Annotated in this window: 106 protein-coding genes, 2 tRNA genes, 4 pseudogenes and 1 riboswitch (2 of these 113 cut by a window edge); of the genes and pseudogenes, 46 read left to right on the plus strand and 66 right to left on the minus strand. The window is 70.3% G+C overall.

Features of this window, described 5'->3' with window-relative positions:
- Positions 1–515, plus strand: partial view of an RNA polymerase sigma factor SigF gene (locus tag OG306_RS14510; RefSeq protein ID WP_266746594.1) — the 3' portion only. It extends 499 nt beyond the left edge of the window; 515 of the gene's 1,014 nt are visible here — the last part of the coding sequence; its start codon lies off the left edge, out of view; it ends in the stop codon at positions 513–515.
- Positions 516–841: 326 nt separating this feature from the next.
- Positions 842–1,447, plus strand: a complete 606-nt coding sequence (locus OG306_RS14515; RefSeq protein ID WP_266746595.1) for a hypothetical protein — start codon at positions 842–844, stop codon at positions 1,445–1,447.
- An 88-nt stretch (positions 1,448–1,535) separates the two neighbouring features.
- Here OG306_RS14515 and hutI read toward each other — a convergent pair whose 3' ends face one another.
- The 4 genes from hutI to hutU form a co-directional block, all read right to left on the minus strand.
- Positions 1,536–2,708 carry an imidazolonepropionase gene (hutI, locus tag OG306_RS14520; RefSeq protein ID WP_266746596.1) on the minus strand — a complete coding sequence of 391 codons (1,173 nt, stop codon included), beginning with the start codon at positions 2,706–2,708 and terminating at the stop codon, positions 1,536–1,538.
- Between the two features lie 143 nt (positions 2,709–2,851).
- The gene (locus tag OG306_RS14525) at positions 2,852–4,237 is read right to left on the minus strand and encodes a formimidoylglutamate deiminase (protein WP_266746597.1); all 1,386 of its coding nucleotides are present in this window, start codon (positions 4,235–4,237) and stop codon (positions 2,852–2,854) included.
- Entirely contained in the window at positions 4,228–5,442 is a 1,215-nt protein-coding gene (locus OG306_RS14530) for an allantoate amidohydrolase (RefSeq protein WP_266752203.1), read from the minus strand. Before OG306_RS14530 ends, OG306_RS14525 begins: the two co-directional genes overlap by 10 nt.
- A gap of 74 nt (positions 5,443–5,516) precedes the next feature.
- On the minus strand, positions 5,517–7,175 hold the full coding sequence (gene hutU, locus OG306_RS14535) for a urocanate hydratase (protein ID WP_266746598.1): 1,659 nt from the start codon (positions 7,173–7,175) through the stop codon (positions 5,517–5,519).
- Between the two features lie 294 nt (positions 7,176–7,469).
- Between hutU and OG306_RS14540 the strand changes: the two genes are divergently transcribed.
- The 4 genes from OG306_RS14540 to OG306_RS14555 all read left to right on the plus strand — a co-directional run bounded on the left by OG306_RS14540 (position 7,470) and on the right by OG306_RS14555 (position 9,612).
- Positions 7,470–7,892, plus strand: coding sequence for a hypothetical protein (locus tag OG306_RS14540; protein WP_266746599.1), 423 nt, complete (start codon positions 7,470–7,472; stop codon positions 7,890–7,892).
- Positions 7,889–8,665 carry a winged helix-turn-helix domain-containing protein gene (locus OG306_RS14545; RefSeq protein WP_266746600.1) on the plus strand — a complete coding sequence of 259 codons (777 nt, stop codon included), beginning with the start codon at positions 7,889–7,891 and terminating at the stop codon, positions 8,663–8,665. Before OG306_RS14540 ends, OG306_RS14545 begins: the two co-directional genes overlap by 4 nt.
- Before the next feature lie 38 nt (positions 8,666–8,703).
- Entirely contained in the window at positions 8,704–9,168 is a 465-nt protein-coding gene (locus OG306_RS14550; RefSeq protein WP_266746601.1) for a roadblock/LC7 domain-containing protein, read from the plus strand.
- 69 nt (positions 9,169–9,237) lie between these two features.
- On the plus strand, positions 9,238–9,612 hold the full coding sequence (locus OG306_RS14555) for a hypothetical protein (protein WP_266746602.1): 375 nt from the start codon (positions 9,238–9,240) through the stop codon (positions 9,610–9,612).
- Between the two features lie 10 nt (positions 9,613–9,622).
- On the opposite strand, the gene OG306_RS14560 is transcribed toward OG306_RS14555, so the two are convergent.
- The 4 genes from OG306_RS14560 to OG306_RS14575 all read right to left on the minus strand — a co-directional run bounded on the left by OG306_RS14560 (position 9,623) and on the right by OG306_RS14575 (position 12,558).
- Positions 9,623–10,159, minus strand: a complete 537-nt coding sequence (locus OG306_RS14560) for a hypothetical protein (protein WP_266752204.1) — start codon at positions 10,157–10,159, stop codon at positions 9,623–9,625.
- Positions 10,160–10,329: 170 nt separating this feature from the next.
- A complete protein-coding gene (locus tag OG306_RS14565) occupies positions 10,330–11,181 on the minus strand; it encodes a MurR/RpiR family transcriptional regulator (protein WP_266746603.1) in 852 nt (283 codons plus the stop codon).
- A gap of 182 nt (positions 11,182–11,363) precedes the next feature.
- Positions 11,364–12,047 (minus strand): hypothetical protein, encoded by a 684-nt coding sequence (locus OG306_RS14570; RefSeq protein WP_266746604.1) that lies wholly within the window; start codon positions 12,045–12,047, stop codon positions 11,364–11,366.
- On the minus strand, positions 12,040–12,558 hold the full coding sequence (locus tag OG306_RS14575) for a SigE family RNA polymerase sigma factor (RefSeq protein ID WP_266746605.1): 519 nt from the start codon (positions 12,556–12,558) through the stop codon (positions 12,040–12,042). The genes OG306_RS14570 and OG306_RS14575 overlap by 8 nt, the downstream gene beginning before the upstream one ends.
- Positions 12,559–12,785: 227 nt before the next feature.
- On the opposite strand from OG306_RS14575, the gene OG306_RS14580 reads away from it, so the two are divergent.
- Positions 12,786–13,205 carry a hypothetical protein gene (locus OG306_RS14580; RefSeq protein WP_266746606.1) on the plus strand — a complete coding sequence of 140 codons (420 nt, stop codon included), beginning with the start codon at positions 12,786–12,788 and terminating at the stop codon, positions 13,203–13,205.
- 32 nt (positions 13,206–13,237) lie between these two features.
- On the opposite strand, the gene OG306_RS14585 is transcribed toward OG306_RS14580, so the two are convergent.
- Positions 13,238–13,384 carry a hypothetical protein gene (locus tag OG306_RS14585; RefSeq protein ID WP_371665360.1) on the minus strand — a complete coding sequence of 49 codons (147 nt, stop codon included), beginning with the start codon at positions 13,382–13,384 and terminating at the stop codon, positions 13,238–13,240.
- Between the two features lie 309 nt (positions 13,385–13,693).
- The gene (locus OG306_RS14590; protein WP_266746608.1) at positions 13,694–15,100 is read right to left on the minus strand and encodes a cystathionine beta-synthase; all 1,407 of its coding nucleotides are present in this window, start codon (positions 15,098–15,100) and stop codon (positions 13,694–13,696) included.
- 163 nt (positions 15,101–15,263) lie between these two features.
- On the opposite strand from OG306_RS14590, the gene OG306_RS14595 reads away from it, so the two are divergent.
- The 3 genes from OG306_RS14595 to OG306_RS14605 all read left to right on the plus strand — a co-directional run bounded on the left by OG306_RS14595 (position 15,264) and on the right by OG306_RS14605 (position 18,883).
- Positions 15,264–16,424, plus strand: coding sequence for an SGNH/GDSL hydrolase family protein (locus tag OG306_RS14595; protein ID WP_371666240.1), 1,161 nt, complete (start codon positions 15,264–15,266; stop codon positions 16,422–16,424).
- Positions 16,425–16,554: 130 nt separating this feature from the next.
- Positions 16,555–17,775, plus strand: coding sequence for an acetyl-CoA C-acetyltransferase (locus OG306_RS14600; protein ID WP_371665361.1), 1,221 nt, complete (start codon positions 16,555–16,557; stop codon positions 17,773–17,775).
- 277 nt (positions 17,776–18,052) lie between these two features.
- A complete protein-coding gene (locus tag OG306_RS14605) occupies positions 18,053–18,883 on the plus strand; it encodes a hypothetical protein (protein ID WP_327259669.1) in 831 nt (276 codons plus the stop codon).
- A gap of 91 nt (positions 18,884–18,974) precedes the next feature.
- Here the strand turns inward: OG306_RS14605 and OG306_RS14610 are convergent, their stop codons facing one another.
- The 3 genes from OG306_RS14610 to OG306_RS14620 all read right to left on the minus strand — a co-directional run bounded on the left by OG306_RS14610 (position 18,975) and on the right by OG306_RS14620 (position 20,638).
- Complete coding sequence (locus OG306_RS14610) at positions 18,975–19,292, minus strand: hypothetical protein (protein ID WP_266746610.1); 318 nt, start codon at positions 19,290–19,292, stop codon at positions 18,975–18,977.
- A 196-nt stretch (positions 19,293–19,488) separates the two neighbouring features.
- Positions 19,489–20,376 (minus strand): Bax inhibitor-1/YccA family protein, encoded by an 888-nt coding sequence (locus OG306_RS14615; protein WP_266746611.1) that lies wholly within the window; start codon positions 20,374–20,376, stop codon positions 19,489–19,491.
- Between the two features lie 176 nt (positions 20,377–20,552).
- Positions 20,553–20,638, minus strand: a tRNA-Leu gene (locus tag OG306_RS14620).
- Between the two features lie 493 nt (positions 20,639–21,131).
- Here OG306_RS14620 and OG306_RS14625 point away from each other — a divergent pair.
- Together OG306_RS14625 and OG306_RS14630 are read left to right on the plus strand one after the other, a co-directional pair.
- Complete coding sequence (locus OG306_RS14625) at positions 21,132–21,902, plus strand: ABC transporter ATP-binding protein (protein ID WP_266746612.1); 771 nt, start codon at positions 21,132–21,134, stop codon at positions 21,900–21,902.
- 58 nt (positions 21,903–21,960) lie between these two features.
- On the plus strand, positions 21,961–24,486 hold the full coding sequence (locus tag OG306_RS14630) for an ABC transporter permease (RefSeq protein WP_266746613.1): 2,526 nt from the start codon (positions 21,961–21,963) through the stop codon (positions 24,484–24,486).
- 113 nt (positions 24,487–24,599) lie between these two features.
- Here OG306_RS14630 and OG306_RS14635 read toward each other — a convergent pair whose 3' ends face one another.
- The 16 genes from OG306_RS14635 to OG306_RS14710 form a co-directional block, all read right to left on the minus strand.
- The gene (locus OG306_RS14635) at positions 24,600–25,904 is read right to left on the minus strand and encodes an SAM-dependent methyltransferase (protein ID WP_266746614.1); all 1,305 of its coding nucleotides are present in this window, start codon (positions 25,902–25,904) and stop codon (positions 24,600–24,602) included.
- A 297-nt stretch (positions 25,905–26,201) separates the two neighbouring features.
- Positions 26,202–27,587: an NAD(P)/FAD-dependent oxidoreductase gene (locus OG306_RS14640; protein ID WP_266906437.1), complete on the minus strand. Its 1,386-nt coding sequence runs from the start codon at positions 27,585–27,587 to the stop codon at positions 26,202–26,204.
- 471 nt (positions 27,588–28,058) lie between these two features.
- The gene (locus OG306_RS14645; RefSeq protein ID WP_371665362.1) at positions 28,059–29,000 is read right to left on the minus strand and encodes an exopolyphosphatase; all 942 of its coding nucleotides are present in this window, start codon (positions 28,998–29,000) and stop codon (positions 28,059–28,061) included.
- A 147-nt stretch (positions 29,001–29,147) separates the two neighbouring features.
- Positions 29,148–29,681, minus strand: a complete 534-nt coding sequence (locus OG306_RS14650; protein WP_124722936.1) for a DUF501 domain-containing protein — start codon at positions 29,679–29,681, stop codon at positions 29,148–29,150.
- Between the two features lie 70 nt (positions 29,682–29,751).
- Positions 29,752–30,222, minus strand: coding sequence for an FtsB family cell division protein (locus OG306_RS14655; RefSeq protein WP_266746617.1), 471 nt, complete (start codon positions 30,220–30,222; stop codon positions 29,752–29,754).
- A gap of 212 nt (positions 30,223–30,434) precedes the next feature.
- Entirely contained in the window at positions 30,435–31,721 is a 1,287-nt protein-coding gene (gene eno, locus OG306_RS14660) for a phosphopyruvate hydratase (protein ID WP_266746618.1), read from the minus strand.
- 340 nt (positions 31,722–32,061) lie between these two features.
- Positions 32,062–32,808 (minus strand): transglycosylase family protein, encoded by a 747-nt coding sequence (locus OG306_RS14665; protein ID WP_266746619.1) that lies wholly within the window; start codon positions 32,806–32,808, stop codon positions 32,062–32,064.
- Between the two features lie 3 nt (positions 32,809–32,811).
- Positions 32,812–32,983, minus strand: a riboswitch (cyclic di-AMP (ydaO/yuaA leader).
- A gap of 300 nt (positions 32,984–33,283) precedes the next feature.
- The gene (locus OG306_RS14670; protein ID WP_371665363.1) at positions 33,284–34,264 is read right to left on the minus strand and encodes a transglycosylase family protein; all 981 of its coding nucleotides are present in this window, start codon (positions 34,262–34,264) and stop codon (positions 33,284–33,286) included.
- Between the two features lie 105 nt (positions 34,265–34,369).
- Positions 34,370–35,791 (minus strand): cytochrome P450 family protein, encoded by a 1,422-nt coding sequence (locus OG306_RS14675; protein ID WP_266746621.1) that lies wholly within the window; start codon positions 35,789–35,791, stop codon positions 34,370–34,372.
- A 9-nt stretch (positions 35,792–35,800) separates the two neighbouring features.
- The gene (locus OG306_RS14680; protein ID WP_266746622.1) at positions 35,801–36,775 is read right to left on the minus strand and encodes a nucleoside triphosphate pyrophosphohydrolase; all 975 of its coding nucleotides are present in this window, start codon (positions 36,773–36,775) and stop codon (positions 35,801–35,803) included.
- A 45-nt stretch (positions 36,776–36,820) separates the two neighbouring features.
- Entirely contained in the window at positions 36,821–37,477 is a 657-nt protein-coding gene (locus OG306_RS14685; protein WP_266746623.1) for a SurA N-terminal domain-containing protein, read from the minus strand.
- Positions 37,478–37,685: 208 nt separating this feature from the next.
- Positions 37,686–38,519: a glycoside hydrolase domain-containing protein gene (locus OG306_RS14690; RefSeq protein ID WP_266746624.1), complete on the minus strand. Its 834-nt coding sequence runs from the start codon at positions 38,517–38,519 to the stop codon at positions 37,686–37,688.
- Between the two features lie 227 nt (positions 38,520–38,746).
- Positions 38,747–39,268 carry a hypothetical protein gene (locus OG306_RS14695; protein ID WP_266746625.1) on the minus strand — a complete coding sequence of 174 codons (522 nt, stop codon included), beginning with the start codon at positions 39,266–39,268 and terminating at the stop codon, positions 38,747–38,749.
- A 251-nt stretch (positions 39,269–39,519) separates the two neighbouring features.
- Positions 39,520–41,058 (minus strand): serine/threonine-protein kinase, encoded by a 1,539-nt coding sequence (locus OG306_RS14700; protein ID WP_371665364.1) that lies wholly within the window; start codon positions 41,056–41,058, stop codon positions 39,520–39,522.
- Positions 41,055–41,684 carry a hypothetical protein gene (locus tag OG306_RS14705; protein WP_371665365.1) on the minus strand — a complete coding sequence of 210 codons (630 nt, stop codon included), beginning with the start codon at positions 41,682–41,684 and terminating at the stop codon, positions 41,055–41,057. Before OG306_RS14705 ends, OG306_RS14700 begins: the two co-directional genes overlap by 4 nt.
- A gap of 98 nt (positions 41,685–41,782) precedes the next feature.
- Complete coding sequence (locus OG306_RS14710; protein WP_266746628.1) at positions 41,783–43,885, minus strand: N-6 DNA methylase; 2,103 nt, start codon at positions 43,883–43,885, stop codon at positions 41,783–41,785.
- A gap of 307 nt (positions 43,886–44,192) precedes the next feature.
- On the opposite strand from OG306_RS14710, the gene OG306_RS14715 reads away from it, so the two are divergent.
- Together OG306_RS14715 and OG306_RS14720 are read left to right on the plus strand one after the other, a co-directional pair.
- A complete protein-coding gene (locus OG306_RS14715; RefSeq protein ID WP_266906424.1) occupies positions 44,193–45,050 on the plus strand; it encodes a DUF4190 domain-containing protein in 858 nt (285 codons plus the stop codon).
- Between the two features lie 28 nt (positions 45,051–45,078).
- Positions 45,079–45,831: a hypothetical protein gene (locus OG306_RS14720; RefSeq protein ID WP_266906422.1), complete on the plus strand. Its 753-nt coding sequence runs from the start codon at positions 45,079–45,081 to the stop codon at positions 45,829–45,831.
- A 136-nt stretch (positions 45,832–45,967) separates the two neighbouring features.
- On the opposite strand, the gene OG306_RS14725 is transcribed toward OG306_RS14720, so the two are convergent.
- The 5 genes and pseudogenes from OG306_RS14725 to OG306_RS14745 all read right to left on the minus strand — a co-directional run bounded on the left by OG306_RS14725 (position 45,968) and on the right by OG306_RS14745 (position 54,344).
- Positions 45,968–46,738, minus strand: coding sequence for an HNH endonuclease family protein (locus OG306_RS14725; protein ID WP_266746631.1), 771 nt, complete (start codon positions 46,736–46,738; stop codon positions 45,968–45,970).
- A gap of 129 nt (positions 46,739–46,867) precedes the next feature.
- Positions 46,868–47,056: pseudogene (locus tag OG306_RS14730) on the minus strand (helix-turn-helix domain-containing protein); the annotation flags it as partial.
- Between the two features lie 36 nt (positions 47,057–47,092).
- On the minus strand, positions 47,093–50,623 hold the full coding sequence (gene mfd, locus OG306_RS14735; protein ID WP_327259151.1) for a transcription-repair coupling factor: 3,531 nt from the start codon (positions 50,621–50,623) through the stop codon (positions 47,093–47,095).
- 350 nt (positions 50,624–50,973) lie between these two features.
- Positions 50,974–53,559: an ABC transporter permease gene (locus OG306_RS14740; RefSeq protein WP_266906420.1), complete on the minus strand. Its 2,586-nt coding sequence runs from the start codon at positions 53,557–53,559 to the stop codon at positions 50,974–50,976.
- A complete protein-coding gene (locus OG306_RS14745; protein ID WP_266906418.1) occupies positions 53,556–54,344 on the minus strand; it encodes an ABC transporter ATP-binding protein in 789 nt (262 codons plus the stop codon). Before OG306_RS14745 ends, OG306_RS14740 begins: the two co-directional genes overlap by 4 nt.
- A 558-nt stretch (positions 54,345–54,902) precedes the next feature.
- Here OG306_RS14745 and OG306_RS14750 point away from each other — a divergent pair.
- Positions 54,903–56,387: an MFS transporter gene (locus tag OG306_RS14750; protein ID WP_371666241.1), complete on the plus strand. Its 1,485-nt coding sequence runs from the start codon at positions 54,903–54,905 to the stop codon at positions 56,385–56,387.
- A gap of 267 nt (positions 56,388–56,654) precedes the next feature.
- On the opposite strand, the pseudogene OG306_RS14755 reads toward OG306_RS14750, so the two are convergent.
- A pseudogene (locus OG306_RS14755) lies at positions 56,655–56,792 on the minus strand (IS4 family transposase); the annotation flags it as partial.
- 26 nt (positions 56,793–56,818) lie between these two features.
- Entirely contained in the window at positions 56,819–57,217 is a 399-nt protein-coding gene (locus OG306_RS14760) for a hypothetical protein (protein WP_266746635.1), read from the minus strand.
- 27 nt (positions 57,218–57,244) lie between these two features.
- Here OG306_RS14760 and OG306_RS14765 point away from each other — a divergent pair.
- A pseudogene (locus tag OG306_RS14765) lies at positions 57,245–57,412 on the plus strand (NF041680 family putative transposase); the annotation flags it as partial.
- Positions 57,413–57,445: 33 nt separating this feature from the next.
- Positions 57,446–57,712: a hypothetical protein gene (locus tag OG306_RS14770; RefSeq protein ID WP_266746636.1), complete on the plus strand. Its 267-nt coding sequence runs from the start codon at positions 57,446–57,448 to the stop codon at positions 57,710–57,712.
- Positions 57,713–57,739: 27 nt separating this feature from the next.
- On the opposite strand, the gene OG306_RS14775 is transcribed toward OG306_RS14770, so the two are convergent.
- Positions 57,740–58,285 carry a GNAT family N-acetyltransferase gene (locus tag OG306_RS14775; protein WP_266746637.1) on the minus strand — a complete coding sequence of 182 codons (546 nt, stop codon included), beginning with the start codon at positions 58,283–58,285 and terminating at the stop codon, positions 57,740–57,742.
- Between the two features lie 269 nt (positions 58,286–58,554).
- On the opposite strand from OG306_RS14775, the gene OG306_RS14780 reads away from it, so the two are divergent.
- Positions 58,555–59,025, plus strand: coding sequence for a DUF485 domain-containing protein (locus OG306_RS14780; protein WP_266746638.1), 471 nt, complete (start codon positions 58,555–58,557; stop codon positions 59,023–59,025).
- Complete coding sequence (locus OG306_RS14785) at positions 59,022–60,641, plus strand: cation acetate symporter (protein WP_266746639.1); 1,620 nt, start codon at positions 59,022–59,024, stop codon at positions 60,639–60,641. The genes OG306_RS14780 and OG306_RS14785 overlap by 4 nt, the downstream gene beginning before the upstream one ends.
- Positions 60,642–60,695: 54 nt before the next feature.
- Here OG306_RS14785 and OG306_RS14790 read toward each other — a convergent pair whose 3' ends face one another.
- On the minus strand, positions 60,696–61,238 hold the full coding sequence (locus OG306_RS14790) for an ATP-binding protein (RefSeq protein WP_323183865.1): 543 nt from the start codon (positions 61,236–61,238) through the stop codon (positions 60,696–60,698).
- A gap of 142 nt (positions 61,239–61,380) precedes the next feature.
- Between OG306_RS14790 and OG306_RS14795 the strand changes: the two genes are divergently transcribed.
- Both OG306_RS14795 and OG306_RS14800 read left to right on the plus strand, forming a co-directional pair.
- Positions 61,381–62,295, plus strand: a complete 915-nt coding sequence (locus OG306_RS14795) for a helix-turn-helix domain-containing protein (RefSeq protein ID WP_371666242.1) — start codon at positions 61,381–61,383, stop codon at positions 62,293–62,295.
- Positions 62,258–62,398: a DUF397 domain-containing protein gene (locus tag OG306_RS14800; RefSeq protein ID WP_371665366.1), complete on the plus strand. Its 141-nt coding sequence runs from the start codon at positions 62,258–62,260 to the stop codon at positions 62,396–62,398. Before OG306_RS14795 ends, OG306_RS14800 begins: the two co-directional genes overlap by 38 nt.
- 147 nt (positions 62,399–62,545) lie before the next feature.
- Here the strand turns inward: OG306_RS14800 and OG306_RS14805 are convergent, their stop codons facing one another.
- The 3 genes from OG306_RS14805 to OG306_RS14815 form a co-directional block, all read right to left on the minus strand.
- Positions 62,546–63,439 (minus strand): cellulose-binding protein, encoded by an 894-nt coding sequence (locus OG306_RS14805; RefSeq protein WP_371665367.1) that lies wholly within the window; start codon positions 63,437–63,439, stop codon positions 62,546–62,548.
- A 184-nt stretch (positions 63,440–63,623) separates the two neighbouring features.
- The gene (locus OG306_RS14810; RefSeq protein WP_371665368.1) at positions 63,624–66,068 is read right to left on the minus strand and encodes an SUKH-4 family immunity protein; all 2,445 of its coding nucleotides are present in this window, start codon (positions 66,066–66,068) and stop codon (positions 63,624–63,626) included.
- Between the two features lie 5 nt (positions 66,069–66,073).
- On the minus strand, positions 66,074–67,051 hold the full coding sequence (locus tag OG306_RS14815) for an SMI1/KNR4 family protein (protein WP_266746643.1): 978 nt from the start codon (positions 67,049–67,051) through the stop codon (positions 66,074–66,076).
- Between the two features lie 301 nt (positions 67,052–67,352).
- On the opposite strand from OG306_RS14815, the gene OG306_RS14820 reads away from it, so the two are divergent.
- Together OG306_RS14820 and OG306_RS14825 are read left to right on the plus strand one after the other, a co-directional pair.
- On the plus strand, positions 67,353–67,877 hold the full coding sequence (locus OG306_RS14820; protein ID WP_266906406.1) for a YwqJ-related putative deaminase: 525 nt from the start codon (positions 67,353–67,355) through the stop codon (positions 67,875–67,877).
- Positions 67,878–67,887: 10 nt separating this feature from the next.
- On the plus strand, positions 67,888–68,421 hold the full coding sequence (locus OG306_RS14825) for an SUKH-3 domain-containing protein (RefSeq protein ID WP_266906404.1): 534 nt from the start codon (positions 67,888–67,890) through the stop codon (positions 68,419–68,421).
- Positions 68,422–68,618: 197 nt separating this feature from the next.
- Here OG306_RS14825 and OG306_RS14830 read toward each other — a convergent pair whose 3' ends face one another.
- Complete coding sequence (locus tag OG306_RS14830) at positions 68,619–69,932, minus strand: sensor histidine kinase (RefSeq protein WP_266746646.1); 1,314 nt, start codon at positions 69,930–69,932, stop codon at positions 68,619–68,621.
- Positions 69,933–70,093: 161 nt separating this feature from the next.
- On the opposite strand from OG306_RS14830, the gene OG306_RS14835 reads away from it, so the two are divergent.
- From OG306_RS14835 to OG306_RS14860, 6 genes are all read left to right on the plus strand, one after another.
- Positions 70,094–70,164: transfer RNA gene (locus tag OG306_RS14835), tRNA-Gln, on the plus strand.
- Positions 70,165–70,273: 109 nt separating this feature from the next.
- On the plus strand, positions 70,274–71,722 hold the full coding sequence (gene glmU / locus OG306_RS14840; RefSeq protein ID WP_327349739.1) for a bifunctional UDP-N-acetylglucosamine diphosphorylase/glucosamine-1-phosphate N-acetyltransferase GlmU: 1,449 nt from the start codon (positions 70,274–70,276) through the stop codon (positions 71,720–71,722).
- Between the two features lie 120 nt (positions 71,723–71,842).
- Positions 71,843–72,817 (plus strand): ribose-phosphate diphosphokinase, encoded by a 975-nt coding sequence (locus OG306_RS14845; protein ID WP_266746648.1) that lies wholly within the window; start codon positions 71,843–71,845, stop codon positions 72,815–72,817.
- Between the two features lie 182 nt (positions 72,818–72,999).
- Positions 73,000–73,584, plus strand: a complete 585-nt coding sequence (locus OG306_RS14850; protein ID WP_266746649.1) for a 50S ribosomal protein L25/general stress protein Ctc — start codon at positions 73,000–73,002, stop codon at positions 73,582–73,584.
- 168 nt (positions 73,585–73,752) lie between these two features.
- Positions 73,753–74,346 (plus strand): aminoacyl-tRNA hydrolase, encoded by a 594-nt coding sequence (gene pth, locus OG306_RS14855; protein ID WP_266746650.1) that lies wholly within the window; start codon positions 73,753–73,755, stop codon positions 74,344–74,346.
- A 135-nt stretch (positions 74,347–74,481) separates the two neighbouring features.
- On the plus strand, positions 74,482–74,952 hold the full coding sequence (locus OG306_RS14860) for a hypothetical protein (RefSeq protein ID WP_266746651.1): 471 nt from the start codon (positions 74,482–74,484) through the stop codon (positions 74,950–74,952).
- 27 nt (positions 74,953–74,979) lie between these two features.
- Here the strand turns inward: OG306_RS14860 and ppc are convergent, their stop codons facing one another.
- A complete protein-coding gene (gene ppc, locus OG306_RS14865; protein WP_266746652.1) occupies positions 74,980–77,709 on the minus strand; it encodes a phosphoenolpyruvate carboxylase in 2,730 nt (909 codons plus the stop codon).
- A 339-nt stretch (positions 77,710–78,048) separates the two neighbouring features.
- Between ppc and OG306_RS14870 the strand changes: the two genes are divergently transcribed.
- Both OG306_RS14870 and OG306_RS14875 read left to right on the plus strand, forming a co-directional pair.
- Complete coding sequence (locus OG306_RS14870) at positions 78,049–79,050, plus strand: acyl-CoA desaturase (RefSeq protein WP_266746653.1); 1,002 nt, start codon at positions 78,049–78,051, stop codon at positions 79,048–79,050.
- Positions 79,047–79,733 (plus strand): TetR/AcrR family transcriptional regulator, encoded by a 687-nt coding sequence (locus tag OG306_RS14875; RefSeq protein WP_266746654.1) that lies wholly within the window; start codon positions 79,047–79,049, stop codon positions 79,731–79,733. Before OG306_RS14870 ends, OG306_RS14875 begins: the two co-directional genes overlap by 4 nt.
- Before the next feature lie 198 nt (positions 79,734–79,931).
- Here the strand turns inward: OG306_RS14875 and OG306_RS14880 are convergent, their stop codons facing one another.
- Positions 79,932–80,408 (minus strand): hypothetical protein, encoded by a 477-nt coding sequence (locus OG306_RS14880; protein ID WP_266746655.1) that lies wholly within the window; start codon positions 80,406–80,408, stop codon positions 79,932–79,934.
- A gap of 480 nt (positions 80,409–80,888) precedes the next feature.
- Here OG306_RS14880 and OG306_RS14885 point away from each other — a divergent pair, with 480 nt between their 5' ends.
- Positions 80,889–81,092 (plus strand): hypothetical protein, encoded by a 204-nt coding sequence (locus OG306_RS14885; RefSeq protein WP_266746656.1) that lies wholly within the window; start codon positions 80,889–80,891, stop codon positions 81,090–81,092.
- A 99-nt stretch (positions 81,093–81,191) separates the two neighbouring features.
- Here the strand turns inward: OG306_RS14885 and OG306_RS14890 are convergent, their stop codons facing one another.
- The 4 genes from OG306_RS14890 to OG306_RS14905 form a co-directional block, all read right to left on the minus strand.
- Complete coding sequence (locus OG306_RS14890) at positions 81,192–81,947, minus strand: DUF4344 domain-containing metallopeptidase (RefSeq protein ID WP_266906394.1); 756 nt, start codon at positions 81,945–81,947, stop codon at positions 81,192–81,194.
- Positions 81,948–82,106: 159 nt separating this feature from the next.
- Positions 82,107–82,319: a DUF397 domain-containing protein gene (locus OG306_RS14895; RefSeq protein WP_323183866.1), complete on the minus strand. Its 213-nt coding sequence runs from the start codon at positions 82,317–82,319 to the stop codon at positions 82,107–82,109.
- Positions 82,316–82,528 carry a DUF397 domain-containing protein gene (locus OG306_RS14900; protein WP_266746658.1) on the minus strand — a complete coding sequence of 71 codons (213 nt, stop codon included), beginning with the start codon at positions 82,526–82,528 and terminating at the stop codon, positions 82,316–82,318. Before OG306_RS14900 ends, OG306_RS14895 begins: the two co-directional genes overlap by 4 nt.
- Complete coding sequence (locus OG306_RS14905) at positions 82,525–83,403, minus strand: helix-turn-helix domain-containing protein (RefSeq protein WP_266746659.1); 879 nt, start codon at positions 83,401–83,403, stop codon at positions 82,525–82,527. Before OG306_RS14905 ends, OG306_RS14900 begins: the two co-directional genes overlap by 4 nt.
- 258 nt (positions 83,404–83,661) lie before the next feature.
- On the opposite strand from OG306_RS14905, the gene OG306_RS14910 reads away from it, so the two are divergent.
- From OG306_RS14910 to OG306_RS14935, 6 genes are all read left to right on the plus strand, one after another.
- Positions 83,662–83,916, plus strand: a complete 255-nt coding sequence (locus tag OG306_RS14910; protein ID WP_266746660.1) for a hypothetical protein — start codon at positions 83,662–83,664, stop codon at positions 83,914–83,916.
- A complete protein-coding gene (locus tag OG306_RS14915; protein WP_266746661.1) occupies positions 83,913–84,200 on the plus strand; it encodes a hypothetical protein in 288 nt (95 codons plus the stop codon). The genes OG306_RS14910 and OG306_RS14915 overlap by 4 nt, the downstream gene beginning before the upstream one ends.
- Positions 84,197–84,484, plus strand: a complete 288-nt coding sequence (locus OG306_RS14920; RefSeq protein WP_266746662.1) for a hypothetical protein — start codon at positions 84,197–84,199, stop codon at positions 84,482–84,484. The genes OG306_RS14915 and OG306_RS14920 overlap by 4 nt, the downstream gene beginning before the upstream one ends.
- Positions 84,485–84,497: 13 nt before the next feature.
- A complete protein-coding gene (locus tag OG306_RS14925) occupies positions 84,498–84,881 on the plus strand; it encodes an ATP-binding protein (RefSeq protein WP_266746663.1) in 384 nt (127 codons plus the stop codon).
- A 140-nt stretch (positions 84,882–85,021) separates the two neighbouring features.
- Positions 85,022–85,624, plus strand: a complete 603-nt coding sequence (locus tag OG306_RS14930) for a Uma2 family endonuclease (protein WP_266752211.1) — start codon at positions 85,022–85,024, stop codon at positions 85,622–85,624.
- A 149-nt stretch (positions 85,625–85,773) separates the two neighbouring features.
- A complete protein-coding gene (locus OG306_RS14935) occupies positions 85,774–86,082 on the plus strand; it encodes a hypothetical protein (RefSeq protein WP_266906392.1) in 309 nt (102 codons plus the stop codon).
- Between the two features lie 12 nt (positions 86,083–86,094).
- Here the strand turns inward: OG306_RS14935 and OG306_RS14940 are convergent, their stop codons facing one another.
- Entirely contained in the window at positions 86,095–86,460 is a 366-nt protein-coding gene (locus tag OG306_RS14940; RefSeq protein WP_266746665.1) for a VOC family protein, read from the minus strand.
- The gene (locus tag OG306_RS14945; protein WP_371665370.1) at positions 86,460–87,257 is read right to left on the minus strand and encodes a trans-aconitate 2-methyltransferase; all 798 of its coding nucleotides are present in this window, start codon (positions 87,255–87,257) and stop codon (positions 86,460–86,462) included. The genes OG306_RS14940 and OG306_RS14945 overlap by 1 nt, the downstream gene beginning before the upstream one ends.
- Before the next feature lie 87 nt (positions 87,258–87,344).
- Here OG306_RS14945 and OG306_RS14950 point away from each other — a divergent pair, with 87 nt between their 5' ends.
- Positions 87,345–87,839, plus strand: a complete 495-nt coding sequence (locus OG306_RS14950; RefSeq protein ID WP_266746667.1) for a MarR family winged helix-turn-helix transcriptional regulator — start codon at positions 87,345–87,347, stop codon at positions 87,837–87,839.
- Positions 87,840–87,868: 29 nt separating this feature from the next.
- Here the strand turns inward: OG306_RS14950 and OG306_RS14955 are convergent, their stop codons facing one another.
- The 9 genes from OG306_RS14955 to OG306_RS14995 all read right to left on the minus strand — a co-directional run bounded on the left by OG306_RS14955 (position 87,869) and on the right by OG306_RS14995 (position 101,389).
- Positions 87,869–88,663, minus strand: a complete 795-nt coding sequence (locus tag OG306_RS14955) for a response regulator transcription factor (protein ID WP_266746668.1) — start codon at positions 88,661–88,663, stop codon at positions 87,869–87,871.
- A gap of 309 nt (positions 88,664–88,972) precedes the next feature.
- Positions 88,973–90,139 (minus strand): galactokinase, encoded by a 1,167-nt coding sequence (gene galK, locus OG306_RS14960; RefSeq protein ID WP_371665371.1) that lies wholly within the window; start codon positions 90,137–90,139, stop codon positions 88,973–88,975.
- A complete protein-coding gene (gene galE / locus OG306_RS14965) occupies positions 90,136–91,116 on the minus strand; it encodes a UDP-glucose 4-epimerase GalE (RefSeq protein WP_266746670.1) in 981 nt (326 codons plus the stop codon). Before galE ends, galK begins: the two co-directional genes overlap by 4 nt.
- Positions 91,113–92,156, minus strand: coding sequence for a galactose-1-phosphate uridylyltransferase (gene galT, locus OG306_RS14970; RefSeq protein ID WP_266746671.1), 1,044 nt, complete (start codon positions 92,154–92,156; stop codon positions 91,113–91,115). The genes galE and galT overlap by 4 nt, the downstream gene beginning before the upstream one ends.
- Positions 92,157–92,431: 275 nt before the next feature.
- Positions 92,432–93,127 (minus strand): helix-turn-helix transcriptional regulator, encoded by a 696-nt coding sequence (locus tag OG306_RS14975; RefSeq protein ID WP_266746672.1) that lies wholly within the window; start codon positions 93,125–93,127, stop codon positions 92,432–92,434.
- 279 nt (positions 93,128–93,406) lie between these two features.
- On the minus strand, positions 93,407–95,320 hold the full coding sequence (locus OG306_RS14980; RefSeq protein ID WP_266746673.1) for a PQQ-binding-like beta-propeller repeat protein: 1,914 nt from the start codon (positions 95,318–95,320) through the stop codon (positions 93,407–93,409).
- Positions 95,321–95,426: 106 nt separating this feature from the next.
- A complete protein-coding gene (locus tag OG306_RS14985; RefSeq protein ID WP_266746674.1) occupies positions 95,427–97,367 on the minus strand; it encodes a PQQ-binding-like beta-propeller repeat protein in 1,941 nt (646 codons plus the stop codon).
- 247 nt (positions 97,368–97,614) lie between these two features.
- Positions 97,615–99,459 carry a PQQ-binding-like beta-propeller repeat protein gene (locus OG306_RS14990; protein ID WP_371665372.1) on the minus strand — a complete coding sequence of 615 codons (1,845 nt, stop codon included), beginning with the start codon at positions 99,457–99,459 and terminating at the stop codon, positions 97,615–97,617.
- A gap of 115 nt (positions 99,460–99,574) precedes the next feature.
- A complete protein-coding gene (locus tag OG306_RS14995) occupies positions 99,575–101,389 on the minus strand; it encodes an ABC-F family ATP-binding cassette domain-containing protein (RefSeq protein WP_266746676.1) in 1,815 nt (604 codons plus the stop codon).
- A gap of 146 nt (positions 101,390–101,535) precedes the next feature.
- Between OG306_RS14995 and OG306_RS15000 the strand changes: the two genes are divergently transcribed.
- Both OG306_RS15000 and OG306_RS15005 read left to right on the plus strand, forming a co-directional pair.
- Positions 101,536–101,787, plus strand: a complete 252-nt coding sequence (locus OG306_RS15000; protein WP_266746677.1) for a type II toxin-antitoxin system Phd/YefM family antitoxin — start codon at positions 101,536–101,538, stop codon at positions 101,785–101,787.
- Positions 101,784–102,044, plus strand: a complete 261-nt coding sequence (locus OG306_RS15005; RefSeq protein ID WP_266746678.1) for a Txe/YoeB family addiction module toxin — start codon at positions 101,784–101,786, stop codon at positions 102,042–102,044. Before OG306_RS15000 ends, OG306_RS15005 begins: the two co-directional genes overlap by 4 nt.
- 12 nt (positions 102,045–102,056) lie before the next feature.
- On the opposite strand, the gene OG306_RS15010 is transcribed toward OG306_RS15005, so the two are convergent.
- The 6 genes from OG306_RS15010 to rsmI all read right to left on the minus strand — a co-directional run bounded on the left by OG306_RS15010 (position 102,057) and on the right by rsmI (position 107,025).
- Positions 102,057–102,950 (minus strand): 4-(cytidine 5'-diphospho)-2-C-methyl-D-erythritol kinase, encoded by an 894-nt coding sequence (locus OG306_RS15010; RefSeq protein ID WP_266746679.1) that lies wholly within the window; start codon positions 102,948–102,950, stop codon positions 102,057–102,059.
- A complete protein-coding gene (rsmA, locus tag OG306_RS15015; RefSeq protein ID WP_266746680.1) occupies positions 102,947–103,906 on the minus strand; it encodes a 16S rRNA (adenine(1518)-N(6)/adenine(1519)-N(6))-dimethyltransferase RsmA in 960 nt (319 codons plus the stop codon). The genes OG306_RS15010 and rsmA overlap by 4 nt, the downstream gene beginning before the upstream one ends.
- A 79-nt stretch (positions 103,907–103,985) precedes the next feature.
- Positions 103,986–104,501, minus strand: coding sequence for a ubiquitin-like domain-containing protein (locus tag OG306_RS15020; protein WP_371665373.1), 516 nt, complete (start codon positions 104,499–104,501; stop codon positions 103,986–103,988).
- 121 nt (positions 104,502–104,622) lie between these two features.
- Positions 104,623–105,489 carry a TatD family hydrolase gene (locus OG306_RS15025; protein WP_371665374.1) on the minus strand — a complete coding sequence of 289 codons (867 nt, stop codon included), beginning with the start codon at positions 105,487–105,489 and terminating at the stop codon, positions 104,623–104,625.
- Between the two features lie 96 nt (positions 105,490–105,585).
- Complete coding sequence (locus OG306_RS15030; RefSeq protein ID WP_266746682.1) at positions 105,586–105,969, minus strand: hypothetical protein; 384 nt, start codon at positions 105,967–105,969, stop codon at positions 105,586–105,588.
- Between the two features lie 177 nt (positions 105,970–106,146).
- Positions 106,147–107,025 (minus strand): 16S rRNA (cytidine(1402)-2'-O)-methyltransferase, encoded by an 879-nt coding sequence (gene rsmI / locus OG306_RS15035; RefSeq protein WP_266746683.1) that lies wholly within the window; start codon positions 107,023–107,025, stop codon positions 106,147–106,149.
- Positions 107,026–107,240: 215 nt separating this feature from the next.
- On the opposite strand from rsmI, the gene OG306_RS15040 reads away from it, so the two are divergent.
- Positions 107,241–109,007 (plus strand): dolichyl-phosphate-mannose--protein mannosyltransferase, encoded by a 1,767-nt coding sequence (locus OG306_RS15040; protein ID WP_327349736.1) that lies wholly within the window; start codon positions 107,241–107,243, stop codon positions 109,005–109,007.
- Positions 109,008–109,361: 354 nt separating this feature from the next.
- Here the strand turns inward: OG306_RS15040 and OG306_RS15045 are convergent, their stop codons facing one another.
- On the minus strand, positions 109,362–110,498 hold the full coding sequence (locus tag OG306_RS15045; protein WP_266746685.1) for an IS701 family transposase: 1,137 nt from the start codon (positions 110,496–110,498) through the stop codon (positions 109,362–109,364).
- A gap of 258 nt (positions 110,499–110,756) precedes the next feature.
- On the opposite strand from OG306_RS15045, the gene OG306_RS15050 reads away from it, so the two are divergent.
- The 4 genes and pseudogenes from OG306_RS15050 to OG306_RS15065 all read left to right on the plus strand — a co-directional run.
- Positions 110,757–111,545: a hypothetical protein gene (locus OG306_RS15050; protein ID WP_266746686.1), complete on the plus strand. Its 789-nt coding sequence runs from the start codon at positions 110,757–110,759 to the stop codon at positions 111,543–111,545.
- Between the two features lie 90 nt (positions 111,546–111,635).
- A pseudogene (locus OG306_RS15055) lies at positions 111,636–112,630 on the plus strand (IS5 family transposase).
- Between the two features lie 140 nt (positions 112,631–112,770).
- A complete protein-coding gene (locus tag OG306_RS15060) occupies positions 112,771–113,520 on the plus strand; it encodes a hypothetical protein (protein WP_266746687.1) in 750 nt (249 codons plus the stop codon).
- Positions 113,521–113,653: 133 nt separating this feature from the next.
- Positions 113,654–114,000 (plus strand): IS3 family transposase gene (locus OG306_RS15065; RefSeq protein ID WP_266746690.1). Its coding sequence is split into 2 segments (ribosomal slippage): positions 113,654–113,977 and positions 113,980–114,000, totalling 1,236 coding nucleotides (it continues 891 nt past the right edge of the window); the frame shifts between segments, so codons are not numbered across the junction.

Raw genomic sequence — 114,000 nt, forward strand, 5'->3', positions numbered from 1 at the left:
TCGCCATGCCGACCATCGTCGGCGAGATCAAGCGCTTCTTCCGCGACACCAGTTGGTCCGTGCGCGTCCCGCGCCGACTGCAGGAGTTGCGGCTCGACCTGGCCAAGGCGGGCGACGAGCTCGCCCAGCAGCTGGATCGTTCACCCACTGTGGGCGAGCTCGCCGACCGCCTCGGCATCACCAACGACGAGGTCGTCGAGGGCATGGCCGCGAGCAACGCGTACACCGCGAGTTCGCTGGACGCCAAGCCCGAGGAGAACGACCACGAGGGCGCGCTGGCGGACCGGATCGGCTACGAGGACCACGGACTCGAAGGCATCGAGTACGTCGAGTCCCTGAAGCCGCTGATCGCCTCACTGCCGGGCCGGGACCGCACGATCCTCTCGCTCCGGTTCGTCGCCAACATGACGCAGTCGGAGATCGGTGAGGAACTGGGCATCTCGCAGATGCACGTGTCCCGGCTGCTCTCCCGCACGCTGGTCAGACTCCGCAGGGGACTGACCCTGGAGGAGTGAACGGGCGTACCGTACGCCGGACTTGCGGAAGGGCCCCGCCCCCACGGCTGATGCCGGGGCGGGCCCTTCCGCATGCCCGGCAAAGCCGGGCACGCACCCCCACTCCGACACCGCCACCGCCACCGCCACCGCCACCGCCACCGGCACGGTCGTGACCACCCTCAACGCACCCGCGGCGGGGGCGAACGGCGAAGGAAGCCGGCGCCTTCTTCGACGCCCGCTGGGTCAAGGACGCCAACGGCAAGGACGCGCCCACCGCCTACGAGGTCGTCGGCAACAAGATCGTCCAGGAAGTCGAGTTCTCCTCGGCCAGCGCCTTCCCCATCGTGATCGACCCCGGGTTCTGGTCGACCACGTGGAAGATCACCAAGTGCGCGGCAGCCATCGCCGGCGTCATCGCCACCGTGACGCCGGTAGGCTCCTCGGCACGTGTGCTGACCGCCATCCGGCTGGTGAAGCGGATCGGCGTCAAGAAGACGGCGAACCTCATCCGCACCTGCACCAAGCGCCGGAAGATGACCTCGGCACACCGCAAGGCCATCGCAGCGCTCCTCGGCATCTCCGCCGTCCAGAATGCCTGCAAGTTCCAGGAGTCGTGCACAATGTTCGCGCTGATAGCGCTGCTGGCGCAGCTCGCGCTCATCTTCGTCCACCGGTCGAGGAACAAACTCCGCTCCAGGCCCAGCCCGCGCGCGCTCTACACCTGCCTGTGCCTGGTGGGCATCGCGGTCGGCCGGCTGGCCATCGGCCGCCCGGAGATCACCTGGAGCGACGGCCCTCTCGTCCTCCTCAGCGGTCTGCTGATCACGGTCGAAGCGGCAGACGCGGCAGTCAAGCTCGGCGCGCCCCGCTGGGCGGACAAGGCGCTCTGCCTTCTGTGCGGAGCCGCGGCGGCGACGTGGATGGCGCCGGGGTGGATCCCCTGGACCTAGAACCGCGTCGGGCCGTGTTCGCCCTGTTGTGACATGACGCGCCGCCCGGCACCGTGCCGGGCGGCGCGTTCGCGTCGTGCTGTGCGGGTCAGACGACGCGTTCGCCGCGCTGCCAGACCGCGTGGACCAGCGGCACGCCCGGCCGGTAGGCCAGGTGGACGTGGCTGGGCGCGTCCAGGAGCACCAGATCGGCGCGGGCGCCGGGGGTGATGCGGCCGATGTCCGTACGGCGCAGGGCCGCGGCGCCGCCCGCGGTGGCGGACCAGAGGGCCTCGTCCGGGGTCATGCCCATGTCGCGTACGGCGAGCGCGATGCAGAAGGGCATGGAGGACGTGAACGACGAGCCCGGGTTGCAGTCGGTGGAGAGCGCGACGGTGGCGCCCGCGTCGAGGATGCGGCGGGCATCGGGCCAGGTGGCGCGGGTGGAGAATTCGGCGCCGGGGAGCAGGGTGGCGACGGTGGTGCCCTGGGCCAGGGCGTCGATGTCGGCGTCGGTGAGATGGGTGCAGTGGTCGGCGGAGGCGGCGCCGAGTTCCACGGCGAGCTGGACGCCGGGGCCGTGGCCGAGCTGGTTGGCGTGGACGCGGGGGTGCAGGCCCTTCGCGATGCCCGCGGTCAGGATCGCGCGGGCCTGGTCGCCGTCGAAGGCGCCCCTCTCGCAGAAGACGTCGATCCAACGGGCGTACGGGGCACAGGCGTCGAGCATCGGCCCGGTGACCAGGTCGACGTAGCCGGCCGGGTCGTCGGCGTAGTCCGGGGAGACGATGTGGGCGCCGAGGTAGGTGACCTCTTCGGTGTGCTGGGCGGCGATGCGCAGGGCGCGGGCCTCGTCCTCGACGGTGAGGCCGTAGCCGGACTTGGTCTCGAAGGTGGTGGTGCCCTGGCGCAGGCCCTCGGCGAGGTATCGGGCGACGTTGGCGGAGAGTTCGTCGTCGGTGGCGGCGCGGGTGGCGGCGACCGTGGTCCTGATGCCGCCAGCACTGTAGGCGCGGCCGGACATCCGGGCGTTGAACTCCTCGGTGCGGTCGCCCGCGAACAGGAGGTGGGAGTGGGAGTCGACGAAGCCGGGGATCGCCGCCCGGCCGCCCGCGTCGACGGCGTTGTCAGTGGCGGGTGCTTTGCTTGACTCACCGGTCCAGACGACCCGGTCGCCCTCGATGACGACGGCCGCGTCCCGGATCAGGCCCAGGGGGGAATCCGCGCACAGGGAGGGGTCGTTGGTGACCAGGGCGGCAATGTTGGTGATGGCGGTCGTCGTCATCGGGAGACTGCTCTCCTTGTGTATCGGCTTGCGGGGCGGCGGTCTGCCGGTGGGCCGTCTTCGGAGCGGCGGTCCGTCGGCGGGACTGCGGGGCGACGCGTGCAGGGGTCCGGGGACCGGCCGCCTCCGGGGCGGCGGGGTGGTCAGTGGTGGAGTGCGGCGATGGCCGAGGCGAGCGCTGCGGGGACGTCCCCGACGAGGGTGTGCTGCCCGTCGCGGACGATGTGCCGGCCTGCTACGACCGTGTGCCGCACATCGGCTGCGGAGGCGGCGAATACGGCTGTTTCGGCAGCGAGCCGGGGCACCGGTCCCGCTGTTCTGACGGAGTCCAGGGCGACGGTCGCCAGATCGGCGGGCGCGCCGGGTTCGAGGATGCCCGCCTCGGGCCGGCCGAGCGCGGCGTGTCCGTCGACCGTCGCGGCGCGCAGCAGGGCGGCCGCTGTCCAGTGACCGCGCGCCCGGGTGCGCAGGCGCTCGTTGAGCTCCATCGCCCGGGCCTCCTCGAAGAGGTCGATCACGGCGTGGCTGTCACTGCCGAGGGAGAGCGGCGAGCCGGCGCGCTGGAGGGCTGGGGCGGGGCCGATTCCGTCGGCGAGGTCGCGTTCCGTGGTGGGGCACATGCAGGTGCCGGTCGCCGAGGAGCCGAGGAGCGTGATGTCCTCGCCGGTGAGGTGGGTGTTGTGGATGCCGGTGGTGCGCGGGCCGAGGACCCCGTGGTCGGCGAGGAGCCGGGTGGGGGTGCGGCCGTGGGCGGCGAGGCAGGCGTCGTTCTCCGCGGTCTGTTCGGAGAGGTGGACATGGAGCGGTGCCTGCCGTTCCTCGGCCCACGCGGCCACGGTGGCGAGCTGCGTGGCGGGGACGGCGCGCACGGAGTGGATGGCCGCGCCGATCAGGGCGTGGTCGCTGCCCTTGAGGAGGGAGGCGCGTTCGGCCCAGGCGTCCGCGGTGGTGTCGGAGAAGCGCAACTGGTGCTGGTCGGGCTGCTGGTACTGGGTGGGGCGCCGGCCGAATCCGGCGGAGAGGTAGGCGGTGTCCAGCAGCGTGATCCGGATGCCGGCCTCACCCGCGGCCGCGATCAGCGCCTCGCCCATCGCGTTGGGGTTGCTGTACGGGGTGCCGCCCGGCGCGTGGTGCAGATAGTGGAATTCGCCGACCGCGGTGATCCCGGCCAGGGCCATCTCGGCATATACGGCACGGGCGAGGTCGTAGTACGAGTCGGGCGTGAGCCGGGAGGCGACCTGGTACATGGTCTCGCGCCAGGTCCAGAAGGTGCCGGAGCCGACCTGGACGGTGGAGCGCAGGGCCCGGTGGAAGGCGTGCGAGTGGGCGTTGGCGAGCCCGGGAAGGGTGAGCCCGCGCAGCACGGTGGCGCCCGGCGGCGGCGTGGCGACGCCCGTGCGGACGCCCGCGATGACCCCGCCGGACACGTCCAGGGCGACGCCCGGCTCGACATGGGTGCCGAGCCAGGCGTGGGACAACCAGTACGTCACGGTGACGGGCCGGCCCGTCGACTCCGTTGTCAGCTGCACGCGAGACCTTCCAGTACGTCGGCGAGTGCGGTCACCCCGGCCACGCAGTCGTCCTCGGCGGCGTGCTCGGCCGGCGAGTGCGAGATCCCGGTGGGGTTCCGTACGAACAGCATGGCGGTCGGGACCGAAGCGGACAAAATACCCGCGTCATGCCCGGCGCCGGTGCCGAGGACGGGGACGGGGACGGCGCGGTCGGTGTCGCCCCGGCCCATAAGGATCTTGCCGAGCTCGTCGCGCAGGGCGTGCTCGAACTCCACGACGGGAGTGAAGGACTCCCGTACGACATCGAGGTCGATCCCGGCCCGCTCGGCGTGTTCCCGGGCGGCCCGCTCGATGCCGCCGACCACGGCGTCGAGGCGGTCCTGGTCGGCGGCGCGGGAGTCGAGCCAGCCACGGACGAGGGAGGGGATGGCGTTGACCCCGTTCGGCTCGACGGCGATCTTGCCGAAGGTGGCGAGGGCGCCGGCGAGCTCCGCCTCGCGGCGGGCGGCCAGCACGGTCTCGGCGTACGTGAGCATCGGGTCGCGCCGGTCGGCCAGCCGGGTGGTGCCGGCGTGGTTGGCCTCGCCCCGGAAGTCGAACCTCCAGCGCCCGTGCGGCCAGATCGCGGAGGCGATGCCGACCGGGTCGCCGGTGAGGTCGAGGGCGCGTCCCTGCTCGACGTGGAGTTCCACGAACGCGCCGATACGGGCGAGGCGTTCGGGATCGGCGCCGATGGTGCCGGGGTCGTATCCGGCCGCCTCCATGGCCTGCGGCAGGGTGATGCCGTCGGCGTCGGTGAGCCGGTGCGCCGCCTCGGCGGTCAGCTGCCCGGCGGCGAGCCGGGAGCCCACACAGGCGAGCCCGAAGCGGGCCCCCTCCTCGTCGCCGAAGTTGCTGATGGCCAGCGGCCGGGTGAACCGCACTTCCCTGCGCCGGAGTTCATCGAAGGCGGCGAAGGAGGAGACCACACCGAGCGGCCCGTCGAAGGCTCCGCCGTCCGGTACGGAGTCGAGGTGCGATCCGGTGACGACGGCGTCCCCGGCGAGGGGGTCGCCGAGCCAGGCCCACTGATTGCCGTTCCGGTCGACCTCGTAGGTGAGACCGCGCGCCTCGGCCTGCGCCCGGAACCAGGCACGGCAGTCGGCGTCGGCCCCGGTCCAGGCGTAGCGGCGGTAGCCGCCACTGTCCTGGTGCCGGCCGATGGGCGCGAGCTCTCGCCACATGGTCTGGAACGACGGCGCGCTGCCCCCGCCCCCGGTCGCGGCCTCGGCGGCCCGGGAGCCGTTCCGTTCCCCGGTCACTGCCCCTCCGCCATCGGCACGCGGACGCCCTTGTCCGCGGCGACCGACTTCGCGATGTCGTACCCGGCGTCGACGTGCCGGATGACGCCCATGCCCGGGTCGTTGGTGAGCACCCGGCGGATCTTCTCGCCCGCCAGCTTCGTACCGTCGGCGACGGTCACCTGTCCGGCGTGGATGGAGCGCCCCATGCCGACGCCGCCGCCGTGGTGGATGGAGACCCAGGAGGCGCCGGACGCCACATTGACCATGGCGTTCAGCAGCGGCCAGTCGGCGATCGCGTCGGAGCCGTCGAGCATGGCCTCGGTCTCCCGGTACGGGGAGGCCACGGAGCCGCAGTCCAGGTGGTCGCGCCCGATGGCCAGCGGGGCGGCCAGCTCGCCGGAGGCCACCATGTCGTTGAACCGCTCGCCGGCCCGGTCGCGCTCGCCGTAACCGAGCCAGCAGATCCGGGCGGGCAGTCCCTGGAAGTGGACGCGTTCGCCGGCCATCTTGATCCAGCGGTGCAGCGACTCGTTCTCCGGGAAGAGTTCGAGCATCGCCTTGTCGGTCTTGTGGATGTCGGACGCCTCGCCGGAGAGCGCCGCCCAGCGGAACGGCCCCTTGCCCTCGCAGAAGAGCGGCCGGATGTACGCGGGCACGAACCCGGGGAAGTCGAACGCCCGGTCGTAGCCGACGAGTTGCGCCTCGCCGCGGATGGAGTTGCCGTAGTCGAAGACCTCGGCCCCGGCGTCCATGAAGCCGACCATCGCCTCGACGTGCTTGGCCATCGACTCGCGTGCGCGCTGCGTGAAGTCGGCGGGCTTCTCGGCGGCGTACGACGCCATGTCGTCGAAGTCGATACCGAGCGGAAGATACGAGAGCGGGTCGTGCGCGCTGGTCTGGTCGGTGACGATGTCGATCGGCGCACCCTCGGCGAGCATCCGCGGCAGCAGCTCCGCCGCGTTGCCCAGCAGGCCGATGGAGAGCGGCTTGCGGGCGTCCCGGGCCTCGGTGGCGAGCTGGAGCGCGTGCTCCAGGGAGTCGGCGCGCACATCCAGGTAGCGGTGCTCGATCCGGCGCTCGATGGCGCGCGGGTCGCAGTCGATACAGATCGCGACGCCGTCGTTCATCGTCACGGCGAGCGGCTGGGCGCCGCCCATGCCGCCCAGCCCGGCGGTCAGGGTGATCGTGCCGGCCAGCGTCCCGTTGAACTTCTTGGCCGCGACGGCGGCGAACGTCTCGTAGGTGCCCTGCAGGATGCCCTGCGTGCCGATGTAGATCCACGATCCGGCGGTCATCTGGCCGTACATGGTGAGCCCGAGCGCCTCCAGGCGGCGGAACTCCTCCCAGTTCGCCCAGTCGCCCACCAGGTTGGAGTTGGCGATCAGGACGCGCGGCGCCCACTCGTGCGTCTGCATGACGCCGACCGGACGGCCGGACTGGACGAGCATCGTCTCGTCCTGCTTGAGCGTCCGCAGCGTACGCACCATGGCATCGAACGAGCGCCAGTCGCGGGCCGCCTTCCCGGTGCCGCCGTAGACGACGAGCTTGTCGGGGTGTTCGGCGACCTCGGGGTCGAGGTTGTTCTGCAGCATGCGCAGGGCGGCCTCCTGCTGCCATCCCAGGGCGCTCAGTTCCGTACCGCGCGGTGCCCGTACGGGGCGGGGTCCTGACATGGCGATGCCTCCTCGCATTTTGTCAATCTTCTATTCACATCCTGATGGCCTGAATACTAGTAGTCAACAGCCCTCGCGCCGTTGTCCGGAACGAAACACCGCCCGGCCACCCCGCACGCACCGCCCGACCGCCTCGTTACGCGCCTCCCGGCCACCCCGATACGCGCCTCCCGCGCGTCCGCCGAAGATCTCTTGCGCATGTACCTATGGAAAATGCCAGAACCCCTGCCCGGGGCGAGCACGTTGCGTAGCCTCGGAGTCACAGCCGTACGCCACGTCGGGAGGGGAGTGCGCGTGCCCGGAATCGACGAGTGCCTGCTCGAGGTCATGAGGCTGCCCGGTGCCCGCGGCGCCGCGGTGGTCGACTGGACGAGCGGCCTCGCCCTCGGCACCATCGGTGAATCGCCCAATGGCGACCACGAGGCCACCGCCGCGGAGACGGCCGAGGTCGCGCGGATGGCGGCCGAGCAGCCCGCCTTCGCGCTGGAGGCCACCGGACCGTCCACCGGGTTACCCGACGCGGCGGTCGAGGGAGCGCCGCCCCCGGTCGAAGACGTCATCGTCACCACCCGGGCCGGGTACCACATCCTCCGTTTCGTCGAGACCGCCTTCGACAGCAGCGTCTTCGTCCATCTCTGGCTCGATCGCGCGGAGGGCAATCTGGCCCTCGCCCGGATACGGCTGGGCGAGATGGCCCAGCGGCTGGTCCTGGCATGAGAACCGCCCCCGCCCCGGTCGCGCCCCTCTCCCCCATGCTGCAGCGCCTCGCCGCCGAGCGGGCCACCGGCGCCCTGATGCGCGACCGCGGCACCCTGTATCTGGCCGAGGGCCAGGTGGTGCACGCCGAGAGCCCCGCGACACCCGGTATCGACGTCCTGCTCACCACGGGCGGCGGCCTGCACCGCGACGGCTGGTGGGAAGCGGTCGCCAGGGCGGGCGCCGGGCAGCGGGTCGGCCGCTATCTGGTGGACAGCGGGCGGGTGGCGGGCGGGGCGCTGGAGCTGTGCCACCTGGGCGCGCTGTACGACGCGGCGTTCTTCGCGCTCGCCCCCACCCGCACCCCGGCCCGCTTCCGCTACGGGGTCTCCCACTGGATCGGCCCCGTCCGCCCCGTCCCCGTCGACGCCGTGCAGCGCGAGACGCTCCGGCGCCGGGAACTGCTGGAGCGGATCTGGCCCGACGCGGCGGGCGACAGCGCACCGCTGGTACGGACGGACCACTCCGTCGACGCACCCGTTCCGCCGGGCCGGCGCCGCGTACTCGATCTCGTGGACGGGGCACGGACCGCATCGGACATCGCCCAGGAGCTGGGCAGGCCGGCGTTCCATGTCCTGGTCGCTCTGCGCCGCCTGGCCGCGGCCGGACTGGTCGAAGCGGTACGGGAGCCGCCGGCCGCGACCACCCCCGGCCGGATCGCGATCCCCGAGGTCACGGCCGACCCCGACGTCGCCCTGCTGCGCCGGCTCCGAGACGCATTGGAGGCCCTGTGATACGCGCGCTCAGACAGCGTGCCGGGAGGAGACAGCTGATGGTGCCCGAGGCCGAAGTGCAGGATGTCCTGGCCGAGCTCCAGCGGTTACGGGCCCGGGTCCCGCTCCTCTCCGGCGCCCTGGCGGCCAGCACCGACGGTCTCGTTCTGGCCCATGACACCCCGGGTGTGGAGGCGGAGGGCGTCGCCGCACTGACCGCGGCCGCGCTCGGCGTCGCGATCCGGATGGCGGACGCGACCGGCCGGGGCGGCTTCCGTGAACTTCTCGTACGCGGCGGGACCGGCTACATCGCGACGTACGCCGCAGGCTCCTCGGCCGTCCTCACGCTGCTGGCCGAGGACCGGATCAACGTCGGCAGGCTCCACCTGGAGGGCCGTCGGGCAGGCGCCCGCATCGGCGAACTGATCGACACCGCGATGGAACGCACCACCCACCCGGCACCCCCGGCCCGCGCCCCCGAGCAGCCCTCCCCGCGCCCCGGCCCGCTGCCGCACCGCACGTAACACCACATGCCCCGAAGTGAACCCAGGGATCCGGTCGACCCGGCCGGCCAGGAAAGGAAACGAGCACGCATGTCGAACACCGAAGCGTCACTCAAGGAAGCGATGACGTCCATCGAGGGCACCCTCGGTGTCGCCCTCGTCGACTACACCAGCGGAATGGCGCTGGGCACCCTCGGCGGCGGCAAGGACTTCAATTTGGAGGTCGCGGCCGCGGGCAACACCGATGTCGTACGCGCCAAGCTCCGCACCATGGAACACCTCGGCCTCCAGGACGAGATCGAGGACATCCTGATCACGCTCGGCGGCCAGTACCACCTGATCCGGCTGCTCAAGTCCCGTGGCAGCAACGGCCTGTTCCTCTACCTGGTGCTGGACTCGAACCGCGCCAACCTGGCGATGGCCCGCCACCAGCTGAAGCGGATCGAGGCCGAACTGGACGTCTGACCCGGCGGCCTCAGCGCCTGCGCCGCGCCCCGCCGGGCGCGGCGTCGCCCGCCATCGGCCCGGTCGCCCGGTACCCCTTCACCCGCTTGCCCGCGGGCCGGCCGCGCTCCACCCAGTCGGTCCGTACCCAGTACAGGGCGTCGTCCCGGCGCTCGCGCCGCCCGATCCGGACGGCCTTGGTCCAGAGCCCGGCCCCCGCCCCCGCGAGCACCAGCCCGCCGGCCCCGGGCAGCACGAACGCGCTCGCCACGGCTACGAGGAACGCCCCGAGCAGCCACCACCGGTGCCCGCGCCGCCAGTTGCGTACGGTCACGGCCCGGTCCTGGAGGAAGTCGGACCGCCCGGCGCGGGTGGCGCCCCCGGCCAGTTCCGCGTACCGCCGGTCGCGCACGAGCGCCACCGCGGCCGCCGTGATCAGGAACAGCGCCGCCCCGGCCAGCAGCCCGATCCGGCGTCCGGTGAGTCCCGGCACCAGTGCGCCGATCGCCGCGGCGAGCAGCCCCGGCCACCACAGCGGTGCGGCTCCGGCGCGCACGATCACGGCCACTCTCGCCAACGACTGCGCTCCGCGCCCCACGTCCGTACCCCTCTCCACAGCTCCTTCTGGTCCTTCTGGGCCGGGAGATTAGTAGCCGTAAATGAGCGGTGTCTGAGAATCGTCGAGGTTCGCGGGGCCGCCCTCAATGCCCGATCCCCATCGGGCCCTCGCCACCGCAGTCACTCGACGAACAGCCCCCGTGCCGCGGCCGTCGTGTCGAACTCCTCCAGCCGCGCCTGTGCGTCGGGCAGGTCGTCGCACATCGCCTCCAGCAGCACCCGCCCCAGCAGCATCGGCGCACAGGCGGTGTCGAAGGCGAGCCCGGTGCCGACGGCGGCCGGAATGAGCAGGTCACTGTGCCCGGCCACCGGAGCGAACGCCGAATCGGCGACCGCCACCACGGTCAGGCCCTGTTCCCGGGCGTACGCGAGGGCGTCCACGACCTCCTTCGGGTGCCGGGGCAGCGCGAAGCAGATCAGCGCGGTGGCGCCCGCCCGCCGTGCGGCGTCGATCCGGTCGTGCAGCATGCTGCCGCCCTCGTCGAGCACCCGGACGTCGGGGTGGACCTTGGCCGCGAAGTACCCGAATCCGCGCGCCTGCGAGGAGGCGGCCCGCAGTCCGAGCACCGGCAGCGGCCGGGAGGCCGCCAGCAGCCTGCCCGCGCGCTCGACGGGCCCGGGGTCGGCGAGCAGCTCGGCCAGATGCCGCAGATTCTCGATCTCGGCGAGGACGGCCTGCTGGTACTCGTTGTACGCGTCCTCTTCGCCTGCGCCCCCCGGTACGGACTCGGCGGGGGCGACCTCCCGCAGGTGTTTGCGAAGCGCCGGATAGCCGTCGAACCCGAGGGCCACGGCGAACCGGGTGACGGACGGCTGGCTGACCCCAGCGAATTCGGCCAGCTCCACGCTCGACAGAAACGGCACGTCCCCGGCCCTGCGCACCATCGAGTGCGCGATGCGCCGCTGGGTGGGTGTGAGCCGGTGCCCCTCGAAGAGCTGCTGCAACCGCGCGGCCGGGCTGCTCCCGCTCATGCTGTCCCCTCGGTAGATCCGTCGCACCACGGTCCGGCGCCGACAAATCCATTCAGCCAGCAAGGCGTCTGCATGTCCATATGCAGCCGCGGCGAGGGCCCGGCCTTCCCCACGCCGAGAAAGCGCAGACCCGGTCGGACCACCACGCTCAGGCACCCGCGGCCCCGGTCGGTCCACCACGCTCAGGAACCGCGCACGCCGTCCAGGACCTCGGTGACCGAGACCCAGGAGTTCCAGCGCCGCGTGAACACCCGCAGCGTACGGCCGCTCTCCACCGTGCCGGCCCAGGAGCCGCTCCCGTCCTCCGCCTTCCCCGAGTTCCCCGGTGCCGACCGCAGACCGCCCGATTCCAGTACGCCGCCCATCTTCCTCAACTGCTCCCGGGCCGTGGCCTCGTCGTCGTACTCGACGATGCACTGCTGGGCCACGGCTCCGTCCCTGCCCGTGTACCACCGGCTGTAACTGGTCTCGTCGACCGCGCCCACCGAAGGGGGCGCATCCGCGCAGGCTCCGTCGAGACCCAGGTACGGCAGGGGATCGCCCTGCGAACCGGCTCCGGTCGTCGGTCGCTCGTCCTCCTTCCAGTGCCACGTCCCGTGGAGGGGCACCTCGTCCGCCCGCATCATCTGGACCAGACCGTCCTTGCGGAACGGGTTGTCCGGCGCGGTGGCGACCGTTTCGTGCTTGTGCCGCTGATCCGCTCCGGTCGGCAGCACGGCCCAGGCCCCGGCGGCCATCAGCGCCACCGTGCACACCACCACCGTCGTGGTCCTGCGGCGCGAACGCCGCCTTCCCCTCGCCCGGATCTCCTCGGCGGCAGGCAACCGCACCACGACGCCGTCCAGCAGTTCCTCGACCTCAGCCATGGTGAACGCCCTCCACTCGCCCGGAAGTGACTATGGTTTCGGCGAGCCGCTCGCCGAGGATCTTGCGGGCCCGGTGGAGCCGGGTCCGTACCGCGCCGTTCGACACTCCCGCCTCACGTGCCACCTCTTCCACCGGCAGATCCAGCAGATGGTGCAGGACCACGGCCTGGCGCTGCTCGACGCTCAGCTCGCCCAGCGCCCCGACCAGCGCCACCCGGTCCACCGAGAGACCGGGGACCTCCGTGGGCGGCCCGTGCCGGAAGTGCGCCCGTACGCGGTTGCGCGTCCTTCGCCAGGTGCTGATTGCCAGCCGTACGGCCACCGTCCGCACCCAAGGCAGCGGATCCCCCTCGCGTGCCAGGCGGTCCCACCGCTGCCACGCCCGCACATAGGCCTCCTGCACCGCGTCCTCCGCCTCCGCCAGATCGCCGGTCACCGCATAGACCGTGGCCACCAGGCGTTTGGCCGTCGCCGTGTAGAAAGCATCGAAATCCTCGGATCCCGTCGGCATCGTCCCCGTCCGTTCATCGCGCCAGAAACGCTCTTGCCATGAACACGCTCCGGCTGCGCCGGATGTTACGGACGACTTTTCGGACGGCCTTCGGACAACTCCCGGACGGCCGGACGAGGAGCGCGGCAAGGGGCGAAGGGGCAGACCGGGAGGGCCGAAGGAGACGGCACGAAAGAGGGGGGTTAGCCCCACTGCCCCCGGCGCCCGCGATTCGTACCGTGAAGGACATGGATACCCGTGACCCTGAGCTCAAGAACGAGCTCGATGCCACCCTGCATGCCCGTAGCGAGCTGGGTGCGGATTACGAGTCCGCGCTCGTCGAGTCCTTCCTGGAGAAGGTCGAGCAGCGCCTCGACACCACGCTCGACCGCCGCGTCCGGCGTCATCTCGCCGAGCAGCAGGTGAGCGTCGCCAGGGGCGCGCGTACACCGCAGCCCATGGGGAACTTCGGCGAGCGCTACGGCTTCGGGATCATCTCGCTGGTCCTGGCCATCCCGCTGTCGGCGATCGGCGCCGCGGCCGCCCATACCGGGGGCCTGGTCGTCGTCTGGCTCGGCATCGTCGGTGTCAACACTGTTCACGCCGCCCGCAGTTGGCCCTGGTTCCAGCGCCGTTCCTCGCGCGCGGGGTCCGACTGGGAGGACTGAGAGCCGGGGGCCGGGTCCGAGGACACGGGGCGTCACGCCCGGCGGGTGGGCAGCATGATCAGCCGACGCGGGTCGATGTGGCGCGCGCGGCTGGTGGCGCAGGCCACGAGGCCGGTCTCGTCGCCCGACAGCCCCCGCGCGCGGAACGCCTCGCGCTGCTGGGAGCTGGGCGGCCGCACCGGCCGGACGAGGCGCCGTGCGGGAGTGTGTCGCGGAGACCGCCGCACCCCCGGTTTCCCAGGGGGCGGGACGACGGCGGTCCCCGCGGGGAACACGGGTCCGGGTCAGGGCCGGTCACCGTGCCCGGGCGACGGTGGAGGTCCGGGAGCCGCTCCGTAGTCCGTGTCGCCGTATCGGGTGTCGGCTGGTTTCCCTGCCGACACCCCTCAATGTGCCGGACTCGTGTTAAGCCGGTGCTGCGTGTACGTGTCACGCTCGTACCGTTTCGGCGAAGCCCGGCGCCGCGAACCGCTACGGCCTGCGGACCGTCACGGCTTGCCGGACGCCGCGTCCTTCGCGAGGAACGCCAGCAGGTCCTGCCTGCTGACCACGCCCTTCGGCTTGCCCTCCACCAGCACGATCGCCGCGTCCGCCGCGTTCGTACCGCCGAGCACCGCCATCAGGTCCGCGACCGGCTCACCGGAGCCGACCTGCGGCAGCGGCGGCGACATGTGCTTCTCCAGCGGGTCGGAGAGCGAGGCGCGCTGGGCGAACAGCGCGTTCAGCAGCTCCCGCTCCACCACCGAGCCGATGACCTCGGCGGCCATCACGTCAGGGTGGCCCGCGCCCGGCTTCACGATCGGCATCTGCGAGACGCCGTACTCCCGCAGCACGTCGATCGCCTCGCCGACGGTCTCCTCGGGGTGCATGTGCACGAGCGTCGGAATCGGGCCGTCCTTGTGGCCGAGTACGTCCCCGACGCGTGCGGACGGGCCGGCGTCCTCCAGGAAGCCGTAGTCGGCCATCCACTCGTCGTTGAAGATCTTGCTCAGGTAGCCGCGGCCGCTGTCGGGCAGCAGAACGACGACCACGTCGTCCGGGCCCAGTCGCTTCGCGACCTCCAGGGCGGCGACGACGGCCATGCCGCAGGAGCCGCCGACCAACAGGCCCTCCTCCTTGGCGAGGCGGCGGGTCATCTGGAAGGAGTCCTTGTCGGACACGGCGACGATCTCGTCCGTGACCGTACGGTCGTAGGCGCTCGGCCAGAAGTCCTCGCCGACGCCCTCGACGAGGTACGGACGCCCGGAGCCGCCGGAGTAGACCGAGCCCTCCGGGTCCGCGCCGACGACCGTGACCGAGCCGCCGCTGACCTCCTTCAGATAGCGGCCGGTGCCGCTGATCGTGCCGCCCGTGCCGACGCCCGCGACGAAGTGGGTGATCTTCCCGTCCGTCTGCTCCCACAGCTCCGGACCGGTGGTCTCGTAGTGGGAGCGCGGGTTGTTCGGGTTGGAGTACTGGTCGGGCTTCCAGGCTCCGGGGGTCTCTCGGACCAGCCGGTCCGAGACGTTGTAGTACGAGTCGGGGTGCTCGGGATCAACGGCCGTCGGGCAGACGACGACCTCGGCACCGTAGGCGCGCAGCACATTGATCTTGTCCGTGGACACCTTGTCCGGGCAGACGAAGATGCACTTGTACCCCTTCTGCTGGGCGACGATCGCCAGGCCGACGCCCGTGTTGCCGCTGGTCGGCTCGACGATCGTGCCGCCGGGCTGCAGCTCGCCGCTCTGTTCGGCGGCCTCGATCATCCGCAGGGCGATGCGGTCCTTGACCGAACCGCCGGGGTTGAAGTACTCGACCTTGGCCAGGACCGTCGCCTGGATGCCGGCCGTGACACTGCGCAGCCTCACCAGCGGGGTATTGCCTACGAGACTGATCATCGAATCGTGGTATCGCACCGTGTACTCCGGGGTCTCCGAGATGGTGCGGCAAGGGTATGCGTACGGACGCGGGATTGGGCGAAGCGATTGAGCGACGGTCACCGCGGGGCAGTTAGCTGTATGTACGGCGGTACGGCAGTACGGCAAGGAGGAGGTGGACCGGACTGTGTCGAGGGCAAGGGTGGCACGGCGGATCGCAGCGGGCGCGGCCTACGGCGGCGGCAGCATCGGGCTGCTCGGCGCGGCGGCGGTGGGCGTACTGCTGGCGGAGGTCCAGCTGGCGAAACGGCTCGTGGGCGGCGGTATCGCACCGGTTCCGCCGAACGCGGACGGGCGGTACGGGGTGGCGTTCACCGGCCCCGCCGACCCGTTGCGGCTGGGACTGCTGGGTGACTCGACGGCGGCCGGACAGGGGGTGCGCCGGGCGGGGCAGACACCGGGGGCACTGCTCGCCTCGGGGCTCGCGGCGGTGTCCGAGCGGCCGGTGGACCTGCGCAATGTGGCGCAGCCGGGTGCCCGATCGGACGATCTGGAGAGGCAGGTCTCACTGCTGCTCGCCGATCCGTCCCATACGCCCGACGTCTGCGTGATCATGATCGGGGCGAACGATGTCACGCACCGGATGCCCGCCACCCAGTCGGTGCGCTGTCTGACCACCGCGGTGCGCAGGCTGCGTACGGCGGGCGCGGAGGTGGTGGTCGGCACGTGCCCGGATCTCGGCACGATCGAGCCGGTCTACCAGCCGCTGCGCTGGATGGCCCGGCGGGTGAGCCGGCAGCTGGCGGCGGCCCAGACGATCGGCTCGGTGGAACAGGGCGGGCGCACGGTGTCGCTGGGCGACCTGCTGGGGCCGGAGTTCGAGGCGAATCCGCGGGAGCTGTTCGGGCCGGACAACTACCACCCGTCGGCGGAGGGGTACGCCACGGCGGCGATGGCTCTTCTGCCCACGCTCTGTGCGGTGCTGGGGCTGTGGCCGGAGACCGACCGGCTGGACGGGGCCCGGCGCGAGGACATGCTGCCGGTGGCCGAGGCGGCCTCCCAGGCGGCCAGGGAGGCCGGTACGGAGGTCACGGGAGCCCGGGCGCCCTGGGCGCTCCTCAAGCACCGCAGGCGGCGGCGCCTGCCCGCGGCCACGGAGCCTCAGCCGCACCCGGAGACGGAGCCGGCGCCGGCGACCGAACCGATGGCCTCCTCCGGACCGCACGAGGAGCCGCTCACGGAGCCGCTCACGGAGCCGCGCGAGGAGCCGCTCACGGAGCCGCGCGAGGAGCCGCGCCCGGAGCCGTCCGGGGAGTCGCACGGCGAGCCGCACGGGGAGTCGCGCAACCTCCCCGCCAATTGACCGGCTGAGCGGTCGCTTAGAAAAGAGGTCGGTGTCACATGCGCTGCCCGGTGACCCAGCAGCTACGTACAGGTAATTTCCAAGTCAGCACCTGCCAGAACCCGCCTTCCAGCCCTCATGGAGCCGCGTGATGCCCGAAGCCGTGATCGTCTCTGCTGCCCGTTCCCCCATCGGCCGGGCCTTCAAGGGTTCGTTGAAGGATCTGCGCGCGGACGACCTGACCGCCACGATCATCCGGACCGCGCTGGCCAGGGTTCCCGAGCTGGACCCGAAGGACATCGACGACCTGATGCTCGGCTGCGGCCTCCCCGGCGGCGAGCAGGGCAACAACCTGGGCCGCATCATCGCCGTAGAGATGGGAATGGACCACCTTCCCGGCTGTACGGTCACCCGCTACTGCTCATCCTCCCTGCAGACCAGCCGGATGGCGCTGCACGCCATCAAGGCCGGCGAGGGCGACGTCTTCATCTCGGCCGGTGTCGAGATGGTGTCCCGCTTCTCGAAGGGCAACTCCGACAGCTGGCCCGACACGCACAACCCGCTGTTCGCCGACGCCGCGGCCCGCACCGCGGCCCGCGCCGAGCAGGGCGGCGACGACTGGCACGACCCGCGCGAGGACGGCCTGGTCCCGGACGCGTACATCGCAATGGGGCAGACCGCGGAGAACCTGGCCCGGCTCAAGGGCGTCACCCGTCAGGACATGGACGAGTTCGGCGTCCGCTCCCAGAACCTCGCCGAGGAAGCCATCAAGAACGGCTTCTGGGAGCGCGAAATCACCCCGGTCACCACCCCGGACGGCACGGTCGTCTCGAAGGACGACGGCCCGCGCGCGGGCGTCACCCTGGAGGGCGTGCAGGGCCTGAAGCCGGTCTTCCGCCCGGACGGCCTGGTCACCGCGGGCAACTGCTGCCCGCTCAACGACGGCGCCGCCGCGCTCGTGATCATGTCCGACACCAAGGCGCGCGAGCTGGGCCTGACCCCACTGGCCCGGATCGTCTCGACCGGCGTCTGCGGTCTCTCCCCCGAGATCATGGGGTACGGACCGGTGGAGGCCAGCAAGCAGGCGCTGAAGCGGGCCGGGCTGACCATCGACGACATCGACCTGGCCGAAATCAACGAGGCGTTCGCCGCCCAGGTGATCCCCTCCTACCGCGACCTCGGCCTGCCGCTGGAGAAGGTGAACGTCAACGGTGGCGCCATCGCCGTCGGCCACCCCTTCGGCATGACCGGCGCCCGGATCACGGGCACGCTGATCAACAGCCTGCAGTTCCACGACAAGCAGTTCGGCCTGGAGACCATGTGCGTGGGCGGCGGCCAGGGCATGGCGATGGTCATCGAGCGGCTGAGCTGAGCTGCCTGCGGCCCTCAGCGGAAGCGAAGCGACGGAACCGGCCGGCCCCGAGCCCCGACCGTGACCGAATCTCCCCCAGGATGTGACCTACGTCCTGGGGGAGAGTCATTCCCGCAGGTCACACCAGCATCAGGGTTAAACACCAGGCCCAAAGACCTGTCCAATTCGTGACGTAATGCACTGACACCAGGCACAGCTAGAGGACAAGCTGAGGTAGGAAGTCGGGGGATCGATTGAAACCGGGAGTATGTCAGTGAGCGCCATGCCTCTTGCCCTGATGCTGACCACCGCCGCCGCCACGGCCGTGGGTGTCGCCGCCCTGTACGCCGCTCACGGGCTGCGCAAGCAGATCACGGCCCTTCGTACGGAGCTGGCAACGGCCCGCGTCCACGGTGTCGCCGTGCCCGCGCAGAGCCGCAACGAAGCCACCCCGGCCGACGAGATACGCGCCGCCGTCGCCGAAGCACTCGCCGAGGAACGGGAGCGCGAGCTCGCCGAGGCCCGTGCCTTCTGGGCCACCCAGGAAGCGCGCGATGCCGCCGACACCCCGTCCCTGCTGGGCGGCCTGACCGGGATCGGCGAGGAGGCACCGTTCTTCATGCCGCGCCAGGCCGACTTCGCGGGTCTGGAGGCGATGGACTTCGACGCCGCCGAGGCGCTCGAAGAGCTGACGGAACTGGTCGAGCTGGCGGACGTGACCGAGCTGCCCGAGACTGCGGAGTTCGCCGAGGACTCCCCCGAGCTGGCCGCGGCCCGTCGCCGCCACCCCTCCCATCCCGACTTCGTACCCGTGCAGACCCCGGTCGTCACCGATCACGAGCACACCGTGAACCGGCTCGAAGAGCTCGCCGACAACCGTACGGAACTCGCCGACGTGCGCCCCGGCCCGCTCGGCACCCTCGACGTGTACGTCTTCGCCGACGGCACCACGCTCTGCATGACTCCCGGTCACCGCGAGACGGCCGAACGCCTGGCCGAGGCGCTGCTCGCGGGTGAGCGCCCGGTGCTGCTGGGCGGTTCGGGCATCTCCGGTGCGTACGCCCTGACCTTCTCCTGCGGCAAAGAGAACGTCTACATCCTCGCCGACCGCGTCATCGCCTCGTTCTAGCCCCGCATTCCGGCCCCCGGGCATCCGGGCGGAGCGACTCTCACCGACCGCCGGCCCCGCGTCGACCCCGCCGCGCCACCGCCCGCCGCCGCTACGCGAACGCCCGCGCAGCCGCCTCCGTCACGAATTGCACGGCCTCGTCCAGCTCAGCCGACGGGGCCGTTTCCAGTGCCACCGCCAAGTCACGCCCCGCTACGGCGAGTTGGTCGCCGATCGCGAAGATCCCGGCGTCCGGCATGATCCTCGGCTCCCGATCCGGCGCCTCGATGCGCTGGGCGCGCAGCGCCAATTCCCTGGCCGTGGCCAGTCCTTCGGCAGCCGCTCCGTGCTGCAGACGGCTCTGCGGGGCGGCGCGCAGCCGGTCGGCGAATCGGTCCACGGCGGTGATGAGCGGGGTCGTATCGAGCACTCCGCGACCCTACGCGCCCTCCCCGGACGGGTGCCAACGGGCCGATGCTCGGGCACGGCGTCGGGAAGGGCCGGCGCAAGCTGCTCCAGGCACACGCCGCCCCGGGCACAGGCGGGAAGGAAACGGAACGGCCCGCAGGCACCGGTGCCTGCGGGCCGTTCCGTTTCCCGCGCCGTTCCCGGCGCGGGGCCGCGCGTCAGTCGTCGCCGCTGAGAATGGAGAGCAGACGCAGCATCTCCAGGTAGATCCAGACCAGAGTCATGGTCAGGCCGAAGGCCGCCAGCCAGGACTCCTCGCGGGGGGCGCCGTAGGCGACGCCGTCCTCGACCTGCTTGAAGTCCAGGGCCAGGAAGCACGCGCCGAGGATGATCCCGATGACGCCGAAGAGGATGCCGAGGCCGCCACTGCGGAAGCCCAGGCCGTCACCGCCGCCGAAGACGGCGAACAGCAGGTTGACCATCATCAGGAGCATGAAGCCCATGGCGGCGGCCATCACGAAGCCGTAGAAGCGGCGGGTGACGCGGATCCAGCGCATCTTGTACGCGAGAAGCACACCGGCGAAGACACACATGGTGCCCATCACCGCCTGCATCACGACGCCCGGCCCGATGTACGTACTGACCGCGCTGGAGATCACTCCGAGGAAGACGCCCTCGAAGGCCGCGTACGACACGATCAGCGCCGGGGACGGCCTGCGCTTGAAGGACTGGACGAGCGACAGGACGAACGCCACCAGGGCGGCGCCGATCGCGATGCCGTAGGACTTGCCGAGGTTGGCCTCGTCGACCGGCAGCAGGGCCCAGGCGAGCGCGGCGCCGAGCACCACGGTACCCAGCGTGATCGCGGTGCGCGTGACGACGTCGTCGATCGTCATCGCACCGGAGCGCGCCGGTGCCTGTGGAACGCCGTACTGGGTGTCCTGCTGGGCGTAGGGGTTGGTGGCGTACGGGTTGGCGGCGGTGCCCTGCGCGTACGGGTTGGCACCCGCTGCGGGGGCCCCGGCCTGCGGCGCCGCGTTGAAGCCCGCGTATCCGTTGTCGCGGCTGAAGCCCCGTCGCGAGAAGACCGGGTTGCTGCTCCTCATCTCACTCCTCCATGGCCACCCTGCGCGGCCTTCCCATAAGAGTAATGGGTAGGCAAAAGAATCAGACTAGTGCCTGGGGAGGATCTTTGGGGAACCTTCGGACGGGTGGCCGCCTCCTCGGCCGGCCGGCAGGGCTGCCGTACGGCGCTGCGCCCACTCGGCCGCCCTGCGCGCGATGGTGCCCGGAACCGGACTCGAACCGGCACGCCCCCGAGGGGCAGCGAGGTTTAAGCTCGCCGTGTCTGCATTCCACCATCCGGGCCTGGCGCGCGGCTCCGCGTTGGCACATGACCCTATCCGGGGACTTCCTCCGATCAGCGGATCAGTGGCGCGATGTTGTCTTATTTTATTGACCGCTTGAGGGGTCGTCAGCACTCGCGAGGGGGCATCGTCACATGCCTGGGCGGGGTAGCGGTCACGGCGGCCGGCAATCCGGATTGACGTAAAGTCGCCGCACCCGGACGGCGCAATCGCCGGGCGCATTCGCCAGGCGCGCGCCAGTCATCGCCATGGGCGCGCCACCCGACCGGGCTAACGCCCTCAGGGTCGGTGTCATACCGGAGGAGGACGCAGGGGCCCCTCGGTGCGACTCAAGACGGCCCCGGGAACGGGCACGGGGACTGACGAATCGCGACATCGCGGCGGTGACGATAGAGAGGTTCCCCGGCGACCGGACCTCACCGGACCTCACCGGTCGCAGCCGAAAACGCATCCCGGACGAAAACTCGGCCGGAGCCCCGAATCAGGAGATTCCCGTGACCACCACTTCCACCGCACACCGCGTCACCACGGTGGCTGCCCGCGCCACGGATCTGTCCAAGGTCTACGGAGAGGGCGAGACCAGGGTCACGGCCCTGGACCGGGTCTCCGTGGACTTCCCGCAGGGCGAGTTCACCGCGATCATGGGCCCGTCCGGCTCCGGCAAGTCCACGCTGATGCACTGCGTGGCCGGCCTCGACAGCTTCAGCAGCGGCTCGGTGCGGATCGGCGAGACGGAGCTGGGCTCCCTCAAGGACAAGCAGCTCACCCAGCTCCGCCGGGACAAGATCGGCTTCATCTTCCAGGCGTTCAACCTGCTGCCGACCCTGACGGCGCTGGAGAACATCACGCTCCCGATGGACATCGCGGGCCGCAAGCCCGACGCCGAGTGGGTGCGCCGGGTCATCGACATGGTGGGCCTCTCCGACCGGCTGACACACCGGCCGACCGAACTCTCCGGCGGCCAGCAGCAGCGCGTCGCGGTGGCCCGCGCCCTGGCCTCGCAGCCGGAGATCATCTTCGGTGACGAGCCGACCGGGAACCTGGACTCCCGCTCCGGCGCCGAGGTCCTCGGCTTCCTGCGCAACTCGGTGCGCGAGCTGGGGCAGACCGTGGTGATGGTGACCCACGACCCGGCGGCGGCCTCCTACGCGGACCGGGTCGTCTTCCTCGCGGACGGCCGGATCGTCGACCAGATGCTGCACCCCACGGCGGACGGGGTCCTCGACCGGATGAAGGCGTTCGACGCCAAGGGCCGCACCAGCTGAAGCCCGCCCTGCCCCGCGCCCTTCTCCGGACCCCCTTCCCATCCCAGGACTGACAGACATGTTCCGTACCGCCCTGCGCAATGTGCTCGCGCACAAGGCCAGGCTGCTGATGACCGTGCTCGCCGTGATGCTCGGCGTGGCCTTCGTATCCGGCACCCTGGTCTTCACCGACACCCTCGGCAACGCCTTCCGCAACCAGTCGGCGAAGAGCTACGACGACGTCGCCGTCGCCGTCACGACCCCGGCCAACCAGCGCGACGAGAAGACGCCCGGCATCACCGCCGCCACCCTGAAGAAGATCCAGGACCTGGACGGTGTGGACACCGCCACCGGCCGGGTCTCCGGCTTCGCCGGGGTCGCCGACCCCGACGGCAAGCTGATCGGCAACGGCTGGTCGAACACCGGAGGGAACTACTCCCCCGGCAAGGACGGCAAGGACTCCGCGTACACCTTCGTCGACGGCAAGGGCCCGGACGCGGCCGACCGGATCGCGCTCGACCAGGAGACCGCGAAGAAGGGCAAGTACCACGTCGGTGACCGGGTCCGGGTCGCCACGAACGGGCCGGTGAAGGAGTACACCCTCGCCGGCGTCTTCACCACCGAGGACGGCGCGGTCAACGCGGGCGGCAGCCTGGTCCTCTTCGAGTCCCCGGTCGCCCAGAAGCTGTACCTCAGGCCCGGCGAGTTCAAGGAGGTCAACGTCGCTGGCGCGGCCGGCGCCTCCGCCGAGAAGCTGCTGGCCGACGTCAAGCCGCTGCTGCCCAAGGGCGCCGAGGCCAAGACCGGCAAGGCCCTCGCCGACGAGCAGGCCAAGCAGATCCAGAAGGGTCTGAGCAGCCTCAACACCATGCTGCTCGCCTTCGCGGCCATCGCGCTCTTCGTCGGCGTCTTCCTGATCGCCAACACCTTCACCATGCTGGTGGCCCAGCGCACCAAGGAACTGGCGCTGATGCGCGCCGTCGGTGCCTCCCGCCGCCAGGTCAAGCGCTCCGTGCTCCTGGAAGCCGCGGTGGTCGGCGCGATCGCTTCGGTCATCGGATTCGTGCTCGGCCTCGGACTCGCCACCGGCCTGCGCTCCGTGATGAGTCAGTTCGGCGGGAAGATCCCGGCCGGACCGCTGATCGTCTCGCCCACCGCGGTCGCCGCAGCGTTCGGCGTCGGCGTACTGATCACCGTGCTGGCCGCCTGGCTGCCCGCTCGCCGGGCCGCGAAGATCCCGCCGGTGGCCGCGATGAACAGCGTGCACGCGACGGCGACGGTCAAGTCCCTGGTGCTGCGCAACTCGATCGGCGGGGCGCTCACCCTGCTCGGCGCCGCGGGCATCGTGGCGGGTGCGGCGGCCGGTTCGGACGGCCGGACGCTCATCGGGATCGGTGCGTTCTTCGCGCTGGTCGGCGTCATCGTGCTGATCCCGCTGCTGTCGCGGCCGGTCATCGCGCTGGTCCGCCCGCTGCTGAAGCGGCTGTTCGGAGTCTCCGGCAAGCTGGCCGCGCAGAACGCGGTCCGTAATCCGCGACGTACCGGAGCCACCGCCTCCGCGCTGGCGATCGGCCTCACCCTGGTCACCGGCATCTCCGTGCTCGGCGTCACCCTCGGCCAGGCGATCGACCGGATGACGACGGACAACATCAAGGCCGACTACCTGGTGTCGATGGCGAGCGGCAATTCGCTCGACGAGTCGGCACTCAAGGCCCTGGAGAAGGCCGACGGAGTCTCGGCCGTCTCACCCCGGCAGGACGCCTGGATGAAGTTCGGCAACCAGGAAATCGGTGCCACCGGAGTCGCCCCCGGCGACGTGGCGCAGCTCTTCGCCATCAAGACGGTCTCCGGCTCGGTCGACTCGCTCGGTGACGGCAAGATCGCCGTGTCCGAGGACACCGCGAAGTCGCACCACTGGAAGACCGGTGACACGGTCCCGGTCGTCTACGACGACGGCAAGAAGGAGAACCTGAAGGTCGGCGCGGTCTACGAGGACAACGAGTTCCTCTCCCGGATCTTGATCCCGAAGAACCTCCTGGACCCGCACGTCTCCCACGCCGACATCCGCGAGGTCTGGCTGAAGATGGACGGCGGCGAGTCCGCAGCCCATGAGAAGGCCCTGGTCAAGGCGCTGGGCAACAACCCGGCGATGAGCATCATGGACCGTCAGGACATCCGGGACACGTTCGGCGGCTTCATCAACACCGCCCTGAACATCATGTACGGACTGCTGGCGATGGCCCTGATCATCGCGGTGCTCGGGGTCGTCAACACCCTGGCCATGTCGGTCTTCGAACGCCAGCAGGAGATCGGCATGCTGCGGGCGATCGGCCTGGACCGGCGCCGGGTGAAGCGCATGATCCGGCTGGAGGCCGTGGTCATCTCGCTCTTCGGCGCGGTGGTCGGCATCGGGCTCGGTACGTTCCTCGGCTGGGCAATCGGGCAGACCCTGAAGTCCGACATCCCGGGCTATGCCCTGGTCATTCCGTGGGACCGGATCGGACTCTTCCTGGTGCTCGCCGCGCTGGTGGGTGTGCTGGCCTCGCTCTGGCCGGCCCGCAGCGCCGCGAAGCTGAACATGCTGACGGCGATCAAGACCGAGTAACGGCCGGCACGGCACCGGACGGGAACGACACGGCCGGGGGCCGGTACCCGCAGCACGGAGCTGCGGGTACCGGCCCCCGGTACGTTCCCACCGGTGCCGGGGATCTCCCGGTGTCAGCCGGTCGCCGACGGCCCCCAGACGCGGGCCCTCAGTGGCATGCGGGAGGCCCCGCCCTCCGCCGGGCGCACCACGAGGATCTGGTTGACGCCGATCTTGTTGTGCTCGAAGGACAGGGCGGAGGCGGCCATGTAGAGGCGCCAGACCCTGGCCCGTCCGGACGAGGTCATCCGGACCGCCCGCTCCCAGTGCTTCTCCAGGTTGGCGACCCAGCTGCGCAGGGTCAGTGCGTAGTGTTCGCGGATCGACTCGACGTCACGGGCCTCGAACCCGGCTTCTTCGAGGGTGGCCACGGTCCGTCCCACCGGGGCCAGTTCGCCGTCCGGGAAGACGTAGGCGTCAATGAACTCGTCCACGTGGTACGCGGACTCGTCCTTCTCGGGGCGGCGGGCGATCTGGTGGTTGAGCAGCCGGCCACCGGGCTTGAGGAGTGCGTAGAGGGCGTCGGCGTACTCGCGGAAGCGGACGGAGCCGACGTGTTCCGCCATGCCGATGGACGAGATGGCGTCGTACGGGCCGTCCCTGACGTCCCGGTAGTCCTGGACCCGGATCTCGATCCGGTCGGTCAGGCCCTCTTCCGCGATGCGTTTCCTGGCGTAGGCGGCCTGTTCGGCGGAGAGGGTCACTCCGGTGACCCGGGCGCCGTATTCGCGGGCGGCGTGCAGGGCCATGGAGCCCCAGCCGCAGCCGACGTCGAGGAGCCGGTCGCCCTCCTTCAGCGCGAGCTTGCGGCAGACCAGGTCGAGCTTGTCCCGCTGGGCGTCCTCAAGGCTTCCGTCGTCCTCCCAGTAGGCGCAGGAGTAGACCATGGAGGGACCGAGGACAAGTTCGTAGAAGTCATTGCCCACGTCGTAGTGGTGACTGATGGCCTCCTGGTCGCGCCGCTTGGTGTGGAGAGTGCCGGTGCGGCGCCGTACCTCCTCGGGCGGCGGGACCGGCGGGAGCCAGGGGCCGCCGAGCTGCAACAGCCCTTTGGCGAAGGCCCGCACCTTCGGGTCGCGGACCGGGTGGACACGGTCCTTGGCCTCCGCGCCGCGGTCCCAGATCAGCGAGGCCATCAGGTCCAGGGCCTCGTACAGATCGCCTTCGATATCGAGTTCGCCCGCCACCCAGGCGCGGGCCAGGCCCAGTTCACCCGGCTTCCAGAGCAGCCTGCGCAGCGCGCGGCGGTTCCGGATGACGAGGACGGGGGCACCGGGCGGTCCTGATTCGCTGCCGTCCCAGGCCCGGATACGGACCGGCAGCTTCTCTCCCAGCAACTCCTCGGCGAGAGCGGTCAGCCGCAATGCGGCGTCTGCCATGGCGCACACCTCCGTGATGGTGTTCCCAATGTGCCCAAACATGACCAAACATGCCTGCAACCACGCCGGGCACCCACGACGCCACGGCGAGGCACATCCCGTCAACAGTCTGCGGAGCGTGCGCCATCCCGCTACAGCGCAACGGAAAGGCAAAATACCTGTACTGCACACTTATTCAGGGGCGTACGTCGAACGGGATGCGCGGATACGCCGAAAGGGCCGCCCGCACCACGGATGGCGGACGACCCCTTCGGGCGTTGTGCGTGTACTGCGCGGGCGAGTGGGCCCGCGGGCGGGCTAGGAGGCCTTCGCCTTCTCGCCCACGGCCTTGGCGGCGGCCGGTGCCGGGGCCGGCTTGGCGGCCTCGTAGAACTCCTCGCGCGGCGTCTCCATGGCGCCGAGCGAGACGACCTCGCGCTTGAGGAACATCGCAAGGGTCCAGTCGGCGAAGATCCGGATCTTACGGTTCCAGGTCGGCATCGCCATACCGTGGTAGCCACGGTGCATGTACCAGGCGAGACGGCCCTTGAGCTTGATCTTCATCTTGCCCATGACGATCATCGCGACGCCCTTGTGCAGCCCCAGACCGGCGACCGCACCCTTGTTGGCGTGGCTGTACTCCTTCTGCGGGAAGCCCCGCATCCCGGAGATGACGTTGTCACCGAGGACCTTGGCCTGACGCAGCGCGTGCTGGGCGTTCGGCGGGCACCAGGCGTTCGGGTTGCCGGCCCGGCGGCCGACCATGTCCGGGACCTGGGCGTTGTCGCCCGCGGCCCAGATGTAGTCGGTGCCCTGCACCTGGAGCTTCTCGGAGGTGTCCACGTGACCGCGCGGACCGAGCGGCAGACCGAAGCGGGCCAGCGCCGGGTTCGGCTTCACGCCGGCCGTCCACACGATCGTGTTGGAGTCGACCTCCAGGCCGTTCTTCAGCACGACGTGACCGTCGACGCAGGAGTCCATGGAGGTCGAGAGGAAGACCTCGACACCACGGGACTCCAGGTGCTCCCGGCCCCAGGTGCCCAGCTTCGGGCCGACCTCGGGAAGGATCTTGTCGGCGGCGTCGACGAGGATGAAGCGCATGTCCTCGCGCTTCACGCTCGTGTAGTACTTCGCCGCGTCGCGGGCCATGTCCTCGACCTCGCCGATGGTCTCCGCACCGGCGAACCCGCCACCCACGAAGACGAACGTCAACGCCCTGCGGCGGATGTCCTCATCGGTCGTCGAGTCGGCCTTGTCCAGCTGCTCGAGGACGTGGTTGCGCAGGCCGATGGCCTCCTCGATGCCCTTCATGCCGATGCCCTGCTCGGCGAGGCCGGGGATCGGGAAGGTGCGGGAGACCGCGCCCATGGCGACGACCAGGTAGTCGAAGGGCAGCTCGTAGGCCTCGCCGACGAGCGGCGCGACCGTGGCGACCTTGCGGTCCTGATCGATGGTCGTGACGCGGCCGGTGAGGACCTCGGCCTTCGGCAGTACGCGTCGCAGCGGGACGACGACATGCCGAGGCGAGATGCTGCCGGCGGCAGCTTCGGGGAGGAAGGGCTGGTAGGTCATGTACGACCGGGGATCGACGACCGTGACGGTCGCCTCGCCGTAGCGCATCTTCTTCAGAATGCGCCGAGCTGCGTACAGGCCTACGTACCCACCGCCTACTACGAGGATCCTGGGACGCTCCGTGGTGCTCATGCCATCGAGTATCCACCCCCCTCGGGGGGCGGGCTCGTGAGCCCCTTCACAAGGTATCCCTCACCCTCTGCTACACTTCGCCGCCCCCGTGACCGAGGTCATGACCCTGGAGGGGAACCACGGCGCGGCGGCGAACGTTACTCACCGCCTGTGAGCTGGCCCTTGAGCCTGTGGACCGGGCGAACCACCACCTGGATCCGCACGCCGGCAACGTGCCCGGAACGGTCCCGTATCGGTACGGAACGACTCCGCGAGCGGCCCGCGATGCCCGTACGGAGCAGAACTGCCCTCCACGGGGCCGAATTCCTTGTGAAGAAGTTCACGAACTTCGTCGCGATGTGTCCCGCGGAGCGCCCCTCGGGTCGCCCACACCGGCTCAAAGGTGCAGGCCAAAGTGCGCATGAGCGCCGTACCGGCACCCTGCGGAAGGCCGGTGCGCAGCGCCGCTCGCGGGCGCCGCGGGAGCGGGGCCTACGCGACCGACCAGCCGATTCCGTCGAGGATGTCGTGCTCGCTGACGACGACTTCCCGGGCCCCGGTCCGCTTCATCACGGCAAGCAGGATCAGCGCCCCGGAGGTGATCACATCGACCCGTCCCGGATGCATGGCGCCGATCGCGGCACGCTCGGCGTGGGTGGAGGCGAGGAGCCGTCCGGTGATCTCCTGGACCTGGTCGAGGGAGATCCGGGAGTGGTGGATCGCCTCGGAGTCGTACGCGTCGAGCCCCAGGGCGATCGCGGCGACGGTGGTGACCGTCCCGGCGAGGCCGACGAGGGTGGCGGCCCCGGTGAGCGGGACGCTCTCCTCGGCGAGGTCGAGGGCCGCGTCGATGTCGGCGCGGATCGCGGCGATCTCCTCGGGGGTCGGCGGATCGCTCACGACGCCGTCGTGCACGAGGTGCCGCTCGGTCATCCGGACGCACCCCATGTCCACGGAACGCGCGGCCCGCACATGGTCGTCGCGGACGACGAACTCGGTGGAGCCGCCGCCGATGTCCACAACGAGATACGGCTTCTCGAAGTGGTCGCGGCCCATGAGCTCCTTGGTGGCGCCGATGAAGGAGAACTCCGCCTCCTCGTCACCGCTGATCACCTCGGGCTCGACGCCCAGGATGTCCAGCACGCCGCGGACGAACTCGTCCCTGTTCTCCGCGTCGCGGGAGGCGGAGGTGGCGACGAAGCGGATCTTCCGCGCGCCGTGCTCCTCGATCACCTCCGCGTACTGGCGGCAGACGGCGAAGGTCCGCTCCAACGCCTCGGGCGCGAGCCGGCCGGTGCGGTCGACGCCCTGCCCGAGGCGGACGATCTCCATCCGCCGGTCGAGCTCGACGAGCTCACCGGTGGACGGGTCCGCGTCGGCGACGAGCAGACGGATGGAGTTGGTACCGCAGTCGATGGCGGCCACGCGGGTCATGAAGTACTCCCAGATCAAGCCCCTCCGACGATCGAGGAGCGGGGTCAGAGGCAAAGCCCCAAATCAAGCCGCCCCTCCGCCCCGATCCAAGCCCCTCCGGCGATCGAGGAGCGAGGATCCGGGGGCAGAGCCCCCCCGGGGGAAGGGTCAGCCCTCGTCCGGCGCGCCGCACGGCGAAACGCACGGCCCCTTGCGCCACCACTCCGGCAGCATCGCGATCGCCTCGTCGCCCAGCGGGTTCACCCCGGGCCCCGCGGCCAGCGAGTGCCCGACCAGCACGTGCAGGCACTTCACCCGGTCCGGCATGCCCCCCGCGCTCGGGAAGCCCTCCAGCACCTCGATGGCGTCGCGCCGGGCGATGTAGTCCTCGTGCGCGGCCCGGTACGCGGCGGCCAGCTCGGGGTCCGTACCGAGGCGCTCGGTCATCTCCTTCATGACCCCGTTCGCCTCCAGCGTGCCGATCGCGGACGCGGCACGCGGGCAGGTCAGGTAGTACGTCGTCGGGAACGGCGTACCGTCCTCCAGCCGGGGCTGCGTCTCGACCACGTCCGGGTTGCCGCACGGGCAGCGGTGCGCGATCGCGCGCAGCCCGCGCGGCGGGCGGCCCAGCTGCTGCTGGAACGCGGCGATGTCCGCCTCGGTGGGCGCGGTGGACTCGGTCTGCGGAGGGGGGGTTTCCATGCCTGCCTAGGTTCTGGTCGGGCTGCTCGAACTGCGGTTCTGCAGAGGGGTGATGGAGGGACGAAGAGAGTCAGTCGCGGTCGGCGCTGTCGACGCCGTCCCAGAGGTTGGAGTGCCACGGCCGGTCGGAATCGTCCGTCTCGCCGTTGCGCTCCTTGACCGCGTCGGGGTCGATCACCGTGTAACCGGTCTCCCCGGGAAGAAGGTAGTGCAGGTGCTTGCGTGCCAGCTGCCTGACGTACGCGTCGTCCTGGAGGCGCGCCTTCTCGTCGCGCAGCTCCTCGGTGCGGGCGCGGGCCTCCTGCGCCAGTCGCTCCTGGTCGGCGATCTCGTCCCGCTGCGAGACGTACTGCCGCATCGGGTATGCGAGCGCCACCACCAGGGAGCAGACGACGAGGGCGAGGAAGGCCGCCCGGCCGGTGAGCCGGGAGCGGCGGGCCTGGCGGCGGTTCTGCGACCGGTAGACACGGGCGGCGGTCTGCTCGCCGAGCAGCCGCAGCCGGGTCGCGGTGGAGAACCGGTCCCGGTCCTTCGCGGCCATGTCTCCGCCTCCCCATTACGCACGTCCGTCCCCGCACACGGTACGGGACCGAGTGCGGGGACGGACGGAAGCCGGGTGCTTCGGCCCGCGACGGGCCGGTGCTCAGCCCTCGGGCCGGTGCTCAGCCCTTGCAGTGCTTGTCAGTTCGCAGAGCGCTATTCCTATTAGTTCGCAGAGCGCTGTGCCTATTAGTTCGCAGAGCGCTGTGCCTATTAGTTCGCAGAGCGAAACCGGGGGAACGCCGAGCGGCCCGCGTACACCGCGGCGTCGTCGAGGATCTCCTCGATGCGCAGCAGCTGGTTGTACTTGGCGACGCGGTCCGAGCGGGCCGGGGCGCCGGTCTTGATCTGGCCGCAGTTCACCGCGACGGCGAGGTCCGCGATGGTGACGTCCTCGGTCTCACCGGAGCGGTGGGACATCATGCACTTGAAGCCGTTGCGCTGGGCGAGCTCGACGGCGTCCAGGGTCTCGGTCAGCGAACCGATCTGGTTGACCTTGACGAGCAGGGCGTTGGCGGAACCCTCCTCGATGCCGCGGGCCAGGCGCTCCGGGTTGGTGACGAAGAGGTCGTCGCCGACGATCTGCACCTTGGCGCCGAGCCTGTCGGTGATGACCTTCCAGCCGGCCCAGTCGTCCTCGTACAGCGGGTCCTCGATGGAGACCAGCGGGTACGCGGAGACGAGCTCCTCGTAGTACTCCGTCATCTCGGCGGCCGAGCGGGACTTGCCCTCGAACTCGTACGAACCGTCCTTGTAGAACTCGGACGCGGCGACGTCGAGCGCGAGCGCGATGTCCTTGCCCGGGACGTAGCCGGCTTCCTTGATGGCCTCGACGATGAGGTCGAGGGCGGCGCGGTTCGACTCCAGGTTCGGCGCGAAGCCGCCCTCGTCGCCGAGACCGGTCGAAAGTCCCTTGGTCTTCAGGACCTTCTTCAGCGTGTGGTAGACCTCGGCACCCCAGCGCAGCGCCTCGGAGAAGGACTCCGCGCCGATCGGAGCGATCATGAACTCCTGGATGTCCACGTTGGAGTCGGCGTGCGACCCACCGTTGAGGATGTTCATCATCGGAACGGGCAGCAGGTGCGCGTTCGGGCCGCCGAGGTAGCGGAAGAGCGGCAGGTCCGAGGCCTCGGAGGCGGCGTGGGCAACGGCCAGCGAGACGCCGAGGATGGCGTTGGCGCCGAGCGAGCCCTTGTTCTCGGTGGCGTCCAGGTCGAACATCGCCTGGTCGATCAGCCGCTGCTCGGTCGCGTCGTAACCGACGAGCTCCGGGCCGATCTGCTCGATCACGGCGAGGACGGCCTTCTCCACGCCCTTGCCGTGGTAGCGGTTGGGGTCACCGTCGCGAAGCTCAATGGCCTCGAACGCGCCGGTGGAGGCGCCGGACGGCACGGCAGCACGGCCCGTGCTGCCGTCGTCGAGGCCAACTTCGACCTCGACCGTGGGGTTCCCCCGGGAGTCGAGGATTTCCCGGGCTACGACGACGTCGATGGACGGCACGAGGCATCTCCTTCTGGGATATGACACTGGTTGTGCAGGGTCACTTTGGCCTTGCGACAAGAGCCTAACCGGCCCGGCCCGCTCAGCCGGACGACCGCCCGACCCCTGGGACGAAAAAGGACCCAAGGACGCTCATCGTCGGACAAACCGTCAGAATTTTACTGGTCAGTAACTACAACAGTTGAACGATCACACAGAGCGGAAGCGTCACGCGGGGGTGGTGCGTAGGGGTGACACGCGGGGTGGCACGCGGGGTGGCACGCGACACAGGAAACCCCGGCCCGGCGCATACGGGGGGATGCGCGCCGGGCCGGGGTGCTCGGGGAGGAGAGGCCCTGGACTACTTGGTCAGGTGCAGCTGCTGACCCGGGTAGATCAGGTCCGCGTCCTTGACGATGTCCTTGTTCATCTCGAACAGCCGCTGCCAGCCGCCCTTGACCTTGTGGTCGGCGGCGATCTTGCTCAGGGAGTCGCCGGAGACAACCTTGTACTCGCCGTCACCCTTCTTGACCTTCTGGCCGGTCGGGGTGGTGACGGTCTCCTTCGACTCGGCCTGCGGGGCGGCGGAGCGGTCCGAGCGGTTGGCGGCGGGGGCCTCGGTGCGCTCGGCCTTCTTCGGCTGCGACTGCTGCTTCGGCGCGGCCGGGGCGCTCTGCTGCTTGGTGGCGCCGGAGTTCGAGGAGGAGCCGGTGTCGACGCCCGGGTTCACCCCGTCGTTGCGCAGGTTGCCGGCACCGGCGCAGCCCCAGGCGCCCGGACCCTGCACGGCGAGGAGCTTCTCGGCGGTGGCGATCTGCTGGGCCTTGGTGGCCAGGTCGGCACGGGGGGCGTACTGCGTACCGCCGGCGGCGGCCCAGCTGGACTGCGAGAACTGCAGACCGCCGTAGTAGCCGTTACCGGTGTTGATGGACCAGTTGCCACCCGACTCGCACCGGGCAACGGCGTCCCAGGTGGCGACGGAGGCGGCGGAGGCGCCGGTCGCACCCATCAGCGGAACGGCGACGGCGGCACCGGCGACACCGGCGAGCGTGGCGACACGGACGGCCTTGGACGGGCGGCGGTGCTTGCCCTTGCTGGAAAACAGCATGGAACTTCTCCTCACCGACGCCTACGAGGTGAGCTGTCGGGTTCGGGCCAAGTGAGTTGCCCGGCCGCACGTCCTAGCGCGCGACTTCACCCCAAGCCGGTCCTGATGCGTCTTTCGACGATCGGGCCCGGCGCTTACCTGGGTCCCCCGCTCCTGCCTACGGCGCTTTACGCGTCTCTTCCCTTCGACCGACGGCAGGATTCGGCGTGACGGTCGACGGGGCCCGCGGTGCGAGCGGTTCCGACCGTAAACATAGGCAACCCCCACTTTCAAAGATGGACACATCGGACAATCAGCCCTTACTTGCATGTGAGGAACCATCGTTTTCGCAGGTGGGAGGCGATACGGCCGGAGCCCCCGGGCGCGACACGCCAGTTGACGCAAAGAGACCCATGTCTCACTTACGCATAAGCGGACATAGGCCTCTGAACTGCCCCGATTTTTGGGTCTCTTTTAGTCGATTTTCAGACCGCCCTCATTCGGCCTTCACGCCGAGATCGAGACTCTGGCCAGGGAGAATGAGGTCCGGGTCAGAGCCGACGGCACTCTTGTTGGCCTCGTAGAGCGCGGGCCAGCCACCAGGAACCTTCTGTGCGTCAGCAATCGCCCAGAGATTGTCGCCGGGGCGGACGGTGTACGTGCCGTCGGCGGCCGAGGCGCCCGCGTCGCGTGCGTCGCTGTCGCCACGTGAGGCGTGGCGGCCCGACTCGCGGCCCAGCCCGCCGTCCGCGCCCCGGCTCGCCTCGGAGGCCGGTGCGCCACGGTGCTTGCCACCCGTACGGCCGAGGGAATCGGATGAATCACGCGCATCGGGCACTCCGGGCGCGTCGGAGGACGGGGCGGCCGACTCGGTGGCCGAGGGCCGCGTGGAGGACTCGGCCTTGCCCGTCGACCCGTCGGCACCGCCCGAGCCCTTCGAGCCGCCCTTGCCGTGCGTGGCGCCCTTGCCGTTCGTGGCGCCCTTGCCGTTCGACGGAGTGGCGCCGCCGGACGGGGTCGCCGACGTGCCGTCAGCCGGCTCCGTGCTCTGTGCCGGCTCGGGGGCGGGCGCGATCCCCGGATCGACGCCCGGCAGCGTCCCGTCCTCCGCGAGGCCGGAGATGACCGCACAGCTGGGCCAGGCCCGCGGGCCACGGTCCTCCAGGACCTTCTCGGCCACGGCTATCTGCTGCGCGCGGCTGGCGAGGTCGGCGCGCTCGGCGTACGAAGCGCCGCCGTACGCCTTCCAGGTCTCCTGCGAGAACTGCAGGCCGCCGTAGAAGCCGTTGCCGAGGTCGGCGCTCCACATGCCGCCGCTCTCGCACTCGGCCACCCGGTCCCAGGTCGTGGCGTCGGCCGCGTGCGCGCCGGCCGCACCGAGCAGCGGGATGGCGATGGCCGATCCGGTCACGCCCGCGGCGACGACGATGGCGGGTGCCTGACGAGGGCGACGGTGTCTGCCGTTCGCGGAGCCCATGGGGATGCCTTCCGTGTGACTGACGAGTGACTGGTGAGTCGAACGGTGAACCTAGCGGGACTCGAACGCGCGTCACAAGTCGATGCAGCGCAGATCACGTGAAAGTCACGGAGTTGACGGGACATCACTTCGTGTCGGCGCGGACCCCGGTGTGAACTCCACGGGCAGTGTGCGCAGTCCACGCATGATGAGCCCGCCACGCCACCTCAAATCGGCAGGTTCCACCGCAAGTCGCAGGTCGGGAAGGCGTCTCAGGAGCGTGGCGAGGGCGGTCTGTCCCTCCAGCCGGGCGAGCGGTGCTCCCAGGCAGTAGTGGATGCCGTGCCCGTATCCGAGGTGCTGATTGTCACTCCGCGCGAGGTCGAGCGTGTCGGGGTCCTCGAAGCGTTCCGGGTCGCGGTCGGCGGCGGCGAGGACGACGAGTACGGGGTCGCCTGCCGCGATCTCCTGTCCGCCGAGCGTCAGCGGCTCGGTGGCGAACCGCCAGGTCGCCAGCTCCACCGGACCGTCGTACCGCAGCAGTTCCTCGATCCCGGTCTCCAGCAGCCGGCTCTCGCCCGCGTCGAGGGAGAGTTGCAGCCGCTCGCGCTGTGCGGGGTTGCGCAGCAGGGCGTACACGCCGTTGCCGACGAGATTGACGGTTGTCTCGAATCCGGCGAACAGGAGGATGAAGGCCATGGCCGCGGCCTCGTTCTCGGTGAGATGCTCGCCGTGGTCGCTGGCCCGGATCAGCCCCGAGATCAGATCGTCCCCCGGGTTCTCCCTTTTACGGTGGATCAGTTCGGCGAGATAGCCGCGCATCTTCTTCACCGACCTGGCCACCCCGCCGCGCGGGCCGCCGCCGTGCCGGATCATCATGCCCGCCCAGTCCCGGAAGTCGTCCTGGTCCTCGGGCGGGACGCCGAGCAGGTCGCAGATCGCGTAGATGGGGAGCGGGAACGCGAAGTCGTGGATGAGGTCCGCCTTCCCCTCCGCGATGAAACGGTCGATGAGGCGGTCCGTCAGTTCCTGCACCCGCGGGGCGAACTCGGCGACCCGGCGCGGGGTGAACGCCTTGGAGACGAGGCGGCGCAGCCGGGTGTGGTCGGGCGGGTCGATGTTCAGCAGGTGCGTCATCAGCTCCGCCTTGCGCTCGCCCGGGATGCCCGTCTTCCCCTTGGCGTGCGCCGGCTCGGCGTGATGCGCCGGGTTCTTGGAGAGCCGGGCGTCGGCGAGGGCCTGACGGGCATCCGCGTACCGGGTCACGAGCCAGGCCTCGACGCCGCTGGGCAGTGCGGTGCGGTGCACGGGGCTGTGCTCGCGCAGCCAGGCGTAAGCCGGGTACGGGTCGGTGGCGAACTCCCACGTGAAGAGTTCGGGTGCGTCGGCGGGACGGGCGGCGGACCGACCGGCGGGGCAGGCGGCGGGATCGGCCGCCGGCTGATCGGCGGGACAGGCGGCGGGGTCGGCCGCCGGCTGATCGGCCGGACGGTCGTCGCGGCCGTCCGCGGGCTGACCGGTGGGGCGGGCGGCGGGGCTCTGGTTCACCCCCCGACGTTATCCGTTGCCCTCCGCCGCCCGGATGGCGTCCCGGTAGGCGCGGCCCGCGGCCCGCAGTGCGGCCTCGGGGTCGATGCCGTCGCGTTCGGCGCGTACGGCGAGGGCGAGGAGCTCGTAACCGATGCCGTCGCCCGTGGGGAGCGCCACGTCGAGCTCCGCGGTACGGACCCGGCCGGCCAGTTTCGCCGCCAGGGCGAGCCCGGGCTGGCCGAGCGGCACGCCGTCGGTGACCGAGTCGCGCTGCTTCTCGACGGCCTTGGTCCGCAGCCAGTGCGCGTGGACGTCCTCCGGGGTCTCGGCGGTCTCGTCGCCGAAGACGTGCGGGTGGCGGTGGATCAGCTTCTCGACGAGGGTCGCGGCCACGTCGTCGACGGAGAAGGGTTCCTCTCCATCCTCAGGGCGGCCGTCCTCCGCGATCCGCGCGTGGAAGACGACCTGGAGCAGTACGTCCCCGAGCTCCTCGCGCAGTTCGTCGCGGTCGCCGTCCTCGATCGCCTCGACGAGTTCGTACGCCTCCTCGATGGCGTACTTGGCGAGCCCTTTGTGGGTCTTCTGCGAGGTCCAGGGGCATTCGAGCCGGATCCGGTCCATGACCTGGACCAGATCGAGGAGCCTGGCGCCCGGCAGATCGTACGAACCGGGCAGCAGCTCCAGGTCCGGCATCTGCACCCGTCCCGAACCGGCCAGCCGGGCGAGCCCGTCGGTCAGCGGCTGGTTGCCTTCGCCGCCCGTGAGGACGACGACGCTCCGGCCGCCCGCGCAGGCGTCGACGAGCTCCTGCGCGGTGGGCGCGGACTGCTCGACGGCGACGCCCGCCTCGCGCAGATACGGCAGCTGCGGATTGTCCTGCTCGGCGCAGAGCACCCGGTCGGCGGCGTGCAGCGCCTGCCAGGCGGGCCAGGACAGGAGCCCGGGCGCTACGCGGTGACTGGCGGTGAGCAGGACGATACGGCCGGGATCTTCAGCGTTCACCGTTCGAATCTACTCCGGTCGGTCCGGTCGCCGTTTCCCCGTCTCCTAGATGCCGGACTCGGCGTCCGCTCCGGCGGGCTTGGTGACCTGCTTGATCCAGGGGGCCTTGTAGTTGGCGAGCTGGGTCTGCTTGTCGTCCCAGGCGCCGTAGCGCGGATTGACGTCGACCTTCAGTTCTTTCGACGCCTTGCTGAGCGCGTCGCCGACGGCCTTCTGTCCCTCGGGCTGCTGCAGGTCGGCGCCGAGCGCCTGGGCCAGCTTCGTCAGCTGGACCTGCTCGCGCAGGACGGCGTCGATCTGGTCGGGGGCGACCCAGCTCTGCTGGAGCATCGCCGTCCGCAGCTGTGCCTCTCCCCCGGACTGGGCGGCCGCCGCCTTCCGCATCTGCTGGATCTCGTTGCGGCTGACGGTCACGCCCGCGTCCCGCGCGGCCCGGTCCAGGACCCGGTCGAAGATCATGCCGTGCAGCTTGGCCCGGCTGAGCTGCCCGGACTTGTCGATGAGCTGCGAGGCGTCCTTCGAGTCGCGCTGGGCCTCCCGCACCGCCGCCACCTGGCCCTGCAGCGTGGACACCTCGATCCGGTCCCCGCCGACGAGGGCCGCGGCGCCCGGGTGGGCCTGGCTGCCGCAGGCGGTCAGGAGTGGGGCTCCGGCCAGCAGGGCGGCGGAGACGGTGAGCACGGTGCGACGGCGGCGGTGCAAAGGAAACCTCCCGGGGAGAGTTTGTGCATCAGTGCACAAGACCTTGCGGTGATCGATGTTAGGCAGTGGATGTGGTTGAGGCCACTGGTTCGACCAACGATTCGGAAGGAGTTGGGGTTGTGGAAGCCCGCGCGGGGCTCCGCGGCGTTCAGGAAGGCCGTGCTCGCCGCCCCCCGCGTCGTCGGCAACGGGACCCGGCCTCCGGGAACTAGCCCACTATCGCGACGGGCGCGTCCCAGGCGTTCCGGTCGATCGTGAGCGTGCCGCCGGTGTGCGTCACCTTCTTGTTGACGGCGAACTGGTGGCCGCGGCGGTGCCCTGTGTACAGCGTCGACGCGTACGGGAAGCCCTTCGTGGTGGAGTACACGTCGTCGTAACGGGCGTACCAGAGGATCTCCGGCAGGTCCGTGCGGTTCGTGGCGTTGGCCACGACGGCGGCGCTGGAGTTGCTGAAGCCGTAGAAGCCGGACCAGTAGCCCTTGGCCTTGACCGTCTTGTCGAACGACCGGATGTAGGCGAGCACCGTGTTCACACAGGAGGTGTTCTTCGGGTCGAAGTACTCCATGTCGAGGTAGACCGGACTGCCCGGCTTCATGCCGAGCGCCGCTTCCTTCGCCACGGCGTCGTTGGCGTCGGTGACGGCCAGTGAGGTGGCGTTGGCGGCGGTCATCTTCTCCGGGTTGGCGCTGGTCTGGCACGGCGGCTGCGCGCCGACGTACAGCGGGACCAGCTTCCAGCCGACGGCGCTGACGGACTTCACCCAGGAGGCGGTGAGGTTGGGCTGCGCGCAGCCGCGGTTCTTCCCGCCGACGTACACGGCGGCACCGTGGTAGACGGAGGAGCTGTACCAGCCCTTCATGGTGGTCAGCGACGGCGCGGTGCAGGTGTCGAAGACAGCCCCGGTGTAGATCTTCGGCGCGGGCCTGGAGACCGTGGTGGCGGTGGCGGCCTGGGCGAGGAACGCACCCCCGGCGAGAACGGCCACGCCGGCCACGGCCAGGGAGATACGACGGCTCTTCTTGGATATGCGGTGAGAAGGCACAGAGACCTCGACAGTGCTCGAAAGAAGTGTGAGGCCGACGGGGCAGGCGGGTCGTCAGCCGCCCCGGCGGCAGATCACGGTCTCACACCGCGATCAACGGCTCGCCGACAAATGGGGCGTTCTGTCCAGCCGTTGCGGAAACTTGGCGTGCTCATTGCCTTCACCGCCTGCGCCGGGGCCCGTCGGTCGCCTTCACCGCCTGCGTCGGGCCCCGGCCCTGCCGGTTCCTACGCCGCCGCTACGGCGATCCGCTGTGCCACCGCGTCAAGCTCCTTGCGGCTGATCAATGGGAAGAAGAGGCGCAGAGCACCCCCCAGCGACTCGTCGACCAGGATGAACGAATGCTTCACCAGCCCCCGCTTGACCTCGGTCCGCTTCACGTCCTTGATCTGGAACGTGGCCACGTGCCGCTCCGGCTTCACAAAGAGAAAGGACTGGTTCGCCTGGAATATGAACAACTGCTTCCCGGTCACCGCCAGGTACATCGGCTGCGGAGCCGCAGCCATAGTCATGGCACCACCGCTCAGGACCGCCGAAGCAATCCCCATCACCATGTTCTTCTTGAACGAGACCTCGCTCAGATTCACCAGCGCGGTCACCTCGACCTGCTCACCGGGCTCCAGCATCTCCGCAACGGCAGCCAGCAGCGCCCGACGTCGTCTCGCGTTCAAAACACACCACTCCGGATGGATCGAAAAAGTACGGTGCGGCGAGCGGGCGCAGAGAACCACGCGAAGAGCGACAACCACACCAGGGATGCAAGGTTCTTGAGGCTGGGTACAGCTCAGCACGCGTGCCGGGTTACCTTGCCACACGAAGACGCGCCGTCGTGCCGCCACCCCTCATCCGACTCAGCACCCCGGACCGGCTGAGAATCTCCCCCTCCGCCGGCCCGCCCGTCGAACGTGACATTCACGCACTGGTCCGCAAACTCCGCGACCTGATGAAAGCCCCGTGCAATGGCCGGCGATTCGGACCGTCGCGCCGGTCGGCCGCCGGGTCAGCCGCCGTGTACCTCCACCTGGCGGTCGAGTCGACGGCGCAGCTCCACCGGCAGTGGGTGGTGCGGTCCGTAGACCCGCTCCGTGTCGTACAGGAGCCCCTGCAACTGCACACGCGCCGCAATGTGGTCACCGACCGCGAGCAGCAGGTGCCCGATGCGGTTGCGGATCTCGAAGGAGCGGGCCGGATCGTTGCCCATGGCGTGGTGGTTCTCGTAGTACGGGAGAACGGCGCGGTATTCCGCGAGGGCGGCGGCAGGTTCGCCGAGCTGTTCCAGGCACTGGGCCGCGTCGTAGCGGAACTGGAGCGTCTGGGCGTCGGCCGGGCCGGCCTCCGCGGCGCGGTCGTCGGCGAGGCGGCGCAGTTCGGGCAGGGCGCGGCGGTACTGGCCGTCGTCCATCAGCGTCGCCGCGTACTGCTTGCGCAGGATGCGGACCACGGCGGAGTCCTCGCCGTGCTGTTCGGACGCGACCGGGAGGATCGAGCCGAGGATGTCCACGGCCTGGGTGATGCGCCCCTCGCCGAGCAGCTTCTTGACATCGTCGACGGCGGCTGCGACATCGGGCCGGGCGGCCGTCGGTGCGGGTGGGGCCGGGGGCGGGGGCGGTGTGGTGGCGCGGTCGGGCCAGGGGGCGTGCGGGCGCAGGAAGGGGCGGGTCGGGTCGAGCGGCCCGGTGGGCAGCCCGTCGCCCCGGGAGGGGAGCAGCGGGGCGAGGTGTTCGTACACCTCCTGGGCGTCGGCCGGACGGTGCTGCGGGTCCTTGGCCAGCAGCCGCAGCACCAGCGTTTCGAGCGGCTCGGGGATGTCGGGCCGGATCCGCCGGACCGGGAGCGGCGGCTCGTACAGGTGGCGGTGCAGCACGCCGAGGGCGGTCGATCCCGCGAACGGCACGTCGCCGCTGAGGAGTTCGTGCAGGAGCACACCGAGTGCGTACAGATCGGTGTACGGGCCGACGGCACCGCCCATCGCCTGCTCGGGCGCCATGTAGGCCGGGGAGCCGATCGGCGAACCGGTGTGGGTGAGGCGGGTGGTGTCGGTGTCCAGGACGGAGGCGACGCCCAGGTCGAGGACGGTGACGGTGCCGTCCGGACGCACCATCACATTGCGGGGCTTGAGGTCGCGGTGGACGATCGGCACCGCGTGCACGGCGCAGAGGACGGCGCAGAGCTGGGCGGCGACCGCGACGGACCACTGCCAGGGGTACGGGTCGTGCTCGGCCAGGTGGTCGGCGAGGTCGGCACCCTCGACGTACTGCATGACGAGGAACAGGTCGTCGCCATCGCTCCCCGCGTCGTGGACCGTGACCAGGCCCGGGTGGCCGACCTGGGCAGTGACCCGGCACTCACGGACGAAGCGGCGGCGCAGCTCGTCCGCCGCCTCGCTGCCGACGGGGCCGGTGACCCGGTCGGGGCGGAGCAGCTTCACCGCGACCCGGCGGTCCAGGCGCTGGTCGTACGCCGTCCAGACCTGCCCCATGCCGCCCTGACCGAGGACGGTCGCCAGCTGGTACCGCCCGCCGATGACGCGTCCGCTCACCGGTTCTCCTCCTTACGGAGGTAGTCGCTCAGCTCGTCGAGCTCGGCACGGACCTGGTCGATGCGCTGGGGCGCGGCGGGCGGATAGCCGTAACCGGGGGTGGCGGAGGGCGGGGCCGGGGTCAGGGGCGGGGCCTGGGTCGGCGGTGGGGACTGGGTCAGCGGTGGGAACTGGGTCAGCGGTGGGGACTGCTGCGGGACGTATCCGCCGTACTGTCCTTGCGCCTGGGGATGAGGCCCGGGCACAGGCGGACGGAGGGTGCCGTACGGTCCGTCGGGGCCGTAGTGGCGTATCTCCGCGTACAGGTAGTAGGCGACCACGCCGGCCATGACTCCGAATATCCAGGAGACCCCGATGAACGCCTCCGCGTCGCTCGTCTTCTCGGGGTCCTCCGGCATGACGATCATGAACGCGAAAAGCCCTGTGTTGAGCGCGAACACGAGCGCGAGCAGGGCCCAGTCCCGCCCCTTGCGGGTGACAATCGCGAGCCGCAGCATCGCGGCCCAGCCCAGGAGACCGCAGCTCAGCACGGTCAGTGCCACGAAAACCACGCGCAACGCCGTCAGCACCGCCGAGGACGGACGACGCTTCGGTTGCTGCTCCGGCGGATAGCCGTAGCCGTGCATCTGCTGCTCCTGGAAGGCGTATGTCGGACGTGTGCAGTGAGCGTATACACCGACACCGACAACTGGTCCCGAGTTGTGCGCAACCGTTGTGGTTGACGTCACTTCGGCGGGACCGTGCCGTCCGTCAACCCGTCGTACATCCCCTGGACCAGCTGCCCGCCGAGCCGCCCGGCCAGCCGGAGCGCGCCCTCGAACTCGGAGAGGGCGCGGAACCGTTCTCCGTACTTCCGCTGTTCCGCGAGCGGTAGCCGGGGCAGTTGGAGGCGGCGGGCGTCCAGCCGGGTGGCGGTGGAGGCGTAGCTGCTGGCCTGGCGGTTGTTGGCGGTGCCGCGCAGGAAGCCCGCGAGGAACCAGGGGTCGAGGGCGGCCGGATCGGGGCGCAGCAGCTGGAGGTTGCGGCCCAGTGCGGCGCCCGCGGTGGACTCGTCGATGACGCGGGTGACGGAGCCGCCGCCGAGCACGGGGACGACGACATCGCCCGGTTCGACGAGGACGGGCTCCTCGGAGGGCCCGTCGGCGGGGAGGCTTCCCGAAGGGGCGGCGGAGCCGAGGACGTCGTGTTCCGTGAGGACGGGGACCGGGCCGGTGCCGGAGCCGCCGGTACGGAGCTGGAGTGCTCCGGCGCGGGCGAGTTCGCCGACGGTGGTGAGCGGCCAACGGGCCGGCTCGGCGGGGGTCACGGCCGGCGGAGTGAGGGAGCCGGTGAGTCCGAGCGTCTCGGTGAGCCGTTCCCGTACGCGGATCAGCTTGGCCGGCCCGCCCGCGGCGGCCGGGGACGGCAGATGGCGGGCGGGGGCCAGGTCCACGTCGTCGTCGAGGAGTTCGATGACGGGGACGGCGCTCGCGCCCACGCCCTTGGCCGCGTTCTCGCGTTCGCCCTCGAACCATCGCCAGGCTTCGAGCACGGCGCTGCGCACCGCCTGCCAGTCGAGCCGGTCGCGCCCACCTGACGGAGTGGCGGCCGTCGGCCCCGCCGAGGGGGATTCGGCGGGCTCGGCGGTGTCGACGAGCAGCAGTTCGGGCGAGGGGTGCGGGCCGCTGCCCGGCTTGCGCAGCACCCAGAGGTGGAGCGGGATGCCGTACGGGGGTGCGGCGCCGGCCGGGAGTGCGATGACGGCGCGCAGGGCGCCGCGGCGCAGCAGATCCGCGCGGATCCGGCGACCGGAGCGGCGCGATGCTGCGGCCGGGGGCATCAGGAGTACGGCGGTGCCGCCCTCGCGCAGATGGGCCAGGGCGTGCTGGACCCAGGCGAGTTCGGACTCCGTACGGGCCGGGAACCCGTACTCCCAGCGCGGGTCGTACGCGAGCTCGTCGTGGCCCCAGTTGCGTTCGTTGAACGGCGGGTGGCAGAGCACGGCGTCGGCGGCGAGCTGTGGGAAGGCGTCGGCGCGCAGGGTGTCGCCGGCCCGCGCCGCGAGGGTGCAGTTGTTGTCGGGGTCGGTGTGCAGGGCGAGCCGCAGTGCGGTGAGCGCGGCGAGGTCGGGGTCGGCCTCCTGCGCGTACAGGGCGGTCGGGCGGTCGACGGCGCGCAGCAGGGCGCCGGTGCCCGCGGCGGGGTCGAAGACAGTACGGGCGGGCTGTTTCCCGGTCTCCACCAGGGCGGCCATGAGTTCGGCGAGTCCGGGCGGTGTGAGTGTGTACTGGCGTGGGTTGGCGTCCAGTTGGCGGCCGAGCAGGAACTCGAAGGTCTCCCGGGCCCCGGTCTCCGCGGCCATCTCCGCGGCGCCCCGGAGCAGCGGAACGGACGGAAGCAGTTCGGCGCGGCCGGGAGTGTGAACAGCCCGTCCGGCTACCGTGGCGGGCCCGAAGCGGTCGGCGAGCATGTCCTTGAGAGTGAGGGACAGCACACCGGCCATCGCCTCGTCCGACACAGCGGCGATCTCCCGCCAGGCGGTGGGGCTGTTGCGCCGGAGCAGCAGGGCGCAACCGGTGTGGACCAGGGCGGGGACCGCGCCGGCCGGGTGTCCGGCGAGCTGCTGCCAGACCCGTTCACGGAGCGGGACCTCGGCGAGTTTCCCCTGGTCACGCAGCCACTGCTCGACCTCGGGCAAGGCGAAGGACGGGCTCGTCTCGGTGCCACCGACGGGCTTGGGGAAGTCGGCATGGCGGCGGCGCCAGTTACTGACGGCGGCCCGCCCCACGCCCGCGAGCCGGGCGATCCCGGCCGCGGTCACCTCTGTCGAGGTCGAGTTCTCCGGCACTGACTGTCTCCCTGGTCCTGGCACTGGCTGGTCCTGGTACCGACTGGTCCCGGCACTGGCTGGTCCCGGCACTGACTGTCCCGGCAGCGGCTGGCCTGGCACTGGCTGGCCTGGCAGTGACCTTCGTGCGGTGTTGGCGAGCATACCGATCCCGGTTACGCGCCGCCGATTCACAGCGTGTATCAACCCCTCAAGCGTGAACCATGTTGACTCGGTTCACAAGCTCTGTTGTTATTGGCCCATCGCTACAGGAGCGATGCGCGAAACCGCTCACCACTCATCTCTGCATCCGCCGGAGGGCACAGCCATGTCCCAGTTCACGCAGCCGCCGCAGTCCCCGCAGCCCCAGCAGCCGTACGCTCCGGCCCAGATGCCGGGCGCACGCCCGGCCCGTAACGGACTGGGCATCTCCGCCCTCGTCCTGGGTGTCATCGGCGCCGTGTCGGGGCTGATCCCGTTCTTCTTCTGGCTGGCGGGCATTCTCGGCGTCATCGCCCTGATCCTGGGTCTGGTGGGCCGGGGCCGGGCCAAGCGCGGTGAGGCCACCAACAAGGGCATGGCCACCTTCGGCGCCGTCCTCGGCCTGATCTCGCTGATCCTCTCGGTGGTGGGCGCGGTGATCACCTTCAAGGCGGTGGACGACGCGGTGAACGACCTGAACAAGGCGGTGTCGGACACCACAGCCTCCGCGAAGCCGAAGCCCGGCGGCGACGGTTCCGCCAAGGACGGCGGATCCGACAAGAAGGGCGGCGCCGACAAGAAGAAGGACACCGGAAAGGCGCTGGAGGCCGGCGACTCGGCCGTGTACGACGACGATCTGACGGTCACGGTCGGCGACGCCACCTCGTACACCCCGGACGCGTACGCCGCCGGGCACACCAAGGGCAACAAGGCCTACCGGGTCGCCGTCGTCATCGAGAACGCGGGCAAGGAGAAGTTCGACTCCGCGCTCGTCAACGTCACGGCCCGCGACGGTCAGGAGGGCGCGGACGCCGAGCAGATCTTCGACGGCAAGGTCGGCGAGGGCTTCAGCGGAACGATCCTGCCGGGCAAGAAGATCACGGTCCAGTTCGCCTTCGACGCCCCCGCGGACGCCAAGGACCTGACGGTCGAGGTCAACCCCGGGTTTACGTACGACGCCACCCAGTGGGACCTGAAGCTCTGACCTTCTCTCCCGACCGGAGCCGACCATCATGCGCCCACTCGCCCGCACCACGGCAGCCGCTCTCTGCACCGTGACAGTCCTCGCCCTCACGGCGGCCTGCGGCACGCTCTTCGACGACGAGCGGACCGCCGCCCCCTATGCACGGCTGACCGGCCCCGAGGTCGTCAACAAGGCCCTCGCGGCGACCCGGGGCGCCAAGTCGCTGCGCATGGCGGTGGAGACGACCTCCGCCGAGGGCCCGGTCAGTGCGTTCGTCGCCACGGATGTCAGGGGCGCGTGCACGGTCACACTCTCCATGGGCGCGGCAGGCACCCTGGAGCTGGTGCGGACGGAAGGCACGGTCTACACCCGGTCCGACGCCGCGATGCTGAGGGAGGCCGCCGCCCAGGACGGCCCGCGCAAGAACACCGCCGCCGACATCGAGAAGCTCACCGGCCGCTGGGTGAAGGCCCCCACCGGCGACCCGTACGCAGAGCCGGCCGAGCGCTACTGCGACCGGGAGGCGTTCCTCGGTCTCCTCGCACGCAAGAGCGGGACGGCCCGCAAGGGGAAGACGACGACGCCCGGCTCCGGCTCCACCTCCGACATCCCCGCCCTGACCGTCAACGGCAGGACGGACGAGGGGACATGGACGGCAACCATCGCCTCCGAGGGCAGGCCCTACCTGTTGAGAGCGCGTCTGACGAACGACGCCGGCGGCAACGGCCGCCCCCTCACCGTCGAGTTCTCCGGGTTCAACAAGCCGTTCTCGGTGAAGAAGCCACAGATCTCACCTTCTTGACCAGCCGGACACCACGGAACCCTTGACCAGCCCGACACCACGGAACCCGCCCCCACCCGGGTGGGTTCCGTCGGCGCGTTCACAGCCGATGCCGCGCACCGGGGCTCACGCCCCGGGCACCCACGCGCTGCGGAGTTCATCCCCCGCACTGCTCCAGCATGGCCTGCTTGTCGGCGGCGGTGACCGGCAGTTCGTACTTCAGCGACACCTGCGCGAACCGCACCGCGTACGAGCAGCGGACCGGCTTGTACGGCGGCAGCCAGGACGCCGGTCCCGAGTCGCGCTTGGCGTTGTTGGCCGGGCCGTCCACCGGGAGGAGATTGAGCGGGTCATTGGCGATCTGCTGCCGCTTGGTCTCGTTCCAGCGGGCGGCGCCCATCTGCCAGTCGTACGAGAGCGGCATGACGTGGTCGATCTGGACCTTGGTGGCCTGCTGCTTGCGCCAGTCGATGGTCGAGCCGGTGTAGGGATCCTTGAGGGTCATCGACACGACCACGCAGTTCGATCCGGAGCGGAACTTCACGTCCTTGCCGTCCCTGGCGAGGAGGTCGTTGCGGGTGTCGCAGCCGTTCCGGGCAAGCGGTATCCCGTCGACCGAGTCCTTCCACGCGTAGCCGAACTTGTCGCGCGCGTACCCGGTCTTCGGACCCCGCCCCTTCGTCGCGACCTTCTCGATGATCTTCCGGCCGGCTGCCCGGTCCGCCTCGGAGGTGAGCGGTGCGAGCCCTGGCTTCGTACCGTCGGCGTTGTTCAGCGGACTCGCCCCGAACCCGGTGACGGCAGCCTGTCCACCGCCCTGCTGCCCGGCCCCGGAGGACGTCTGCTCGGGGTCGCAGCCGGCCAGGGCCAGCACCGCCGCCGCGCCGATGGCGGGCAGCATCACTCGGTACGTGCGCGGAGGTATCACTCGAAGCCGTCCTGACGGGGAGAAAGCCGAACCCGGGAATCGTACGGATGTCTTCCCCGCTGACGGGCATTCATGGGCACGCGAACGGCCGGATGCGGCCGGAATCACACCGTCCGGCCGCCCTCCCCCTCACACCTTGCCGATGCCCAGGGTCATTTCGGACGGCAGCAGTCCGGATCCGATCGCTGCCATCCGGAACGGCCCCAGCAGTTCGACGAGCCGCTCCCGCTCCTCCTCGCCGAGCACCCGCCACGGGGCCGCTGCCGCCTCGTCCGTACGCCGCTCGGCCTCGGCACACAGCGCCCGCCCGCCGGATGTCCGACGGGCGGGCGTTTACATCGAGCGGTCCAGGAACTACGACCCCAGGATCGTCGTGAGGAACTCCCCCGTCCACGCCAGCAGTTCGCGGCCGACGACCGGCTTGCCGCCGATCCTGCCGGTGGTGGGGCGCGGGACCAGGATCTGGTGGACGGCCGGCTTGATGACCGTCTTCGGGTAGAGGCGCTTCAGACGCAGCTCCTGCGATTCGCGCAGCCCGACCGGGGCGAACCGGATGTTCGAACCCTGGAGCACGATCTCGCCGACGCCACAGGCGCGGGCCAGCATGCGCAGACCGGCGACCAGGAGCAGGTTCTCGACCGGCTCGGGGAGCTTGCCGTAGCGGTCGGTGAGTTCCTCGCGGACCGCCCTGATGTCGTCCTCCGTGTTGGCGGAGGCGATGGCCCGGTACGCCTGGAGGCGCAGCCGCTCGCCGGGGGCGTAGTCGTGGGGGACGTGGGCGTCGACCGGAAGCTCGATCTTGACCTCCAGGGGCGGTTCCTCCTCCACGCCGCCTTCGAGGGAGGCCCGGTAGTCGGCGACCGCCTCGCCCACCATGCGTACGTACAGGTCGAAGCCGACGCCCGCGATGTGGCCCGACTGTTCGCCGCCCAGGAGGTTTCCGGCGCCGCGGATTTCGAGGTCCTTCATCGCCACGTACATGCCCGCGCCCATCTCGGTGTGCTGGGCGATCGTGGCCAGCCGCTCGTGGGCCGTCTCGGTGAGCGGCTTCTCCGGCGGGTAGAGGAAGTAGGCGTAGCCGCGCTCGCGGCCCCGGCCGACCCGGCCGCGCAGCTGGTGGAGCTGGGAGAGGCCGAAGTTGTCGCCGCGTTCCACGATCAGGGTGTTGGCGTTGGAGATGTCGATGCCGGACTCGACGATCGTCGTGGAGACCAGGACGTCGAACTTCTTCTCCCAGAAGTCCACCACCACCTGTTCCAGGGCCTGTTCGGACATCTGACCGTGTGCTGTCGCGATCCTCGCCTCGGGGATGATCTCGCGCAGTCGGGCGGCGGCCCGGTCGATCGACTCGACGCGGTTGTGGATGTAGAACGCCTGGCCCTCGCGGAGCAGTTCACGGCGGATGGCCGCGCCGATCTGCTTCTCCTCGTACGGTCCGACGAAGGTGAGGACCGGGTGGCGCTCCTCGGGCGGCGTGGTGATCGTCGACATCTCGCGGATGCCGGTGACGGCCATTTCGAGCGTACGGGGGATGGGCGTCGCGGACATGGTGAGAACGTCCACGTTGGCGCGGAGCTTCTTCAACTGCTCCTTGTGCTCGACGCCGAAGCGTTGCTCCTCGTCGACGATGACCAGGCCGAGGTCCTTGAACTTCGTCTCGGAGGAGAAGAGGCGGTGGGTGCCGATGACCAGATCGACGGAGCCCTCGCGAAGCCCTTCGAGGGTCGACTTGGATTCGGAATCCGACTGGAAGCGGCTCAGCGCCCGTACGTTGACCGGGAACTGGGAGTAGCGCTCGGTGAACGTGCCGTGGTGCTGCTGGACCAGGAGGGTCGTGGGGACGAGTACGGCGACCTGCTTGCCGTCCTGGACCGCCTTGAAGGCCGCCCGTACCGCGATCTCCGTCTTCCCGTAGCCGACGTCGCCGCAGATCAGCCGGTCCATCGGGACGGACTTCTCCATGTCCTCCTTGACTTCGGCGATGGTGGTGAGCTGGTCGGGCGTCTCCGCGTACGGGAAGGCGTCCTCCAGTTCGCGCTGCCAGGGCGTGTCGGGGCCGAAGACATGGCCGGGCGCCGCCATCCGTGCCGAGTACAGCTTGATCAGGTCGGCGGCGATCTCCTTGACGGCCTTCTTGGCGCGCGCCTTGGTCTTGGTCCAGTCGGCGCCGCCGAGCCGGTGCAGGGTCGGTGCCTCGCCGCCGACGTACTTGGTGACCTGTTCCAGCTGGTCGGTCGGAATGTAGAGGCGGTCGCCGGGCTGGCCACGCTTGGCGGGGGCGTACTCGACGAGGAGGTACTCACGGGTGGCGCCCTGCACGGTGCGCTGCACCATCTCGATGTAGCGGCCCACCCCGTGCTGCTCGTGGACGATGTAGTCGCCGGTCTCCAGCGTCAGCGGGTCGATCGTCTTGCGGCGGCGGGCCGGCATCCGGCCCAGGTCCTTGGTGGCGGTGCGCTGGCCGGTGAGGTCCGTCTCGGTCAGTACGGCGAGCTTGAGCGCCGGGTCGACGAAGCCTTGGTCGATCGCGCCGCAGGAGACGTGGACCAGGGACGGGGAGATCTCGGCCAGGTCGGGATCCAGCCGGGCCGCGATGCCCTCGCCGCTCAGCACCTCGACGGTACGGGAGGCGAGCCCGTGGCCCTCGGTGACGTACACCGTGCGCCAGCCGTCGGCGATCCAGCCCTTGGTGTCGGCGAGCGCGCGGGCGGTGTCGCCCCGGTACGACTCCGGGGCGTGCATCGTGAGCTTGAGGGTGTCCTCGTCGAGCTCCTCGTCCGCGGCGAACGGGGAGACCGACCACCACATCATCTCCAGCTCGCGGGCCCGGTCGCGGACGTCCGCGATGCCCCACAGCGATGCCGCGCCGACGTCGATCGGGGCCTCGCCGCCGCCCGCGGTCGCCGCCCAGGACGCCTGGAGGAACTCCTGGCTGGTGGCGACCAGGTCGGCGGCCCTCGTACGTACCCGCTCCGGGTCGCAGACCAGCGCCATCGAGCCCTTCGGCAACACGTCGAGCAGCAGTTCCATGTCGTCGACGAGGACCGGGGCGAGGGACTCCATGCCCTCCACCGCGATCCCCTCGGCGATCTTGCCGAGCAGCTCGCCCAGCTCCGGGTGCTGCTCGGCGAGGGCGGCGGCCCGCGCGCGGACCTCGCCGGTCAGCAGCAGCTCCCGGCAGGGCGGCGCCCACAGTCCGTGCTCGGCGATCTCCAGCGACCGCTGGTCGGCGATCTTGAAGTAGCGGATCTCCTCGACGTCGTCGCCCCAGAATTCCACCCGAAGGGGGTGCTCCTCGGTCGGCGGGAAGACGTCGAGGATGCCGCCGCGCACGGCGAATTCACCGCGCTTCTCGACCAGTTCGACCCGGGAGTACGCGGCTGCCGCGAGCGCGTCGACCGTCTTGCCGAGGTCGGCGCTCTGTCCGATGCGCAGCGCTACGGGTTCCAGGTCACCGAGCCCCTTGACCTGCGGCTGGAGCACGGAGCGCACCGGTGCGACGACGACCTTGACGGGCCCGGTCTCCGGGTCGTCCTTCCTCGGGTGCGCGAGGCGCCGCAGCACGGCGAGGCGGCGGCCCACGGTGTCGGAGCGGGGCGAGAGCCGCTCGTGCGGCAGGGTCTCCCAGGACGGGAACTCGGCGATCGTGTCCGGCGGCAGCAGGGTGCGCAGCGCGGCCGCCAGGTCCTCGGCCTCCCGGCCGGTCGCGGTGACGGCGAGCACGGTCCGGTCGGTCTCGCGGGCCAGCGCGGCCACGGCGAAGGGGCGGGCGGCGGGCGGGCCGACGAGGTCGACACGCATCCGGTGGCCGTCGGTCGCGGCCTTCACCGCTTCGGAGAGTGCCGGGTCACGTACGACGACATCCAGCAGACCGTGCAGGCTCATGAAGGGCTTCCGTCCGGGTAACGAGGGCGAGGTCTGACAGCCGGCTGCTGCCAGGGGGCGACGCGTAGGGGCAACACGAAGGACCCGACACGTCTCACGGGCCGGGGGTTCCCAGCGTACGACTCCGCTGTGACAGCCGCGCCCGCAATCCGGCTCAGCGGGTCGGATCCGGCCGCCACCGGGCCGTCGCCGGATCCGGCCGCCACCGGCCCGTTCCCCGGACGCACGCAGCCGGCCCCGGGGTGTTTGGAGGAACACCCCGGGGCCGGCTCAGTCATCCTACGTCGGGCGCCGGAATCACCAGTCTCGCCGGAATCACCGGTCTCGCCGGTCTCGCCGGTCGGTCCTCGCTATTCCGTGGCGATCGCGTTCAGCACGTTCATCCTGCCCGCCCGGAACGCCGGGACCAGGGCCGCGAACAGGCCCACGAAGGCTGAGGCGACGAAGACCGTGAGGATCGTCGGCCACGGGATCTCCAGGACGTTGAGGCCCTCCAGGGCCAGCAGCTTCTGGGCCGCCGTGCCCCAGCCCATGCCGAGGCCGAGACCGAGCAGGGCGCCGAAGACGGCGATGACCACCGACTCCAGGCAAATCATCCAGCGCAGCTGGAGGCGGGAGAAGCCGATGGCGCGCATCAGGCCGATCTCACGGGTCCGCTCGACCACCGACAGGGCCAGGGTGTTCACCACACCGAGCACCGCGACGATGATCGCGAGCGCCAGCAGGCCGTAGACGATGTTCAGCAGCTGGCCGATCTGGTCCTTCAGCTGCTGCTTGAAGTCGGCCTGGTTCTTCACCTCGTACTGCGGGTACTTGACGAGGGCGGCCTTCAGCGCGGCGTACGCCTCCTTCTCCTTGCCGTCCGCGGCCTTCGCGAACATCATCATGTTCTTCGGCAGGCTGTCGGCGGGGACGTACCGCGCGGCGGTCGCGACGTTCGTGTACATCGCGCCCTTGTCGATGTTCACGTCGTCCGAGGTGATCGCGGCGAGCCTCAGCTTCGCGGTCTCGCCGCCCCTGAACGCGACGGTGAGCCGGTCGCCGACCTTGAGGTGGTGCTTGGTGGCGTACGTGTCGCCGACGGACATGGCGTCCTTGCCGTACGCGTCGGCCAGCTTCCCGGCGACCGTCTCGCGCCGGACGTCCTCCTGGTACGTGGGATCGACAGCGGCCAGGACCTTGTTCTCGGTGGTGCCGTCGGGGGCCGTGATCCCGGCGCTGACGACCTTGTAGCCGGTGAGGTGCTCGATGTCCGGCACGGCCTCCAGGGACTTGACCGCTTGGTCCACGAGGAGCGTCGGGTTGCCGCCGGCCGGCTGGACGATGAAGTCGGCGCCGACCGACTTGTCGAGTTCCTCGGTGGCCGAGGCGACCATGGAGGATCCGACGACCGAGAGGCAGGCGACCAGGGCGAGGCCGATCATCAGGGCGGCGCCGGTCGCTCCGGTGCGGCGCGGGTTGCGCAGGGCGTTGCGCTCCGCGAGCCGTCCGACGGGGCCGAACATCCGCAGCATGACCGCGCTCAGCACCCGGACCACGAAGCCGGCCAGCAGCGGGCCGATCACGATGAAGCCGATCAGGGTGAGGACCACGCCCACAGTGAGGAAGAGCGAGCCCTCGCTCGACTTGTCGGCCCGCGTCGCGGCGTAGAGCGCGGTGCCGCCGCCGAGGGTGAGGACCAGGCCGATCGCGGCCCTGACCCGGCCGGCCCGGCCGTCCGCCGGGGTTCCGGCGTCGCGCAGGGCGGCCATCGGGGAGATCTTCCCGGCGCGACGGGCCGGGATGTACGCGGCGACGACGGTCACGATGATGCCGAGCGCGAGGCCGACGACCGGGGTCGTCCAGGCGACCGTGAGGTCGTCGGTGGACAGGTCCATGCCCACGGCGCCCATGAGCTTCATCAGGCCGACGGCGAGGCCGATGCCCGCGCCGACGCCGAGGACGGAGCCGAGGATGCCGAGGAACAGCGCCTCGATGAGCACGGAACGGTTGACCTGCTTGCGGCTGGAGCCGATGGCCCGCATCAGGCCGATCTCGCGGGTGCGCTGGGCGACCAGCATCGAGAAGGTGTTGACGATCAGGAAGATGCCGACGAGGAAGGCGATCCCGGCGAAGCCGAGCATCGCGTACTTCATGACGTCGAGGAAGGAGCCCATCGAGTTCTTGTTGGCGTCCGCGGCCTCCTTCTGCGTCTGGAGCTTGTACGCGGAGGTGTCACCGAGCGCCGTGGCGACGGCCTGCTTCAACTGCGTGTCGCTGACGCCTTGTTCGGCGGTGACGGAGATGAGGCTGAAGACGTCCGGCTTGCCGAGCAGTTTCGTCTGCGCGGTGACGGTGTCGAAGTAGACGACCGCCGCGCCGGGGTTGGTGACCTTGAAAGTGGCGATGCCGCTGATCTTCGCGTTGATGTCGCCGGTGGCGGCGATGGTGCGCAGTTCGTCACCGAGCTTCAGGTGGTGCTTGTCGGCGGTGTCGGCGTCGACCATCACCTCGGTCGGGCCGCGCGGTGCGTGGCCGGAGGTGATCTCCATCGAACGCAGGTCGTTCTTCGTCCAGTTGCCCGCGATCGTCGGGGCGCCCGTCGTCGAGCCCATGTTCTTGTCGTGGCTGTCGACGACGGTGACGGACATGCTGGAGACCGCGCCCTCGGCGTCCTTCACGCCGGTGGCCTTGCCGACCTGCTGGACGGCGGAGGCGGGGAGCGTGACGGGCTTGCCGTTCTCCGGAAGCCGGTCGTCGTCCTCGGGGGTCTTCGGGCTGACGGTGACATCGGCCGACGTCGCGGCGAAGAGCTTGTCGAACGTGGTGTTCATGGTGTCGGTGAAGACGAGCGTGCCGCACACGAACGCCACCGACAGCAGGACCGCGACGGCGGAGAGCGCCATGCGTCCCTTGTGGGCGAAGAAGTTCCGCCTCGATGTCTTCCAGACGGTCATGACGTCCGCCCGCGCGAGTCGAAGTCCTTCATGCGGTCGAGGACCTGGTCGGCCGTCGGGTTGTGCATCTCGTCGACGATGCGCCCGTCGGCGAGGTACAGCACCCGGTCCGCGTAGGAGGCGGCGACCGGGTCGTGGGTGACCATGACGATGGTCTGGCCCAGTTCGTCGACGGACTTGCGCAGGAAGCTCAGCACCTCGGCGCCGGCCCGCGAGTCCAGGTTTCCGGTGGGCTCGTCACCGAAGATGATCTCCGGCCGGGCGGCGAGCGCCCTGGCCACCGCGACGCGCTGCTGCTGGCCGCCGGAGAGCTCGGTGGGCCGGTGCTTCAGCCGTTCGGCGAGACCGACCGTCTCCACGACCTGCCGCAGCCAGGCCGCGTCGGGCTTGCGGCCCGCGATGTCCAACGGCAGCGTGATGTTCTCCAGCGCGTTGAGCGTGGGGAGCAGGTTGAACGCCTGGAAGATGAAGCCGATCCGGTCCCGGCGGAGCTGGGTGAGCTTCTTGTCCTTGAGCCCGGTGATCTCGGTCTCGTCGAGGAAGATCTGACCGGAGGTCACGGTGTCCAGGCCGGCCAGGCAGTGCATCAGGGTCGACTTGCCGGAGCCGGACGGGCCCATGATCGCCGTGAACTGCCCGCGGGCGATGTCCACATCGACATGGTCGAGCGCGACGACCCGGGTCTCCCCCGCCCCGTACGCCTTGACGACCTGTCGCGCTCGCGCAGCGACGGCCGTACGCCCTCCAGTGCCCTCGTGCCTGGGAATGGTTACAGCCGTTGTCACGGTTTATCTCCTATGTCGGTCATGTGTTTTTCAGGTGGTCGCAGCGTACGTATGAAGTCTGGTGTTCGCAGGGGCCCGGCGCGCTGGTGCCCAGCGCAGTCTTCGGGTGGGGTTTTCCCCACCCCGCCCCCTGCGGTCTGCCGCATCCGCGGTGGGAATCAGCCGCATTCGCGGTGTAAGAACACGTTAAGGAACGGACCGCCGCCGTCACGTCCTCCGCCGGGAGGAACCACCCCCGGGCAGAAGTGGGTAGCGCCCCCTAGGGGTCTCGGCCCCAGGGGGGAGAACCGTGTCAGGGGCCGGCCCCGGGGGTGCATGTGCCGAGGTCGGCAGGGGAACCGGGTCCGCCCCCGGCCTCCTCCCCCAGCAGCGGCACCTCCCCACCGCCGCCCACGGGTGAGACAGTGTCCGAGAAAGTGCGTGCAGGGGGAAGGAATCTCGGTGAGCGGCGCGGGCGGTAACGGGGACGGCAGTACCGAAGCGATACCGGACTCCGGGCTCACCCCGGACTCCTCCCCCGCGACGCCGCGCGGACGCGGTCCGGTGGTCGCCGCCCTGATGCTCGGGATGGCCCTGTCGGCCATCGACGGCACCATCGTCTCCACCGCCGTCCCGCAGATCGTCGGCGATCTCGGCGGCTTCGCCGTCTTCTCGTGGCTGTTCTCCGGCTATCTGCTGGCCGTGACGGTGTCCCTGCCGGTGTACGGAAAGCTCTCCGACACCTTCGGCCGCAAGCCGGTCCTGATCGTCGGCATAGCCCTCTTCCTGTTCGGTTCGGTGCTCTGCGCCGCCGCCTGGAACATGGCCGCGCTGATCGCCTTCCGCGTCGTCCAGGGCCTGGGCGGCGGCGCCCTGCAAGGCACCGTGCAGACCATCGCCGCGGACCTCTACCCGCTCAAGGAACGACCGAAGATCCAGGCCAAGCTGTCGACCGTGTGGGCCACTTCGGCGGTCGCGGGGCCGGTGATCGGCGGGCTGTTCGCGGTGTACGCGGACTGGCGCTGGATCTTCCTGATCAATCTGCCGGTCGGGGCGCTCGCACTCTGGCTCGTCGTACGTCACCTCCACGAGCCGTCCGGCACCCGCCGGGCGGCCGGCGCGCCCCGCCCCCGGATCGACTGGGCGGGCGCCCTCCTCGTCTTCGCGACGGGCACCCTGCTGCTGACCGCGCTCGTCCAGGGCGGCGTCGCCTGGCCCTGGTTCTCCGCCCCGTCCCTCGGGCTACTGGCCGGCAGCGTCGCGCTCGGCGCGCTGACCGTCGTCGTCGAGCGGCGGGCCGCCGAGCCGATCATTCCCGGCTGGGTCTGGCGGCGCCGGACCATCGCCTCGGTCAATCTGGCGCTGGGCGCGATGGGGCTGCTGATGGTCGCCCCCACGGTCTTCCTGCCGACGTACGCCCAGTCGGTGCTGGGCCTCGGCCCGATCGCCGCCGGATTCGTCCTGTCCGTGATGACCCTGAGCTGGCCGGTGTCGGCGGCGTTCTCCAACCGCGTCTACAACCGCATCGGCTTCCGCCGCACCGCGATCATCGGCATGAGCTGCGCCCTGCTGATACTGCTCGCCTTCCCGCTGCTGCCGTATCCGGGCGAGGCCTGGCAGCCCGCCCTGATCATGCTGCTGCTCGGCGCGGCGCTCGGCCTGTTCCAGCTGCCGCTGATCGTCGGCGTCCAGTCGACGGTCGGCTGGGCCGAGCGCGGTACGACGACCGCGTCCGTGCTCTTCTGCCGCCAGGTCGGCCAGAGCATCGGCGCCGCGCTCTTCGGGGCCGTCGCCAACGGAATCCTCGCGTCCCGGCTGGCCGCCGCCCCGGTGCCCGGACTGCCGGGCGACCTGGACGCGATCTCGCACGCCCTGGACGACCCGGGCAGGCTCTCGGCCGCCGCGACGGACTACCTGCGACGGGCCGTCGACGCCGCCGTCGACCACGTCTACCTGGGCGCCGCCGGGGCCGCGGCACTCGCCCTCCTCGTGCTCGTCTTCGTGGCCCCGCGCCGCTTCCCCGTCCTCCCCGAGGAGCCCGCGAGCGACGCCCCGGCGCGGTAGACCGCAGACGTCCGGCGCCACGGCGCCGGGCGGGCCCGTGCCGCGGCCCCTTAGCCTCAATACCGTTCAGTTAGTGAATTTGGATGGCGATGTGGGGGTTGTGTTTGGGTTGGGGCCAGTGGGTGTAGTGGGAGCGTTTCGCGGCTCATTTCAGGATCTTGCGTTTGACGACTCGTGGGTGTGTGCGCTTTCGGCGTGGTGGGTTGAGGTGTTGGGTGAGCCATCGGATGGCGTGATGCCAGATCGCGTCGGCCGTGTCAGTGTCAGGGGGAAAAATGGGCTCTGCGCGACTGAACGGCAAGCGATGCGGGGGGCCTTGACGAAGGAGACTCTGTCGGGGTCGTGGCCGGCGTGCGCGGCAGTGTCGGCCATCAGGGTGCGGATGGCGTAGTGGCAGCACAGGTGTGGCGCTTAGCTGAACGGTATTGAGGCTAAGCGGTTCCACGATGAACCCAGCATCGGTGTCCGGATTGTCTTTCACCGGCCGCTGAGGATCCGACCTGCAGCCGGGCGCGGCGCAGATGGGTAGGCGGGTGGGTCGAGTCGACGCTGTGCCCCCGCAGGGCACCGCAGCGCCGCCGACGCTCGTATTCGCTCTCCGGGATCGAGTCCATGTCATCGGCTAGCCGCTCCCAGAGACCGTGCCAGGCGTCCTCGCGCGTGCCGCTCTTCGGCCTCTTCACCTGGGCGGAGTTGACCTCGCGCAACAAAACGGATTCGGCCGATTCGGCAACCAGGAGCCGGTCCATGAGGCCCACGGCCGCTTCGGTGGATCCGGCCCGCGCCGCGAGCACGTCGGCCAGGTACTCGCCGCGCTGTGTGGCGCGCAACGTCAGGTGGTCGAGCAGACCGGTTCTCCAGCCAGTGCACCGAAACCGTCCCGCCCCGGTCCTGGACGGCCGCTCGGCTCGAAGAACCACCGCCCTGCCACCCGTCACGACGTGGGACGAGTCCTCGCTACCGGCGAGGCATACAGCCGCCCCTCGCACCACAAGGTCGGCACGAAACCCCGACGAGCAGGCTGACAAACGACAACGCGGATCAGCACAATTGAGCACATGCGATACGAGGAGAGAGCCAAGCTCACGGCCGTGAGGGCCCTGATTCCGCTGGTCATCCTCGTCGCCTCACCAGCGTTGCTGATGGCAGGAGCGCCGATCCGCCGCCGCTACCTCCGCTACGTCTACCGCGATGAAGCCCCGCAAATCATCGACAAGCAGCGGGGCCAGGTCAGCGCCCACTACTTCGTCGTCAACCACCCCTTCCTCGAATGGCTCTGCTGGCCCACAGAGACACTCACCCGCCTCATCGAGCGCCGAGGTTAAACGACAAGCTTACGAGTGCGGGAATGGTCACGCAGGAGCGGCGTAGCAACGCACGGTCACAGTTTCGGTCGGACTCCACTGCTGATCGACGGTGGCCAGCAAGCTCCAGCCCAGACGTTCATACAGAGCCGCTGCCGCGATGTCAGAGGCCACGACATCGAGGACCGGATGCAGATCGCGTTCCCGCGCTTCCCGCACCGCCTGCGCCATCAGCAGCGCGCCGATCCCTTGACCCCTGGCCGTCGGAGCGACGAACAGGCGGCTGACCACGGCAGTCACCTCGACGCTCAGGCCCTCACGCCTGCTCCACAGGCCGGGGGCCGCGTCCCCTGACTCGCTACGGGACAGGCCGATGTGACCAAGGATCCGCCCGTCCGCTTCCGCTACCCAGGCCGCGAACAGTGACGGCTGTGACAGCCAGCCGACGGGGTGGTCCGGCCAGTTCACCGGATATCCGTCGGCTTCGTGGACGTCAGCGAGCACCAGGACGCACTCGTCAAGGTCCGACTCACTGCGACGCCGGACATGACGGATCAGGGGGCCTTCAGCCGCGAGGGCATGCTTTCGATTCACGGCAACATGGAAGCACAGCCGAGCAGCGCATGTCCGTGACCAGCACTTTCGCAACAGACCCTAGGTGAACAAGCGCCGTCGAAGACCTTTCCGCAGGGGTTTCCGCCGGGCCGGACCTCATGCAACTGAGCCATTACCTTGGGTAGTTCCGGCCAACGTCTCCCCAACTCCCCATACCGGCGAGTAATGTTCGCGCTTCCGACAGCACCACCGCACTCCTGCCTTGCCGTCCAGCCCAGGACCCGAGCCATGCAAGGAGCAGCACCCAGATGTCGTACGGAAGCCCGCCCCCGTCCCCGTCCCCGTACTCCTCCTGGCCCGAACGGCTGCCGACGGCGCCCCGAGGGCATCGGTCCCCCTCTCCGCAACGCCCCGACTATCTGCTGCCCTGGCAGAGTTCGGACCCCGTACCGCCCCCGGAGCTGCCGGACCCGCCCGCCACCCCCGTGGCCGGAGCCGCCCGCCACGGCGACCTGCGCCGGCTGCGCACCGCGTACCGGCTGCTGCGGCGCATCACGACCCTGACCGCACTCGGCTACTTCGTCGCCTTCCTCCTGCTGTCGGCCTTCGCCAAGGGCCTGATGGAACGCCCCCTGTTCGGCGGCCTCAACATCGGCCTGGCGCTGGGGCTCGGCCAGTTCCCGGTGACGCTGCTCGCCGTCGTCCTGTACGAACGGACCGCCCGGCGCACGGTCGACCCGCTCGCCGCCCGGCTCCGAAGAGCGGGAGCGGCCCGGTGAACGGATTCGACAAGTCCGCGCAGTCGATGTCCCTGGTGGCGTTTCTCGCGGTGGCCACCGTCGCGCTGCTGCTCTGTGTGATGACCGGTCCGGACCGCGACGACCTCGACGAGTTCTACGCCGGCTCCCGCTCGCTCTCGCCCCTGCAGAACGGCCTTGCCCTCGCGGGCGACTACCTCTCCGCGGCCACGGTTCTCAGCACCACCGGCATCATCGCCCTGACCGGCTACGACGGGACGATCCTCGCCCTGAGCATCACCCTCTCGCTCGTCCTGCTGATGTTCCTGCTGGCCGAACCCCTGCGCAACGCGGGCGGGTTCACCGTGGGCGACCTGCTCGTGCGCCGCGCCCCCGGCCGCGCCGTCCGCATCACCGCCTGTGCGACCACCCTCGCCGCGCTCGTCCCGATGATGGTCGTCCAACTCGCCAGCAGCGGCGATCTGCTCGCCTTCATCCTGGGCTTCGACAGTTCGGGATTCCGCACCGGCGCCATCATCGGACTCGGCACCCTGATGATCGGCTATGCGGCGATCGGCGGCATGAAGGGCACGTCACTGATCCAGATCGTGAAGACGGTCGTCCTCTTCGTCGCCGCGTTCACCATCTCCGTACTGGTCATGAACCGTTTCGGCTGGGACACCGGCGCCCTGCTCTCGGCCGCCCGGAACAGCAGCGGCGCCGGTGCCGGGTATCTGCGCTCGGGGCTCCAGTTCGAGGGCAGCGGACTCGACATGGTCAGCTCCGAACTGACCGTGGTACTCGGTGCCGCCTGCCTGCCCCACGTGGCCATGCGGATGACGAGCGGCCGCTCCACCCAGGCCGTCCGCCGCTCACTGTCCTGGGCGGTCGCCGTGGTCGCCGCGATCTGTCTCCTCGTCGTCGTGATCGGCTTCGGCGCGGCGGCACTCGTCGGCCACGACCGCATCACCGCCGCCGGAGCATCCGGAAACAGCTCGATCCTCCAGGTCAGCGGCGTGGTCGCGGGCGGCGGCCAACTGGGCGCGCTGATCGTCACGACGATGACGACAGCGATCTTCCTGACGCTGCTCGCCTCCGTCGCCGGAATGATCCTCGCCTGCGCGAACTCCCTCGCACACGATCTCTTCGCCCACGGACTGCACGGGGTGCGCGACCCGAACAGGAAGCCACTGCCGCGCCTGTCCGAAATGCGTACGGCACAGGCTTCGGCGGTCGCCGTCGGACTGCTCGCCATCGCCCTCGCCGTGGTGGCCAGACACTGGAATGTGCAGGCACTGGCGACGCTCTCGTTCTGCGTCGGCGCGTCGGCGTTGGCCCCGGCCCTCGTCTACAGCATGTTCTGGCGACGCTTCACCCGCACCGGACTGCTCTGCACCCTGATCGTCGGCACCGTCACCGCCATGGTGCTGATCACCGGCACCAATCTGGTCTCGGGCTCGCCCTCCTCGGTCTTCCCCGGGCAGGACTTCAACTGGTTCCCGTTCACCACGACCGGCCTCGTCTCCATCCCCGCCGGATTCCTGGCGGGCTGGCTGGGAACCGTCCTGCCCCGTTACACGGCGGCCGAGGCCCGCCGCCGGTACGACAGGGAGGAGCCCCGCATCCTGGCGGGGGTGCCACCGGCCGACCGCACCTGAGAACGGGGGCGCAGACGTCGACCGGGGAATGACGATCAGATGCCTGACCGGGCGCTACCCAGCACGGCACTCCGCCCACACCGTCTTCCCGAGGGGAGTGCGCGGAGCCGCCCCCCACCGGTCAGCAAGCGCATCGACGAGGACCAGCCCCCGCCCCGACTCGTCATCATCGGCCGACACGGACGGGTCGACCGGCGGCAGCTCCGGGCAGGCATCGGAGACCTCGACACGGATCCGGCGAGTTCCCGTCTCATACGTCACGCTCAGGAGGAAGTTCCGGCCAGGGACCCGGCCATGGCGCACAGCATTGGCCGCGAGCTCGGCCACCACCAGGGCAACGGTGCAGGAGACCTCCGACGCCGGGGAGAACTCCCACTGACCGAGGTGCCTCACCGCCGCCTGCCGGGCGAGCCGGGCACCGCGCGCGGTCGACGTGAACTGCATCGAGAAGAAGCGCCGTTGGCCGGCCGGGGGCGTCGTTGCCTCGCTTCCTTCCGCATGCGAAGTGCCGTTCGGCTCTCGCTGCGACCCGTCGTCCGGCACAGTCACTGCCTTGAGCATGGTGCGGCCCATCCCGTCCTGTCGTTCCTCACGCATCCCACAGAGTGCGGGATTCACTACGTTCCGCAGTCAAGAGTCGACCGGAACACCTAGGCTCAGAAGGTGACGAAGCATTATCTTCCCGGCCGTAAACAGAGGAAGTGAAGCCATGGCCAAGGCGATCGACCCCCAGGAATCGATGGCCGCGCTGTTCGGTTCACGCGTACGCAAACTCCGTGCGGCGGCCGGGCTGACCCAGGCCGAGCTGGGCAGGATGACACACGTCGTCAGCACCCGGATCACCCAGATCGAGCGGTCGTCCGGAGCCAAGCCGACCCTGGAGCTGGCGCAGGCCCTGGACACAGCTCTGGTGGCGGACGAACTGCTGGTCGACCTGTGGCCGTTCGTCCGCCGTGAGGCGTTCCCGGACTGGGCACAGACGTTCATGGCCCTCTCGGCGCGGGCGGCGGCGATCAGGGAGTACGCCGCACATGTGGTCCCGGGCCTACTGCAGACCGAGGCGTACGCACGGGCGGTACTGGGTGTCGGACGCACGCTCAAGAGCGAGGAACACCTGGAGGAGCGGCTGACGGCACGATTGGACCGTCAGAAGCGCCTGTGGTCCGCCGGTCGTCCCGAGCTGTGGGTGGTCCTCGACGAGGCGGTGCTACGACGCCCGGTGGGTGGCCCGGCAGTCATGCACGCCCAACTGGCCCACCTGCTGGCCACGGCCGAGGAACCCCACATCACCGTGCAGGTACTGCCGTTCGCCCAGGGCGAGCACGCCGCCATGGGCGGATCCCTGACCGTTCTGGTCCTTCCCGACGGCACGGAGGTCAGCTACACAGAAGGCGCGCATTACGGCCAGTTGATCGAGGATCCGGAGGAAGTCAGGCGCTTCGCGGTGACCTACGATCAGCTCCGGGCGGCAGCTCTGCCCCCTCTCATGTCGCTCGACATGATCCGATCCGCGATGGAGGACAACCACCGTGACGCGAGTGTCCCGTCCCGATCTGACCGACGCCGCCTGGCGCAAAAGCAGCTACAGCAATCAGGAGGGAGGCAACTGCGTGGAAGTGGCGGACGGATTCCCCGGAGTCGTCCCCATCCGTGACAGCAAGGCGGCCCACGGCCCGGCACTGTCCTTCGCCGCGCCCTCCTGGACCTCGTTCATAGCCGAGTTGAAGAGAGACCGCCGCTTCCACCCCGGCCGGTAGTCGGCGGGCCCTCGGACCGGCCGACACGCTGCCGCATCCGAGGGTCGGCGCGTGGGCGGACATCCGGATGCACCGCCAGTCCTTGAGGCCGTCGCAGCCCGGTTCCGCCTACGCGAATATCCGTGACAGTGCACTGCACTGCACCGATCAGTCCTCCGCCGGACCCACCCGCCCGGTGAGCGCCGCGAGGGAGTTCCGTACGTGCGTCATGTGCGCCTGCACCTCCTCGCGGCCCTCCTCGTGCTCCCGCAGAATCCGCTCCGTCTCCCGGATCACCCGCTCCTCACGGAACCTGGCCGCCGCGATCAGCGCCGCGCCCTGCGCCTCCGCGTCCTCCTGACCGTGCCGCGCGGCCTCCTCCGTCTCGGCCAGCGCCCGCCGCGCCTCGGCCAGGCGGGCCTCCGCCTGCTCGGTCAGCTCGTCGTGCCGCGCCGCCTGCGCCGCCTCGGCCTCCGCCACTTCGCGTTCGGCCGCCTTCCACCGCTCGGCGTGCTCCTGCTCCTGGTGGGCCAGGACGCTCGCGGTGCGACGACGTGTCTCGGCCATCGCGGACTCCGCCAGTTCCCGCACCTCCACGGCCTCCTCGCGGGCCTCGACGAAGGTCCGCTCGGCGGCGCCCCGGGCCGCGGACAACGTCTCGTCGGCATGCTTCTCGGCTGCCGCCCGCATCGCCCCGGCATCGGCGCGCGCCGACTCGCGGAGCCCCCGGCCCGCCTCGTCCGCCGCGTCCCGCAACGCCTGCGCCTCCTCCTGGGCGGCGCCCAGGACGGCCTCGGCCTCGCCTTCGGCGAGCGCCAGGATCCGCTGGGCGCGCTCACCGAGCGACGCGTAATCCTGCGGGGCCAGCTGTGCGACGGCCTCGCCCAGCCGCACCGACTCGGCCGACAACTCCTCCACCAGCGCGGTCAGCCGGGCCACCTGCTCCCACGCCCCGTCCCGCTCCGCCGACAGCGCGTCCACGGCCCGGTCCACCTGCTCCGGACGGTAACCGCGTCCGCGTACGCCGACGAAGCCATGCGCGGACACCGGTGCAGAACTCATCCCTGAAGCCTCTTTCCGACTCTCCGACCACCTGTAGTACGTCTAAGGATGCGGCAATTGCCGCAGAAGTCGGAATCGATCCACGACTTTCCGGACGGAAGCGACCGGCATCACAGACCGCACACAGCACGGCGCCCGGCCCCCCTCACGGGGAACCGGGCGCCGTACGCGGAAACCTGCCGGGTCAGATCAACCCGTCCCACATCTGTTCGAGCAGTACGGACCACCAGCTCTCCGGCGACGCCAGCGCCGCCGCGTCCAGCGCCACCAGCTGGGCCTGGAAGTCGACCGTCCAGCGGCCCGCCTGCTCCGGATTGAGCCCGAACCGCAGCCGCCACATCCGGCCGAGCAGCGCCATCGAACGCTGGAACTCCGGCAACCCGGTGTTCACGAACTGCGGCGCCACCGACTGCCCGCCGGGCCCTGCCTCGACCGGCACCGCCACGATGTTCGCGGTGCCGTACTGGACGCAGATCGCCCGCCCGAAGTCGGACCCCATGACGAGGTACGACCCCGCGTCCGGGGCGGCCTGCACCTGCCGCTGGGCGGCCAGCTCACCCAGCGTCGGCACCACCGGCCGGCCCGGCTGCGCCCAGAAGAACGGCCCGAAGTCGGCGGGCAGCCCCGCCCACACCAACGTCTGTGCCACGGTCTCGGGCACACCCTGACGCGACACCGCGCGCTGATCGAAGCGGAGGATGCCCTGCGGCCCGAAGGCCTGCAACAGCTCCTGCGCGACGGCCTCCGGCGGCAACGGCGGCGCGGGCTGCATCTGCGGCAGCGGCGCCCGCACCGGCGCCGGCCGCGCCGGCCCGTCCGCCACCTGATGCAGCTCGCCCTGATGCGTGAGCAGATGCTGCATGCCCTGCTGACGGCTGGCGTGATCGGTGCCGTACGGGGCGACGCTGGTGATCCGCACCTGCGGCCAGGTCTCCCGGATCATCCGCGCGCAGTACCCACCGGGCAGCTCGCACGACTCCAGCTCGGTGTGCAGCTCGATGACCTGCTGCGGCGGCACGTTCATGGCCCGCAGCTCGTGCAGCATCTGCCACTCGGGATGCGGGGTGCCGGGCGCCGAGCGGCGGATCAGCTGCTGCTCGCTGCCGTCGGGCGCGCGGTAACGCAGCACGGCCTGGTAGCCGGGGCCGACGGTCGGCTGACCAACGGGTGCCTGCGGATACCCGTACGCCGGGGGCGGCGGCGTGGGGGCGCCGCCCTGCGGCATTCCGGACGGACCGAGAGGACCAGGCGGACCGGGCGGCTGGGGAGCGCGGAGGCCGCCCATGCTCGGGTCGGCCAGCATCGTCGCGGCATGATGCACCCCACCACCGGGCGGCGGAGGCGTCGAACCCGGAGGGCCAGGAGGCGCGGGCGGACCGGGCGGACCCGGAGGCGCGGGCGCACCCGGAGGGCCAGGAGGGCCAGGTGGCGCGGGCGGACCAGGAGGACCGGGCGGCTGCGGCGCACCCAGGCCGCCCATGCTCGGATCCGCCAGCATCGTCGCCGCATGATGCACCCCACCACCGGGCGGCGGAGGCATCGAACCAGGCGGGGCAGGGGGCGCCGGCGGACCGGGCGGACCGGGCGGGCCCTGCTGGGAAACGAGCTGCGTCGGCAGGTATCCGCCCGCCGGAGCGCCGGGCGCACCCGGACCCGAGGGCGGCGGCACAGGCGCACCCGGTCGCGCACCCGGCGTACCGGGGGCACCCGGCGGCGGCGGAGTCGTCGGACCGCCCCCGCGCGCACCGCGCGGCGGCACGACGGCCTTGCTGGTGGCCGCGTCCGCGATGTCACCGGCACTGGGGCCGGGGCCGGGAACCGAGCCGGAAGCACCCGGCGCACCCGGCGCGGGCGCACCGCTGCCCCGCGGCTCCAGGCCGGGGGCGACCGCCGTCGGCGGCAACCGACTGCCCCCCGACATCAGGGCGGTCGGCGCGTCGGCCGGCACGACCGGCGGCGGGGTCCCTTCGTCGTCGGCACCCGAGAGCGGCGGCGCGAACACCGTGGCCGGCAGCGGCACCGCACCGTCGTCGGAACCCGCGTTGGTGTCGGTCCCGGCCCAGGGGGTGGCCCCGGCGGGCACGTTCGGCGGCGACGCGGCGACGGAGGACGCCGGAACGCCGTCGTTGGCCGTCGGCTCGTACGCGACCGGCCCACCCCGCGAACCGTCCGGGGGAGCCGGAGAAGCCGACGGGGCCGAGGGAGCCGACGGCGCCGAAGGGACCGCGCCCCCGTCCCGCCCCGCCCGCTGATCCGGAATGCCCAGCTTGTCGGCCGCTTCCTGGAGCCACTCCGGGGGGCTCAGCAGGAACGACGTCTGATTCAGGTCGATGCGCTGCGGCGGCTCCGGAGCGGCCGGAGCCGCGTCGTGCGCCCCGTACTCCTCCTCGTACCGCCGGATCACCTCACCCACCGGCAACCCCGGCCACAGCGTGGCCTCACCGCTGTCCCGGGCGATCACCAGCCGCTGCCGGCCCCCGTCCGAGACCGGACCCTCGGCACGGTCCTCGCCCCACACCACGAAGCCCAGCTCGAACTCCCGCACCCGCACCTCACGGTGCTGGTACGCGGGCACATCGCCGTTGATCCACTCGTCCGCGCGCTCCTGCGCCTGCGCAAAGGTCACCATCGCGCTCACCCCTCCACCGGGACGGCCCGCGCGAAGCCGCCGTCCACCATCAGGTTCGCCACGGTCTCCAGCTCCGGCGGATTACCCGCCAGACGCTGCAGGAAGGAATCGAAATCGCCGCCGCACGGCAGCAGCAGCCGGTCCACCCGCTCCTGCACCGTCCAGCCGTCCTGGTCCCGGGCGTCGTCGTACGCACAGAACCAGACCGAGCCGACCCCATGGCCCTTCACCTTCACCGCGAGAAGGCCGCCCTGGACGAAGCCGACGCCCAGATAGTCCTTGGTGAGGTGGTCCCGCAAGCACTTGTTCACGTACACCAGGTCGTTCACGGCGGCCTCCTCGCGCACCGTGAAGAACGGCTGGTCGACCAGGAGACCGAGCTCCGCGTCGAGCGCCGCCCCGACCGGAGCCGAACCGCCCGCCGCCTTCAGGAAGGACCGGTACGCACCGGGCAACCGGTAACCGAGGTCCTCCTCCACGCCCAGGATCTGCTGCTCGCTCACCGCCACGGCCCCCTTGGGCAGCCGGAAGTGCGCAGGCCGGGTCTCCTGCAAGGGGCGTGTGCCGCGCTTGTTCTGGTCGACCGCCGTGGCAGCGAGGCCGCCATGGTGCCTGAGCAACGCCTTGACCTCGACCGGAATCAGCTCCATGCGCCGCCCACCGGGGACGTGGTGCCAGGTCCAGCCATGCGGGGTCGCGACCGCGGGAATCGTGTCCCACAGCTCATGGCCACTCGCCGCCAGGACCGCATTGGCCGAGACATAGTCGGTGAGTCGCAGCTCATCGACGCCGAAACCCGGCGGAGGCTCGGCGATCTCGGCGGCGGCGCGCGCGTACGGCGCGAAGTCCGGGCTGCCGTGCTCGTCCATCCGCACGCCTCTGGGATGGCGGGACGCCCGGACCGGGTCCGGGAAATGCACGAGCTGCCCGGCATAGGCCGCGTTCGGTGGCGCGGCTTGCTGCCCGAGCCGACCTGTCGTCATGGCGGTTGCCCCCTGCTGCGTCTGGCTGGTGAGGACCGACCTGCCCAAGGGGCGGTCCGCGCACAGCCTATGCGGTGGCGCAAGAGCGGGTCCCGCCCGTGCGCCGCCCCCTTTTCCTTCCGTCACGAACCGTCACAACGGCGTGACGGACAAGCAACGCTCCTGCCCCATCCGGCGACACGGAGACACGTTTCCCCGCCCCAGCTTCGCGACGAGCCGCGACATTTGGCAGGCTGTCACCGCAACTCGGGGGCGTGCACATCGCGCAGCTACCGCTGCCGGCACGGGAGGGAAAGCACCAATGCACACCGCACGAACAGTCACGACCGGGGACCCACGCCTCAGCTGGAGCAACACCGGAACCAGCCCCATACCCCGCCTGCACCACCGCCGCGACGGCATCCTGCCCGCGGTGGCCGCGGCGCTGTCCGTGCGCGGCGAGACGCTCACGTGCACGGCGGGCAAGGGCGACCAGCCCCCCGTGCTGCACCCCCTCGTCCAGGACTTCCTCGACACCCTCACCAGCAGCCAGCGCGAACGCTTCACCGGCCGCTGCCCCGAAGCGATACTGCTGTCCCGGCAACTCACCGCCGCGGAAGCCGGCCGCTCCAAGCGGGCCCAGCGCAAACCCCTGACCAACGGCGAAGCCCGCCGCGCCCTGAAGCACTCACGGCTCACCGCACGGCGCATCCGCGAGGACGGCGACCCGATGCACGGCAGTTACGCACCGCCGTGCCGCTCCTGCACGGAGATGCTCGCCCACTTCGGCGTACGTCCCATCGACCTCACGACCACCGGGGCGGCGACCACCGCCGAGAAGGGCTGACCGGGCGCCGATGCACGACCGAACCGACCTACCCGAACAGGCAGGCCCCGCAGGCCGGGACCCCCAGGCCACGACCCGCTTCCCCGTCGCCGTCGACGCCGCCCTGCGCGCCGCGGGCTGGCAGCCGGGCCGCTGGGACATCCGCCGGGCCGAGGAATGGGCCGACGCGCTGCGCTCGCACGCGTCACCCGCCGGTCATCAGCACGCGGTCTTCCCGGCCGCCGTCGAGGCGTGGGCGGAATTCGGCGGACTCCACATCACGGCGTCCGCGCCCGGCCGGCAGATCGCGCCCTCCCCCGTACGCATCGACCCGATGAGCGGCCTGCATCTCGCCCGCACGCTCGGCGACCTCGGCCGGGCGCTGGAGACCGAGGTCAGTCCTCTCGGCGAGGAGGGGGACGGGCAGGCCGTCCTCGCGATCGACACCGAGGGACGCGTCTACAGCATCGACCACACCGGGGACTGGTACCTCGGCCCGGACATCGACCAGGCACTCGCCACCCTGATCGGCGGCATCCAGCCGGAACGCCTGATCCCCGGCTGAGCAGCCCGGATCTTCCGGCCGGCCCCGGCACGAACCGGCCCGTCCGGCGATGGAGGACAAGTCGGCACCCGGCCGTGCCCGGCCGTGCCCGGCCATGATTCCGTCCTGGCAACCCGCCGTCCCGGTTCCGTCCCCGAACGCCGGACGGGCCGGTAACTGCCCGCCGGGCAGGTCAGGCCTCCCCGCGGTCCGGCAGGTCAGGCCTCCCCGCGGTCCGGCAGGACCGCCGACACCCGGAATCCCCCCGCGTCCGTCGGCCCGGAAACGAAGACGCCGCCGAGCCCCAGCACCCGCTCCCGCATGCCGACGAGCCCGTTGCCCCCGCTCGGCAGCCCGGCGTCCGCCGTGGCGGCGTCCGACGGGCCGTTCTCCACCTGCATCGCGACCTCCGCGTCCCGGTGCGCGAGCCGCACCCATGTCTTCGCGCCGGCCGCGTGCTTGTGCACGTTCGTCAGGGCCTCCTGCACCACCCGGTACGCGGTCTGCTCGACCTCGGGAGCGTACGGGCGGGCCGCGCCGTCCACCGAGAGTTCCACCGTCATACCGGCCGCCCTGGACTCCCCGACCAGGGTCTCCACCTCATGCAGCCGGGGCCCGTCCTCCGCCGCGGCAGCCGCCACGGCCGCGGCCGCCCGGCCGACCGACGCGAGCGGCACCTGCGCGGACCGCGCCGGCACGGGCTCCCCGCTCCGCAGCACCCCGAGCATCTCGCGGAGCTCCGTCAGCGCCTGCCGCCCCATGTCACCGACCAGCGCGGCGTTCCGTACCGCCTTCGCCGGGTCCTTCGGCGCGACGGCCTGCAACGCGGCAGCGTGCACGACCATCAGGCTGACCCGGTGCGCGACCACGTCATGCATCTCACGGGCGATCCTGGTGCGCTCCTCCGTGCGCGCCCACTCGGCCCGCTCCTCGGCCCGGTCGGCGAGCAGCGAAAGCTCCCGCTCCAGCGAGTCCGCCCGCTCCCGCAAGCTCTCCATCAACCGGCGCCGGGCCCCTATGTACAGGCCGAACAACACGGGCGGCGCGGTGAGCCCGAGCGACATGAACAGCGAGAGCAGCGGCACGTACCAGTCGTCGCGCCCGAAATCGGTCTGCGCGTCGACGCTCTGCCGCAGCCGTACGTACGTGACGATGAACGTCCCCGTGAAGGACATCCCCATCAGCACCGCGGTGATTCTGCGCGGGACCTCGGAAGCGGCCAGCGTGTAGAGGCCGACCAGCCCCATCAGGAAACCCATCTCGGCGGGCGTCGTCGCGATCGACACCAGCACCACGGCGATCGGCCAGCGCCGCCGCACCACCAGCACAGCCCCCGCGAGCAGCCCGAACACCACGCCGAACGGCACCGGCAGCCCGGTGTCCCCGGCGAATTCCACCCCCTCCAGAGCGCACTCCAGCGCCGACAGGACCGCGAGCCCCACGTCCAGGGCGACGCCGCGCCGCCTTTCCCACCACCCATATCCGCGGGTGGTCGGACCCGCGGCTTCCCGGTATGCCCCCGTTGTGGTCATGGCGTCCAGAGTACGGGCGGACGCACCTCGTTTTCGGGTGACCGGGGCAGCGGACGCGGATCGGGGCACCGTGACCCGTCGCGTCCGGGGCCGGTGGTACGGCATAGTGTTGTCTGCCCGGTCGACGACCTGACGGTATGTCCAGTCGATCGGCTTTGCTGTCCCCTGTGGTGTAACGGCAGCACAGTGGCTTTTGGTGCCATTTGTCCGGGTTCGAATCCTGGCAGGGGAGCTTCTGCGAACGGGCCCCGACCAGTGCGGTCGGGGCCCGCGCCCGTGTCGGCCCACAGGCGCCCCGGTATCCTTCGGATGTCCACCACCCGAAGCCGAAGGGCATTTCCGTGAGCGTCATCCGCCCGGCAGCCGTCGTCGTCCTCGCAGCGGGTGAGGGCACCCGTATGAAGTCGAAGACTCCCAAGGTTCTGCACGAGATCTCCGGGCGCTCGCTCGTCGGACATGTCGTCGCCGCCTCCCGCGAGCTCGACCCGGAGCATCTCGTCGTGGTCGTCGGCCACGAGAGCGAGCGGGTCGGCGCGCACCTCACCGCGATCGACGACCGGCTGCGCACCGCCTACCAGGCCGAGCAGCGCGGCACCGGCCACGCCGTGCGCGTCGGTCTCGACGAGCTCGGCGGGACCGTCGAGGGCACCGTGATCGTCGTCTGCGGCGACACCCCGCTGCTGTCCGGCGAGACGCTCGGCGCCCTCGCCGCCACCCACACGGCCGACGCCAACGCCGTCACCGTGCTGACCGCCGAGGTCCCGGACTCCACCGGCTACGGCCGGATCGTCCGTGACCCGGCCGACGGTGCGGTCGTCGAGATCGTCGAGCACAAGGACGCCACCGAGGACCAGCGCGCCATCCGGGAGATCAACTCCGGCGTCTTCGCGTTCGACGGCCGGCTGCTCACGGACGCCCTCGGCAAGGTCCGTACCGACAACAGCCAGGGGGAGGAGTACCTCACCGATGTGCTCTCCATCCTGCGCGAGGCCGGGCACCGGGTCGGCGCCTCGGTCGCCGGTGACCACCGCGAGATCCTCGGCATCAACAACCGGGTCCAGCTGGCCGAGGCCCGGCGGCTGCTGAACCAGCGGCTGCTGGAGCGGGCCATGCTGGCCGGGGTGACCGTCGTCGACCCGGCGTCCACGCTGATCGACGCCACGGTCACCTACGAGCGGGACACGATCGTGCACCCGGGCACCCAGCTGCTCGGCGCGACACATCTCGCCGAGGACGCCGAGGTCGGCCCCAACTCCCGGCTCAAGGACACCGTCGTCCACGCGGGCGCACGCGTGGACAACACGGTCGCGGACGGGGCCGAGGTCGGCGAGGGTGCGACGGTCGGCCCGTACGCCTATCTGCGGCCCGGCACCAGGCTCGGCACGAAGGCCAAGGCCGGTACGTACGTGGAGATGAAGAACGCCACGATCGGCGAGGGCACGAAGGTCCCGCACCTGAGTTACGTCGGTGACGCGACGATCGGCGATCACACCAACATCGGTGCGGCGAGCGTCTTCGTGAACTACGACGGCGTGGCCAAGCACCACACCACGATCGGCTCCCACTGCCGTACCGGCTCGGACAATATGTTTGTGGCTCCCGTCACGGTCGGGGACGGTGTCTACACCGCGGCCGGCTCGGTCATCACCAAGGACGTACCGCCCGGTTCGCTGGCCGTCGCTCGCGGCCAGCAAAGGAATATCGAGGGCTGGGTGGCCCGCAAGCGTCCGGGAAGTGCCGCGGCGCAGGCGGCTCAGGCCGCCGTTCCGGAGCACGACAGCGAAAGCTGACCGGAAACAGGTGCGCCGAGCACGGCGTACCGTGATAGATGCTCACCCCATTTCGGCTGGCTCGTTGCACATCGGGACACATGCGTGCAGCGCCAGGAACACGTCTGAGGAGACTGTGCTGTGACCGGGATCAAGACGACCGGCGAGAAGAAACTGATGCTCTTCTCCGGCCGCGCCCACCCCGAGCTGGCCGAGGAGGTTGCGCACCAATTGGGTGTCGGCCTCGTGCCGACGAAGGCCTTCGATTTCGCCAACGGTGAGATCTACGTCCGCTTCCAGGAGTCCGCCCGCGGCGCCGACTGCTTCCTGATCCAGAGCCACACCGCTCCGATCAACAAGTGGATCATGGAGCAGCTGATCATGCTGGACGCGCTGAAGCGCGCCTCGGCCCGCTCCATCACGGTGATCGTGCCGTTCTACGGTTACGCCCGCCAGGACAAGAAGCACCGCGGTCGCGAGCCGATCTCGGCCCGTCTGGTCGCCGACCTGATGAAGACGGCGGGTGCCCACCGCATCCTCACCGTCGACCTGCACACCGACCAGATCCAGGGCTTCTTCGACGGCCCGGTCGACCACCTCTTCGCGCTGCCGATACTGGCCGACTACGTCGGTGCCAAGGTCGACCGTTCGAAGCTGACGATCGTCTCCCCGGACGCCGGCCGGGTGCGCGTCGCCGACCGCTGGTGCGACCGTCTGGACGCCCCGCTCGCGATCGTCCACAAGCGTCGCGACAAGGACGTCGCCAACCAGGTGACGGTCCACGAGGTCGTCGGCAACGTGAAGGGCCGGGTCTGTGTCCTGGTCGACGACATGATCGACACGGGTGGCACGATCTGCGCCGCCGCCGACGCTCTGTTCGCGCACGGCGCCGAGGACGTCATCGTGACGGCGACCCACGGTGTGCTGTCGGGTCCGGCCGCGGACCGTCTGAAGAATTCCAAGGTCAGCGAGTTCGTCTTCACGGACACCCTGCCGACCCCGGGCGAACAGGAGCTCGACAAGATCACGGTGCTCTCGATCGCTCCGATGATCGCCCGCGCGGTGCGCGAGGTCTTCGAGGACGGCTCGGTCACCAGCCTCTTCGAGGAGCAGTAGGCAGCGGGCCTCGGAAGATCCACTTTGGGTGCGGCCTCCCCGCCGGGTAGACTCAGCGAGTTGCTCGGCGAGGGAGGCCGTACCCATGTGTACGGCGGTCCGTTATCGACGCGCTCTTCGTAGCAGGCCTGTCGTGGGCCGGGTGACCGTCCAGTTTTCGTCACCCCACGAGGAGTGCAGTCATGGCCGAGATCAAGCTCGCCGCCCAGCCCCGTACCGAGTTCGGCAAGGGTGCCGCCCGCCGCGCCCGTCGTGACAAGCAGGTCCCCGCGGTCGTCTACGGCCACGGCGCCGAGCCGGTCCACGTCACCCTGCCGGCCCACGAGCTGCTCCTCGCGCTCCGCACCGCCAACGTCCTGATCGGCCTGGAGCTCGACGGCAAGGACGCGCTGGTCATCCCGAAGGCCGTGCAGCGCAACCCGCTCAAGGGCGACATCGAGCACGTCGACCTGCTGACCGTCAAGCGCGGCGAGAAGGTCAACGTCGAGATCGCCGTGCACGTCGAGGGCGAGCTCGCCCCGGGCGGCAACCTCCTCGAGTACGTGATGAACACCCTGCTCGTCGAGGCCGAGGCCACCCACATCCCCGAGTCCGTCACGGTCTCCATCGCGGGCCTGGACGCCGGCGCGTCCGTCCTCGCCAAGGACATCCCGCTGCCCAAGGGCTCCGTACTGGCCGACGACGAGAACGCCGTCGTGCTCCAGGTCGTCGCCGCGCAGGCCGAGGAGCCGACCGCCGAGGCCGCCGTAGCGGGCGCCGAGGCCTGAGCCTCTCCCTCCCGGTAGCACTGCCGCACTGCTGCACTGCTTCACGGCTTCACTGACGGGACGGCGGTTCCTTGTTCGAGGACCCGCCGTCCCGTTTCCCTGTAACCGGGCCGTTTCCCTGTAACCGGGCCATCCGGAACCATCCGTACGCGAGGAGACCGAGCGCAGATGTCCGACGCCACCGAACCCTGGCTCATCGTGGGCCTCGGCAATCCCGGTCCCGAGTACGCGGCGAACCGGCACAATGTCGGCTTCATGGTCGTCGATCTCCTCGCGGAGCGGATCGGCGGGAAGTTCAAGCGGGCACAGAAGGCCCAGGCGCAGGTCGTCGAAGGCCGGATGGGCCCGCCCGGACCGGAGAACCGCCGGGTGATCCTGGCCAAGCCGATGTCGTACATGAACCTCTCCGGCGGCCCCGTCACCGCGCTGCGCGACTTCTACAAGGTGCCGACCGACCACATCGTGGCGATCCATGACGAACTGGACATCGACTACGGAACGCTCCGGCTGAAGCTGGGCGGCGGCGACAACGGACACAACGGGCTCAAGTCGATGACCAAGTCGATGGGCGCCGACTACCACCGGATCCGGTTCGGGATCGGCCGGCCGCCGGGGCGGATGCAGGTCGCCGACTTCGTGCTGAAGGACTTCTCGTCCGTCGAACGCAAGGAGCTCGGGTACCTGGTGGACCGGGCCGCCGACTCGGTGGAGTGCCTGCTGGCGGAGGGGCTGGAGCGCGCGCAGAGCGCGTACAACTCCTAGGGCCGGCCCGCGCGCGGAGCGCGTACAACTCCTGGACCCGGCCCGCGCGCACAACTCTGACATTCCCGCCGGTACCCCGGCGATTTTCAGCCATAAGTTGACCGGGCGCGTCGCTCTGCCCAAGGATCGCTCCCCATGAAGCGGAGCTCATCCCACCGCGCCCTGGTCCATGCCCGCAACGCCGCCATGGGCTGTGTCGTCCTGCTGCTGCTCGCCTCGGGTGTGTTCTCCTCGTGGAGTTCGGCGCACCACATCGTTCTGCCCAAGGGGCGCGAGCACGGCACGATGACCGTCACGGGCTGTGGCGCCGATTTCTGTACCGGTCCGTTCGCACCGTCCGGGCAGGCCGCCGCGCGCACCCGGGTGACGATCGAGAAGTCTGTGGCGGCGCAGCGGGGCGAGCGCTTCCCGGTGGTCGTGAAGCCGGGTACGGACGATGTCGTACGCACGGGGATTCCGGGTTTCCTGCATGCGTGGACGCCGCTGGGCGGCGCTTTGGTGCTGGCGGCCCTGGTGATCGGCGGCGGCCTGCGGCTGCCCCGGATCGCCTGGGGTACGGGGATCGCGGGTGCGGTCCTGCTGGTGGCGACGTTCTTCGCCCTGTGAGCGGGACCGCACCCGCGCCCCGGCGGCTCAGCCGGTGTTGCGCAGGCCCGCGGCGACGCCGTTCACGGTGAGCAGCAGGGCCCGGGCGAGCAGCGGGTCCGCCGCCTCGCCGCGCGCCGCCGCCTCACGCTGGCGGGCGAGCAGCGTGACCTGGAGGTAGGAGATCGGGTCCAGGTAGGCGTCGCGGATGGCGAAGGTCTGCTGGAGCACCGGGCTGGTGCCGAGCAGTTCGGATTCGCCGGTGACCTTGAGGACTTCCTCGACCGTGAGCGCGTGCTCGGCCTCGATGTCGGCGAAGACATGCTTCAGCTCGTCGGGGACGAGCGTGTCGACGTAGTGGCGGGCGATCCGCAGATCGGTCTTGGCGAGCGTCATCTCCACGTTCGAGATGAAGTTCCGGAAGAAGTGCCACTGTCCGTGCATCTCGGCGAGGACGGTGTCGAGACCGGCCTCGCGCAGTGCCTTGAGGCCGGAGCCGACGCCGTACCAGCCGGGCACGATCTGCCGTGACTGGGTCCAGCCGAAGACCCACGGGATGGCCCGCAGCCCGTCCAGGCCCGCGCCGGAGTCCGGACGCCGCGACGGGCGCGAACCGAGGTGCAGTTCGGCGAGCTGGTCGACGGGGGTGGAGGCGAAGAAGTACGCGGGCAGGTCGGGGTCCTCGACCAGCTTGCGGTACGCGGCGTGCGCGGCGTCGGAGACGGTGTCCATCGCGGCGTCCCAGCGGGCCAGGGCCTCGTCGGACTGACGCGGGGCGGTGTGCAGCGCGGAGGCCTGGAGGGTGGCCGCGACGGTCAGTTCCAGGTTCTCCCGGGCGAGCGCCGGGATGAGGTACTTGTCGGAGATGACCTCGCCCTGCTCGGTCACCTTGATCTCACCCTCCAGGGTGCCCCACGGCTGCGCGAGGATCGCGTCGTGCGAGGGGCCGCCGCCGCGGCCGACGGTGCCGCCGCGGCCGTGGAAGAGCCGCAGCCGTACGCCGTAGCGGTGCGCGACGTCGCGCAGCCGGCGCTGTGCCCGGTGGATCTCCCACTGCGAGGTGGTGATGCCGCCGAACTTGGAGGAGTCGGAGTAGCCGAGCATGACCTCCTGCACGTCGCCGCGCAGGGAGACGAGCCGGCGGTACGAGGGATCGGCGAGCATCTCGTCGAGGATGACGTCGGCGGCGCGCAGCTCGTCGGTGGTCTCCAGGAGCGGCACGATGCCGATCTTGGCCCAGCCGCCGTGCAGATCGAGCAGTCCGGCCTCGCGGGCCAGGACGGCGGCAGCGAAGACGTCGTCGGCGCCCTGGCACATCGAGATGATGTAGGACTCGATGACCTCGGGGCCGAACCGCTCGAAGGCTTCCTTGATGGTGTGGAAGACGCCGAGGGTCTTCTCGCCGGCGGCGTCCAGCGGGGCCGGGGTCGGGGCGAGCGGGCGGCGCGAGCGCAGTTCCTTGGCGAGCAGCTTCTGCCGGTAGTCGCGCGGCATGTCCGCGTAGCGCCAGGACTCCTCGCCGAGCCGGTCGAAGAGCTGGCCCAGCGCGTGGTGGTGGGCGTCGGCGTGTTCGCGTACGTCCATGGTGGCGAGTTGCAGGCCGAACGCGGCGAGCGTGCGGATGGTGCGGTCCATCCGGCCGTCGGCGAACAGGCCGCCGCGGTGCTCGCGCAGCGAGGTCTGGATGAGCTCCAGGTCGGCGATGAGCTCGGCTGTGCCGAGGTAGTCGCAGCCGGGGCGGTGCGGGGTGCCGCCGGCGAGACGTTCGCGGGTGTTGACGAGCTTCTGCCGGATGCAGGTGGCCTTGAGGCGGTACGGCTCCTCGGCGTTCAGCCGCTTGTAGCGGGGGCTGATCTCGGGGAGGCGTTCCAGGTCGGCCTGGAGCGAGGTCAGCAGTTCGTCGGTGGCGCCGGTGTAGCGGATGGAGTTGGAGAGCTGCGCGCGGAGGTGGTCGACGAGCTCCAGCGCGTCGGTGATGCCGTGCTCGTGCTGGAGGATCAGTACTTCGCGGGTGACGGCGGGCGTCACGTTGGGGTTGCCGTCGCGGTCGCCGCCGATCCACGTGCCGAAGGTGAGCGGGCGGGTACCGGCGGGCAGTTCGATGCCGACGCGCTCCAGCTCGGCCGCGAGGTCCTCGAGTACGTCCCCGACGGCATTGGCGTGCAGTTCGTCGAGGTAGTAGATGGCGTTGCGGGCCTCGTCGGCAGGCTCGGGGCGCACGACGCGGAGTTCGTCGGTCTGCCAGATGAGGTCGATGTTCTCGGCGAGGCGCAGGTCCTGGCGGCGCCGGTCGGCGTCGATGACCGGCGTATCCAGCAGTTCGGCGATGCGGCGGAGCTTGTTGAGCACGGAACGCCGGGCGGCCTCGGTGGGATGCGCGGTGAAGACGGGCCGTACGTTGAGGTTCTTGACGGTCTCGCGCAGGTGGGCCGGATCCGCGTCCTTCAGCCGGTCGGCGGTGCGGGCGAGGAGCCCGCCCTCGGCGGCGCGGCGGTCACGCATCTCGTGGGCGCGGTGGACCTGTTCGGTGACGTTGGCGAGGTGGAAGTACGTGGAGAAGGCGCGCACGAGCTGTGCGGCGGTCTCCAGGTCCGTGTCACCCAGGAGTTCGGCGGCGGCCTCACCGTCGGTGCGGGTCAGGGCGCGGACGCGCTCGACGAGGTCGAGGAGTTCCTGGCCCTCCTGGCGTACCAGGGTCTCGCCCAGCAGATCGCCGAGGCGGCGGATGTCGGCGCGCAGCTCGGGGCTGGCGGCGGGGGTCTGGTCGGCACTGCTCACAGTGTGCGGCTCCTTGCAGTGAATGAGGAGGTGTGTCGCGAAGCGACTCCCAACAAGGGTGGCGGTGGGAGACGGGCGGGCACGAGGTCTTCCGGGGCCGCGGCCGGCAGCGGTGCTGACGCCACCCCGGGAAAGCAGAGTGCGGACCGCGCTGTCCGACCCCCACAGGATAGGTGTCCACACTCTGGGCACTGCTCCGCCCCGATCGGGTTTCCCTTCGTGGACGGCCCGACGCGCTCTCGTGCGGCGGGCCGTCGCGCTGCCATACTTACGTAAGCGTAGGTTACGGATGCGTAGCCGCAGCAGTCCGTCGTACTCCTCATCCCCAGGGGATCCCCCATGAACACCAGCCACGCTGCGGTCGACGAGGCCCAGCCGCCGGCGGCCGATGACCAGGCCCTTCCCTCCGCCACGCTCGGCGGGGACAGTAAACGGTCGGTCGAGCAGTTCGCTCTCCTGTTGTTCATCGTGGTGCCGTTCGTGGCGCTCGTCGCGGCGGTGCCGCTGGCCTGGGGCCGGGGCGTGAGCTGGCTCGACGTGGGTCTGCTCGTGGCGATGTACTTCATCGGCTGCCACGGGATCACGATCGGTTTTCACCGCTATTTCACCCACGGTTCCTTCAAGGCGAAGCGCCCGCTCCGTATCGCTCTGGCCGTCGCGGGTTCACTGGCCGTGGAGGGCCCGCTGGTGCGTTGGGTGGCGGATCACCGCAAGCACCACCGCTTCTCGGACGTGGAGGGCGATCCGCACTCGCCGTGGCGGTTCGGCGAGAGCCTCCCGGCCCTGCTGAAGGGGCTGTGGTGGGCGCATATCGGCTGGATGTTCGATGAGGAGCGGACGCCGCAGCAGAAGTACGCCCCCGACCTGATCAAGGATCCGGCGCTCCGTGGGATCTCGCGCCACTTCCTCACCTTCACGACCGTGTCGCTGCTGCTTCCGCCGCTGGTCGGCGGTCTGGTGACGCTGTCGTGGTGGGGGGCGGCGACGGCCTTCTTCTGGGGCTCTCTCGTCCGGGTGGCGCTGCTGCACCATGTCACGTGGTCGATCAACTCCATCTGCCACGCGGTCGGCAAGCGTCCGTTCAAGTCCCGGGACCGGTCGGGGAACGTGTGGTGGCTGGCGGTGCTGTCGTGCGGCGAGTCCTGGCACAACCTGCACCACGCGGATCCGACGAGTGCGCGGCACGGTGTGATGAAGGGGCAGATCGATTCGAGTGCCCGGCTGATCCGCTGGTTCGAGAAACTGGGCTGGGCGTCCGACGTGCGCTGGCCCGACGCCGCCCGGATCGAGTCCCGCCGTATCGACTCCCGGCGCGACCCCGCGCGCGCCGACGCGGCATGATTGACGACGTGGCGACCGACTCCAGAAACAGCAGCGAGAACAACCGTCCCCCCTCCGCCCGGCGCACCCGCCGGGTGCGGATGACCGGCAAGGAACGCCGCGAGCAGCTGCTGGACATCGGGCGTACGCTCTTCGCCGACAAGGGCTTCGAGGGAACGTCGGTCGAGGAGATCGCGTCCCGGGCCGGTGTTTCCAAGCCGGTCGTCTACGAGCACTTCGGCGGCAAGGAGGGCCTGTACGCCGTCGTGGTGGACCGCGAGATGCGCCGGCTCCTCGACATGGTCACCGGCGCCCTGACCGCGGGCCACCCCCGCGAACTCCTGGAACAGGCCGCGTTCGCCCTGCTCGACTACATCGAGACGTACACGGACGGTTTCCGCATCCTGGTCCGCGACTCCCCCGTCGCCCAGTCGACCGGCACGTTCGCCTCCCTCATCAGTGACATCGCCACCCAGGTGGAGGACATCCTGGGCCTGGAGTTCAAGGCCCGCGGATTCGACCCGAAGCTGGCCCCGCTGTACGCCCAGGCCCTGGTCGGCATGGTCGCCCTGACCGGCCAGTGGTGGGTCAACGCCCGCAAGCCGGAGAAGGCGGAGGTCGCGGCCCATCTGGTGAACCTGGCCTGGCACGGTCTGGAGAACCTGGAGTCGAAACCGCGGCTGGTGGGGCACCGCAAGAGCTGAGGGGGCGGCGCATGGCAGCTCCGGTGGGGGTCGCGTCGCCGCTGGTGAGGTCGTAGAGGCGCTTTCCACGGGCCACGGATGTTCTGCACCGCCGCGCCAAGGCGCCCCACGGATCAGGCAGGGGGTCCACGGTACAGGGCGGCCGGGCCGGGCTGGTGTGAGCTGCCCCGACCCCGCTGCGCGTCCGCGAGCCGGGATTCAGTCGCTGACCTCGACGGACCCCGTGATCCTGCCACAGCCGAAGTGGTCCAGCACCGTCACGTCGTACCGTCCGGGGTCCGCGTCCTGCCGAATGGTCGCCTCCCCCTCGTAAGCCTTGCCGCGGAACGTCAGCTTCGCCGGTCCGTCGAAGGCGTCCGAGGAAGCGGAGACCTTCTTCTCCTCAGGGTCGGGGCCCTCGTCGCTCGCGGTCAGTTCCACCTGCTCGCCGGGGTCGGCCTCGCCGGACGAGAAGAGACTCGGCTCCACCAGGTAGGGGTACGGGGCGCGTTGCTTCCCTGCGGCGGTCCTGGTGACGCTGAACTCGGCGGTGACGACGTCTTCACCGCCCGCGTCCCGCATTACGGCCGTGTAGTGGCCGACAGGACGGGAGATGTAGGCGCGGCCCTCCAACTCGCCTTCAGGGAGCGGGGTTGCCGTCCCGTCAGCGCCGTAACTCGTGCCGGACAGAGACACCTTGCCGCCGCTGAACGCTTTCGAGTAGATCCTCCGGGTCGCCCGCCGGCCGAACCACCGCCTTCGGTACGGACCTTGACCGTGGCGTACGCACAGCGAGCGCCCGCGTTCTCGACGGTCAGCGTGTATCCGCCGCCGTTCCCGACCGCGCCGGAGGGCGCATCGGAGGGCCCGCCGGAAGGGCCACCGGAAGAAGCCGTGCAGGCAGACACGCCGAGCAGGGAAACCACTACCCATACACCTCGCATACGTGCGAGTGTTCGATAACGTGCGGTGATCATTTAGGCATTATCGCAAGTTCAGTCGGTCTGCCGCCTTCCGATCGCACATCCCGATCACATCCCGATCCGGACGTTCCGGGGCCCGTCTCCGGTCCGCCCGGCCCAGCGAAAGGCACCTCTGCACTTACTCTGGGCCGACCACGCCAAACTGATCACTGCCGGCGAGTTCACCGACAACGGCTGGCAGGACGACCTGATCGTGGTGTGGACCGACGGCGAGGTGTCCAACTACATAGACACCGCCCAAGGCGGCCTCGGCAAGGAATACACCCTGGTCACCCCGGGTACCACCGCCCGTCTCGCCGATGAGCTCCCGCTCCTTCGCGGCGCTGTGGGAATCCCCGAGGGAAGCACCGGCCCGCACGGCAAGCCGCGCGTCGTCCGGGTACACCCCCAGCGATGACCGCCGGTGAGTGATCGCCGGGCCCGTACGGATCACCCTGTACGGGCCTGGTCGCGTTCTGTCGAGGACGGCGGCCGCGTCGGGGCGCGTACGGAGGGTTCAGCCCTCCTGCAGGTGCGGAGCGAGTGCTGTCATCCACGAGGCGCGTACGGCGTTCCACTCCTTGGCGCACCCCTTCGCCCGCTCGGCGGGCAGGGTGTCCGGGCCTACCAAGCCCCGATGACGGCTGGGAGCGGCGCCGTAGACGTAGCAGCGGTGGTTGACCGCACGCTGACCGTCCGAGGAGTGCTCGTCGGGCCCGTCGTCGACATCCTCGTTCATGACCTCGGACAGGTGCCAGGCCTCGGCGGCCGCGAGCAACTGCTTTTCGCCGGCGGCGCCCTTGCGCAGCAGCATCAGGGCGGCGAACTGGTCGGCGAAATCCTCCTCCCGGCCGTGCACGCGCAGTTCGAGGACATCCACGAGGGCGTGCGCCGTCTCGTGGAACAGCGATTCCAGCATGACGGCCGCCACGTCGTCGTCCGCCCGCCGGGGTCCGGCCCGCCGGAAAAGCTCCCGCGTTTCGGAGACTTCGTCGTAGCAGACCTCCACGTGGGTGAGCTCGGGATCGTAAGAGGACCCTTCGCCGTCACACGAGACCACGCCGACGGATATCAGCCGGTCCACCTCGACCAGAGCGGCGACCGCCGACGCGGCCTCCTCCACCACCTTCCGCCTTCGCAGGAACGCGGCGTCGCCCCGGTCGGAGCCCGTCGGCGCCTCGTACCGGATCGCGATGCCCGAGCCTTCCGCCTCGGTACGGGAGACATCCGGCTTCTGGCAGCCGGACACACCGGCGACCGCTACCAGCGCCATCCCCCCAAGGCACGCGCCGAACCGGCCCGCCGACCGCATCAACCCACCCGCTTCCCCGCATACTCGCCGTCACCACCATCCGGCCCCGGCGTTGGGGACCAGCGGAGAGGCCGCCCCAACTGGAGTGGCCCTCTCTGTGATACTCCGGAGACGGTGGCGTCAGACGGGCCGGTCAAGTCCGCTGCCCTTGACTCCGCCGAAGAACGCGGTGAACGCGTCGGCGGTGACGGCGAGGACGGGACATTGCGTGAGCTTCGAGTCGCGGATGCCGGTCGCGCCGTCCGCGAACGCCACCTCGACGCAGTTGTCCCCACCTGAACTAAAGCTGCTCTTAGTCCAGTGCGATCCGCGCAAGTCGGCTGGCGCTCTCACGTCAACTCCTCGCCCTTCACACCGTTCACGAACGCGGTGAACGCTTCCGCAGTCACAGGGAGTACGGGCCCCTGCATTGCTTTCGAGTCCCGGACCCCGACCCACAACCTGGCGAATGCGACCTCCACACACTCGTTGTCGGCTGCGCTGTAGCTGCTCTTCGTCCAGCCCGTAGCAGCGAACTGAGCATCGGTTGGTGCGTTGTTCATCGGATCAGCTCCTGTCGTGCTGCGGCCAGCAGTTCGACGCTGTTCGACGTATCGGCCGCTTGGGATCGCAAGTAATCAAACATCAGCTTGTAGCTCTGCACTTCGGTGGGGGCGTCGAGATACAAGCCGCGCTTGTGCAGTTCGAGGTAGACCACGTTCATGCTGTTGAGCGGATTCTTCTCGTCGTCCCGTCCAAGGATCAGAAAGTGTCCGCCGGACCCTGCTGCGTGAGCCCCCGCGGCGAACTTGAGCACCTGGATGTCCACGTTGGGACGCTGGGCCATGGCGCTCAGGTGGTCGATCTGCGCGGACATCACGTCCGGACCCCCGACAGGGCGGCGGAGAACAGCGTCGTCGAGAACGACCCACAAGTGAAGGGCGGGCGAGCGCTCCAGGATCGCCTGACGCTTGATTCGTGCGTCGACCTTGTCTGCGATCGCGTCCGCCTCCGCCCGGACGTCCTGCGCCCGATGGAGCGCAAGCGCGTAGTCAGGCGTCTGGAGCAGCCCGGGAACCAGCGCGTTGGCGTAGACGTGCTCGTACTCGGCCACGTCTTCGAAGGACATCAGCGGGTCCATGACTTCAGGCAAACCGGGGTGATCCATCCACCAGCCGTTCTGCTGGTTGCGGACGAGCTCGACCAACGCCTCGCGTTCTTGAGGTGAAGCACCGCAGGTTTCCGCGAGCGCGCTCACGGTGGGCACTCTGAGCTTGGCGCGGTCCTGCCAGGTCTCGTACCGGTTCACGGTTCCGACGGAGACACCGGCCCGTTTGGCCACCTCGGACTGAGTGAGGCCGGCTCGCATGCGAAGCGCCTTCAGCCCACGAGCGATCTGCATGCGCCCGGCCGGCCCTGCCGAGCCTCGTACGGTCACGGTGCTCCTCCAACGCAGCTGTCCTTGCCGCCAGCTTGTCCAGCGATGCAATCAACACGCCGAGCGTACGCGGCAGTCAGTGCTTCATCTCGGTCCATTGGCGTTCACCCCTCCGGAGGAACTCCATCCATGGAGCTATCGCTGATTGAAATTCAATGACACGGTATTCAACAAGCACTCCATGTGTACTCTTGATCGCTTTTAGTGATCTCGGAGGAGCGCTTTCTCGCGCCAGCCCAGAAAGAAGGGATGGGAGTCATGCCTGCGAAAAGTCCGGCTCCAACCGGCTCCGAAGACGTACGCGCCCAGGTCCACGACCTGGCCTCCCTCGCCCCCGAGACCCGCCTCCGCCTCGCCGGACTCGCCTGCGCCCGCTGCGGCAGCACCGAAGCCCTCCGGCCCGGCGGACACGCGTACACCCGCAGCCCCGGCGGCGGGCGGCTCGGGTGGGCCGTGAAGGTCTGCATGAACTGTCCCGTCAATCCGCCCCAGGAAAGGGAGTTGAGGTCATGACCAGCCTCGCCACCCGCACCACCGCCCGGCTGCGAAGCCTCTTCGCCCCACGCGGCCGGCACCGTGCCCTGCACCCCTCCCCCACACCCCCGCAGGCCGCCTCCCCGGGCTCCTGCCCCGGGCCGTACGCCACCGACACGCCCATCGACGGCCGGGCCACCGCCCTGGTCCGCCCCTACCTGCTCACCCCCGAGCAGCGGCAGCGGCGCCGGGCGCTCTGGCTCGCGACGTACGGCATCGACGTCGGCCCGCGCCGCATCCACGGCATGGAGGTGGCCCGGTGATCCGGCTGCTGCCCTGGACCGGGGCGGACGGGAAGCCCAACTACCTCTCCACTGACGGCACCGGCCCGTTGTCCCGGCTCGCCGACCAGATCGAGTACGTACAGCTCGGCCTCGCGGGCAAGCTCCTCGACCACGTACGAGTCGTGCTCTCCGGGTCCACACCGGAGACCTCGGAACTCAGGCTCCTGACCGCCCAGTTGGCCGACGCACTGCGCGACACCCTGCTCATCGCCGAGAGCCGCGGCAACCGCCTCACCCCGGCGGACACCGATGTGGAGCGCTGAAAGAGGTGCGGTCATGCCGCCGCTCATCGAAATCGTCCACAGCACCCTCGCGCACTGCGTCACCGCTCCACAGGCGCTGGGCCTGGTCTCCTTACCCGGCACAACCCTCGCATCCGCGAGCGCGGCCCGTTGTTGCGTAAGAACGACGGCCCGGTCCTGGGTACTGCCGCCGGACACGGTGGACTCCCTGGAACTGATCACCGGAGAGCTCGCCGCCAACGCCCTGGAGCACAGCGCGAGCCGTTCGATCACCGTTGTGCTGTCCCGTACCGGCCGGACGGCCATCGTCGGAGTGATCAACGAGGGGCGAGGCAGAGCAACCGTGGCGGGCGCGCCATCGCCGGATCAGGAGGACGGGCGCGGGCTGCTGATCGTCGACGCGCTGGCCTCCCGCTGAGGGCAGCGGCGCGCGTGCGGCGGTCTCCTCGTTTGGGCCGAGGTCGACACCAAGCCGACGTCACTCCTTGTGATGACGCCGCTCGATTCCGACCGCTACGGTGAGGGAGCAGGCCCAGAATCCCGTCCATGGGAGGAATCATGACCGCCGAGCCGATCGCCGGGCACAGCAGCCGCTGGCCGGTACCGCCCCAGGACGGATACACGGTGGACGACCTGTTCACCTTGCCCGATCTCCCGCCGCACACAGAGCTGATCGACGGGAGCCTGGTTTTTGTGAGTCCGCAGCGGCGTTTCCACGCCAAGATGATTGACCTGCTGATGAACGGCCTCCGCGGCACAATCCCGGGCAGCCTGAAGGCCGAGCGCGAGATGACCGTAGTGCTGGACCGGCGCAACGGCCCCGAACCCGACGTGTCCGTCGTCCGCGCCGACGCCGCCACCGATCTTGAGCAGACCCGTTTCCAAGCCGCCGACGTCCTCCTCGCCGTCGAAGTCGTCTCCCCCGACTCCGAGGCCCGTGACCGCGATGCCAAACCGCAGAAGTACGCCGCAGCCGGTATCCCGAACTTCTGGCTGGTCGAGATGGCCGGCACCGACCGGCACCCGGTGGTGCGGGTCTACGAGCTGGACCCGGTGTCCAAGACGTACGCCCTGACCGGAATCCACCACGACCGCCTCAAGACGGGTGTTCCGTTCCCGATCGACATCGACATCACACTGGACGCACTCAAACAGCTCTGACCGCCGGGCACGGACCACTGTGCCCCGTTGACCGAACGGGGCGAACACCCCACCGGCCCCACTGTCGGTACCGTACGAAGACCGAACCACCCGCACCGGAGGTCACCGTGAGGGCCCAGCCCGACAGCCCCTACGGACCGCTGATCCCCATGCCTGAGCTCACGCCCGACGCCTTGCGGGCCGCAGTTGCCCGGATCGCCCCCAGTCGCATTCCCGCGCTCACTCAGCATCTGTTCGAGGCCACGACGAACGCACAGCAGACGCAGAGCCTCGCTCCCCTGCGGGCATTCGTCCACTCCTGGGCCGTGTTCGTAGCGACCGAGCGGCATCCCAACCACGCCACCCGGCTGCGCGCACTGGAGCGGATCGTGAACGCGGGCGAGGAGGATCCGGCCGAAGCGATCGCCGAGATACGGCGTATCCGGGAGACAGCCGAGGCGGAGGCCGGACTGCGGTGACCGCCCTGCGGCTCACCCGTCAACCCGCTCCAGGAACTCCAGCCGGTTCCCCACCGGGTCGTGGCTGTAGAAGCGCCGGTGCCCCGGCAGGTCGCCGTCCCAGGTCACCTCCGCGCCGCGTTCCGCCAGCCGGGCCGCGTACGCCTCGATGCCTGTGACGCGCAGGCCGGGGTGGGCCTTCCTCGCCGGGTGGAAGTCGGGGTCGATGCCCACGTGGAGCTGGACCGGGCCCGCCTCGAACCAGCAGCCGCCGCGGGAGGCGAGTGCCGGGGGCTTGGGCAGCTCCGTCATGCCGAGGGTGTCGATGTAGTAGGTGCGCAGGGCGGGCTCCGAGCCTTCCGGGGCGGCCAGTTGGACGTGGTCGAGGGCGGCGATCATCACTTCTCCTTACGGGCCACGGCGAAGATGCGGCGGAACGGGAAGACCGTGCCGTGCGGGCCCCGGGGGTAGGCGGTGCGCAGCAGGTCGCGGTATTCGGCGAGGTACGCGTCGCGGGCCTCGGGGTCGTCGGCCAGGGCCGTCAGGACGGGGCGCAGGCCGGTGCCCTTGACCCAGTCGAGCACCGGGTCCTCGCCGGGCAGCAGATGCAGGTACGTGGTCTCCCAGACGTCCGCAGTGATGCCGGGGGCCGTCAGCGCGTCGAGGTAGGCGGCGGGGCTGAGCACCGCGTCGGCGTGGCGCAGCTCGCCGGCCAGGCGGTCGCGCCAGCGTGGGGAGCCGGCGAGTTCGCGCATCAGGACGTGGCTGGGCTGGTCGAAGTTGCCGGGGACCTGGAAGGCGAACGTTCCGCCGGGGGTGATGGCGTCCAGCCAGACCGGGAAGCGGGCGGTGTGGCCCGGGACCCATTGGAGGAGGGCGTTGGAGACGATCAGGTCGTACGGCTCCTCGGGGGTCCAGGTCGCGGCGTCGGCCTCGGCGAAGTCCAGCAGGGGGCCGGCGTGGGTGCGTGTCTGTTCCAGCATCTGCGGGGAGTTGTCGTAGCCGGTGATGTGCGCCTTCGGCCAGCGGTCGGCCAGCAGCGTCGTCACGTTGCCCGCACCGCAGCCGAGGTCGGCGATCCGGGGTGCGGGGGCGGCCGGAGACTCGGCGATGCGGGACAGGAGGTCGCGGAAGGGGCGGGTGCGATGGTCCGCGTGGCGCAGATACTGCTGCGGATCCCAGGTGGGTGCGGTCATGGAATCAGGATCACGGGAAACTATCTTGATGTCAAGACACTTGAATTCAAGAGACTTCATGTCGACAGACCCTCTACACTGATCCACATGGAGGACGAGGTCGACCGACTGGTCGCTGCATGGCGCCGCGAGCGCCCCGACCTCGACGTGGAACCACTCGAGGTGCTCAGCCGCGTCTCCCGCCTGGCCCGCCATCTGGACCGGGCCCGCCGGATCGCCTTCTCCGAGCACAGCCTGGAGCCGTGGGAGTTCGACGTACTGACGTCCCTGCGCCGGGCCGGTGCCCCCTACCAGCTCTCCCCCGGCCAGCTGCTCACCCAGACCCTGGTCACCTCGGGCACGATGACCAACCGCATCGACCGGCTGACCAAGAAGAACCTCGTCGAGCGGCTCCCCGACCCCAGCGACCGCCGCGGCGTGCTGGTCCGGCTCACCGCCGAGGGGCGCGACAAGGCCGACGAGTCGCTGGCCGGACTGCTCGTCCAGGAGCGCGCCATCCTGGGCGAACTCTCCACCCAGCAGCGGAGTGAACTGGCCGGGCTGCTACGCCGGTTGACTGCCCCGTTCGACAACATTCCCTAACCAGGATTGCGCTGAAGATCTTGGCCGGATCAGCCCCCCAGGGCCTGCCCGGCCGGTTCCGGATCCACCGGTCCGACGCCCGCCCGCCGGGCCAGTGCGACCGCGGCCAGCGTCGAGTGCACGCCCAGCTTTCCCAGCACGTTCTGCATGTGCGTACGCACCGTGTGCGGGGAGAGGTAGAGCCGCTCCGCCACCGCCTTGCGCCCCAGACCCGCGACCATGCAGCGCAGCACCTCGCGCTCGCGCGGGGTGAGCGACTCGACGAGCTGTTCGCTCTCGGTGCGGTGCTTGCGCGCCGCCGTCAGCTCCCGCAGCACGCCCGTGAGCAGGGCGGGGGGCAGGTGCGTCTCGTCGCGCAGCACCCCCCGGATGACCGTGAGCAGCCGTTGCAGCGAGCAGTCCTTGGCCACCCAGCCCGAGGCCCCCGCCTGCAGCGCCAGCGCGGCCCGGCGCGGGTCGTCCCTCTCGGCGAGCACCACCGTGCGCACGGAGGGCCGGCCCGAGCGGACCCCGGCGACCAGCGAGATGCCGTCCACCGGGGCGGCCTCCCCGCTGCGGGGCGCCGGGACGACCGCCCGGTCGCCCCGCACCCCGGCAAGGTTCCGCACCCCGGCCAGAACGCCCAGTTCGGCATCGACCAGCATCACGTCGTAGCCGCGCCCCTCGGCGGCGGCCCGTTCCAGACACCGCAGCGCGGCGGGGCCGCTGCCCGCCGCCGCCACTTCGACGTCCGGCTCGGCCGCGAGCGCCGCCGCGAGCGACTCGGCGAAGATGCGGTGGTCGTCCACCACGAGAACCCGGATACGAACCACAGGCACCCCCATGCTGCCGCTGTTGCTGGGCCACCCCCGGCCCGACGAAGGGACGGAACGGCGGCGGGTACGGCCGCCCGGATCGGGGAGATGGACCGCAGCCCCACGGCCGCCGCCGTGTGTCGACTGCCACCCGCCCCGGGCGCCGTACCCGACTGTCTCGTACCCCTGAATCAGCACCGGCCCCCACCGGTGCTGTGCATCAGCGTACGGCCGTCCGGCCGATGGGGAAGGCTATTCGCAGAAGTGGCAGGCTCTGCTCCGTAGCGTGTGATACGTGATCCGTCGTGAGGCGGAAGTGAATGGGCCTCAGGTCGAGCATCAGGCCAGGCGCCGGGCACCCGCCGAAGGAACTGCCGGGAAGATACGCGGCGCCGCGTACCCCGCCGAGGCGAACGCCGCCAGCACGGACTTGGCGACCGTGTCCGCCTGCGCCTCCTCCACCAGGACGATCGCCGAGCCGCCGAAGCCGCCACCGGTCATCCGCGCGCCGAGCGCCCCGGCCTCGCCCGCCGCGGACACCACCAGGTCCAACTCCGGGCAGGAGACCCGCAGATCGTCGCGGAGCGAGACGTGCCCCGCGTCGAGGACCGGGCCCGCGCCCCGCACATCGCCCGCGTCGAGCAGCGCGATGACCTGCTTCACCCGCTCGTTGTCGCTGACCACATGGCGTACGTAGCGCACCACGGACTCGTCCACGCCGGCCTCGGCCAGGGTGTCCAGGGCCGCGCCGAGTCCGTCGTACGGCAGCTCGCGCAGCGTACGCATGCCGAGTGCCGCCGCCCCCGCCTCGCAGCCGGCCCGCCGCTCGGCGTACGCGCCGTCGCCGAGCGCGTGCGCGACCTGGGTGTCGACGACCAGCAGCCGCAGTCCGTGGGCCGCCAGGTCGAAGGGGACCTGGCGCTGGGTGAGGTCGCGGGTGTCGAGGTACAGCGCGTGGCCCTCGGTGCAGCAGGCGGAGGCCATCTGGTCCATGACCCCGCACGGCACGCCGACGAACGTGTTCTCGGCGCGCTGGCCGATGATCGCCAGCTCCGGGGCGGAGAGCCCCAGTTCGAAGAGGTCGTTCAGGGCCAGCGCGGTGACGACTTCGAGCGCGGCGGAGGAGGACAGGCCCGCGCCGGTGGGAACGGTGGAGGTCAGCTGGATGTCCGCACCGGTGACCGGGTGGCCGGCCTCGCGCAGCGCCCAGAACACTCCGGCCGGGTACGCCGCCCAGCCGTGCCCCTGGCGGGGGGCCAGTTCGTCGAGCCGGAGCCGGACGACGCCGCCCGGTACGTCGGTCGAGTGGAGCCGCAGTTCGCCGTCGGTGCGGCGGGCCACGGCGGCGCGCGCGGTGTGCGGCAGCGCGAGCGGCATCACGAAGCCGTCGTTGAAGTCGGTGTATTCGCCGATCAGGTTGACCCGGCCGGGCGCCGCCCAGATTCCTTCGGGGGCGGTCCCGTACAGCTCGGTGAAAGCGGTGCGCAGCTCGGCGTCGTCGGTCATGGGGCGGTGGGCTCCTCTCGGCGGGCGAACGTCCAGGCGTCGGAGACGATTCCGGTCAGGTCGGCGCGTGACGGCGTCCAGCCGAGCCGCTCCCTGGCGCTGGTGGCGGAGGCGACGAGCACGGCGGGGTCACCGGCGCGGCGCGGGGCCGCGGTCTCGGGGACCGGGTGGCCGGTGACGGCGCGGACGGTCTCGATGACCTCGCGCACCGAGAAGCCGTTGCCGTTGCCGAGGTTGCAGATCAGGTGCTCGCCCGCGGTGGCCGCGTCCAGGGCGAGGAGGTGGGCCTCGGCGAGGTCGGCGACGTGGATGTAGTCGCGGACACAGGTGCCGTCGGGGGTCGGGTAGTCGTCGCCGTACACGGAGATCGACTCGCGCTGCCCGAGGGCGACCTGGAGGACCAGCGGGATGAGGTGCGATTCGGGGCTGTGCCGTTCCCCGTAACTGCCGTACGCCCCGGCCACGTTGAAGTAGCGCAGCGAGACCGCGGCCAGTCGGTGGGCGGCGGCCTCGCCGGTGATCATGTGGTCGACGGCGAGTTTCGTGGCGCCGTAGGGGTTGGTGGGCGCGGTCGCGTCGGACTCGGTGATGGGGGTGGTGACGGGCTCGCCGTAGGTCGCGGCGGTGGAGGAGAAGACCAGGGTCCGTACGTCGGCGTCCCGCATCGCGGCAAGCAGTGCGACGGAGCCGCCGACGTTGTTCACCCAGTACTTCTCCGGGTCCGCGACGGACTCGCCGACCTGGGAGTACGCGGCGAAGTGCAGCACCCCGTCGTACGAGGCGTCCAGCCACTTCGCCGCGTCCTGGACGCGGCCCTCGATGAACTCGGCCCCGGCCGGGACGCCCTCCCGGAACCCGGTCGAGAGGTCGTCGAGGACGGTGACGGCGTGACCGGCCTCCAGCAGGTGCTGGGCGACCACGCTGCCGACGTATCCCGCGCCGCCTGTGACCAGATACTTCTTCTGGGGCTTGCTCACTCGCTCGCTACCTCTCGCAGTCGCTGGGCCGCGGCCTCCGGCGGCACATCGTTGATGAACACGTTCATGCCCGATTCGGAACCCGCGAGGAACTTCAGCTTGCCGGATGTGCGTCGGATGGTGAAAAGCTCCAGATGGAGCCCGAAGTCCTCCCGACCCGGAGCCCGGAACGGGGCCTGGTGCCAGGCCGAGATGTACGGGGTCGGCGGCTCACCGGGGCCGAAGATCCGGTCGAATCGCCTCAAGAGTTCCAGATAGACCTGTGGGAACTCCGTGCGCGCGGCCTCGTCGAGTTCCCTCAGATCGGGGACGCGGCGGCGGGGATGGAGATGGACCTCGTACGGCCAGTGCGCCGCGTACGGCACGAAGGCGACCCAGTGCTCGGCGGCGATGACGATGCGCGAGCCGTCCTTCTCCTCGCGGGCCACGACGTCGTCGAAGAGGTTGCGGCCGGTCTCGGCCCGGTGGGTCTCCATCGAGCGGAGCATCAGCTCGGTGCGCGGGGTGACGAACGGGTATCCGTAGATCTGTCCGTGCGGATGGCCGAGCGTGACGCCGATCTCGGCGCCCCGGTTCTCGAAACAGAACACCTGCTCGACCTGGGGGAGCCCGGCAAGTTCGGCGGTGCGGTCGGTCCATGCCGCGAGGACCAGGGCCGCCCGGTCCTCGGTGAGGTCGGCGAACGAGGCGTCGTGGTCGGAGGTGAAGCAGACGACTTCACAGCGGCCGGAGTCGCCGGCGAGCGAGGGGAAACGGTTCTCGAAGACGGCGACGTCGTAGTCCGCCTCGGGGATCTCGCTCAGCCGGCCGTCCCGCGAGGGACAGAGCGGGCACTCGTCGGCCGGCGGGTGGTAGATGCGGCCCTGGCGGTGCGAGGCGATGGCGACGCTGTCGCCGAGGAGCGGGTCACGCCGGATCTCGGACGAGGTCGAGACGGCATCGAGGGGCCGCCGGTCGACGGCGTCACGCACGACATCGTCCCGGCTGTCGTAGTAGAGCAGCTCCCGGCCGTCGGCAAGCGTCGTAACCGTCTTCTTCACCAGGTTCCTCCAAACATAACCAAACACAATGAACCACAAGTAAACAGGTGCGTCAATGGCGAAGCGGCGCGGGAGGTACGCGTACTCGGCTCAGCGATCCGGGTCCGCCCGTGCGCCTGAGCTCAGGAAAAGTGTTCAGCTCTGGAACACGAGAGCGTTGATTCCTTCGGGCTCGGTTCGCACAACGAAGGAAGTCGGCCCCGGTGAACCCGGGCCGACGGCTGACACACCGCCTTCAGCGGGAGGCCCGGCCTCTCGGCGGACGCCCGGCGGCACTACTCGATGCCGCCGGGCCCCTGCCCGTCCAGCGGTACCGCCCGGTCCAGCAGGCCGGTGCGGGCCGCGAGGGCCGCGGCCTCCAGCCGGGAGCCGACGCCCAGCTTCATCAGCACCCGCTGCACATGCGTGCGCGCGGTGCTCGACGCGATCCGCATCCCGGCCGCGATCAGCCGGGTGTCCTGCCCCTCGGCGACCCGCACCAGGACCTCGATCTCGCGCGGGGTCAGCAGCTCCAGCAGCCGCTGCCCCTCGTCGTCCGGTCCCGCGGCCGGGTTGAGCAGCTCGGCGAAGGCGCCCTGGAGCAGCTGTGGCGCCACCGCGGCCTCGCCGGCGCGCGCCTTGACCATCGCCCGCTCGACGCCCTCCATGCGCTCGTCGTGGCGGACGTATCCCGCGGCGCCCGCCGCGAACGCCGCCGCGATCCCGCGCGGGCTGGGCACCGGACCGAGCACCACCACGGCCACCTGCGGGCGCTCCCGCCGGATCCGTACGATCGGGTCGAAGACACCGGGCTCGGCGGGCAACGCGGTGCCGAACAGACAGACGTCCGGTGCCCTGCTCACCACCAAATCCGCGGCCCCCGTGGTCGGCGCGGCCGCCGCGAGCACCCGGTGGCCCCGCAGTTTCAGCGCCGAGGCCAGCGCCTCGGCGAGCAGTCGGTGATCGTCGACCACCATGAGCCGCACGCCCATCGAGCACACCCCCGTAGCACCGGCGCCAGACCCCCCGGCCCGCCCTGACCCGGCAAGCTACACGCTTGTTCGACGTTGCGGGCGTCTTACCGGCCAAAAGGCCTGAATGGCCGACTCGGCGCGCATTCAAGATCAGTTGACAGCCCGACGTGTTCGACCGGGCATCGATTCGATCCGCCTGTCGACCATTACCGTTCGACGACGGCAGCGTCCGGGCCGTAGACGTGTGCGGGGGTGGCGCCGACGAACGGACGCCACCCCCGCGCATACGGCGGGCAGTTACTCCCTGATGAAAGCGATCGTCAGGCGGCGGCTCGTGTCCAGGGATCCCATGGGCTTACTCGCCATGGTGCTGGCCAGGTACAAGTGCCCCTCGTTGTAAAGGAATTCGGAGAAGTCCGGCGTGAAGCTGGTCTCCGCCTCGCGGACGGACCGGTCGCTCGGGTTCTCCATCAGCACCGTCTGCTTGAACGTGGCACCGTCGATGGAGACGACCTGGCCGCCCTTGTCGTACGGGGGCATCCGGTACGCGATGATGTTGCCGCCGTCCATGCGGACCGGGAACATCGTGTAGCGCTCACCCGCGTCGGCCCGGTCGCTGGTCGGCTTGCCGGTCGTGAGGTCGAAGGAGACGATCTCGTTGGTGTCGCCGTACTCGCCGGTGCCCTCATGGGCCTCGGTCGGCACGTAGATGCGGTTGTTGCCGACGGCCAGCTGGCTGCAGCTCTCGACCTCGGTGGAATGGCACCGCGCGGCGTACTTCTCGCCGTCCGCCGCGATCCTGGTGAGCAGCTTGCCGGTGGAGGCGTCGATCGAGAAGAAGTCCGAGATGCCGCTGCCGTCACCGGCGGTGTCGCCGACGTCGGCCGCGACGACCAGCGGCTTGGTGGAAACGATGCTCGCGTAGTCGACACCGGGCGGCATCTTGTACGAGGAGATCGGGGCGCCGGTCGTCGGGTTCAGTGCCTGGATGACGAGCTGCGGGTCTTCGTACGTACCGCACTTGCGGACCACGGCGAGCGCGTCGCCGCCGCCGTAGCCGGTGTCGTAGCAGCCGTCGGTGGAGACCTTGGGCTTCCAGCGCTCGGCGCCGGTGTTGAGGTCGAACGCCGCACCGCCCTCGGTACCGGCCGCGGCGACCGTGGTACCGCTGAGCGTTATCTCGTTGTACCTGACCGGCGCGTCACCGCTGGTGGCGGCGGTCACCGACTTGCTCCACATCAGCTTGCCGGTGTTCAGGTCGAGCGCGCCGACCTGGTTGCACGGCTGGTACTTCTTGGCCGCGGTCGGCTTGCCCGCCTCGAAGGCGATGGCCGTCTTGTAGTCCTTGGACATGTGCCGGGAGGCGGCGCAGACCTGGCCGGCCAGCGGGATGGACCACAGCTTGGTCCCCTTGGCCAGGTCGTAGCCGACGATCTCGTTCAGACCGGACTTCACGTATGCCTTGTCGGTCAGCCAGGAACCGTCGACCTTGGTGGTGTCGGTGACCTTCGGCAGCGGCAGCTGGAAGGCGACCTTGGACCTGGGGTCCGCCGGTGCCTTCTCCCTTCCGCCGCCACCGACCGCGCCGCTCCGGCCGCCGCCCTTGCCCTCGGCGGTGCCGCCGCTGGTCTGGGACGCCTCCTCCTTCTTCTTCTTGCCGTCGTCACCGCCGCTGGAGGAGTACCAGATGCCACCGGCGACGATCAGCACGACGGCGACCGAGGCGGCGACGATGATCTGCATCTGGGTGCTGAATTTCTTGCCGCCGTTCCCGTCGCCGTTCCCGTTCTGCTGCGGCGGGTACTGCTGCTGCATCGGGGCGGTCGGGTAGCCGTACCCCTGCTGGGGCGGCTGACCGGGCGGCAGGCCCTGCGGGTAGCCGTACCCCTGCTGCGGCTGACCGGGCACGGGCGCCTGCGGGAAGCCGTAACCGGGCTGCGGCTGACCGGGCACGGGCGCCTGCGGGAAGCCGTAACCGGGCTGCGGCTGACCCTGCGGGTAGCCGTAACCCGGAACCGGCTGCTGCGGCGGGCCCGCGGGCGGCGGGGCCTGCGGGGCGCCGAATCCGCTCGCGGGCGGGGTGGCCGGCTGCTTGCCGAACGGGTCGGCGGGCGGCGGTGCCGGCGCGCCGAACCCACCCGGCGGGGGGTCCTGCGGGGCACCGAACCCACCCTGGGGCGGCTCGTTGGGCGGCTGGGGCGGCTGCGTCATGGCGTACGTACCTCGGGGGGGAAGGGAGAGTCGGTGAGTCGGGGCGGGCAGCGGCAGCGCGAAGCGGCTCGGGCCGCTGCCCGCCGTGAGAGGTCTTCGTGAGCCGTCAGTTGCCGAAGGCCATCATGGTCTTCGTCTCCAGCTCTTCCTTGTCGTTTCTCGCGCTGACCCGTCCGCTCGCGATGAAGGAACGGCCACCGGCGTAGACGATCTTCGTGTCGTAGAAGGTGCTCTCGATCTGGGACGTCGACACGGGGTGCTTCAGCACCATCTTCACGGCGCCGCCGGTCGGTGCGAGGGTGGCGATCCCGCCGCCCTTGCTGTAACCGGCCTCCACGTACAGCAGTACGTCGGCGCCCTCCATGCGCAGCGGCTTCACCATGCGCTCGGCCGGGGCCGCGGCCTTCCACTTGGGCTTGCCGGTGTTCAGGTCGAACGCCACGACCTTGTTCGTACGGGCGAGGCCGCTGGAGTCCTGCGAGGTCGCGATGTAGAACGTGTTGGCGTCGGCGGCGACACCGGTGCAACCGTCCAGGGACTTACGGAAGATCGCGAAGGCGCTTCCGCAGTCCGGCGCGAACTTGTCGCCCTTGTCACTGACGAGCCCGGAGCGGAACGAGCCGTTCTCCTTGAGGGAGAGGATGCTCCACTCCTTGTCCTTCTTCAGGGAGACCACCAGCGGGCTCACCGAGAAGACCCGGTCGATCTCCCAGCCGCGCTTGGGCCGGTAGGTCCACTTGGGCTTCCCGGTGGTCGGGTCGAGCTCCTGGACCTGGTGCTGCGGATTGTAGACGTCGTCGGTGCGGCAGTTGGAGGCGGCGATCAGCTTCGGCCCGCCCGCGAAGGCGAACGGCTGGCAGTCGCCCGGCTGCTTGCCGAACAGTTCCTTGCCGTCGCTGACCTGGTACGCGCTGGAGTTGCCGGTGCGCCCGACCGCCACGGTGTTGCCGCTGATGGCGAGCGAGATCTCCGACATTATGTCCCAGATGCCGTTCTTCTTGATCGACTTCTTCCAGCCGGCCTTGCCGGTGTTGAGGTCGATCATCTGGAGGTCCGCGCAGACCGCCTTGTCGGTGGTGCCGTTATTGATTCCGATGACGATCTTGCCGTCGGTGGTGGTCTGCGAGGGCGCCGCGCACAGGTCTGCGGGCAGTTTCAGCGTCCACTTCTGCTTGCCGTCGGCCACGGAGTAGCCGGAAATGCTGCGGTACATGCCCTTGACGACGGTGTCGCCGACGACCCAGGGGCCGTACACGTCCGAGCCGTTGCGCGGCAGGTCGATGTCGTTCTTCTGCAGCCAGAGGACCTTCGCCTCGCCCGGCTTGCGGCCGGCGTTGAGGTCGTCGTCGCTCTCGCGGCCGTCGCCGTCACTGTTGCCGTTGCCCTCGTCGACGGAGGGCGAGGTGCTCGGCTTGGCGTCGTCGCTCTTCCCCGCGACGGGCTTCTTGTCGTCGCCGCCCCCGTTCGTGGCGACGAAGATGCCGCCGCCGATCACGAGGAGCGCGACGACCGCGGCGCCGACGATCAGCGCGGGCTTGCGCTTGAAGAGGCTGCCACCGCCGGGGCCGCCCGGGGCCGGTGCGCCGGGGTACTGCTGCTGCGGGTAGCCGTAACCGGGCTGCGCCTGCTGGCCGTACGGGCCGGGCTGCTGGTTGTACGGGCCCGGCTGCTGCGCCTGACCGTACGGACCCGGCTGCTGGTTGTACGGGCCGGGCTGCTGCGCCTGACCGTACGGACCGGGCTGCTGGCCGTAGGGGCCCGGCTGCTGCTGGTTGTACGGGCCGGACTGCTGGGGATGGCCGTAACCGGGGGCCTGACCGGGTATCTGGCCCGGCGCCTGGCCGGGGGACTGAGGATAGGCGTAACCGGGCTGCGCGGGCGGCGGGGACTGCGGAGCCGGCGGGGACTGCGGCGGCGGGGACTGCGGCGGCTGCGCGGGCGGCGGGGTCTGCGGCGGCCCCTGGGGCGGCTGAGGACTTCCCGACGGCGGCTCCTGCGGTGCGCCGAATCCCCCCTGCGGCGGTTGCTGGCTGGGCGGCTGGGTCATCAGCACGTCCCCCTTCGTGCGGTCCGGTGCCCGTTCCGGTCTCCCCCGCGATTCCGCGGAGTTCGAAGGGTCCGACAAGACCCCGTGAACTCCGCGGAAAGGAGCGAATCGGGCATGGATCCCGCAGTGTTACGACAGTCGAGCGGGGCTTCTTTGTACCACCCGCGTCACCACGGACACCGGGTCGGTCCACCCCCTGTTCCCAAGGGAGAACCGGCCCGTGATGCCGCCGTTACGCCTCGGACCGTCAGTTGCCGAAGCCCACGATCGACTTCATCGACTTCTCCGCCTCGTCATCGATCCCGCTGATGCTCGCGTGCACAAGGAAAGAGCGCCCGTTCGCATAGGCGACCCGGGAAAGGAAGAAGCCCCTTTCGACCGCGGAGGCCGCCGCCGGATGCCGCAGCACCATCTGCGGTGTGCCACCCGTGGGCGGGAGGGACGCGATACCGCCGCCCTTGTTCTTCTCCGCCGCCACATACATCAGCAGCCTGCCGCCCTCCACCCGCATCGGCATCATGGTCTGACCGGCCGGCGCCGCGGCCTTCCACTTGGTCCGACCGGTGTTCAGGTCGAAGGCCACGACCTTGTTGGTGGGATGGCGGGCCGCCATGTCGGGCTTCGTCGCCAGGTAGACCGCCCGGTCGTCGGCCGTCACGCCGAGGCAGTTGTCGAGACTCTTGCCGTCGGTGAGGAGCTCCTCGTCGCACTCCGTCACGTAGTCCTCGGTGCCACCGACCAGTTGGGAGCGGTAGGTGCCGTTCTCGTTGAGCACGAGGACGGCCCACTTGTCGTCCTGCTTCAGCGAGACGACCGGTGGGTTCGCCGAGTAGAACTGCGCGACCTGCCAGCCCTTCTTGACCTTGTACGTCCACTGGACCTTGCCGGTGACCGGGTCGATCCGCTGCACCTGCTGCTCCTTGTGGTCGTCGGCCGCCGTCTGACAGCTGGTGGCGGCGATCGCCACGGGACCGCTCGCGAAGCCGAACGGCTGGCAGTTCCCCGGCAGTTTCCCGAAGAGCACCTTGCCGTCACTGACCCGGAAAGCATCCGTCCTGGTGGTGCGCCCCACGGTCACGGTGTCGCCGTTGATCGCCATCGCGACCTCGGAGAGCTCGTCCCAGACGCCGTGGCGCCTGTAGGTCTTGTGCCAGCCGGCCTTGCCGGTCGTGAGGTCGACCATCTGGAGCGCGTCGCAGAACGCCCGGTCCCCGTGGCCGGACTTGATCCCGAGGACGATCTTGCCGTCGGCGGTGGCCTGCGAGGGCGCCGCGCACAGATTCGACGGCATGCGAAGGCTCCACTTCTGGCGACCGTCGGTGACCGAATAGCCGGAGAGCGTGTGGAACATGGCCTTGACGATGGTGTCGCCGACGATCCAGGGGCCGTACACGTCCGAGCCGTTGCGCGGCACGTCGACGCCGCCCTCCTGGATCCAGAGGACCTTCGCCTCGCCCGGCTTGCGCTGGGCGTTGAGCGCGTCGGCCTCCGCGCGGAGGTCGCGCGTGCCCGGACTCGGGTTCCCGGCCTTGTCGTCGCCCCCGTCACCGGAGGAGCTCGGCCCGGGATCGGTGCTCGCCTTCGCCGTGGGCTTCGACGCGTCGTCGCCGCTCCTGGCGAACCAGATGCCACCGCCGGCCAGCAGCACCACCGCGAGCACGCCACCGATGACCGCTCCGCGTCGCCCCCGGAAGAACCCTCCGCCACCGGGCCGCGGCTGTGGCTGCGGGCTGAATCCGGGCTGCGGCTGCGGCGATTGGCCGTACGGACCGGGCTGCGCGGGGGCGTTGTACGGACCGGGCTGCGTCGAGGCGTTGTACGGTCCCGGCTGCGCGGGGGCGTTGTACGGTCCCGGCTGCGGCGGCGCGTTGTACGGACCGGGCTGCGGAACACCGTACGGCCCCGGCTGTACGGGCGTGCCGTACGGCCCTGCGGCCTGGCCGGGCGCATCGTACGGCCCTGCGGCCTGGCCGGGCAGCGGCGCGGAGCCGTATCCGGGTGGGGGCGAGGACGGCTGAGCCGGCCCCGGTGGCGGATCGTACGGGGCCCCGAAGCCTCCCTGCGGCGGTTGCTGGCCGGGCGGCTGGGTCATCAGCACGTCCCCCTTCGTGCGGACCGGTCCGGCGTCTGTTACCTGCGCCGGGCGAGCATCCTTTCTACCACCCGCCCCACAGACCACACCGGTCACACCGAAGGCACCGCAGCGATCAGGCTTCCTCGGCCAGTTCCAGCCAGCGCATCTCCAACTCATCGCGCTCCGCGACCAGTTCGCGCAGCTCCGCGTCCAGCTTCGCCACCTTCTCGAAGTCCGTGGCGTTGTCCGCGATCTGGGCGTGCAGCGCGGTCTCCCGTGTCGACATCTTGTCGAGCTGCCGCTCCACCTTCTGCAGTTCCTTCTTCGCCGCGCGTGCGGCCTGCGGGGAGACGGTCGCGGCCGGCGCGGCCTTCTCCTTGGCCGCGGGCGCGGCGGAGGGGGTGGCCGCCTCCTCCATCCGCTGCCTGCGCTCCAGGTACTCGTCGATCCCACGCGGCAGCATCCGCAGCGCGCGGTCGCCGAGCAGCGCCATCACCCGGTCCGTGGTGCGCTCGATGAAGAACCGGTCGTGGGAGATCACGATCATCGACCCGGGCCAGCCGTCGAGGAGGTCCTCCAGCTGGGTCAGGGTCTCGATGTCGAGGTCGTTGGTGGGCTCGTCGAGGAAGAGGACGTTCGGCTCGTCCATCAGCAGACGCAGGATCTGGAGCCGGCGCCGCTCACCGCCGGAGAGGTCGCCGACCGGGGTCCACTGCTTCTCCTTCGAGAAGCCGAACTGCTCGCAGAGCTGGCCCGCGGTCATCTCCCGGCCCTTGCCGAGGTCGACCCGGTCCCGTACCTGCTGCACCGCTTCGAGCACCCGCAGGTTCGGGTTCAGCTCATGGACCTCCTGGGAGAGGTAGGCGAGCCTGACCGTCTTGCCGACGACGACCTTCCCGGCGGCGGGCTGGGTGTCGCCCTGCGTACGGGCCGCCTCGGCGAGCGCCCGCAGCAGCGAGGTCTTGCCCGCGCCGTTGACCCCGACCAGGCCGATCCGGTCGCCGGGGCCCAGCTGCCAGGTGAGGTGGGTGAGCAGCGTCTTGGGTCCCGCCTGGACGGTCACGTCCTCCAGGTCGAAGACGGTCTTGCCGAGCCGCGCGTTGGCGAACTTCATCAGCTCGCTGGTGTCGCGCGGCGGCGGCACGTCGGCGATCAGTTCGTTGGCCGCCTCGATGCGGTAGCGCGGCTTGGAGGTACGGGCGGGGGCGCCACGGCGCAGCCAGGCCAGCTCCTTGCGCATCAGGTTCTGCCGCTTGGACTCCTCGGTCGCGGCGATCCGCTCCCGTTCGGCCCGGGCGAAGACGTAGTCGCTGTAGCCGCCCTCGTATTCGTGGACCGTGCCGCGCTGGACGTCCCACATGCGCGTACAGACCTGGTCGAGGAACCAGCGGTCGTGGGTGACGCAGACGAGCGCCGAACGGCGTGCCCGCAGATGGCCGGCGAGCCAGGAGATGCCCTCGACGTCGAGGTGGTTGGTCGGCTCGTCGAGGACGATCAGGTCCTGCTCGGCGATGAGCAGCTTGGCCAGCGCGATGCGGCGCCGCTCACCGCCGGAGAGCGGCGCGATGACGGTGTCCAGACCATGCTCGAAGCCCGGCAGGGCGAGCCCGCCGAAGAGCCCGGTGAGCACGTCGCGGATCTTGGCGCTGCCCGCCCACTCGTGGTCGGCGAGGTCGCCGATCACCTCGTGGCGGATGGTCGCCTCCGGGTCGAGCGAGTCGTGCTGGGTCAGGACGCCGAGGCGCAGCCCACCGCTGTGGGTGACGCGGCCGCTGTCCGCCTCCTCCAGCCTGGCGAGCATCCGGATGAGGGTCGTCTTGCCGTCGCCGTTACGGCCCACGACACCGATCCGGTCCCCCTCGGACACCCCGAGGGACACGCCGTCGAGCAGGGCACGGGTGCCGTACACCTTGCTGACCTGCTCGACATTGACCAGATTGACGGCCATTTCACTCCTGCCCCGGGGGATCGATCGACTTCCCAGGGTACGGGGCGGCGGCGGTGCGATGCCCGCTCGCCCTTGCCGCCCACCGCCTCCCGGACGTACGCTTTCCTGTACGTACAGAATTCTGTACGTACAGCTGGGAGGCGAACATGCGGACCATGACCTACACCGAATCGCGGGCGAAGTACGCCGAGACGCTCAACGCGGTCGTCGACGACCGCGAGGAAGTCATAGTGACGCGAGCCGGACACGAACCGGTGGTGATCGTCGCACTCGACGAGTACGAGTCCCTGAAAGAAACCGCCTACCTGCTCCGGAGCCCCGAGAACGCCCGCCGCCTGCTGGCCTCGATAGAGCGCCTGGAGTCCGGTGCGGGCATCGCACGGGAGCTCGCCGAGTGAAATTCGTCTGGGACGAGTCGGCCTGGGAGGACTACGTCTGGTGGCAGGCGCAGGACCGGAAGATCCTCAAGCGGATCAATACGCTGTTGCAGGATGTCGCCCGGAACGGGAACGAGGGCATGGGAAAGCCAGAGCCCCTGAAGCACGGTTTCCAGGGGTTCTGGTCCCGCCGGATCACCGATGAGCACCGGCTCATCTACAAAGTCGTGAACGAAGAGGTCCGCATCGCCGCCTGCCGCTACCACTACGGCCGGTAGCGGCAGCCGGTGTCAGACGACCGTGGCACCCGGCGCCGGGGAGACCGCGGCCCGGGCGTCGCGGCACGTGCCCGAGGTGATCAGCACCTCGGCCACCTTCCGGGCCGACTCCTCGTCCGCCACCAGGAACGCGGTGGTCGGCCCGGAGCCCGAGACCAGGGCGGCCAGGGCACCGGCCCCGGTGCCCGCGGCGAGGGTGTCGGCCAGCGAGGGGCGCAGGGACAGGGCGGCGGGCTGGAGGTCGTTGCTCAGGGCGTCCGCGAGCGCGGTGGTGTCCCCGGCGCGCAGTGCGGCGAGGAGCGCCGGTGAGGCCTCCGGTGCCGGGACGTCCGTACCGGCCGTGAGCCGGTCGAACTCACCGTAGACGGCCGGGGTGGAGAGCCCGCCGTCGGCGACCGCGAAGACCCAGTGGAAGGTTCCGCCGACATCGATCGGGGTCAGCCGCTCGCCGCGGCCGACGCCGAGGGCCGCGCCGCCGACGAGGCTGAACGGGACGTCGCTGCCCAGCTCCGCGCAGATGGCGAGGAGCTCTTCCCGGGTGGCGCCGGTGGACCAGAGGGCGTCGCAGGCCAGCAGGGCGGCGGCACCGTCGGCACTGCCGCCCGCCATGCCGCCCGCGACAGGGATGTCCTTGGCGATGTGGATGTGCACATCGGGGGCGATGCCGTGCCGTTCGGCCAGTGCGATCGCGGCGCGGGCGGCGAGGTTCGTCGCGTCCAGCGGGACCTTCGCGGCGTCCGGGCCCGAGCAGGTGATGCGCAGCTCGTCGGCGGGGGTGACGGTGACCTCGTCGTACAGGCCGACGGCGAGGAAGACGTTGGCCAGGTCGTGGAAGCCGTCGGGGCGCGGGGCGCCGACCGCGAGCTGGACGTTGACCTTGGCCGGTACGCGGACGGTGACGCTCACTCGCCCCTCCCGGAGGGCTCGTTACGGGCGTTCCCGGCGGGCTCGTACCCGGCAGGCTCGTTCCCGGCAGGCTCGTACCCGGCAGGCTCGTACCCGGCGGGCTTGTTCTCGGCGATGGCGGCGAACTCCTCGACCGTCAGCGCCTCGCCGCGGGCCTGCGGCGAGATCCCGGCCGCGACCAGTGCCGCTTCGGCGGCGGGCGCGGAGCCCGCCCAGCCGGCCAGAGCCGCCCGCAGCGTCTTGCGGCGCTGGGCGAAGGCCGCGTCGACGACCGCGAAGACCTCGGTCCTGCTCGCGCTCGTCGCGATCGGCTCGGTGCGCCGGACCAGCGACACCAGACCGGAGTCGACGTTCGGGGCGGGCCAGAAGACGTTGCGGCCGATGGACCCGGCCCGCTTGACGTCCGCGTACCAGTTGGCCTTCACCGACGGCACACCGTAGACCTTGTTGCCCGGCCGGGCGGCCAGCCGGTCGGCGACCTCGGCCTGGACCATGACGAGGGTCCGCTCGATCGACGGGAACCGCTCCAGCATCGTCAGCAGGACCGGCACGGCGACGTTGTACGGAAGGTTCGCGACCAGCGCGGTCGGCGCCGGGCCCGGCAGCTCCCGCACCAGCATCGCGTCGGAGTGCACCAGCGTGAACCGGTCGGCGCGCCCCGGCATCCGGGCGGCGACCGTGGCCGGCAGGGCGCGCGCCAGCACGTCGTCGATCTCGACGGCGACGACCCGGTCCGCCGCCTCCAGCAGCGCCAAAGTCAACGAGCCGAGCCCGGGACCGACTTCGACGACGACGTCGTCCGGGCGGACTTCCGCCGTCCGCACGATCCGGCGAACCGTGTTGGCGTCGATGACGAAGTTCTGACCGCGCTGCTTGGTCGGGCGTACGCCCAGCTCTGCGGCCAGCTCGCGGATGTCTGCGGGGCCCAGGAGGGCATCGGGCTCAGTGGTGCTCACCCGGTAAGCGTACGGCCGCGGCGCGGCCGGGGGCTCGCGCCCATCGCGCACACGGCTTCTCCGGCCGGGCGCCGGGCTCCTACCTCCGCGGCCGGACCACGACCTCGTCGCCGTCGGCGAGTCCGCTGCCGAGGGCCGGTGTGACGCTGTCGCGGGCGGCGAGCGTGATGCCCTCGTCGGCGAGGAACTCGTCGATCTCGCTCGCGAAGGTGTGCAGGGTGCGGGGCCTGCCGTCGACGTCCAGCGTCACCGCCTTGTCGCAGGCCACGAACGCCGTGGTGCCACCGGCCAGGAACGCGACGACGAGGGCCTGTGGGACGAGTCGGCGCAGGCTCTCGGGCCCGGCCGGGGCCCTGTGCCGCGGGGCGGCCCGGCGCGCCACCACCCGACCGCCGGTGGCGCCGGTGGCGGGCGGGCGGCCTGGCGACGGCAGGTCGACGACGGTCGGGGCGTGGACCGCCCAGGCGGCGAGCGTCAGCCGCTCATGGAGCGGGACGGACGCGGGGGCGGCGGCCGGAAGCGGGGCGGGCGGTCGCGCCACCGCCGTACGCCCACTGCCGCGTGCCGCGCGGTGACTGCCCTTCGAGTTGCTCACGATGCTCCAGAGGATCCGATCGGCCGGCTCGCCTGATGGCGCCCGGGACAATAGCGGAGCATCGGTGACTCTCCAAAACGGCTCGACCGCGTACCGTCACCAACGGGTGGGTACGTACGACTCAGTAGTCGAACGCGCGAGCGGTGTTGTCGACGATGGCCGACGCCAGGGCGTCCTCGTCCACGCCCTTCACCTCCGCCATGGCACGCAGCGTGACCGGAATGAGGTACGGCGCGTTGGGCCGTCCGCGGTACGGGGCGGGGGTCAGGAACGGCGCGTCCGTCTCGACCAGAACCAGTTCCATCGGCGCGACGGACAGCGCGTCGCGCAGCGGCTGGGCGTTCTTGAAGGTGACATTGCCCGCAAAGGACATGAAGTACCCGGCGTCCGCGCAGGTCCGGGCCATGTCGGCATCGCCGGAGTAACAGTGGAAGACGGTCCGCTCGGGGGCGCCCGCCTCGGCGAGGACGCGCAGCACGTCCGCGTGCGCCTCGCGGTCGTGGATGACCAGCGCCTTGCCGTGCCGCTTGGCGATCTCGATGTGGGCGCGGAAGGACTCCTCCTGCGCGGCCATGCCCTCGGGGCCGGTACGGAAGTAGTCGAGCCCGGTCTCGCCGACACCGCGTACGTGGTCGAGTGCGGCCAGCGCGTCGATCTCCGCGAGCGCCTCGTGCAGCGCCGCTGTCCCGCCCCCTTCGCGCGCCCCCTGCCGTGACCGCCCTTCGGGATCGCCGTGCACGATGCGCGGCGCCTCGTTGGGGTGGAGGGCGACCGCCGCGTGCACGCTCGCGTGCGCGGCGGCGGTCTCGGCCGCCCATCGTGAACCGGCCACGTCGCAGCCCACCTGGATCACCGTGGTCACGTTGACCGCCGCGGCCCTGGCCAGGCCCTCCTCGACGGTCGCGTCCTGCATGTCCAGGTGGGTGTGCGAATCGGCGACCGGCACCCGGAGGGATTCGGGCAGCGGCGGGGCTTCGGTACGGCTCATGACGACGATCGTACGAGGACCGCGCCGGGCGCCTCGCCGGCGGTGGAAGCCGGACGGCCTTACGACCTCACCCGCGATGGAGAGCGGGTGAGGTCGTTACCTGCGATGGAAGGGGTGCAGCAGGTCGGACAGGTGCCAGTGGTGCTGCGCGCCCGCGGGTGCGGCGGCCATGGCCTCGTCGTCCTGGGCGCCGATGCCCTCGACGGGCGGCCGCGTGGGCCGGGGCGTGTGAAGCAGATTCTGGACGGCCGAGACCCGGCCGGCCCCCATGATCCGGACCACGTGCCCGTCGCAGTTCACGCAGCTGGGCCGCGAGAGCGGCGAGGGAACCCGCTCCCCGTTCGCCTTGTATATGACGTAGTCGTTGTTGGAGCCGTCGGCGTGGTGCTCTATCTCGTAGGCCTGTTCCCAGCCGTGTCCGCACTTCATGCAGGCGAAGGCATACGCCTCATGGACGGTGGTAGGTGTGATCTCGCTCATGCCTGCTCCTTTGGTCCGCCGGACGGGCACTCCGGAGAATGCGTCCTTGGTCCAGTGGACGCCCTTACCAGCGGCAGCGCATCGGACCGTGACGAGTGTTGGAGCGGTTTTGGCCATCTCGTGGCAGAAAGGCCCGGTACGCGACTCCCGCTTTGCTTACGAGATCAGTTCGTTGACCTATGCGGGGCCGGTTCGCTCCGCATTCTTTGCCGCCACGACCGCGTCGAAGACTTCGCGCTTGGGCAGCCCCGCGTCAGCGGCCACGGCGGCGATGGCTTCCTTGCGTCGCTCCCCCGCCTCTTCACGCACCCGCACCCTGCGTACCAGCTCCGCGGCGTCCAGTTCCCCGGGTCCGGAGTCGGCCGCGCCCTCGACGACGACGGTGATCTCACCGCGTACGCCTTCGGCCGCCCAGGCCGCCAGCTCGCCCAGCGGGCCGCGCTTCACTTCCTCGTACGTCTTGGTCAGCTCCCGGCACACGGCCGCCCGGCGGTCGGCGCCGAAGACCTCGGCCATCGCCGCGAGGGTGTCGTCGAGCCGGTGCGGGGCCTCGAAGAAGACCATGGTGCGGCGCTCGTCGGCGACCTCGCGCAGCCTGCCGAGCCGTTCGCCCGCCTTGCGCGGCAGGAAGCCCTCGAAGCAGAACCGGTCGACGGGCAGCGCGGACAGGGCGAGAGCGGTGAGCACCGCGGACGGGCCCGGGACCGCGGTGACCTTGATGTCCTTCTCCACCGCCGCGGCCACCAGCCGGTAGCCGGGGTCGGAGACGGACGGCATCCCGGCGTCCGTGACCAGCAGGACGCGGGCGCCGCCGGTCAGCGCCTCGACGAGTTCGGGCGTACGGGCCGACTCGTTGCCCTCGAAGTAGGAGACGACCCGCCCCGTGGTGTGGATGCCGAGCGCCTGGGTGAGGCGGCGCAGCCGCCGGGTGTCCTCGGCGGCGACGACATCGGCCGTTTCCAGTTCGGCGGCGAGGCGTGGCGGGGCGTCCGCCACATCGCCGATGGGGGTTCCTGCGAGTACCAGCGTTCCAGTCGTTCCAGTCACATGAGCCATCCTCCCAGCACGGGCGACAGCGCTCGTGCCGTGACCGGCGGTGTCTGCCCGGAAGGAGCGTCGTCCAGTGCGTGCGATCGCAAGGCGGCCGGAGCCCTGGTAGCGGCGCTGCCAAGGCTTTTGGCCGACGCCGCGAGCGTGCGTGCCGGGCGGCGCGACGGGGCAAAGCTTGCCGGGAGGGGCACTGGCACAGACGCGTTCCCTACGATGGCGCGGTGACGAGTACTGCGCCCGAGGCCCAGCAGGGTCAAGACGCCGGGGAACCGCACGGCGAAGAGCCCGCCTCCTGGCAACAGCGGCTACGCCGCTTCGGCCATGCGACGCGGCCCGGAATCGGGCTGCGTGAACGGCTGGTGCCGCCGTACACCCGGCCCGGCGCCCAGTTGTGGGCGGTGCTCGGGATTTCCCCGCCGCTGGCCGGGCGCCTGGTGCGCTGGTCCGCCTGGGGTGGTCCGCTGCTGGTGGCGCTGGTCGCGGGGGTGCTGCGGTTCTGGAAGCTGGGCAGCCCGCACGCGCTGATATTCGACGAGACGTATTACGCCAAGGATTCCTGGGCGCTGATCAACCAGGGTTACGAGGGCAACTGGCCCAAGGACATCGACAAGCTCATCCTCGACGATCCGTCGAAGGTGCACGTTCCGGTGGACCCGGGCTATGTGGTGCATCCACCGGTCGGCAAGTGGATCATCGGGCTCGGGGAGCACTTCTTCGGTTTCACGCCGTTCGGCTGGCGGTTCATGGTCGCGGTGCTCGGCACGCTGTCGGTGCTGATGCTGTGCCGGATCGGCCGGCGGCTGTTCCGCTCGACGTTCCTTGGGTGCCTGGCGGGCACACTGCTCGCCGTCGACGGCCTGCATTTCGTGATGAGCCGCACCGCGCTGCTCGACCTGGTACTGATGTTCTTCGTGCTGGCCGCTTTCGGTGCGCTGCTGATCGACCGCGACTGGGCGCGGCGCAGGCTCGCCGCGGCGCTGCCGGTCGACGAGGAGGGTGTGCTGCGCCCCGATGCCGGGGTCGCGGAGAATCTGCGCCTCGGCCTGCGCCCGTGGCGGCTGGCGGCCGGTCTGATGCTGGGGCTGGCCTTCGCCACCAAGTGGAACGGCCTGTACATCCTGGCCGGCTTCGGTCTGATGACGGTGCTGTGGGACGTGGGCGCGCGCCGGACCGCGGGTGCGGTACGGCCGTACCTGGCGGTGCTCAAGCGCGATCTGCTGCCGGCGTTCGTCTGCACGGTCCCGGTCGCGATCCTCACGTACCTCGTGTCCTGGACCGGCTGGATCGTCACCGACAAGGGCTACTACCGGAACTGGGCGCAGACCGACGGCAGGGGCGGCAACTGGACGTGGCTGCCGGACTGGCTGCGCAGCCTGTGGCACTACGAGTACCAGGTCTACGAATTCCATGTGAATCTGACCTCCGGCCACACCTACCAGTCCAATCCCTGGAGCTGGATCGTGCTCGGCCGGCCCGTCTCGTACTTCTGGCAGGAACAGCCGGGCTGCGCGGCATCGGAGACCGGCAAATGCTCCCGCGAGGTGCTGGCCATCGGGACGCCGCTGCTGTGGTGGGCGGCGTGCTTCGCCCTGGTGTACGTGCTGTGGCGCTGGTTCTTCCGGCGCGACTGGCGGGCGGGTGCGATCGCCTGCGGCGTGGCGGCGGGCTGGCTGCCCTGGTTCCTCTACCAGGAGCGGACGATCTTCCTCTTCTACGCGGTCGTGTTCGTACCGTTCCTGTGTCTGGCGGTCACGATGATGATCGGCGCGATGCTGGGCCCGGGGGTGGGGAGCGGCCCCCGGCGGGAACTCGGCCTGGTGACCGGCGACGCATCGGGCGAACGGCGGCGGACGCTGGGGGCTGTCGCCGCGGGCGTACTGGTGCTGCTGATCATCTGGAATTTCATTTATTTCTGGCCGATCTACACGGGAACGCCGATCCCCGACGGGTCGTGGCGGGACCGGATGTGGCTGGACACCTGGATCTAGCTGGGTGGAACCACCGAGAGGCCGCAGTCATCGACTGCGGCCTCTCGGTGGTTGTTGGTCATCGTCGGTGTTCGTTGGCCGCCCTTGGACGGCCCACAGGCGGCCCGGCTACCAAGTCATTCCGCCTGCGAGTAGGTGGTGGCTAGGCCGGGCCGCCCCCAGCTCTCCTAGTACTGCAACGACACTTCGTGATGTCCTCTGCGTTTGTAGTGGCTGATGCGAGCTCGTGCTTGGCTCTTTCTTCGCCATACGGACCAGGCGAGTACGTACTGGAAGCCATGGCGGACGGGAAAGCAGATGCGGTTGAAGAGACGCCGGGCCTCGTTCATGGTCACGGGTATGAGGGATCCCTCGCTATCGGTTTCGGGACCCCCTTTTTGCCTCCGCCCGCAGGATGGCGAGGAAGGCGAGGGCGGCCATGGAGAGAGTTATGTGCCGGTACCACGCGGTATAGCCGCGGACTTGGTAGTGATCAAGTCCGGTCTCGTTCTTCGCGGCCTGGAAGCATTCCTCGACCATCCACCGGGACCCCGCGATCCGCACGAGTTCCTCAAGAGGCGTCCCGGTCGGGGAAAAGCAGATGTAATAGGCGATGTCCGTGGGGTCGGTAAGGCTGCGGCGTGCCAGTAGCCAGTGGTCCCAGCCCTCGCGGCGCCAGGGCCGGATCGGGGCTGCCGCCCAGTCGTAAACCCTCGGCCCATGAGCACCGTTGCCGCAGTTCAGAGTCTTCCACTCATCGTCGGCAAGCTGGCTGATCAGCTCGTGGGCGCGGGCCTGACCGAAGAATTCCATGGTGATGACCATCTGCGATTTCGGAACCACCAGCACGTGAGGTATTTCGTGTTCCTCCAGCCACAGTCGGATTCGGCTTGTCTGGCCGTAGACTTCATCAGCAGTCACCCAGCCAAACGGGATCCCAGCCTCCACCGCGCGTTGCAGCATGCGCAGTCCCAGGTCGGGTTTGGTGGCGAACTCGACATCGTCTTCGATACCGGCCGCCCGGCAGCGTTGACGGTCCGACGTCCAGCCCTTCGGAAGATACAGCTCACGGTCTATCAGGGCACGCCCCTTCTCGGATCCGTAGGCCAGGAAGACTCCGATCTGAGAATTCTCAATCCGGCCGGCCGTCCCCGAGTACTGTCGGGCCACACCCGCCGACCGGACGCCCTTCTTCAGGAATCCCGTCTCATCGAGGATGAGAATTCCCTGTTCGGGATCCCCGAGGAGTTCCACGACCGCGTCGCGGACGTCGTCGCGCAGAGCCTCGGCGTCCCACACGTAGTGGTTCAGCACACGCTGCATGCCCTGGGGGCCGTCATCGCCGACGGTCTCCGCCAGGGTCCAGCCGTTCTTGCGTTCCGTCTCACTGAGCAGTCCCCGCACGTAGGACACCACCCGCCGCCGCGACTCCACACGCCCGAACCGACCCGCGAACCGCGCCACGAAGTCATCGAATACATCTGACCAACCGTCAGTTATCTCTTCCTGCATGCAGCGATCAACGAGGCAGCGTCCACAACGTCACGGAGTGTCGTTGCAGCACTAGGGCGCGTATCGGGTCGTGATCAAGGGGCGGTCCGGGTGAGGCCTTTGATCCAGACATCGGGGCTCGGAGGTGGAGGCCGGCGAGGTGGCTGGCGAGGGTCTTCCTTTGGGTCCTCCCCTATTGCTGACGTGACAGCCCGCCGGCCACGGTAGGTTCCGCGCAACAGCGGATGACATCACGTCACACCCAGGGGGCAGGTACAGATGGTCTCTTCGCAGGTACTTCTCGGCGACGACGATGCCGAGACTGTGCTCGACGCCCACGGCCTCCGGGTGGTCAACCAACATTCCCGCGCCGAGATCCCGCTAGCGGTGGTCCAGGAGGCCCGGACCGACGGCGGGCGGCACGTCGAGATCGTGCTCACCGACGGGGTCGTGCACCGGGTGGACGGCCGCAACGCGACCGCCGCCACCGGGTTCGTGACCGCACTGACCGCCGCACTGCCCGAGCAGCGGGACCCGGCCGGGAGTGCACGGGTCACCGTCACCGCTCTGAAGCAGCCGGAGAAGGACAAGCTGGAGCCGGTGGTACGGCTGCGGCTGGCGATCATCGGCGCCCTCATTCTCGCGTACCTCGGGTACGCGATCTGGGTCGGCGCCACCCGCGGGCCGGACGTGATCTTCGTGATCGTCGGGATGGTGCCACTCGCCATGGGCCTGATCATGCTGTTCTGCGCCGTGCACGACACGCTGCTCGATCTCGCGCTGAGACGGCGCGGGATCACCGTGTTCGCCGCGTTCAACTTCAGGACTCGGGATGGGGCTGCCTGGTACAAGTTCACCGACACCGACGGCGTCGAGCGCAGCCACCGGGGCAAGAACCGCGGACCGCGGACCCGGGTCACCTACGACCCGAAGAAGCCCTGGCGAACCTCCTCACAACTGGCATGGGGCCCCCTGGTGGTCAAGCTCTTTGCCCTCACCACTGGTGGAGTGCTGATGCTGCTTGCCGGCGTCGATGTGGCGTTCCTGATTCCGCTCATGCCGGAATGAAGTCGCTCTGGGCACCGGGGCGAGTTCAGGTTGTGGTCAATCTGCGGGATTCGCTCTCGTGGCGGAGCGTGATCCGGTAGATCGTCTTGTGTGACGCGATCGCAGCTGACGGACGTGGAATGGGAGTTCATCAGGCCGTACCTGCCGATCGGCAGCTTCGGGCCGTACCCCGAGCGGCTGCGGCAGCAGTTCGAGGGCGTGATCTGGCGGTTCAAGACGGGCGGGCAGTGGCGGGAGATGCCAGCGGAGTTCGGGGCCTGGTCGACCGTCCACAACCGCTTCCGGCAGTGGCGGGACGCCGGCGTCTTCGAGGCCCTGCTGGAGGGGCTGATCGCAGAGGTCGCGAAGCGGGGTGAGGTGGACTTGTCCCTGGTCAGCGTGGACTCCACCACCGTGCGGGCTCACCACGACGCCGCCGGAATGCATCTCGGCCAGGACGTCATCACCGCACTGGAGAAGGCCGCCGTCGAGGAGGAGAAGGCCCGGCAAAAGGGGGCAGCCCGGAAGAACAAGTCCGACAGGAGATCGGAAATGATCCTAATCAGGGCGAACGGCGACGTACCCGCCGCCGCCGCAAGGTCCGGCTGAAAGCCGCCCTGCTCGGACGCTCAAGGGGTGGGCAGACCAGCAAGGTCCACCTTGTCAGCGACCGGAAATGCCGCCCGCTGGCGTTCGTCCTAACTGCGAGGCAGGCCGCCGACAGCCCGCAGTTCATCCCCGTGCTCAAGAAAGTGCGGGTCCGCGGGCCTGAAGGTCAGCTCCCGCCAACCTTCGCTTCCCATTAGGCCTACTCGTCCCGCGGCAACCGCGCCCACCTGCGGAAGCGCCACATCAAGGCGGTCATCCCGGAGAAGAAGGACCAGGCCGCCAGCCGGAAGAAGCGGGGCAGCAAGGGCGGTAGGCCAGTCGGGCACGATGTTGGCCTCTACAAGGAACGGAACACCGTCGAACGCCTGATCAACAAGCTGAAGGCCTGGCGGGGTGTCGGTACCCGCTTCGACAAGACCCCTGCGAGTTACCTCGCTGGCCTCCACCTTCGCGCCTCGATGATCTGGATCAAAGGCCTCACCCGAACCGCCCCTTGATCACGACCCGATACGCGCCCTAACTAGTGCTGTGACCACGTGGGTTCACCGTGTGGGATCCGTCCACCCGCCCTGCGGGGGCGGGGTCAGTGCTGCGATCATCATGACGAAGGCGGAAGGCGCGGCGGAGGGGGAGCAGGATGATTTCTGAGCCGGAGATGGCGGGAGAGTTCGGTGCGGTTGAAACCCGCGAGGTGATGGGCGACTTCGACCGGGAGTTCGTTGGGGAACGTCGGCCCCGAAAGCCGTGGTTGTGGGCGCTGGGCGGGATGGTAATGGCGTCGGTTCTCTGGGCGGCGGCGCTGTTCCTGTATGGATTAGGCGATCGGAAACCGGACATGCATGGGTACCAGCTGGACCAAAACCCTTGCCCATCTCTACAGCTCAAGTCGATCGGCGCGGCGATCGCACCGAGAGAGTCCACCCCCAAGGTCGAATCAGGGCTGTTGAACCATGCCGCCCTCGACCAGATCCAGTGCTTCATTCCTCTTCGGTCTCGGACCAGGGCGGAGCGGCCCGGGAACGGCTGGTCCATCGACTACACCGTCGTAATCACGGTGGCACTGCACAAGAAGACCGACCCCGGCGCCGAATTCGAGGCGCGGCAACGGGTGACTGAATTCGGAGTTGATCCTGATGCGAAGCTGGAGACGGTTCCGGACCTTGGCGACAAGGCGTATCTGCTGACCCGGGACGACGGTAAGTCGGAGCTGCGGGTGCTGGAGGGCGGAGCGGTCCTCTCGCTGAGTCTCTCCACCTTCACGCAGTACCAGAGCAACGACCACAGCGAAGACGAGGCCGGTGATGGGCCGGGCGTCCCTGACCTGTCCCCGTACCAATCGGCCATGATCAGCGACATGCGTGACCTGATGTCAAGCCTCAAGCAGTGAGCTTGAGATTCAACCTCTGCGAACATCGACCGGCGTGTCACCAGACCCGGCGAACATTCGTGGGGCCTCCCCCTGATTGGTGGACACGCTGATACTGGATCTGCTTGATCCGGAGGAAGCGAGAAGACCGCCGATGGCGATGAAGGACTACTCGGACGAGTTCAAGGCCGATGCCGTGGCCCTGTACGAGTCCACACCCGGGGCGATCTACAAGAGCATCGCTGCTGACCTGGGCGTGAACCGGGCGACCCTGCGTGAGTGGGTGCTGCGGGACCGCGAACGCCGTGGCATCACCGCGGCAATTGCGAAGCCGGGCGCCCGGCCTCGGGAGGCGGTGCCGTCCGCTGATCCGGACGAGCGGGTGCGGCAGTTGGAGGCCCGGGTGGCCGAGCTCGAGGCAAGTGAGCGCAAGCTCGCCACCGAGCGGGACATCCTCCGCAAGGCGGCCAAGTATTTCGCCGGAGAGACGAACTGGTGAGG

Source organism: Streptomyces sp. NBC_01241 (genome assembly GCF_041435435.1).
Taxonomy (GTDB): Bacteria; Actinomycetota; Actinomycetes; order Streptomycetales; family Streptomycetaceae; genus Streptomyces.

Coding starts and splice junctions, on each gene's coding strand:
- hutI (WP_266746596.1), bottom strand. CDS start 2,708: ATGACGACGACCGCCATCACCAACATTGCCGCCCTGGTCACCAACGAC.
- OG306_RS14530 (WP_266752203.1), bottom strand. CDS start 5,442: ATGTGGCGAGAGCTCGCGCCCATCGGCCGGCACCAGGACAGTGGCGGC.
- hutU (WP_266746598.1), bottom strand. CDS start 7,175: ATGTCAGGACCCCGCCCCGTACGGGCACCGCGCGGTACGGAACTGAGC.
- OG306_RS14545 (WP_266746600.1), top strand. CDS start 7,889: ATGAGAACCGCCCCCGCCCCGGTCGCGCCCCTCTCCCCCATGCTGCAG.
- OG306_RS14550 (WP_266746601.1), top strand. CDS start 8,704: ATGGTGCCCGAGGCCGAAGTGCAGGATGTCCTGGCCGAGCTCCAGCGG.
- OG306_RS14555 (WP_266746602.1), top strand. CDS start 9,238: ATGTCGAACACCGAAGCGTCACTCAAGGAAGCGATGACGTCCATCGAG.
- OG306_RS14565 (WP_266746603.1), bottom strand. CDS start 11,181: ATGAGCGGGAGCAGCCCGGCCGCGCGGTTGCAGCAGCTCTTCGAGGGG.
- OG306_RS14570 (WP_266746604.1), bottom strand. CDS start 12,047: ATGGCTGAGGTCGAGGAACTGCTGGACGGCGTCGTGGTGCGGTTGCCT.
- OG306_RS14575 (WP_266746605.1), bottom strand. CDS start 12,558: ATGCCGACGGGATCCGAGGATTTCGATGCTTTCTACACGGCGACGGCC.
- OG306_RS14580 (WP_266746606.1), top strand. CDS start 12,786: ATGGATACCCGTGACCCTGAGCTCAAGAACGAGCTCGATGCCACCCTG.
- OG306_RS14600 (WP_371665361.1), top strand. CDS start 16,555: ATGCCCGAAGCCGTGATCGTCTCTGCTGCCCGTTCCCCCATCGGCCGG.
- OG306_RS14605 (WP_327259669.1), top strand. CDS start 18,053: ATGCTGACCACCGCCGCCGCCACGGCCGTGGGTGTCGCCGCCCTGTAC.
- OG306_RS14615 (WP_266746611.1), bottom strand. CDS start 20,376: ATGAGGAGCAGCAACCCGGTCTTCTCGCGACGGGGCTTCAGCCGCGAC.
- OG306_RS14630 (WP_266746613.1), top strand. CDS start 21,961: ATGTTCCGTACCGCCCTGCGCAATGTGCTCGCGCACAAGGCCAGGCTG.
- OG306_RS14635 (WP_266746614.1), bottom strand. CDS start 25,904: ATGGCAGACGCCGCATTGCGGCTGACCGCTCTCGCCGAGGAGTTGCTG.
- OG306_RS14640 (WP_266906437.1), bottom strand. CDS start 27,587: ATGAGCACCACGGAGCGTCCCAGGATCCTCGTAGTAGGCGGTGGGTAC.
- OG306_RS14645 (WP_371665362.1), bottom strand. CDS start 29,000: ATGACCCGCGTGGCCGCCATCGACTGCGGTACCAACTCCATCCGTCTG.
- OG306_RS14650 (WP_124722936.1), bottom strand. CDS start 29,681: ATGGAAACCCCCCCTCCGCAGACCGAGTCCACCGCGCCCACCGAGGCG.
- OG306_RS14655 (WP_266746617.1), bottom strand. CDS start 30,222: ATGGCCGCGAAGGACCGGGACCGGTTCTCCACCGCGACCCGGCTGCGG.
- OG306_RS14665 (WP_266746619.1), bottom strand. CDS start 32,808: ATGCTGTTTTCCAGCAAGGGCAAGCACCGCCGCCCGTCCAAGGCCGTC.
- OG306_RS14670 (WP_371665363.1), bottom strand. CDS start 34,264: ATGGGCTCCGCGAACGGCAGACACCGTCGCCCTCGTCAGGCACCCGCC.
- OG306_RS14705 (WP_371665365.1), bottom strand. CDS start 41,684: ATGCACGGCTACGGCTATCCGCCGGAGCAGCAACCGAAGCGTCGTCCG.
- OG306_RS14715 (WP_266906424.1), top strand. CDS start 44,193: ATGTCCCAGTTCACGCAGCCGCCGCAGTCCCCGCAGCCCCAGCAGCCG.
- OG306_RS14720 (WP_266906422.1), top strand. CDS start 45,079: ATGCGCCCACTCGCCCGCACCACGGCAGCCGCTCTCTGCACCGTGACA.
- mfd (WP_327259151.1), bottom strand. CDS start 50,623: ATGAGCCTGCACGGTCTGCTGGATGTCGTCGTACGTGACCCGGCACTC.
- OG306_RS14740 (WP_266906420.1), bottom strand. CDS start 53,559: ATGACCGTCTGGAAGACATCGAGGCGGAACTTCTTCGCCCACAAGGGA.
- OG306_RS14750 (WP_371666241.1), top strand. CDS start 54,903: ATGCTCGGGATGGCCCTGTCGGCCATCGACGGCACCATCGTCTCCACC.
- OG306_RS14770 (WP_266746636.1), top strand. CDS start 57,446: ATGCGATACGAGGAGAGAGCCAAGCTCACGGCCGTGAGGGCCCTGATT.
- OG306_RS14780 (WP_266746638.1), top strand. CDS start 58,555: ATGTCGTACGGAAGCCCGCCCCCGTCCCCGTCCCCGTACTCCTCCTGG.
- OG306_RS14790 (WP_323183865.1), bottom strand. CDS start 61,238: ATGCGTGAGGAACGACAGGACGGGATGGGCCGCACCATGCTCAAGGCA.
- OG306_RS14795 (WP_371666242.1), top strand. CDS start 61,381: ATGGCCGCGCTGTTCGGTTCACGCGTACGCAAACTCCGTGCGGCGGCC.
- OG306_RS14805 (WP_371665367.1), bottom strand. CDS start 63,439: ATGAGTTCTGCACCGGTGTCCGCGCATGGCTTCGTCGGCGTACGCGGA.
- OG306_RS14810 (WP_371665368.1), bottom strand. CDS start 66,068: ATGGTGACCTTTGCGCAGGCGCAGGAGCGCGCGGACGAGTGGATCAAC.
- OG306_RS14815 (WP_266746643.1), bottom strand. CDS start 67,051: ATGACGACAGGTCGGCTCGGGCAGCAAGCCGCGCCACCGAACGCGGCC.
- OG306_RS14820 (WP_266906406.1), top strand. CDS start 67,353: ATGCACACCGCACGAACAGTCACGACCGGGGACCCACGCCTCAGCTGG.
- OG306_RS14825 (WP_266906404.1), top strand. CDS start 67,888: ATGCACGACCGAACCGACCTACCCGAACAGGCAGGCCCCGCAGGCCGG.
- OG306_RS14830 (WP_266746646.1), bottom strand. CDS start 69,932: ATGACCACAACGGGGGCATACCGGGAAGCCGCGGGTCCGACCACCCGC.
- OG306_RS14850 (WP_266746649.1), top strand. CDS start 73,000: ATGGCCGAGATCAAGCTCGCCGCCCAGCCCCGTACCGAGTTCGGCAAG.
- pth (WP_266746650.1), top strand. CDS start 73,753: ATGTCCGACGCCACCGAACCCTGGCTCATCGTGGGCCTCGGCAATCCC.
- OG306_RS14860 (WP_266746651.1), top strand. CDS start 74,482: ATGAAGCGGAGCTCATCCCACCGCGCCCTGGTCCATGCCCGCAACGCC.
- OG306_RS14870 (WP_266746653.1), top strand. CDS start 78,049: ATGAACACCAGCCACGCTGCGGTCGACGAGGCCCAGCCGCCGGCGGCC.
- OG306_RS14875 (WP_266746654.1), top strand. CDS start 79,047: ATGATTGACGACGTGGCGACCGACTCCAGAAACAGCAGCGAGAACAAC.
- OG306_RS14890 (WP_266906394.1), bottom strand. CDS start 81,947: ATGGCGCTGGTAGCGGTCGCCGGTGTGTCCGGCTGCCAGAAGCCGGAT.
- OG306_RS14900 (WP_266746658.1), bottom strand. CDS start 82,528: ATGAACAACGCACCAACCGATGCTCAGTTCGCTGCTACGGGCTGGACG.
- OG306_RS14910 (WP_266746660.1), top strand. CDS start 83,662: ATGCCTGCGAAAAGTCCGGCTCCAACCGGCTCCGAAGACGTACGCGCC.
- OG306_RS14915 (WP_266746661.1), top strand. CDS start 83,913: ATGACCAGCCTCGCCACCCGCACCACCGCCCGGCTGCGAAGCCTCTTC.
- OG306_RS14925 (WP_266746663.1), top strand. CDS start 84,498: ATGCCGCCGCTCATCGAAATCGTCCACAGCACCCTCGCGCACTGCGTC.
- OG306_RS14930 (WP_266752211.1), top strand. CDS start 85,022: ATGACCGCCGAGCCGATCGCCGGGCACAGCAGCCGCTGGCCGGTACCG.
- OG306_RS14935 (WP_266906392.1), top strand. CDS start 85,774: ATGCCTGAGCTCACGCCCGACGCCTTGCGGGCCGCAGTTGCCCGGATC.
- OG306_RS14940 (WP_266746665.1), bottom strand. CDS start 86,460: ATGATCGCCGCCCTCGACCACGTCCAACTGGCCGCCCCGGAAGGCTCG.
- OG306_RS14945 (WP_371665370.1), bottom strand. CDS start 87,257: ATGACCGCACCCACCTGGGATCCGCAGCAGTATCTGCGCCACGCGGAC.
- OG306_RS14950 (WP_266746667.1), top strand. CDS start 87,345: ATGGAGGACGAGGTCGACCGACTGGTCGCTGCATGGCGCCGCGAGCGC.
- OG306_RS14955 (WP_266746668.1), bottom strand. CDS start 88,663: ATGGGGGTGCCTGTGGTTCGTATCCGGGTTCTCGTGGTGGACGACCAC.
- galK (WP_371665371.1), bottom strand. CDS start 90,139: ATGACCGACGACGCCGAGCTGCGCACCGCTTTCACCGAGCTGTACGGG.
- OG306_RS14975 (WP_266746672.1), bottom strand. CDS start 93,127: ATGGGCGTGCGGCTCATGGTGGTCGACGATCACCGACTGCTCGCCGAG.
- OG306_RS14980 (WP_266746673.1), bottom strand. CDS start 95,320: ATGACGCAGCCGCCCCAGCCGCCCAACGAGCCGCCCCAGGGTGGGTTC.
- OG306_RS14985 (WP_266746674.1), bottom strand. CDS start 97,367: ATGACCCAGCCGCCCAGCCAGCAACCGCCGCAGGGGGGATTCGGCGCA.
- OG306_RS14990 (WP_371665372.1), bottom strand. CDS start 99,459: ATGACCCAGCCGCCCGGCCAGCAACCGCCGCAGGGAGGCTTCGGGGCC.
- OG306_RS14995 (WP_266746676.1), bottom strand. CDS start 101,389: ATGGCCGTCAATCTGGTCAATGTCGAGCAGGTCAGCAAGGTGTACGGC.
- OG306_RS15000 (WP_266746677.1), top strand. CDS start 101,536: ATGCGGACCATGACCTACACCGAATCGCGGGCGAAGTACGCCGAGACG.
- OG306_RS15025 (WP_371665374.1), bottom strand. CDS start 105,489: ATGAGCCGTACCGAAGCCCCGCCGCTGCCCGAATCCCTCCGGGTGCCG.
- OG306_RS15030 (WP_266746682.1), bottom strand. CDS start 105,969: ATGAGCGAGATCACACCTACCACCGTCCATGAGGCGTATGCCTTCGCC.
- rsmI (WP_266746683.1), bottom strand. CDS start 107,025: ATGGCTCATGTGACTGGAACGACTGGAACGCTGGTACTCGCAGGAACC.
- OG306_RS15045 (WP_266746685.1), bottom strand. CDS start 110,498: ATGCAGGAAGAGATAACTGACGGTTGGTCAGATGTATTCGATGACTTC.
- OG306_RS15050 (WP_266746686.1), top strand. CDS start 110,757: ATGGTCTCTTCGCAGGTACTTCTCGGCGACGACGATGCCGAGACTGTG.
- OG306_RS15060 (WP_266746687.1), top strand. CDS start 112,771: ATGATTTCTGAGCCGGAGATGGCGGGAGAGTTCGGTGCGGTTGAAACC.